Here is a 115,343-nt window from a genome sequence, read left to right as displayed (position 1 = left end):
TTGCCCGAGTCGGCCGACTTCACGTCGGTTTTGGCCCAGTCGTAGGTGCGGTACTGGCTGAAATCGGTGCCGGGTTTCTGCTGCACGGCAACCGGGGCGGAGCACCCGGCCAGCAGGGCAACGAGGGCAAAAAGGCAGGAACTGAAAAGGGTTTTCATACGAAGGTCAGGTTAGGAAATGAAGGCGTTGTTTGCCTTGTATACCCTTACGGCGGGCGCAGAGTTAGCCCCCGCCCGTTAATACGGCCGAATTATACACCCCAGGCCCGCCCGCAGCGGCTGCCGCCCAACGGCAAATAGCCGGTGCCGGGCCGAACCCGCAAGCCGCCTCCGACCACGCAGAAAGGGCCGCTTCCTGGCGGAAGCGGCCCTTTACCACAGGCTTCGGATGGTCGTTAGCAGGCCCCGCCGTCGAGGCCGCAGGAGGCGCCGTCGGCGGCCGTCATTTCCACCGGGCGTGGCCGGGTTTCGGCCCATACTTTTTCAAGCACCTCCTGAAACAGCTCGGTAGGCTGAGCCCCGGAAACGGCGTACTTGTCGTCGAACACGAAGTACGGCACCCCGCGCACCCCAATCTGCTGGGCCTCGTACTCGTCCTGGCGCACCTGCTGCTCGAAGCGGCGGGAGGTGAGCAGCTCCGCCACCTCGGCGGCGGGCAGCTGCAGCTCGGCCCCGAGGCGGGTGAGCACGGCATGGTCGTTGATGTTGAGGCCTTCTTCGAGGTAGGCCTTAAACAGGCGCTCCTTGGCGGCATCCTGGCGGCCGTGCGCGGCGGCCAGGTGCACCAGGCGGTGGGCATTGAGCGAGTTGGCCGGCACCACCTTGTCAAAATCGAAGGCCAGGCCCACGCCGGCGGCGTTGCGGGCCATGTCGGCGCTCATCTGCCGGGCCCAGGCTTCGCTCTGCCCGTACTTGCGGGCCAGGCGGGCGTACTGATTTTCGGTGGGGTCGGGGTCGGCCTGGGCGTCCAGCTCGAAGCTGCGCCACTGCACCTGCACGGCGTCGGCGTGGGCAAAGGTGGCCAGAGCGCTTTCCAGGCGGCGCTTTCCGATGTAGCAGAAAGGGCACAGAATATCGGACCAGATTTCTATTTTCATGGCAGTAAGGCGTTTTTCAGGGGTTCGGCCCGCTATAAGCCCGAACCCCGCCAAAAGGTTTCCGCCGCCGGGGCGGGAGTTGGGGAGTACCTTCTGCTGCTGCCGGACCTACGCCGCCGCCGGGCCTATTGCAGCCGGCAGGCTTCGGCCACCGAACCCGCGCAGGAAATACGCAGGGCGCTGGTAGCAGCCGTGGTGCGGGCGTACTGCTGGAGGGCAATCTGGCCGAAAATAGTTTCGGGCTGCACGTACACCAGGTGGCGGATGCCCGCCGCCCAGGCCCGCGCGTTCCAGTCGGCCGCCACCCACTGCTGGTCGGCCGGGAGCATGGCCCCGAAGCGGCGCGTATCGGCCAGCCAGCCCAGCCCAGGGAAGCGGACGGCGTGCTGCCGGTACAGTTCCAGGCCCCGGTTGAGCAGCTGGCGCAGCTGCCGGCTGTTGGCAAAGCCGTGCCAGCGCACCACCAGACGCGCGGCGGCGGGTAGTAGCAGCAGTTCTCCCCACTCTTCGCGGTGCAGGGATATTTCCGGGGCGGGGGTAGCGGTAGCAGGCATGGCAGCGGGCGGCTCCTGGCGGAAGTCCTGCCTTCTGATACGGCTCCCCGCAAACCCGGCCGCAGCGCCTCGGCCAACGGGCCCTCCGCATCGGCCGGCGGCAAAGCTGGCTCGTTTAACCGGGGCACCCTACGGCTCAGGGCATCTGCCGCAGCCAGTCGCGGGCCGGCTCCACTTCCTCGAAGGTGAGCACCAACGGCCAGTTGGTGGCCGCCACCGACATCTCGGCGTAGGAGCGGCCCTGCGCCACCGGCGCGTATACCCAGGCCAGGCAGTGCAAACCCGCCTCAAACAACAACTCCATAATCTGGTAGCCGGCCTGCTCTTCCTCGGTCAGGAGCAGGGCCGTAACGCGGGAATTGTCGTTGAGCAGTTTGGTGTAGCGCCGCGCCCGGATCAGGGCCAGCACCATTTCCGAGCCTTCCCGCACCTGTTCCAGCACCAGGTTACCCTGCCAGGCCGCGTGCAGCCAGCCGTTGGCCGCGTCGTAGCTTAGCCGCAGGTAAGGCCGCTCAAATAGAACTTCGGGAACCAGCGGAGACATCAGGCTATTCGTGACGGGAGTAGCAATCATGAGCAAACGGCAGGAGGAGGAAGCGGACCGGCTAAGCCAGACTCCGGAAGCGGAGAGAGTTTCCTGATTCAGCCCGCAATATAACCCCCACCCGGACTTTGACCGAAAGCCTGATTTTTTAGCACTTGCCGCTGAACCTTCAGGGCTGCTCGCCCACCGTCAGGGCGGCTTCGGCCGTGGCCGGCTGCCCCCCCGCCGAAATGCCTTCCACCGCCGCGCGGAACGTACCGGCCTGATCGGCAGTGAAGAACGAGACCTGGGCCCGGCCCGAAGCGGGCACCGTCAGGCGCGGCAGCCAGTAAAGGGTAGTGGCGCGGGGGTCGGGCTTCTCGGTCTGGCGGCTGGTTTCGTAGCGGGGCGCGTAGAACTCGCGGGCCCGGTAGTAGGCCGGCATCCGCCGCACGGCTATTCCGGCCGGGGAAGGACCAGCCCCGGGCCGGCCGCTGCCCTGCTTGGTGTACACGGCAATTACCCCGTTCCCGCCTCGGCTGCCATACACCCAGGCCGCCGCTCCCTTCACGATTTCGATTCGCTGCACGTCGGCCGGGTATACTGACAGCAGGGCTTCCCCGTTATTAAGCTCCACGTTATCGAGCAGGTAAAGGGGGGAGCCGTCGTGGGAACTGGCCGTTCCCTGAACCCGCACGATGTACTGCTCCCCGTCCCTGGTTACCTGCACCCCGGGGGCGCGGGCCTGAATAACCTGGAAGATGTCCGAGTAGTACCCCTGATTCGGGTAGTCACTGAGCCGTATTACCACGCTGGCAGTTCCGCGGTGCAGGGAGTACGGCGAATCATCGGGCGTGCGGCCATCAATTCTCACTTCCCGCAGCACAATGCCGCTGGTGGAGTCGGGGCGAAAGGCGCGCTCCAGCATCTGCTGGCGGCGGCTGCGCTGCCCGTAGGCCACCACCGCCTCCGACTCGGCCGTTACCGGCGACAAGGGTGCTACCGGCCGCCAGGTTTCAGCCGGCCCGGGCCAGAGTTCATTCAGCTTGAATACCACGTTGTCGTTGCCCTTGGGTGTGCGCGCCTGTAGCAGCACCGAGGTGGTATCCTGGCCCGGGAACCCCTTGAACAGGAACCGGCCGTCCGGCCCGGCCGTGGTCTGGATCAGATGCAGGTCCTTGCCATAGAGCAGCGTCAGTTGCCCGTCGGGCATGGTGTTGTTCTTGTTGCGCATTACCTGCCCGCTCAGGGTGAGGGTGCGTTCCAGCGGAAAACGGTAGTCGGCCGGGACCGGGCCGAGCACCTGCTGCCAGCTAAAGCGGCTCCAGCCCTGCGTGAGCAACAAATCATTCAGCGCCCGCTGTACGTCCGGCGTGCGGGGCTGGAAATAATACGCCGGGTTCTCCACGTAGCCGCGCAGCTCCGAGGTGAGCAGCAGGTGGGCCCGCACGTCGGTGGCCTCCGCCGCCGCGCCGGGCAGCGTGAGGCGATTGGTAACGGCCAGCGAGAGTTCGGCCGCCGCCGGCTGGCCCGTAGCCGTGGTTACTTCCACTTCCAGATCGACCTTTTCCCGGGGCCCGTAGCTGGCCCTGGAGGGCCGTAGCCGCACCTGCAGCCCCTGGGTTTCGGGCACAAACACCAGCCGCTCGGCCTGGGCCACGCGCTGCCCGTCGAAGAGGGTGATGTGCAGGAGGCCCGCCGGGGCGTTGGCTTTGGGAATCATCGCCAAAAACGTTTCGCCCTCCCGGATCTGGCCCATGCCGGTGTAAACTACCTCCCCCCGCACGTGGGCCACCAGCTGCAGAGGCCGGGCTACCCCGCCGCCCCGGTGCCGCACAAATACGCGATAGTCGTCCCCGATTTCGCGCACGTTCAGCAACCAGCCCGTTTCCTGCACAACCGGCAGCGCGTACGTGGCCTTTTCCCCGTCGGGCAAGTCCACGCTGGCGCGGTAGCGCTGACTGGCCCGGGGCGTGAAATTAAACGAGCTCATCCCCAGGGCCGGGGTGCTGAAGCGGGCCACTTCCTTGCCCTGCTCATCCAGCACGCTGCCCTGCAGGGCCAGCCCATGCCCGTTGGCCGCCACCGCCTTCACCCCCACCGTTGTGGGCATTCCCGCCACGTAGTTGCCTCCTTCGGGAAAAAACTGCACGTCCGGAGCCTGGGCCGCCGCCACCTGCCGGGCGGTGGTGCGGGCCAGGGCCGCCCGGCGCAGGGCCGAGGGCGCCGCCCCCCCGCTGGCCGGCACCGCCGCCTGCCACACCGGCACGCGGCGCGTGAAGAACAGGCCCTCGCCGGAATTGCGCATCCAACTGGTATAGGCGCGTAGCGTGTACATGCCGCTCGACAGCGTGTCGGGCAGGATGATGTCGCCGGCGGCCAGGCCCTGGTCCAAGGCCAGGGTGCGCTGGAAAATCACCTGCTTTTCCGGCGTCACCACGTCCACGTACAGCACCCGGCTCAGCGAGTCGGGCTGGTGGGCGCGGGCATCGACCACGTAGGCCTTGAACCAGAGCGTTTCGCCGGCCGCGTAGGCGGCCTGATCAAGGTGCAGGTAGCTGACTTCGGGCTGGGCGACCCGGTAGAAATAGCGGAGCTGCTCCACGAGCCGGGCCGGATCGGGGCCGGTGTCATCGGAACGGAAGGCTACCAGGCCCAGCGCCAGCAGGCTCACGGGCCAGCAAAAGCGCAGTAAAGTACTTTTAGGCATAGAGGTAAGACTATATTTATAAGAAAGGAAACTTTTTCTCCCCGGCCAGTACAATATTCGCACCATACGATGCTGCCTATGCAACGATACGGTATATTTCCCGCTCTACCTACCAACTGATTTACTGGCTTTCTGTCCGCGCTGCCTATGTTACGCCCACTGTACCTTATTCTGTTAACTGCCAGCGCACTGCTCAGCAGCTGTTCCAAGGGCAGTGAGCCCATGCCGGCCCCCGTGTACCTGTTCGACCAGCAGTGGCAGCTTACGCAGCTGCAGGGCCAGGGCGTAGCGGCGGCGCCCGGCACCGCGGCCACCAGTCTTACGCTGAGTTCCGTGGCCAATACCAACAACGGCCAGGCGGCCTGCAATACCTACGGCGGCACGTTCGTACTCACGGCCGGCACGGGACGGCTCCGCTTCTCGGGCCAGCTGAGCACCCGCGCCACCTGCCCCGATCAGGACCTGGAAACGCGCTACCTCACCCTGCTGCCCCAGGTAGAGCGCTACGTCATCAGCCGCCGCCAGCTGCAGCTTTTCAGCCGGGAATCGGCGCAGCCCCTGCTGGTGTTCGAGGCGAAATAGGGCGCGACCAGGGGTGAGAACAGCCCCTGCCGCCGGTGGCCGGCCCCGCCCTACCTGACGGCTGCCCCTAGAATCCTACGTTCAGCACCAGGGGCTGCAGCTCCCAGTACCGGTTGTAGGAGTTGTACACGGTGCGCAGGCCCACTTCCAGGGGTGTGCGCAGGCGCAGCGGGTTGAACACCACCGATACATCGAAGCCGGTGGAAAAGTAGTTGCGATGCAAGGCGTCCTGCCCGGCCCGGACGCCGTCGAAGAACACGTTGGCCTTGAGGCGCTGGATGTAGATGGTCCGGGCGAATTCCCAGTGCACGTCGGCCAGGGGCAGGCGGTACTCGGCGCTGGCGGAAGCAAGGCGGTCGGTGCTGAAGTAGGGCAGGCTGCGGGGGTAGAAGATGGCCGCGCCGAACCGGTACTCCTGTTGCTGCTGGTGCTGGTAGCCGGCGCGCAGGCGCAGGGCGTGGTGCCGGCCCAGGCCGGGCAGAAACAGGCTGCCCTGGGCCGCCAGCTGCCGGACCTGCAGGCCCGTGCCTCCGAAGGGCATGCCCCGGGCCGTGAGCAGCAGGCTCTGGCCCCAACGTGGGGCCACGTCGCGGTAGCTCTGGCGCAGGGTGCGGGTAAAGCTCAGGGTGCCCAGCAGCGCGTGCAGGGGCCGCACGCCTACCTCGTTGATGAAGCGCCGGGCCTGGTCGTAGCCGTGGGTTTGCTCGAGCTGGTAGAAGCCGCCCACGCTCAGGGAGGTGAGCATCCGCGAGTTGGTGAGCACCAGCGGCACCCGGCTGCCCAGGGTGAGGCGGGTGTACTGCCACTGGTCTTCGGCCACCGCGCCCGAGGCCAGCAGCCCGGTGGCGCGGCGCCCGCCGTGCTCCACGCCCAAGTCCAGCACCGGCCACAGGCCCTGGTAGCTGACGTCGGCGAAGACGCGGCCGGTGCGCTCGGCGCCGTTGTAGCCCACGCCGGCCACGGCCTGGGTGGTGCTGAGTACGTCCTGGGCGCGCAGGCCCAGGTCGAGGCCGTTGCCGGAGCTGCTTTGCACCAGGCCCCAGCTGTAGGCGTTGGGGGCGTGGGGCAGGCGGCGGTAGCGGCGGGGCACCAGGGCGGGGCCGGGCACCGAATCGAGGGGCAGCACCGGGCCAATGGTGGCCGCCCCGGGCTCCCGGGCGGTCAGCTCGTCGGCGTAGGGATTGGCGGGGTTGGCGGCGGGCGGGGCGGGCAGCCAGGCGGCGGGCGTCAGGGGCATTTCGAGGATGCGGCTGCCCTGGGCCCGGATTTCGTGGAAGGCCAGGCGCTGGCCGTCGGGGCTCACGGCGGGGTGGTAGCTGCCCACGGGCCGGCTGGTGACCTGGCGCACTTCGCCGGTGCTCACGCGCACGGCGTACACCTCATCCTGGCCCGCGCGCGGGGAGTTGAACAGCACGTAGTCCTGCCAGGGCTGGGGGTGCGAAAGGTTGTCGTTGGCGGCGGGCAGCACAATTTGGGCCCGGCCGGTTTCCACCTCCAGCAGCTCCAGGCGCTTGCCGGCCGCTTCCAGCCGCACCACGGCCGCCGTGCGCCCGTCGGCCCCGAAGCGCGGGTGCAGGTAGGGCTCGTTGGCGGGGTTTTCGAAAGTGCGCAGCACGCGGCCGGTTTCACTGTCGAGCAGGTGCAGGCGGTGCTGGTAGCTGGAGTCGGTGCTGACGGCCAGCAGGCGGCGGCCGTCGGGGCTGAGCACGGCGGTGGTGTAGCGGGTGCGGCGGCCGGGGCGGCGCAGGCGGCCGGTGGCCAGGTCCAGCACCCGCAGCTCGGAGTGCACCTGCTGCTGCCAGCGCGGGTCGTAGCGAAACTCCAGCCAGGCCGCCTTGCCCCCGCCCACCGAGAGCTGCTCGGGGTTGTGGTGCAGGCCCAGCACCAGCCGGGTGCGCTCGGGGCGGCCGCGGCGCAGCTCCACCAATTGGGGCGCGTGGCCGAGGCCGCTCTTGAGGGCCAGCACCGTTTCATCGTTCACGTACTGCGGGTACTGGTACTCGGTGAACACCTTTTCCGAAGCCGCCACCGCCAGCTCCGTGCCCGGCGTAATGGTGCGCCCGGCCCGCTCGCCGCGCCAGAGGCTGTCGAGCTCCTGCACGGTGCGCTCGTACAGGTCGTCGGTGCGCAGGCCGGTGGTGCGGCGCAGCTTGTCGGAAAACGACCACGGATACACCGGGAAGCGGTAGTAGCGGTTGAGCACGGTGCCCCACACGCCGGGGTCGGGGGCGGTGCGCTTGAGGCGGGAAGTAAGGAAGTAGCCCAGCACGTAGTGGTTGGGCACGTAGTGGCGGAAGGAGCCGCTCACGGCCTTGGCGTAGGAGGAGCCCCGGCCGGCCAGCAGGTTGGCCCGGAAGTAGGCGTCGAAGTTGGGAATCCGGCCCCGGCCGCTGCGGGTGAGGGCCGTTTCGGTGCCCACGGCGTCGCCCTCAAAAAACCAGTCCGGAATCCCGAGCGTGGTCAGCCCCAGCCCCCCGAAACCGCCCAGCAGGTAGCCCAGCTGGCCCACGCCCTGGTGGGCCTTGTCGTACTGCACCACGTGGCGGTACTCGTGCACCGTGAGCTGGTCGAGCCAGTCGAGGGTGCCGGTCAGGTAGGGGTCCTGGGGGAAGGTGGTGTAGAACTCGGAGTGGCGGGGCAGAATGGTCACGAAGCCGTTGCCGATGGTGGTGCGCGTCTGGAGCACCACCGTAACGGGGCGGGCGGCCAGCCCCAGCGAGGCGCCGGCCGGCTCGTGCACCTGCTCGAGGCGGTGGGCCGTGCGCCGGGCCCGGTCCTCGAACCCCTCGGGATACAGCACCCGGAAGTGAGGCGTGCGCACCTCAAACCAGCGCACCGCGGCCGGCACCTGCTGCTCAATGGGCAGCAGGGTCTGGGCCGAGGCCGCATAGGGGTGGGCAAACAGGGCCAGCCCGACGGCCGGCAACAGGGTACGCACAAAGTACTTCACGCGGCACAACGGGTTAGGACGCCCGAAGAAACCACCCCGCTGCCCCAAAAGCAAATCGGCCGGCGCGGCGGCGGCGGGCTACATGCTGCTGAGCCAGGCGCGGGCGGCGGCCGCATCCTCGAAGGCGAAGGTGAGAAAGCGGCGGCTGGCCTGCTCCACCACCCGTTGGGCGGAAAGCCGGCTGAACACCTCGGGCGAGTACACCCAGGCCACGTAGCGCAGGCCGGCGGCCGCCAGCTCGGGCGGCAGGTCGCGGGAAATCCACTCCGAGCCGTCCATCCACATGCCGTGCACGGCCCGGTTGTCGTTGAGCAGCTTGTCGCACCGCTCCCGGCGCAGCTGCTCCACCAGCTGGGCGCTGCCGGCCTGCACCGTTTCCAGGGTCTGCGGGCCCCGCCAGTCGGCGTACAGCCAGTTGTGGGTGTAGTCGAAGGAAAGCACCAGAAAGCTGGCGTCGAACAGGATGCGGGAGGCCATGGGCAGCAGGAGCAAGGGAGGTGAGCGAAGCGGAGGGGTAACTTACCACTTCCGCGGCCCGGGTGCAACCGCCCGCCCCCACGTCCGGCCCGGGCGTTGCTGCGTACGTAGGCGGGGGCGGCCGCCGGGCCTGATTTTTCCGGGGCCGCCACCAAACCTTCCTGCTTAACTTCTTGTCTGTATGTACATGTCAAACTTCCTGAAAAACAGTTTTGCCGCCCTGCTGCTACTGCTGCTGGCGTCCTGCACCGAGCAGCGGCCCGCTGAGGCCCAGCAGGATTCTTCGCCCCTGGCCCGCTCTACCGCCGGGCCCGCGCCCGCCAGCCTGAAGGGGCTGGCCACGGCCACTTTTGCGGGGGGCTGCTTCTGGTGCACCGAGGAAATATTTGAGGAGCTGAAGGGCGTGCAGGCCGTGGTTTCGGGCTACAGCGGGGGCCGCGAGGCCAACCCCACCTACGAGGAAGTGGGCAGCGGCCAGACCGGCCACGCCGAGTCGGTGGAAATCTACTACGACCCCCGGCAAATCAGCTTCGCCACGCTGGTGGACGTGTTCTTCCGGGCCGCCCACGACCCCACCACCCTCAACCGCCAGGGCCCCGACGCGGGCGCGCAGTACCGCTCCGTGGCTTTTTACCGCACCCCGGCGGAGAAAAAAATCATCGAAGAGGCCATTGCGCGCGTCAATGCCAGCCAGCAGTACAGCGCGCCCATCGTGACGCAGGTGGTGCCGTTCCAGAAGTTCTGGCCCGCCGAGGGCTACCACCAGGGCTACTTCCGCCTGCATCCCCAGGAAGGCTACGTGCGCAGCGTGTCCACGCCCAAGGTGGAGAAGTTCCGGCACAAATTTCCGGAGTTGCTCAAAAGCCCGCTGTAGTCTTTCTGACCCGCTTTTTTCCGGTTCCGGCCGCCCTAAGGGCGGCCGTTTTTTTTGTTGTCCGGGTCGCCGCCCTTAGGGGCGGTGGGGCGGGGTAGTCTACCGGATTGAGGCCCGGCTCCAGACCGGTAGCAGGTATGGGCTGAAACTCTATATTTGCCTGCCCCCGCCCCCTGCCCTATGCCTCCCGAGCAACCCGACTTCCAGCTCCTGTTCGAAGCCACCCCCACGCCGCATCTGGTGCTGACGCCCGGCCTGACGCTGGTGGCTCTCAACGACGCCATGCGCCGCCTGCTGGGCCGCCGCCGCCCGGACGTCATCGGGCGCTCCATCCTGGAGCTGCTGCCCGACCCCGTGGGCACCGACCACCTGGCGGCGGTGCTGGCCGAGGTGGTGCGGCTGCGCCAGCCCCGCCAGCTGGAGCCCCTGCGCTACGAGCAGCCCAACGCCACGGTGCGCTACTGGCAGGTACTGCTGCGGCCCCTTTCGGGGCCCTCCGGCGAGCTGCGTTACCTGCTGGGCCAGGTGCTGGACGTGACCGAGCAGGTGCAGGCCCGGGAGCAGCACCAGATCAGCCACGAAAACTTCTCGACCCTGGCCCGCGCCACCCACGACGCCGTGTGGGAGTACGACCTGAGCACCGGTCAGATCTGGCGTAACGAGATGTTCACCCAGCTTTTCGGCCACTCCCTCACGCCCGAAACCAGCACCCTGGACTTCTGGCAGAACCTGCTGCACCCCGACGACCGGCCCCGCCTGGAAGCATCTCTGCAGGCCCTGCACACCGGTCCGGTAGCAGCCCACGGCACCAGTTACCGCCTGCGCCGGGCCGATGGCGAGTGGGCCGAAGTAACGGACCGCTACCACGTCATCCGGGATGCGGCGGGCAAGCCCCTGCGCCTGCTCGGGGCCATGCAGGACGTGACCCAGAGCCGGGCCAATGAGCGCGCCCTGCACCGCAGCCTGCACCAGTTCCGGCTCCTGGCCGATTTTATCCCCCAGCTCGTGTGGCTGGCCGAGGCCGATGGGCGGGTGAGCTACGTAAACCAGCGCTGGCAGGCGTATACCGGACTGGCCGAGCACCCCGCCAACTGGCTGGAAGTCATTCATCCCGCCGACCACGCCCTGGCGGCGGCCCGCTGGACCCAGGCCACCCACCACGGCACCCCCTACCAGTGCGAGCTGCGCCTGCGCGACCAGGCGGGCGCCTACCGCTGGTTTCTGTGCCACGCCCGCCCCGAACCCCCGCAGGACGCGGCGGCCCCCCGCTGGTTTGGCACCTGCACCGACATAGAGGACCAGAAGCGCACCCAGCAGCGGCTCGAACGCCAGGACCGCCAGCTGCAGCTGATTCTGGGCCAGGTTCCGGCCTTTATTGCCACGCTCTCCGGCCCCGAGCACACGGTGGAATTTATCAACCAGCGCTTCAACAACTTGCTGGGCGGGCAGGTGCCCGTGGGCCGGCCGGCCCGCCAGGCGGCCCCCGTGCTGGCCGGGCAGGGCCTGTTTGAACTGCTCGATATGGTGCACGCCCAGGGCCGGCCCCTCCACCGCCAGGAGCAACTCGTGCGCCTGCCCGATGAAACGGGCCAGCTCCGCCACCGCTACTTCGACTTCGTCTGCCAGCCCCTGCCCCCGCTGCCCGGGCAGGCGGCTACGCTGCTGACCTTTGCCGTGGAAGTAACCGACCGGGTGCGCACCCGCCAGCGCCTGGACGTGCTGGATGAGGAAATGCGCCGCCGCAACGAGCAGCTGCGCATTCTGACCGAATCCATCCCGCAGATTACCAGCAGCGCCCGCCCCGACGGCCAGATGGACTACCTCAGTCCCCAGTGGTTCAGCTACACCGGCCAGACGATGGAGGATTTGTCCCAGTGCTGGCGCCTGGCCCTGCACCCCGACGACCTGCCCCACTGCCGCCAGGCCTTTTGCCAGGCCGTGGCCACCGGCCGGCCCTTCGACCTGGAGCTGCGCCTGCGCCGCCACGATGGGCAGTACCGCTGGCACCTGAGCCGCTCGGTGCCCGCCTTCGATGCCAGCGGGCAGGTCAGCCGCCTCTACGGCTACTGCACCGACGTGCACGACCAGCGCCTGCTGGCCGAGGAACTGGGCCGCAGTGAGGAGCAGTTCCGCTTCCTGGCCGAAACCATTCCCGCCATCGTCTGGACGGCCCGGCCCGACGGGCAGCTCGACTACCTCAACGCCCGCTGGACCTTCCACACCGGCCTCGATACGGCTACCACCCTGCGGGAGGGATTCTTCCATTTGCTGCCGGAGCAGGAAACCGAAAACGTGCGGCTCGAATTTGAGGACTGCATCCGCACGGGCCGGCACCTGGACCTGGAAAGCCGCCTGCTGGACGTGCGCAGCCGCCAGTACCGCTGGTACCTGCACCGGGCTCACCCCCTGCGCGACGCCGCCGGCCGCATTACCCGCTGGTTTGGCACCACCACCGACATCGACGATTACAAGCGGGTGCAGCAGCGCCTGGAAGAGAAAAACCACGAGCTCACGCGCACCAACCAGGACCTGGACAGCTTCGTGTACGCCGTCTCGCACGATTTGCGCCAGCCCATCACCAACATGGCCGGCATTTTTGAGGAGCTGATCCGCACGGCCTTTTTCCGCGACCCCGACGCGGTGAAGCTCATTGCCATGTTCGAGAAGGCCCTGCACCAGATCTACGGCACCATCCACGACCTCTCGGAGCTGGTGCGCCTGCAGCAGCTGCGCCACGAGCAGCCGGCCGAGCGCCTACCGCTGCAGGAGCTCGCCCGGGAAGTGCTCACCAGCGTGCAAAGCCAGATGGAAACCAGCCGCTCCGTCATCCAGCTCAATTTTGCCGCGGTGCCGGAGCTGCTTTTCGTGCGGCCCCACCTGCAAAGCATCCTGTATAACCTGCTCAGCAACGCGCTCAAGTACGCGGCTCCCGGCCGCCGCCCCCGCATTCGCCTGAGCGCCTTTCTGGAGCAGGGCCAACCCGTGCTCACGGTGCAGGACAACGGGCTGGGCATCGACCTGGACCGCTTTGGGCCGGAGCTGTTCCAGCTCTTCCGCCGCTTCCACGACCACGTGGATGGCTCCGGCATGGGCCTGTACCTGGTTAACCGGATGGTACAGGACGCCGGCGGCCAGCTGAGCGTGACCAGCACCGTGGGCGCGGGCTCCACCTTCCGGGTGCAGCTGCCGGCTTCGGCACTACCGGTCTGAGGCACAAAAACCGGGGAAAAGGCCGGAATTTTCCTGGCGGGCTGTCGATTTCCGCCCGTACCTTGAGGGCCCCAACCCCTCTCCCTCGCTACGCCATGCCTTCACCCCACCTGACGTCTAAACTGCCCGACGTGGGCACCAGTATTTTTTCGGTGATGAGCCAGCTGGCCCAGGAAACCGGTGCCATCAACCTGGCCCAGGGCTTTCCCGACTACGACCCGCCCCGGCCCCTGCTCGAGGCCCTGGCCCGCCACGTGCTCACGCCCGGCCACCAGCAGTACGCGCCCATGCCCGGCCTGCCCCGCCTGCGCGACGCCATTGCCGCCAAAACCGCCCGCCTCTACGGCTACCAGCCCGACCCGACCACCGAAATCACCGTCACCAACGGGGCCACCGAGGCCCTGTACGCGGTGCTGGCGGCCGTGGTGCGGCCCGGCGAGGAGGTGCTGATTCTGGAGCCGGCCTACGACCTGTATGGGCCGGCCGTGCGCCTGCAGGGCGGCGTGCCGGTGTACGTGCCCCTTAGCCGGCCCGATTTCCGGCCCGACTGGGACCGGGTGGCCGCCGCCCTCACGCCCCGCACCCGGCTGGTGCTCCTCAACTCCCCCCACAACCCCACCGGAGCCGTGCTCACCCCCGCCGACCTCGACACACTGGCCGGCCTGCTGCGCGACACGGACACGCTGCTGCTCAGCGACGAAGTGTACGAGCACATGGTCTTCGACGGAGCCCAGCACCAGAGCGTAACCGGCCACCCGGAGCTGCGGGAGCGGGCCTTCGTGCTGTCCTCATTCGGCAAAACCTACCACGCCACCGGCTGGAAGGTGGGCTACTGCGTGGCCCCGCCCGCCCTCTCGGCCGAGCTGCGCCGGGTACACCAGTTTGTGACGTTCAGCGTGAGCACGCCCACCCAGCACGCCCTGGCCGACGTGCTGCCCGATGCCGACCTTTACGACGCGCTGCCGGCCTTTTATCAGCAGAAGCGCGACCTGTTCCGGGAGTTGCTCGCGCCCACCGATTTCGGGCTGCTGCCGGTGCCCGGCGGCTACTTCCAGGTGGCCGACTTCCGGGCCGTGGCCCCCGGCCTCGATGACGTGACCTTTGCCCGCCAGCTCACCCGCGACACCGGCGTGGCCGTGGTCCCGCTCTCGGCCTTCTACCACGACGGGCAGGACCACCAGCTGGTGCGCTTCTGCTTCGCCAAGCAGGAAGCCACGTTGCGGGCCGCGGCCGACCGGCTGCGGGGCTGATTGAAGAGGTCAGGCGGGCAGTCTGCCGAATAGATGGCCTATATTGGACAAGAGCCTGCTTGTTTGCGCCTGCTTACGGCCTATTCTACTACCAATTCCTGGCGTCATGTCTGATCTTACTGTTTCCTTTATTCAGACCGCCCTGCACTGGCACGATGCGGCGGCGAACCGGCTGGAAATGGACCGCCACATCGGCGCCATTTCCATTGCCACCGACCTGATTGTGCTGCCGGAAATGTTCACGACCGGCTTCAGCATGGCAGCGCCCTCCCTGGCCGAACCCGTGGAAGGCCCCACCCTGGCCTGGATGCGCGCCACCGCCGCCGCCCGCGACGCCGTGGTGACGGGCAGTATCATCGTGGAGGAAGCCGGCCGCTACTACAACCGCCTGCTCTGGGTGCGCCCCGATGGCTCGGTGAGCTCCTACAACAAGCGCCACCTGTTCACGATGGCCGGGGAGCACCAGGTGTACACGGCCGGCACCGAGCGGCTGGTGGAAGAGTGGCGGGGCTGGCGCATCTGCCCGCTGGTGTGCTACGATCTGCGCTTCCCCGTCTGGAGCCGCAACGCCGAATCCGCCCCCTACGACCTGCTGCTTTACGTGGCCAACTGGCCCGCCACCCGCCGCACCGCCTGGATTACGCTGCTGCGCGCCCGCGCCATCGAGAACCTGGCCTACACCGTGGGCGTGAACTGCGTGGGCCTGGACGGCAACGGCCACACCTACGCCGGCGACTCGGCCCTGCTGGACATGCGCGGCGAGTACCTGGTGGAAGTGGGCAACCAGGAAACCAGCATCACCCGCACCCTGCGCCACGACGAGCTCCTGGCCTTCCGGGAACGGTTCCCCGCCCTCCACGACGCCGACCCGTTTTCGTTACGGGATTTGGTGAGGTGATGGAGTGAGGAGGTGATGGAGTGAGGAGGTAAGAAGGTGAGAAAAGGAACGTCATTCTGAGCGAAGGCGGAGCCGTAGTCGAAGAATCTCGCGTGCTGACGTTGCGTTACCGTTTCAACGTCAGCACGCGAGATTCTTCGACTACGGCTCCGCCTTCGCTCAGAATGACGTTCCTTTTCTCACCTTCTTACCTCCTCACTTCCTCACTCCATCACCCAAATCACCTCCCCACCACCAACCGCTGCACGGTGATTTCGCCGGTGAGGGCGCGGCAGCGTAGCAGGTACACGCCGGCGGACAGGCCGGCCAGGCGTAGCTCGTGGGTGCGGGCGGCGGCGGTTTCGGCATGCACGAGGCGGCCGGTGAGGTCGAGCAAAGTCAGGCGAACGGGGCGCGGAGCCTCCACGGTTACCCGGGTAGTGGCAGGATTGGGATAGAGGCGCAGGACCAGGGCCGAAGCCCCGGGCTGGGTGGCCGTGACCACCCGGTTGCGCCCCACGAAGCTGCTGATGCCCCCGCTCTCAAGACCCAGAAACAACTCCGGCACGCCGTCGGCATTCACGTCGGCGGCGGCGGGAGCGTAGCGGACCAGGTTGCCCAGACCCCAGCGGCCCGCCTCGTTTTGCCGGGTGAGCGGGTTGTAGAACACATCGGTGCGGCCCAGGAAAGCGCCGGTCTGGGCGCGCAGGTCCGTGAAGAAGCGGATGTCGCCGTCGGCATCGGCCGTGAGCAGGTCGGGGCGGCCGTCACCGTCGAAATCGGCCACCACGGGGCTCAGGTAGGTGGGCCGGCCGCCGGACCCGGTGCGGAGCTGGCCAAAATCGGCCTGCTGCAGGGTGAAGCGCTGCGCTACCGCCCCGGTGCCGCTGTTGCGGTAGTAGTGCAGCGGCCCGGCCGGGTCGCCGGTGACGCCCAGCAGCAGGTCGGGGTGTCCGTCACCGTCCACGTCGGCAAAGGCGGGCAGGGCGAAGCGGAGCGTGGGCAGGTTGGCCAGGGTGCCGGCCGCGCTCAGGTTGAACACTGCCGGCTGGCCGGCCGCCGCCGTATTCGGCACGTAGGTCAGGGCGTTACGGGTGGTACCCAGGCGGAAGGCCGAGTACACCAGATCCAGGCGGCCGTCCTCATTCAGGTCCGTGAGTACCGGCCGCAAAAAGCCCAGCTTCTGCCTGCTCAGGCCCAGGTAATCATCCGTCATCAGCTGAAAAACGGGTTGGGTGGCCGTGCCCACGTTGCGGTAGTAGCTCAGGCCGGCCCGGTAAAAGCCGCTGCGCCGACTCACGCCGCCCACCAGCATGTCCACCAGTCCGTCGCCATCCAGGTCGCCGAAGGTGGGGGCCGCCAGCTCGCCCACATCCAGCATGTCGCGCTGCAGAAAATCGTTCTGCTCGCGCACCAGCCGGGGCGCGGCGGCCGTGCCCGCGTTGCGGTACAGCAGCACCGACTGCCGGGTGTCAATGGTATCCTCATTCGTGGCCAGAAAGGAGGAAACCAGCACGTCGGGCACCCCATCGAAGGTGACATCGACGGGGAAGGCGGCGGGGTAGTTGGGCAGCAGGGCCGGCTGGCTGCGGAAAGGCTCCACGGAGTTGAGCTGGGCCCGCGTGAAGCGCGCGTCCCGGGCCGTGCCGGAGTTGCGCAGCACGGCCAGCTCGGGGCAGTAGTCGCGGCCCGTGAGCAGGTCCGGGGTGCCGTCGCCGTCCACATCGAACAGGCCCAGGCTGAAGCCGCCCTGGTGCTGGGGCCGTAGCGGGCCGGGCGCGGGCTGGGCACTGAAGGCGAAATCGAACACGTTGCAGAGCTGGGAGCTGGCCAGCCCGCCCCAGTAGGAAGAGGCCTCCGCGAATTCGAGCCCGCCGCAGGAGCCGGTGGTCACGGTGTTGCGGTAGTAGTAAATGCCGGGCGCGGTGGAGCTGAAATCGTAGGCCAGCACGTCGAGGCGGCCGTCGCCGTCGAGGTCCTCAATGGCGGGCAGGTTGGTGCCGCCCACGGCAATGTTGACCGGAAAGCCGCGGGCATCCTGGTAGGAAAGCAGCGAGGTTATGAGGCGGAAGGCGGGCCGGCCCTGGGCATCGGGCTCGTGGCGGAACACGCGGATGTTGCTGCCCGAGGCATCGGCCGTGAACAGGTCGGGCCGGCCGTCGCAGTCGTAGTCGCGCAGCAGCAGCCAGCCCCGCAGGTCTTCCGGAAACAGGGCGGCATACTCGGGCGCGAACTGCCAAGCCCGGCCCGCGGCAGTGGCCACGCTCAGAAAGGGCACCACCCGGTTGGTCATCCTATCGAAAGCTACCAGGTCGGGCTGCCGGTCCTGGTTGAGGTCGAGGTGGGAGAACTGGGGCGAGTTGAGGCCCCCGGCCCAGGCGTTGCGCAGCGTATCGGTACCTTGCACTACTTTTGCCCCGGCCCGGAACTCGAAACTGAACGGCGGCGCGCTCTGGGCCGGCGCGCTGGTGGTGGCTCCCGCCAGCAACAGCAGCAGACTGCTAACCACTAAGTCCGGGCGCATTGGCAGGGGCATTTTCATCAGGCGTACCTTTCGTTTAGTTTTTAATATTACGCACAAAACCGCATGGCAGACCTCGCGGCGCTCTACGCCCGTTTCCGGGAATCCTCGGCCGTCAGCACCGACTCGCGTCAGGCCCAGAACGGCACCCTGTTCTTCGCTCTCAACGGGCCCAACTTCCGGGGGCGGGATTTCGCCCCCCAGGCCCTGGAAAAAGGCGCCCGCTATGCCGTGGTGGACGACGAGGCCCTGGCCGCCGCCGCGCCCGACCGCTACACCTACGTGCCCGATCCGCTGGTGGCCCTGCAGGAGCTGGCCCTGCACCACCGGCGCCAGCTGATTATGCCCGTGCTGGCCATTACCGGCTCGAACGGCAAAACCACTACCAAGGAGCTTATTAACACGGTGCTGAGCCGGCGGTTCCGGGCGCAGTACACTCAGGGCAACCTCAACAACCACATCGGGGTTCCACTCACGCTGCTCAGCATCCGGCCCGGGGAGCACGAGCTGGCCATTGTGGAAATGGGCGCCAACCACCAGGGGGAAATCGCGCAGCTCTGCCAGCTGGCCGAGCCCACCCACGGCCTGATTACCAACATCGGCAAGGCCCACCTCGAAGGCTTTGGCGGGGTAGAAGGCATTGCCCGGGGCAAGGGCGAGCTGTTTCGCTACCTGGAGCAGGTGGGCGGCACCGTCTTCGTGAACACCCTCGACGCCCGCCTGCCCTCCCTGGCGGCCCCGGTAACCGAGCGCGTGACCTACCCCGGCCCCACCGATACCTACCCGGCCGAGCTGCTCAGCGCCGCCCCGAACGTGGTGATGCACCTGTTCAGCGGGGCTACGCTGGAAGCCCGGATAACGGGCGGCTACAACTTCCCCAACCTGGCCGCCGCCGCCGCCGTGGGTGCCTACTTTGGCGTGCCGGCCGCCGACATTACCGCCGCCCTGGCCACCTACGAGCCGGCCAACAACCGCTCCCAGCTTGTGCGCACCGCCCACAACGAGTTGGTGCTGGACGCCTACAACGCCAACCCCAGCAGCATGGCGGCCGCCCTGCACAGCTTCGCCACCCGCCCCGGCAACCCCGCCGATAAAGTCGTCATCCTGGGCGACATGTTCGAGCTGGGCACCGAAAGCGCCGCCGAGCACCGCACCCTGGGCCAGCTGGTGCTGGGGCTGCCCTTCAGCCAGGTCCTGCTCATCGGGACCGATATGCGCCACGCTGCCGACCTGGATTCGTCCCTGCTCTACTTCCCGGCCAAGGCTGAAGCCGCCAACTGGCTGCGCGAACACCCGCTGCGCAACTGCCAGGTACTCATCAAAGGCTCCCGCGGCATGGGCCTGGAAACGCTGCTGGAGCTGCTGTGAAATAGTGAGATAGTGAAATAGTGAGATGGTGAGTTTTATGTTCGACTGGTTCTGCCGGAGCAACGGCGCAGATAGGACCAGCCGAACATAAAACTCACCACTTCACCACCTCACTATTTCACCACTTTCAGAAGGGGCTCTTGAAATCGGCCAGGGTGGGCAGCACCTGATCCTTGGCGGAGATAGTGGGGTTTTCGACGCCCCAGTGGATGGCCAGGGCCGGGTCGTTCCAGAGCAGGCCGCCTTCTGATTGGGGAGCGTAGTAGTTGGTGCACTTGTAGAGGAAGAGCGTATTGTCTTCCAGGGCCGTGAAGCCATGGGCAAAGCCCACGGGCACGTACAGCATGTTGTAGCGCTCGGCATCCAGAATGACCGATACGTGCTGGCCGTAAGTAGGCGAGTCGCGGCGGATATCCACAACCACGTCGAGGGCGCGGCCGGCGGCCACGCGCACCAGCTTGGCCTGGGCGAAAGGGGGCTGCTGAAAGTGCAGGCCCCGCACCACGCCCCGGTCGGAGCGCGACTGGTTGTCCTGCACCCAGTCGCCCACGATGCCGGCTTCCTGCATTTTCTGGGCGCTGAACGACTCGAAAAAGGCGCCGCGGGCGTCCCCGAATACCCGGGGCAGAATCTCGACTACGCCGGGAACATCGAAGTATTTGAATTCCATAGTAACGGTAATTGGGGCTCGGCTACCAGTAAGCGGCCGGCAAGTTAGGCAGATTTATCAGCGTCCGGAACGGCCGGCGGTTACTTGCTGCACCACGGCCAGGTATTTACTGAGCACGATCTGCTCGTCGAATTTGGTTTCGGCCAGGTGGCGGCCGGCCCGGCCCATCTGCTCCAGCCCGGCCGCGGGCAGGCGCAGCACCTGCAGCATTTTGGCGGCTAGGTCCTGCGCGTCGCGCACCTGGCAGAGCAGGCCGTTGCGGCCGTCCACCACGGTTTCGCGGCAGCCGGGCACGTCGGTAGTTACAATGGGTTTGCCCATGGCGGCGGCTTCGAGCAGGGTTTTGGGCGTGCCTTCGCGGTAGGAGGGCAGCACCACGCAGTCGGCCTCCCGGATGAGGGCGGCCACGTCGTCGGAGGTGCCCAGGTATTCTACGTTACCGGCTTTCAGCCACTCCTCAAATACGCTCCGCTTCACGCCTACGCCCCCGCTTTCATCTACCCCGCCCAGCAGCTGCACCCGGGTGCCGGGCACGGCTTCGCGCACGAGGCGGGCGGCTTCGAAGTATTCTTCCACTCCCTTCTCGTAGAGCACCCGCGCAATCATGAGGAAGGTAAACGGCTCGTTGCGCTGAAACGCTGGGGCGGGCCGGAACCGGTCGGTATCGACGCCGGAGCCGGGCAGCAGGTCGGTGATGCCGGGGGCCACGAGGCCGTGCTGCAGAAAGAGCTGCCGGTCGTCGTCGTTCTGGAAAAACACTCGCTTGGGAAACTGAAACGCGAACCGGTACAGGCCCAGGGCCACCTTGCTCACCAGGTTCTTCACGATGAACACCGTGCCCAGGCCCGACACGTTGTTCACGCTCGGAATGCCGGCCAGGCGGGCGGCCAGGGTGCCGTAAATGTTGGGTTTGATGGTGTACTGCAGCACCACGTCGGGCCGCTCCCGGCGATAAATCTGATAGAAGCGACGGGTGAGGGCCGCGTCCTTGATGGGGTTGGTGCCCTTGTTCTCCATCAGAATGGGCACGAAGCGGCAGCCCAGCTCCGTTTCCAGCCGCCCGGAATAGGCATCGGGCGGGGCAATGGCCAGCACCTCGTGGCCGGCGGCCTGCAGGGCCCTGACCAGGCTCCGACGAAAATTCCAGATGTTCCAGCTGGTATTGATAACGATGGCAACGCGCATGCGGGCAGAGGTAGCGGGGAAGAAAAATGAAGGCGAAACGGGGTGGGCGGGCCGGCAAAGATACGGGCCGGCCGGCGGCCCGGGGCGGGTCGGGCCGGTTTTCGGCCGGATGCCCTTCGCAGCTCTATCTTCGCAGCTGCGTTTCGCGCTTTCTGCCTCCTTCTGTTCCTGCTCTCCATGTCGAGTTTGCTGCTGCGCCTGCACCTGCTGGTGGTGCTCACGTTTCTGTTGTTCTACGCCCTGAAAGCGGCCCTGCTGCTCACCGGCCGCCTCGATACGCTCCGCACCCTGCGCGCCCGCACCCGCGTGGCCGACTCGGTGCTGGGCCTGCTGATTCTGACCACCGGCGGCACCCTGCTCTGGCAGCACCCGGCCCCCACGCCCACCTGGCTCTGGCTCAAGCTGGCCCTGGTGCTGGGGCTGCTGCCGCTGGCCATTGCGGCCATGCGGCGCCAGCACAAAACGGGCGTGGTGCTCACGTTGCTGGGTTTCGGATACGTGTATGGGTTGGCCGAAACCGGCTCCGTTACGCTGCAACCGGCTACCCAGGCTCCGGCACGGACCGGCGCGCCCGCGCCCGGCCGCGCCGAGGCCGAAGCCACGCCCGACGCGGCAGCTCCCGTGGATACCCTCGCCCTTTCCGCCACCGGCCAGGCCCTGCCCGACTCGGTGCCGGCAGCGGCCGGACCGGCCGAAACCCCGGTGCTGGCGGCGGGCCAGGCGCTCTACACCCAACACTGCGCCGTCTGCCACGGCCCCGATGGGCGGCTGGGCCTCAACGGCGCCTACGACCTGACCAAGAGCAACCTGACCGCCGCCGGCCGTATTTACCAGGTAACCAATGGCAGCCTCAGCAAGAAGATGCCCGCTTTCAAAGACAAGCTCAGCGAGGAGCAAATCCGGCAGGTGGCCGAGTATTCCCTGACGCTGCGGTAGCCGCCCGCCCGCACCGTGGGCAGTTGCCTGACGCCGTGGTAACAGCTTTGTTGTCAGCACAGTATTCGGCATTGAATAAGTATGCTATTTATTTAAATAGCTTTACTATCAAAATAAATAGGAATAAAATCATCTGTAGGCAAACTTGCGGCCCTTATTCCCCAACCGCATGGATCTACACCTACTGCCCGTCAACCTCACCAACCCCACGCTGCTTTTCTTTCTGCTGGGCATTGTGGCCACCCTCATCAAGAGCGACCTGGAAATTCCGCCCACCACGGTCAAGTTCATCTCGCTCTACCTGCTGTTCTCCATTGGCTTCAAGGGTGGGCAGGAGCTGGCCCACAGTCCGTTCAGCGCCGAAATAGCCTACTCGCTGCTGTTCGGCCTGCTGGTAGCGGCCCTGATTCCGTTGTACACCTTTTTCGTGCTGCGGCGGCGCCTGAGCGTGAGCGACGCCGGGGCCGTGGCGGCCGCCTACGGCTCGGTGAGTGCCGTCACGTTTGTGGCGGCCGTGTCGTTTCTGGAAAGCCAGCGCCTGGTATTCGGGGGGCACATGGTGGCCGTAATGGCTTTGATGAAAGCCCCCGCCATTATCGTGGGCGTGATTCTGATGGGGCGCTACGCCGCTGCCGAAGACGGCCCCCAGCAGCCCCTGGGCGCCGTGGTGCGCCACTCCTTTACCAACGGCAGCGTACTAATGGTGCTCGGCTCCCTGGTTATCGGGCTGATTGCCGACACCAAACAGGCCGATGGCATCAAGCCTTTCACCACCGATATTTTCAAGGGGTTTCTGGCCATTTTCCTGCTCGAAATGGGCATGGTGACGGCCCGGCGCTTCACGGCCTTCATCCGCTACGGCCGCTTCGTAACCCTGTTTGCCGTGGCCGTGCCGCTACTTAATGGCTGCCTGGTAGCCGCCGCCAGCCACCTGATTACTGATAACGTGGGCAACCGCTTCATCTTCGCCATTCTGGCGGCCAGCGCCTCCTACATTGCCGTGCCCGCCGCCATGCGCCTGGCCGCCCCCCGCGCCGACCCCGGCCTCTACCTGCCGATGGCTCTGGGCGTCACGTTTCCGCTGAACATCACCCTGGGCATGCCCCTGTATTTCGCCGTAGTGCAGAACTGCTAGCTACTTGCGGGCCTGCCTTCTGCAACCTATTGCAACGAAACTATATCTTGCCTTCCGCATACTGCCGGGGCGGCTCCTGGCGTTGCGTTTTTTTACTTATCCCTTTTTCCTTATGAAGTTACCTTTCCTTGTAGCGCCGCTGGCGCTGGGGCTGCTGACCACACCCGGTCGCGCCCAAACGGCCCCGGCCCTGCCGGCGGGCATCACCCAAACCACCTCCGTCGAGGGCATCACGGAGTACCGCCTGGAGAACGGTCTGCGGGTGCTGCTGTTCCCGGATCAGTCGAAACCCACGGCCACCGTCAACATGACCTACCTGGTGGGCTCCCGGCACGAGGGCTACGGGGAAAGCGGCATGGCTCACTTGCTGGAGCACATGGTGTTCAAGGGCTCCACCAAGCACCCCAACATCCCGCAGGAGCTGACCGAGCACGGCGCTTCGCCCAACGGCACTACCTGGTACGACCGCACCAACTACTTTGAAACCTTCGCGGCCACCGAGGAAAACCTGAAGTGGGCCCTGGACCTGGAGGCCGACCGCATGGTGAACTCCTTCATTGCCAAAAAGGACCTCGACACCGAGTTTAGCGTGGTGCGCAACGAGTTCGAGAGCGGGGAGAACTCGCCCCAGCGGGTGCTCATGGACCGGGTGCTGAGCACGGCCTACCTCTGGCACAACTACGGCAAAAGCACCATCGGCTCCCGCGAGGACATTGAGCGGGTGCCCATCGATAACCTCAAGGCCTTCTACCAGAAATACTACCAGCCCGATAACGCGGTGCTGCTGGTGGCCGGCAAAATTGACCCGGCCAAAACGCTGGCCCTCATCAAGCAGTACTACGGCGGCATTCCCAAGCCCACCCGCCAGCTGCAGCCCACCTACACCGTGGAGCCCACCCAGGACGGGGAGCGGAGCGTGACGCTGCGCCGCCCCGGCGACACCCAGGGCCTGGCCGTGGCCTACCACGTGCCCGCCGCCGCCCACCCCGATTTCCCGGCCACCGACGTGCTGGTGGAAACCCTCATCAACGAGCCCTCCGGCCGCCTCTACAAGGCGCTGGTTGAATCGAAGAAGGCCGCCGCCACCTGGGGCTTCACGCCGGGCCTGCACGATGCTGGCTTTGCCTACTTCTACGCCGATGTGCGCCAGAACCGCTCCCTCGACTCGGCCCGCACCGTGATGCTCACGGCCCTGGATGATGTAACCAAAACCCCGCCCACGGCCGAGGAAGTGGACCGGGCCCGCACCAAGCTGCTCAAAAACGTGGAGCTCATGTTCCAGAACAGCGAAAACCTAGGGCTGAGCCTGAGCGAGTACATTGCCAGCGGCGACTGGCGGCTGGTGTACCTCTACCGCGACGCCCTGCGCCGCGTAACGCCCGCCGACGTGCAGCGCGTGGCCACCGCCTACTTCAAGCCCAGTAACCGCACCGTGGGCCTGTTCCAGCCCGATAACGCGCCCAACCGCAGCCCCATTCCCGCCACCCCCGACGTGGCCGCGCTGGTGAACAACTACAAAGGCGAAGCCGCCGTGGCTACCGGCGAGGCCTTCGACGTGAGCCCCGTCAACATCGACGCCCGCACCAAGCGTGGCCGGGAGAAGAACGGGCTGAAGTACGCCTACCTCAGCAAGCAGAACCGCGCCAACGCCGTGAATGCCGAGCTGAAGCTGCGTTACGGCTCCCTGGAAGCCCTCCAGAACAAAGTCGTGGTGGCCAGCCTGACGGCCTCCATGCTGGAGCGCGGCACCAAAACCCGCAGCTACGCCCAGATCCGCGACGCCTTCGACAAGGCGAAGGCCCAGGTGTACGCTTACGGCGGCGGCCAGACCACGACCATCAGCATCCAGACGGATAAGGAGCACTTGCCGGCCGTGCTGGATGTGGTGCTGGACTACCTGCGTAACCCCACCTTCCCGGCCGCCGAGTTCGAGAAGCTGAAGCAGGAGCGGCTGGCCCAGCTGGAAGCCCAGCAGCAGGAGCCCCAGGCCCTGGCCTTCAACCTGGCCGAGCGCCTGGCCAACCCCTACCCCGCCGGCCACATCTTCCAGACGCTGAGCTACGACGCCGAAATTGCCGAACTGAAAAAGCTGACCGTGGACGACGTGCGCCAGTTCTACAAAACCTTCTACGGAGCCCAGAATGCCACCCTGGCCGTCGTCGGCACCTTCGATGAGAAGGCCGTGCAGCAGCGCGTGAGCAAGCAGCTGGCTTCCTGGAAAGCCGCTACGCCCTTCACCCGCGTGCCCCTCACCGCCTTCGAAACCAAGGCCCAGCAGCAGAGCATCCAGACCGACGACAAGGCCAACGCCCTGTACGTAACCATGCTCAAAATGCCCCTCGGCGACGACAACCCCGACTACGCCGCCGTGTTCCTGGCCAACTACGTGCTCGGCGATGGGTTCCTGAACTCGCGTCTGGCCACCCGCATCCGTCAGAAGGAAGGCGTGAGCTACGGCGTGGGCTCCCAGGTGTATGCCGACGACAACGACCCGCTGGGCGGCTACTACTCCTACGCCATCTACAACCCCGATAACTCCAGCCGGCTGGAGCAGGCCTACCGCGAGGAGCTGGAGCGCTTCATCAAGGACGGCGTGACGGCCGAGGAGCTGAAAGCGGCTAAATCGGCGGCCTTGCAGAACTATCAGGTGCAGCGTGCCCAGGACCGGTACCTGGCCAGCACCTGGGCCCAGTACCTCACCCGCACCAGCGGCCGCACCTTCCAGTACAACGCCGAGCTGGAACGTCAGCTGGCGGCCCTCACGCCCGAGCAGGTAAATGCCGCCATCCGCAAATACTTCTCCTACGACCGGCTGGTGCAAGTGAAAGCCGGCGACTTCGCCCGCTCGGCTAAGGCGAAATAATGGGTGACGGAATACACCTGTCACCCTGAGCTTGCGAAGGGCCTTATCAAGTCAGAACTACGGTCATTCGACGGTGTGCTGACGAGACAAGGTCCTTCGCAAGCTCAGGATGACAGACGTGTTATACGCCCCATCACCCCAACGCCTACCTTTGCCGTAGAACCCCTCGGAAGCCTGCCGCCTGGCGGGCTTTCGTTTTCAATTTCCGATCTTCCGAACTATGGCCAAAGAAGCTAAACGCCGCGGGAACAGCACCCGCCACCACGGCGCCACCGACAACGTGAAGGGCCGCGCCGGCCGCATTCTGGCCAAGGCCTCCAAGCACGACACCTACGAAACCGCCCCGGAAGCCGAAACCGCCGTGCTGGTGGCCGTGCCCGACAAGCGCCAGGCCGACGCCCGCACCCAGGAGTACCTGGATGAGCTGGCCTTCCTGGCCGAAACGGCCGGGGCCGTGGTAACCAAACGCTTTATCCAGCGCCTCGAAAAGCCCGATATCCGCACGTTTGTGGGCGAGGGCAAGCTGGCCGAAATCAAGGCCTACGTGCAGCACAGCGGGGCCAGCATGGTTATTTTCGACGACGACCTCTCGCCCTCCCAACTGCGCAACCTGGAGGCGGAATTGCAGGTGAAAATCGTGGACCGCTCCCTGCTCATCATTGATATCTTCGCCAGCCGGGCCAAATCGGCCACGGCGCGCACGCAGGTAGAGCTGGCCCAGTACCAGTACCTGCTGCCCCGCCTCACCGGCCTCTGGACTCACCTGGACAAGCAGCGCGGCGGCGGCGTCAGCCAGCGGGGCCCGGGCGAAACCGAAATCGAGACGGACCGCCGCGTGGTGCGGGACCGGATTGACTTCCTGAAGGAGCGCCTCAAGGAGCTCGACAAGCAGAGCCAGACCCAGCGCAAGTCGCGCACGGGCACGGTGCGGGTGGCCCTGGTAGGCTACACCAACGTGGGCAAAAGCACCATCATGAACCTGCTGAGCCGGGCCGATGTGTTTGCCGAAAACAAGCTCTTCGCCACCGTGGATTCCACCGTGCGCAAGGTGGTGCTCGAAACCGTGCCCTTCCTGCTCTCCGACACGGTAGGGTTTATCCGCAAGCTGCCCACCCGCCTCATCGAGAGCTTCAAGAGCACCCTGGACGAGATTCGGGAGGCCGATCTGCTGGTGCACGTGGTAGACATTTCCCACCCCTCGTTTGAGGAGCACATTGCGGTGGTGAACGACACGCTCAAGGACATCGGGGCGGCCGACAAGCCCACGCTGCTCGTCTTCAACAAGATTGACCAGTACGACGCCGAGATAACCGAGCCCGAGTACCACACCGACTTTGAGGGCATGAACGCCGACGATGAGGGCCTCACTCCGCGCCCGACCCTGGACCAGCTCCAGGCTACCTACATGGCCAAGCTCCACGACCCGGTCATCTTCATTTCGGCCCAGGAGCGCACCAACCTCGACGAGCTGCGTGCCCTGCTCACCCGCCACGTGACGGCCATTCACAACGAGCGGTACCCCGCCGTGCATCCCATCCGCGAAGACGACGAGGAATAGCCCCCTTCGCCCAACCCACCGGTAGTTCACAAAAAAAGACCCGCCTCAGGCCGGGTCTTTTTTTGTGAACTACCGGTGGGAAACGCCCGCACAGCGAGTACGGACCTACCACGCAGGCAGGCAAGCGGTGGCCCGACCTTCGACTGTTTTCACTATAGTTTTTTATTAAAATATCCATTTAGTTAAAATTATCTCAAATAAAAGCCCACTTTGTTACTAAATCAATAATTTATCAGATATTGTACATCCTGGTACTCGTCAGCGTTTTTCCACAACCAACTCTTTGCTACATGAAGAAAACGTTCTACTCACTGTTTCTCGGTCTGGCTTCCATTACCGCCCTCTCGGCTTCGGCCCAGAGTTTGTCGAGCCAGTTGTCCAAGGTTGCGCTGGAGCGCGCCCGGCCGCAGGGCCGGCCGTGCGCTACCATGGACGTGCTGGAAGCCCAGTTGGCGGCTACCCCCCGCCAGGCCCTGCGCATGGCCGAAATTGAGGCCCAGACTGGCCGCTACGTAGCCAGCCCTACCGCCCGCCGCACGGCCGCTGTCATCACCATTCCGGTGGTGATGCACGTACTCTACAACACCAGCGCGCAGAACGTGCCGGACGCTCAGATTCAGGCCCAGATTGACGTGCTCAACAAGGACTTCGCCAAGACCAATACTGACGCCGCCCTGATTCCGGCCGCCTTCGCCGGAGCAGCCGCCAACACCAATATTCAGTTCGTGCTGGCCCGGCGCGACCCCAGTGGCCGCGCCACCACCGGCATTATCCGCAAGTCGACGCGGGTGAAATCGTGGAGCGCCAACGACGCCATGAAGACCTCCAAGCGGGCCGGCAGTGACCCCTGGGACACGTCGAAATACCTCAACATCTGGGTGTGTAACCTGGGCCAGGGCCTGCTCGGCTACGCCCAGTTCCCCGGCGGCGCGGCCAGCACCGACGGCGTCGTGGTGCTGTACTCCTCGCTGCCGGGCGGCACCGCCGCGCCCTACAACAAAGGCCGGACGGGCACGCACGAAGTGGGCCACTGGCTGAACCTGCGCCACATCTGGGGCGATGCCAGCTGCGGCAACGACCTGGTCAGCGACACGCCCACCCAGCAGACCAGCAACTACGGCTGCCCCTCCTTCCCCAAGGTCACCTGCTCCAACGGGCCCAACGGCGACATGTTCATGAACTACATGGACTACACCGACGACGCCTGCATGTACATGTTCTCCAACGGGCAGTCGGCCCGTATGAACGCCCTCTTCGCTAGCGGCGGAGCCCGCGCCGCACTCGCCACCTCCAATGGCGGCACCGCGCCGCTGGTATCTACCACGGCCGTGGAAACCCTGACCGTATTCCCGAACCCGACGGCCGGACAGCTGTCTATCCGCACCGGCCTGAACACGCCGGCCATCAAGTGGCAGACCAAAGTGTACGACCTGCGCGGTTTCGAAATGAAGCAGGTGCGGCCGGCCGGCGACGGTACGGTTGACGTGTCGGCGCTGCCGGCGGGCATGTACCACCTCGTGCTCACGGACGGCACCGCCACCCAGCACCAGAGCTTCCGCAAGGAATAGACGGCCGGCTGCGCCGCCAGTGCCCGTACCCGTTCCAGCCAGTCTGGAACGGGTATTGTGTTTTTCAGGGGCTGCTGCCTGGTATCAAAAGTCGTTTCCTAAATACCATTTTTGCGAATATTACCACACTATGCGCTATCCATTAAAATATTTTTAATAATTTGCGCACTTTACGCCCCTTGCCCCACAACCACACACCTACTTTTCAACGCCCCATTTCTGTTCATTCTCCACAACCAAACCTCCTTCTACATGAAAAAAACCGGTTACTCTTTTGCCCTGGCGCTACTGGCCTGGGGTACTTCTCTCTCGGCCGAGGCCCAAACCGTACGCCAGTGCTCCACCATGGAGAACCTGGAAGCTCAGCTCGCCGCCGACCCCGGCATGGCCCAGCGCATGGCCGCCATCGAGAGCCGCACCCAGCAGTTTGTGGATAACCCCATGGCCCGCCGCACGGCCGCTACCATCACCATTCCGGTGGTGGTGCACGTGCTCTACAACACGGCCGCCCAGAACATTTCCGACGCCCAGATTCAGTCCCAGCTTGACGTACTCAACCAGGACTTCTCCAAAACCAACCCCGACGTGAGCAAGACGCCGGCCGCTTTTGCCGGCCTGGCCGCCAACGCCAACCTCCAGTTCGTGCTGGCCAAGCGGACGCCGACCGGGGCAGCCACGACCGGCATCGAGCGCAAATCGGTGTCCGTGACCAGCTGGGGCACCGACGACCGGATGAAGAAAGCCTCCACCGGCGGCCTCAACGCCTGGGATGCTACCAAATACCTCAACCTGTGGGTGTGTAACCTCTCGGGCGGCGTGCTCGGCTACGCCCAGTTCCCCGGCGGACCGGTAGCCACCGACGGCGTGGTGATTCTGACCTCGGCCTTTGGCAAGGGCGGCTCCTCCTCGGCCCCGTTCAACCTGGGCCGGACGGGCACGCACGAAGTAGGCCACTGGCTGAACCTGCGCCACATCTGGGGCGATGCCAGCTGCGGCAACGACCTGGTCAGCGACACGCCCACCCAGCAGACCAGCAACTACGGCTGCCCCTCCTTCCCCAAGGTCACCTGCTCCAACGGGCCCAACGGCGACATGTTCATGAACTACATGGACTACACCGACGACGCCTGCATGTACATGTTCTCCAACGGGCAGTCGGCCCGCATGAACGCCCTCTTCGCTAGCGGCGGGGCCCGCGCCGCACTCGCCACCTCCAACGGCGGCACCGCGCCCGGCACCGGCGGCGGCACCACGCCTCCGCCGCCCACCACGGTAACTTACTGCGCCAGCAAGGGCAGCAGCGTGGCCTACGAGTGGATTGACTACGTGAACCTGGGCAGCATCAACCGCACCTCCAGCAAGGATGCGGGCTACTACAACGGCACGGCCCTGACTACCTCCCTGGCCGCCGGCTCGGCGCAGACCATCCGCTTCTCGGCCGGCTTCGCTTCCACGGCCTACACCCAGTACTGGAAAATCTACATCGACTACAACCAGGACGGGGACTTCCTCGATGCGGGCGAGCGGATTGTGTCGGGCTCCTCGTCGAGCAGCGCCACGCTCAGCAGCACCTTCACCGTGCCGGCCACGGCCAAAACGGGTGCTACCCGCCTGCGCGTGGTCATGAGCGACGCCTCGGCCACTACCAGCTGCAACAGCTACGGCTACGGCGAAACCGAGGACTACACCGTCAACATCACCGGCGGCGCCCGTCTGGCCGCCCCAGCCGAAGTGGCCGGCTACCGCATCTACCCCAACCCCGCCACCGACGTGCTTAACATCGTGCTGCCGCCCTCAGTAGAGGCCGGCACCGTTTCGGTGGCCGTGTACGACATGCGCGGGGCCGAGGTAAAAACGGTCCGCTTCGAAGGCAGCCTGCTCCACGTAGACCAGCTGGCCAAGGGCGTGTACCTGCTCCGCATCACCGACGGGCAGCAGGTGTCGCACCAGCGCTTCATCAAGGAGTAGCGAACCTAGTTCGTTGAATACAAAGAGCCCCTTCTCCACTGCGGAGAAGGGGCTCTTTGTATACTGACAGATACGCTGACTACTTCACGAACCGCTGCACCACCGAGACACTAGCGGTTTGTACCTGCAGCAAATAGCTGCGGCCCGCGGGCAGGCTGGCTACCGGTACTTCCAGCACCTGCTGCAACGCCGGCAACGTGCGCTGCTGTTGCCATACTACGCGGCCGGTGGCATCCAGAATGCGGAGTGTGACCGGGCCGGCCAGAGCGTCGCGGAGTTGCACCTGCAGCGTGGCGGTGGCAGGATTAGGATAGAGGATGAGGCCCTCGGCCAGCGTACCCGCCACTACTTCCACGCTGCTGTACTGGCCGGTATCATCCGTATCGAGCTGGTGGAGACGGTAATAGAGCTGGCCCGCCGGGGGCGTGGCATCGGTGAAGATGTACTGCTGCAGCGTCGTGCTGTTGCCGCGGGCCTCTACCCGACCTACCGGCGTAAACTGGCGACCGTCCTGGCTGCGCTCCACTTCAAAGTAGGCACTGTGAGTTTCGGAAGCCGTTCGCCACTGCAGCGCCACGCCGCCGCGCTGCCGTCGGGCCGTAAAGGCCACCAGTTGCACCGGCAGCGGCTGTAGCACTATCGGCGGCGTGGTGGCGCAGGCCGTGGCGGGATCGTACACGATTTGGATGGCGTTGCCCCGGGCCAGCAGCCCCACGGCGTAGGAGTTCACCAGCTTTTCGTTGCCGGCGTTGGAGCCCCAGCGGTGGCTGGTGGCCGGGGTGTTGCCGCCAATGGGGTTGATGTACGGGTTCGAGAAGCTAGGCCCCAGCAGGGAGTCGTTCCAGAAAATATAGTCGGCCGCGCCATCGTTGCCGGGGCGCACATCCTGCACCGAAATACCCGTGTCGGGAGCCTGCTCGCAGTCCCAGATGGGGAAGTTCACCGGCCCTACGCCGCTCGAGAAGGTCACGCTCAGGTTGGTCTGGTTCATGGCCGTACCGGCGTCGGTTTTGCCATCCCACACGAAAGCATTGTCGCCAATGAGGGTGGGCTTCTCCAGCACTCGGTCCTGGGTCCGGTCGTAGAGGTTGTTCCGGTCGCCATCAATGAATACAACCCCAAAACCGGCCTGATCCACGCGCAACGTGAAGGTGGTAACACCCCCGCTGCAGCTGGTAGTTACGGTGGGGTTGTTGGGCCGGGGGGAGGTAGGGTAGATGGCCGCGTCGGGGTTGTTCACAAACAGCTTGTACTCGGGGTAGCCGACGTTGCTGTTCTGGCTTTTGCGCTTGTCCTTGAAGTTGCCCGCCACGGTAGTGCCCTGGCTGTTGGCCACCAGAATTACGCCGAAGGGCTGGATACCGGCGTAGCTGACCCGTTTCACGAAGAAGCTCTGGTTATTGAAGTTCGGGTTTGGAATCAGCGGGTAAAGCACAAACGAGGTAGACAGTGCGTTGGTCCCGCCAGCGGCCGTAAACGACCAGTGCTGCGAGTACAGCCGGCCCGGTTTTTCGCCGGTGGCGTCGCGCACGGTGAAATCCCACAGGTCGTACCAGGATTTGTTCTGCGTCACGCCTCCACTGCTGCCGGACGCGTTAACCTCCATGAATTCCACCCAATAGTCACGCGCCGGGGCCGAGGCGGCCGGGGTGTACACGAAGGGATTGTAGCCGGCGACCGGGCTGGTGTTGCCGGCCAAGTAGCGCGGACCGGCTGCGGCTTCTTCTGGCGTAGCAATGTAGCCGGGCTGGCCGGAAGCCAGATTTATCGCTCCCTGCGTGCTAACCGTCCGGGGCTCCAGATAGTGCGTGGAGGCTACCTGCTCCGCGTTATTGCCGTCCAGATACTTTATCTGCAGGCGCAGGCGACCATTGTTGATGTTATCGTTGGTGCGGATGCGCCGCACCCCGAAGTACAGGGTTTCGCCGCCGTTCATGCGCACGTACAGGCGCTGGTTGGCAGGAGCACCTTGCTTCAGGAAATACCTGGAGTTGGAGGTGGGGCTGGTCACGGCACCATCATTGTGCTGGAGGTAACCCACAAAGTTATTGGCGCCGGTGGCCGTGCCCCGGGTGCCGGTACCAGGGGTGAGGTTTTTGGAGCCTTCAGCATGTGCATCCGGAGCTACCGAAGCCAGAGCGGCCAGTACCAGGAAGGGGCGGGCACTACGGCGCAGCCAAGCAGGAAAACGTGGGATCATAGCAAGAAAAAAGGAAGCGTATCAGAACAACATGCGTCTCATTCTGGGCAAAACATATCCCGGAATAGGACGCAATTCTGGCAAATATATCGCTAAGCAACTGATTCACACGACATCCGTCCTGCATTCTTTGGTCGCTAACCCGGCGCAAAGTAAGAAACCCGCCTGCCACCCGTCCACCGCGGCTTCAGCCGGAGCGGTAACTGCCATCTGCCGCCCGAAATGCATCTTACCCAAAACCTTTTAGTACTGCCTCAGTAAAGAAGCCTGCCCGTCGTTTTTCCCGCCTTCTTTCTGCCTTTGCCATGAAAACGCTCTATTTAATGCGCCACGCCAAATCCAGCTGGAGCTTCGAGGGACTCAACGACCAGCAGCGCCCCCTCAACGACCGGGGCCGCGACGATGCCCCGCTCATGGGTCGGGCCCTGGCCGAACGCGAGCTAACCCTGGACCTGATTGTGAGCTCCCCGGCCGTGCGGGCCCTGAGTACGGCCGCCCTCGTGGCCAAGGAGCTGGGCCACACGCCCGAGCAGCTGCGCGTCGTCGAGGAGATTTACGAGGCCACCGTGCCCGACCTGCTGGCCGTGGTGCAGCAGCTGCCCGACACGGCCGGGGCGGTGCTGCTGGTGGGCCACAATAACACGCTCACCGAGTTTGCCAACCTGCTTTCGCCCAGCGAAATTCCGCCCATGCCCACCGCCTCCATTGCGTGCCTGAAGTTTGCCACCGACCAGTGGGCGGCCGTCAGCCAGGCCAACGCCGAGTACTACTTCTTCGATAAGCCCAAGAACTACTAGCTGGCCATCCTTAGCTATTGGCTGATGGCTGATAGCAGATGGCTTTCGTTCAAGCCCCAACCTCGTAGCTAGTAGCCATCAGCTGGTAGCTAACAGCCTCAAGATCCTATGTCCGAAACTGAACAGGCCCAGCCCCGGCTGCTGAACCGTGAGTTAAGCTGGCTGACCTTCAACCGCCGCGTGTTGCAGGAAGCCCAGAACCCCGAGGTTCCGCTGCTCGAGCGCCTGAAGTTCCTGGCCATTTTCAGCAGCAACCTCGACGAGTACTTCAAGGTGCGCGTAGCCACGCTGCGCCGCCTGGTCAAGCTCAAAAAGAAAACCCGCGCCAAGCTGGGCGAAGACCCCGCCGAGCAGCTCCAGAACCTGCTCCAGGAGGTGGGCCGCCAGCAGCAGGAATTCGGCGACACGTTCCGCAACAGCATTCTGCCCGAGCTGGGCCGCCAGCACATCCACCTCATTTCGGAGCACGACCTCACGCCCGAGCAGCACGCCTGGGTGCAGCAGTATTTCCGCGAGCAGGTGCGCGACCTGCTTTCCCCCATCATCCTCGACGAGAACCTGCACCACCTGTTCCTGCGCGACCAGAGCGTGTACCTGACCTTCTACCTGACCCAGCCCGCCAACCACAAAAAGCAGGACGAGGAGCGGGTCGTGGCCATGGAGCTGCCCACCAAGCGCCACGGCGGCCGCTTTGTGCGCCTGCCCGACGTGGGCGCGGAGCACTACGTAATGTTCCTCGACGACGTGATTCGGTGCTGTGCGGCGGAGATGTTTGCCACCTACGGCAAGGTGCAGGTACACGCCATCAAACTCTCCCGCGACGCCGAGCTCGATATTCAGGAAGAGGTATCGGGCAACCTGCTTTCCAAAATCAAGAGCAGCCTGCAAAAGCGCGAAACCGGCTTCCCGGCCCGCCTGCTCTACGACCCGGCCATGCCCAAGGAGGTGCTGCGGGCCGTGCGCCAGAAAACCGGCATCGGCCAGGAAGAGCTGGTGGAGGGCAGCCGCTACCACAACTTCCGCGACTTCTTTGGCTTCCCCGATTTCGGGTTGCACCACCTCAAGTACGCGCCCATGCCGCCGCTGCCCCACCCCACGCTGCCGCGCACCGGCTCGCTGCTGGCGGCCCTGGCCCGGCGCGACCACCTGCTGCACCCGCCCTACCAGTCGTTCGACTACGTGACGCGCCTGCTCAACGAGGCCGCCAAGGACCCGCTGGTAAGCGACATCAGCATCACGCTCTACCGCGTGGGCAGCAAGTCCGATGTGGCCAAGGCCCTGCTCAGGGCCGCCAAGAATGGCAAGCAGGTAACGGTGGTGGTGGAGCTCAAGGCCCGTTTCGATGAGGAAAGCAACATGTTCTGGGCCGAGAAGCTCCAGAAGGCCGGCGCCAACGTCATCTACGGCATCCCCGACCTGAAAGTGCACAGCAAGCTGCTGCTTATCACGCGGGGCGAGGAGGGCCACAACAAGCTCTACGCCTACCTGAGCACTGGCAACTTCAACGAGCAGACCAGCCAGGTGTACGCCGACCACGGCCTGTTTACGGCCAACCCGGCCCTGACCCGCGAGGTGGCCGAGGTGTTCCGCTACTTCCACGACCGGCTCGACAAAACCGGCCTTTTCGAGCACCTGCTGGTGGCCCCCTTCGAGCTGCGCCAGAAGCTGGAGGCCCTCATCGACCACGAAATTGCCCTGGCCCGTCAGGGCAAGGACGCCTACATCATCCTCAAGCTGAATGCCCTCCAGGATGAGCGCATGATTCTCAAGCTCTACGAGGCCAGCGAGGCCGGCGTGCGGGTAGAATTGCTTATCCGGGGCATTTCCTGCCTGATTCCGGACCTGGCCGGCCAGAGCCGCAACATCCAGCAGCGCGGCATCGTGGACCGGTTCCTGGAGCACGCCCGGGTGTACGTGTTCGGCAACGGGGGCGAGGAAAAAGTCTACACCGCTTCCTCCGACTGGATGAGCCGCAACCTCGACCGGCGGGTGGAAGTGGCCTTCCCCATTCTGCAGGACGATTTGCGGGCCGAAATCCGCCACCTGCTCGATTTGCAGCGCCAGGACAGCGTGAAGTCGCGCGACTGGCAGAACAACTTCGTGGGCTCTACCCTGGAGCGGGCCGAAGCGGGCGAGGTGCGAGCCCAGTTCGAAACCTACGCCTACCTGCAACAGCTGGCCAGGAAGAAGCGCGCTTAGGCTCATTGGGGGCGCTTGGCCCGTCAGTTCGCCAGAAACACGAACGAGTTCGGGTCGGACCCGAACTCGTTCGTGTTTCTGGCGAACTGGTTCGGGTCAGCGGCCAACCGGTTCGGGCGGGTGGCTAACCCGCCGGCCAAAAAGACGAACGAGTTCGGGTCGGACCCGAACTCGTTCGTCTTTTCAGGGAACCGGAAGGCCGGCGTGGCCTACTGGTTGGCGGGGGCAGCCTTCTGCTTGCCCTGACCGGCAAACCGCCGACTCAGGTCTTCGAAAGCGGCCTGGGCGCCGGGCTGCTTGTTCTTGGCCAGAAACTTAATGTTGTTGTAGATGGTGAGCGAGTGGCCGTAGGCCTCGGAGCCGGCCGTCATCATGGTGCTGTCCACGTCGAGGGCCAGCTGCTCGAGCTGCTGGTGCACGGGCGTGAGGGCGGTGAGGGCAGCCACGTCCTGCTTCACCTCCCCGAAGTCCACGAACGGGGGCACGAAGGCGGGGGAGTTGGTGGCGTAATCGGCGGTCTTCTGCACGAAGGCCACCGTTTTGTCGGCCATGCGCAGCATGGTTTTGCGCTCCTCCGGCGTCAGCGACACGAGGTAGGGCTGGAGGGCGGCCCTAATGGCATCGAGGTGCTGCTGCACCTGGGCGAGGGTGGCGGCCGGGATGTCGGCCGCGAATTGGTTGGGCATGAGGATAAGAAATAAAGGGTTAGAGGGAAACGCGCGGCAATAGGTGCGCTTCGGGTAGGGCAGAACGGTACCCGAAGATGCGCAAATGGCCCACGGGATGCAAGCCCCCGCCGGGGCCGCCCGACGGCGGGCGCGGGTGGCAGGCGACCAAACGAACTATCCGCCTCTGTTACCCGTTACTGCTGGTTGTTCCGTATATTCAAGGCAATACGGCATGACTTACAGCATTTTTCAGGCCGCTACCGGGCCGTTTGCAGGCGGTAGTAGAGACGCAACAGTTGGGGTCTCTACTACCGCCCTACAGCAGCCGGACCACTGCCATCGGTAGCCTTTGCCGCTTCCACTTCGACTTTCTTTCTTTCAAACCGCCACCGCCCCGCTCACCACCCCGTCCGTGCACGAGCTGAAGGTATGGCCCGCCTGCTTTGCCGCCGTCGAGGACGGGCGCAAAGCCTTCGACGTGCGCCTCAACGACCGCGACTACCAAATCGGCGACGCGCTGGTGCTGCGCGAGTACGAACCCGAAACCGAGCAGTACAGCGGCCGCAGCGTGGAGCGCTGGGTCAGCTACCTGCTGCAGGGCGGCTCCTTCGGCCTGGAGCCCGGCTGGTGCGTGCTGGGCCTGGCCGAGCACCCGCCCCTGCCCCAGGGCGTAAGCGACACGCGCCTGTGGTAGGATGCCGGGATGAGGGATGAGGGATGAGGGATGAGGGATGAGGGATGAGGGCGATACGAACCGTGCGTCGTGGTTAAAGCCCGCGCGTCATGCTGAGCGCAGCGCAGCGGAGTCGAAGCATCTCGCGTGCTGACGTTGCGCCAACTAACTCAATGGCAGGATGACCATAACACGCGAGATGCTTCGACTCCGCTGCGCTGCGCTCAGCATGACGCGCGGGTTTTGTCACGATGCGCGGTTGGCGCTGTGAGTTCCACGGTAAACGCCTCATCCGGCGCATTCCCTCCCCTGGCGGGGCGGAATACGCCGGATGAGGCGTTTATCTGGGCCGAGGGGCCGGTTACTGGTTGGTGGTTTTCTTCAGGAACTTGCGCGGGGGAACCAGGAACAGCTCCACCGAGAGGTAGGGCGCGCCGGCCAGCTTGGAATCGATAATCTTCGTGCGGTCGTCGTTGGTGCGGTCGAAGGCGTCGAAGGCGTAGTTGTAGCGGTAGCCGCCTTCGAGCCCGAACCAGAGGAAGTCGTGGATTTCGCGCTCCCAGCGGCCCCGGAACTTCACCTCCGTTTCGCGCAGCTCCAGGCTGCGCAGCAGCACGTTATCGGCCCGGCGCAGGGGCTCGCGCAGCTTGATGATGTAGTTGAAGCCATCGACGGTGTAGCCGGCGAAGAACAGGGACTTGGGCGAGGCGTTGTAGCGCGCCGTGATGCGGGCCGGGAAGATGGCCTCCACGCCCCACCGGTCGTTGAAGGTGCGGTTGTAGAGCACGGCCGGGTAGATGCTTTGCCGCCCGAACGTGTAGCCCAGCTGCAAGCCCACGCCCCAGGAAAAGGTGGGGCTGCGCTTCCAGCCGTAGAGGAACTCCGACGACACGCGCAGGTAGTCGGCCACATTCACACCCTGGGAGGTATAGTCGCCGCTCAGCTCGCCCTTAACGCGGAAGATGTACCAGTTCACCGTATTCACGGGCCGGATCACGGCCAGCTGCGCGCCCAGGGTTTTGAGGCCCTTGTCCTCGATGTTGTCGTAGAGCTCGTAGCCGGTGGGCTTCTGGCGGAATTTGAACTCCTCCCGCTCATAGTTGATGCCCAGCAGCAGCTTCAGGTGGGGCCGGTTCCAGAACGGAATGTAGCCCTTGATAACCAGGCGGGCGTTCTTCTCGGCCTGAGACTGGTAGTCCTGCAAGCCCACCGCCTGCCCGTCGGAGGCCACGTTGAAGCGCGGCATCCGCTCGTAGTGGAAAATCAGGCCCTTGCTGGGCCCCATGCCCACTACGGAGGGCGTGGCAAACTCCTGGCTGATGCGCCGCTGGCCGGTGTCGGTGGTATCGGAAAGCGGGGGCGCGGGGGGCGGATAGACGGGGGGCGTGGTGGGCGTAATCTGGGCCTGCGCCGCGAGGGAGCTGAGCATCAGCCCGGCCCCGGCCGCGGCGCGGGCGGCGCCGCGCAAGAGAGAGGAAACTGCTATCATAAAAGACACCGGAGAGGAATATGACCGCCTTATGGGGTAGGTGGTTGGCAGTTGTTAGTTGTCAGTTGTCAGTCAGAAGAACGTCATGCTGAGCCTGCCGAAGCATCTCGCGGGCTGACGTTGCTTCACTGGCCCAGGGTGTATACCCTGGGCTACGGAGCGGCGGCGGCTGCTACAACGTCAGCCCGCGAGATGCTTCGGTAGGCTCAGCATGACGTTCTTCTGACTAACAACTAACAACTGACAACTAACAACTGACAACTGACAACTAACAACCAGTTAGAACAGGAAGTCGAAGCCGACGAAGACCAGGTTTTCTTCCCCTACTGAGTAGGTTACGTTGACGACGGCCTGCTTGAGCACATCGACCCAGACGCCCCCGCCCACGGCCGTGTGGAAGGCTTTCAGGCCGGTCCGGGTATCGTTGGAAGAGTATACGCGGGCGGCATCGGCCAGGCCCAGGATGCCGAACTTGCCCGGGACCAGGTAGGCGTTGAAGGTGAAGAGCTGCAGGCGCATTTCGGCGTTGGCGTACACCGACGAGCGGCCGGCGTAGCGGGTACGGCGGTAGCCGCGCAGGTTGGTGGTGCCGCCCAGGGTATTGGCCTGGTAGAAGCGGTAGTCGCCCAGGTTGCGGTTGGCCCCGATGCGGCCGGCCCAGGTAAGCTGGAAGGGGAAGTTGGGCGAGAGGTAGAACCGGGCCTCGGTAGCGAGGCGGGCGTAGCTGAGCTTTTCGCCCCCAATCTGGCGGTTGTATTCCGCCGAGTTGTAGAGGCGCAGGCCGATGCGCGGGTTCTTGGGCGAGCTGGACGCGTCGAGGTTGAGGTACATCTTGCCGCCCAGGTAGCGGTTCATGCCAAAGTCGGAAGACCGGATGCCCAGGGCCGCCCCGCTCACGCCGTTGTTGTTGGCATCGAGGCCCCGGCGGATTTCACTGCCAATCTGGTCCTGCTCCACCCGGAACTGGTCGTACTGGGGGCCGAAGCCAAACTTGAGGAAGCTGAACACGTCCTTTTCCAGCATGGGATTCACGTTGAGGCGCGAGAAGCGGATGCGGTACGTGTCGTTGATGTCGCGGGAGCGGGTGCCGTCGTCATCGGCCAGGATGTTGCGGCTGTCGTTACCCAGGCCGAAGAAGTTATACAGCAGCTGGGGACCGTAGAGCTGGGAGTTGATTCGCAGGTCGAGGTTGCCGAACACGTCCACGAAGTGGCCCTGGTAGCGCACGTTGTAGGCGCTCTGGGAAGGCGAGTAGTTGGCGGCCAGGCTCTGCTCGGTGGCATAGGGGGCCTTGCGGAAACCGTAGGTGCGGTACACCGCCCCGCCGCCCAGGAACAGGCGGTCATCCACGTTGTAGCCGAAATAGAGCGTCGGCCCGAAGTAGTTCAGGGTGTAGTCCTTGCGGTCGGCGCGGGTGTGCTGGTCGTAGCGGCTCACGTCGAGGCCGGGCTGCAGGCGCAGGCGGGCGTCGGGGCCGGGCACGATGACGTTGCCCGAGTCGGCGTCGTACACGTGCAGGCGGTGGCGCAGGCCGGCCACGTTGGAGCGGTCCACGATGGAGTCACGGTCGATGCCCCCGATGATGCGCACCAGCGGGCCGCTTTTCACCTTGCCGGTGAGCTCGTACTGGTCCTCGCCCTCGAAGCCGTAAAGGCGCAGCTCCTCGGTCACGTTGTTGTCGAAGGTGCGGTCGAAGAGCATCTTGGTCAGCTCGCCTTCCTTGTTGATTTTCTGGACCGTGACGCGGGTTTTGTCGTCGGGCAGGCGCTCCACCACAAACCGTTCGCGCTTCTTGGAGCCCTTCACCTCCGTTACCTTGCTGAGCAGGCCGTAGTAGTCGGCGGCCACCTGGGGCAGCAGGTCGCGGCGGCTCTTGAGCTTGGCCACGATTTCGGCCCCGTGCAGGGCGTAGATATCGGCCGGCCAGCGGTTCCGGAAGGCCTGGTCAATCACCTCATCGGTGAGGGCGGCTTTCATCTCCTCGGCCTGCTTCACCCACTCCTCCTTGCTCACGGAAGCCAGGTACACCCGGTCGTTGCTGAGGGCGGTCAGGTTGAGGCCCTTCCAGTCGGCGTAGTCCTTGCCGAAGTTCTGGAAGTTGCGGATGGCCCACTTGCGCGAGGCCAGGTAGGGCAGCAGCCCGTCGCCCTTGAAAAAGGCAATGTCGCGGTCCTCGGGCACGGCCGTAAATTTCCGGTCCCCGTCCTTGTCCTTTTTCTCGGCCCAGCGCCACTGGTCCTCGTGCCGGTCCCAGTCGCCAATCCACATGTCGAAGAGGCGGGAGCGGGCAAAGGCTTTTTCGTTGACGCGGTTGTCGTTGTCGTCGGTGATGCGCTCGAACACCTTGTCGGTGCCCACCAGGTTTTTGGCGTTGCCCAGGCTTTCCACGTTGGCCTGGTCGTCCTTGGCATCTTCCTCGATGGCGCCGGTGGTGTTGCCGAAGCGGGGCAGGTACTGGCCCAGCAGGGGGTCCTGGGGCACGTAGCGCAGCTCGGGGTTGGTGTGCAGAATGCCGGCGGCCGAGGCCAGGGGCGGAATTACGATGGAGGCAAACGGGTGCTGGGCCGAAATCTGGTCCTGCAGAATGTCGGCCGCGGCGCCGGAGCGCAGGGCTTCGGGCAGCACGGCGGCGGGGTCCTTGTCGAGGCCGCGCAGGGTGTAGAGGCGGCCCTCCTCGTTGCGCAGCTTCAGGGAAGCCGTTTGCTTGCCGCCCCCGATTTTGTAGGGCGTCAGGCCACCTTTCTCGGTGGCCAGATCCAGCACCGGGAATTTCACGGGCGTGGCCCACTCGCGGCGGTAATGCTCCCCGAACAGGAACTTATGGAAGCCGCTGCGGTCGGCGTAGGCCGGGTTGACGGCCCGGGTCACGGTGCTGTCGGCAAAATCGGGCCGCTGCACGACCTGGGTGGTGGCCAGCTCCTCGACCATCTCGGTCTGCTGGGCGTACATGGCCGTGCGGAATACCCGGCGGCCGGTTTCGCCCCGGCCCTCGGGCACGAAGTATTCCACCCACACTTCGCCGTCGTCGTAGTAATTGACGCGGGCAAAGCCTTTTTCCTTGTCCGAGAACAGGGCGTTGCCGCCGCTGCCGGGCTTTACGTGCTGGGTTTTGCAGCCCGAGCCGCTGACAATGTGGTTGAGGCCGCCTTCTTTGAAGTACTGCAGGTTGTGCTCGTGGCCGGCCGCGTACACCACGTTGGGGTACTTCTCGAATACATCCATCAGACCCTTTTTATAGGCCTGGTAGAGCGGGTGCGGAATGTCCTGGCTCACGCCGCCGTACTTGCGGGCAAAGGGGTAGATGGAGCCGATGACGGGCAGCGGCACGAAGGCGTACTTGTAAACGATGGACAGGGGGAAGAAATGGTCGGCCAGGGTGAAGTAGCCGCCGTGGATGCCATCGGAGAACAGGGGGTGGTGGGCCACCACGATGATGTTTTTGCCCTTGTTGCGCTGAATGATATCTTCCAGCTGCACGAAGAACTCGGTTTCGTTGGCAATGCCGCAGCCGCTGTTGGCCCCGTAGGGCCGCTCGCCGCTGGTTTGCAGAAACCACTGGGAGTTGATGGCAATCATCACCACATCGTCCTGGAGGCGGATTTCCAGGGGCCCGGGGCAGGCGTCGCGGGGCAAAAAGAAGTCGCCGGTGTAGGGGAAGGCGGCCGAGTCGGAGCGCAGGTAGTCTTCCACGAACTGCTGCTGGCGGTTTACCTGGGCCACGGCCCCGCGCTGGCCCTGCTTCCAGTCGTGGTTGCCGGGCACCATATACTTCTCGCCGTCGTAGTCGCGCAGCACCTTGAGCTGGTCGACGATGCGCCGCTCCGACTCCTTACGGTCGGAAGCGCCCTCGGTGGGCAGGCCGTACTCATAGATATTATCGCCCAGGTAAACCGTGGTGCTTTTGGCGCCGGCGGCCAGGATCTGCCGGCGCATGTAATTGAGCGACGGCTCGCCGCCCTCGGCCTCGGGGGCCGGCTTGCCCACGTCGCCGATCAGAAAGACCGAGTAGCGGATGCGGGAGCTGTCGGGCGGAGTTTTGGCTTCCCAGTTCCGGCCTTCGCCCCGGTAGTTGGGGCGGGTGGGGTGGGCGGTCTGGGTGGCGGGTTTCTGCTGGGCCAGGGCCGGCACACTCAGGCCGGTTAAGGTCAGCATCAGGCAACCGTTCAGGAAATATCTACTCATGTGGCAAAAGCGAAACGAAGTCGGAACGAGGGGCGGCTTCCCAACGGGCAAAATGGGGTAATTAGAAAAGAATCCGGTAAACTTACCCATCCCGAAGCGGAATCCGCCCCGAGGTACAGCCTGGTGCGCAGCCCTACGCAATTCGGCCGGCTACGGTTGGAATCGGGCGGCCCAACCCCCCGGCCGCGAATCGCGTTGTAAGCCGATACTGCCTCGGTTGGCCCTTATTTGTTGCCCTTTTTCGTCCTGATGGAACCCCTCCCTACTCCCAAACCGGCCAAAGCCGAAATTGTCAGCCAGGCTAAATCGTACGTGCTGGCCTTGCTGGACGATCAGTTGCCCGGCCAGCTGGTTTACCACTCGCCTAAGCATACAACTACGGTAGTGAAGGAGGCCCGGGCCCTGGGCGAAGCCGCCGGCCTGGCCGCCCCCGACCTGGAGGCGCTGGTGCTGGCGGCCTGGTTTCACGACGTCGGCTACGTGGACACTTACGACGGGCACGAGTTCCGCAGCGCGGAAATGGCGGGCGAGTGGCTGAGCCAGCAGCGCTACCCGGCCGAGCGCGTGGCCCTCGTGCAGCAGCTTATCCGGGCCACTCACCGCGACGCCCAGCGCGAAACCGAGCTGGAAAAGCTGCTCGTGGATGCCGACATGAGCAGCATGGGCCGGGAAGACTTCTTCGCCAACGCCGAGCTGCTGCGAGTGGAATGGGAAACCGCCCTGGGCAAAACCTACTCCAACACGGAGTGGGCCGAAACCCAGCTGGAGTTCCTGACCAGCAGCAAGTTTCTGACCACTACCGCTAAGGACCGCTACCGCAGCCAGTTCAAAGACAATGTGAAGGCCCAGCGGAAACTGCTCAAGAAAACCGAGAAGAAGCAGAAAAAGAAGGTGGAGGAGGAAGAAGGCACCTTCGCCGAGCCCAAGCGGGGCATCGAAACCATGTTCCGGACCATGTACAGCAACCACATGAAGCTCTCGGACATGGCCGACAAAAAGGCGAGCATGATGATTTCGCTCAACGCGGTGCTCATGTCGCTCATCATTACCTACTTCGGAGCCAAGCTGGGCAGCAAAACGGCGGCCCTGACCAACGTGGGCGTTATCCGCAACCCCATCATTGCCGTGCCCATGGGCATTCTGCTGGCCACGGCCCTGGGCTCGGTCATCACGGCCATCCTCTGCGCCCAACCCGACGTGACGAGCTTCAAGTGGCTCAAGCGCAGCCCCCAGATTGCCACCAACCGCCGCGTTAACCTGCTCTTCTTCGGCAATTTCAGCAAGCTCAGCCTCGATGACTTCCAGAGCGGCATGACCGAGCTCATGAGCCAGCGCGAGGCCCTCTACACCAACATGGTCACTGACATCTACTACCTCGGCGACGTGCTTACCAAAAAATACCGGCTGCTGCGCCTGAGCTACACCATCTTCATGGTAGGCCTGATTCTCACGGCGCTTTCGTTCGGCATCGTGCTGCTCTACAAGATATAGGGAACCGGCCAGCGGGCAGGAGCGTGGGTGGCCCGCGCTCCTGCCCGCTGGCTCCTGGCCTTATCCGTTTCCCCGCTCCCCCACCAGCCGGGCCAGACGAAGCAGGGAGCGGCCCAGGAAGCGGTGCAGGCGGCGCAGCTGGCCGAAGCGGACGAGGCGCCAGCGGCTGGCCACGTGCCCGTAGCGCAGCTCCAGGGTCAGCAGGCAACTATCAATGTCCACTACTTCGAGGTGGTAGAAGAGCAAAGCGTTGGGAAAGAGGCGGAAGTGGGAAATCTTCTCCACGTAGGTGATGTGGCCCTGGTCGTCGTCGAGGCACTGCACGGTCTGGAAATCAATCTGGCCGTTGAAGACGTCGACCTTGTAGCTGGTGCCGAGGCGGCCGGCCTTGGTCACGTCGTAGTGCACGGCTGTGGCGCCTTCCATCCAGCGCGGGCGCAGTCGGAAGTTGCTGAGCAGGCGCAGGGCGTAGGCGGCCGGCACCGGCAGGGCCCGCCGCACCTTCAGCCGGCAGCCCCGGCCCGCGGAGGCGGCTTCGCCCGGAGCGGCCGTCGTGAGCAGCAGGCGCAGGGGCGAGAGGTAGGCGTACTGGTAGGGCGTTTCGCCGAGGTACTCGTAGAACGTGGAGCCCGGCGAGAGGCGGGTCCAGTCGAAGGCGGCGGCCAGGGCCGCGGGCGGCTGGGTGCGGGTGTAGCCCTCGGAAAGCAGCACGTACTCGGCCCCGGCCACGTTGTTTTTCAGCAGCCGGTGCACCACAATCACGTCGCGGCCCATGAGCTTGGTATGTTCGCGGATACGGGCCACGCTCACGCGGCCGTAGTGCACCACAATCTTGAGGGTGAGGGCCAGCTCCTGGAGGGCGGCGGCCAGCTCCGAGCCCGTATCGCGCTCCACCAGGCGCAGGTAGTTCTGAAAGTCGAGGTAGATGCGGCGGCACTGGCGCACCAGGTCGTCTACCGAAGGCGGCGGGCCCAGGCGGTAAAACAGCACGGCGTCGCCCTGAATTTCGTTGACTTCCAGCTCCAGCGTGTTGGCCTCGATGAGGATTTCCAGCAGATCGGCGACCAGAAACGGGGCCTGGGGGCTGTTCGACTGCTCAATGAACCGGGTGAAGCCACTGATGTCGGGAATGAGCAGCAGGGCCGGCTGCTGGCCATCGGCGGCCGAGCCGGAGGCCGTTCCGGCCGCCCGGCGCTGGGCCCGCAATTCATCCAATACACCCATACAACCACCGGAAGAGAGAAACACGAAAGGTCCGGCGCGAAGATACACCGCCGCCGCCGCTGCCGGTTTGGGCAGCCCGCGCTTTCAACGTAGCTTTGTGGAGAAGGATTTTGCCGGCTGCGTAGTTCAACGGATAGAATAGGCGTTTCCTAAACGCTTGATATGGGTTCGATTCCCGTCGCGGCTACACCAAACCGCGTTTCCAGCCCGGAAGCGCGGTTTTTATTTTCCCCGGGGTCGGTTTGGGGACATCTGACCGCCCGGCGGAGCTAACTGCCCCGGCCCGGTACCGGCTTCTGCTGTGGCCTTACGCAATCAGGCCTTCGGCCATGGCCAAGCGGATGAGGGCGGCCGTGTTCTTGGCCTGGGTTTTCTCGATGATATTCTGGCGGTGGGTTTCGATGGTCCGCTTGCTGGTGAAGAGCTTCTCGGAAATTTCGGCGTTGGTGTAGCCTTCCGCAATCAGCTGAAGCACTTCCCGTTCCCGGCCCGATAAATCGGCCCGGCCGGCGGGGCTGGCCGGACTGCCGCCGGGCGACCCCGCCGGCCGGGCTCCTGCGGCGGGGGGCGGCGTACGCTCCATCACGCGGCTGAGCAGCCCCAGTCCGATTTCCGTGCACAGAAACGGCTGGCCGGCGGCCACCGTCCGGATGGCGTGGGTGATTTCGGCGCTGTCGGCGTTCTTGAGCACGTAGCCCAGGGCCCCCGCCTCAAACATGCGGTGCACGTAGTTTTCGTGGTCAAGCATGGACAGCACCAGCACCCGTACCTGCGGAAACTGCTCGCGCAGGAAGGGCATCGTGGCAAACCCATCGAGCACCGGCATGTTGATGTCCATCAGCACCACATCGGCGGGTGTGGTTGCCAGCAGCTCCAGCAGCTGCCGGCCGGTGCCGGCTTCCCCTACCACGCACAAATCCGCTTCCCGCGACAACAAAGCCCGGATTCCGTCGCGCAAAATGGCGTGGTCGTCAGCAAGAAGTATTTGAATCATACGCGGCATGGCACTGGGGCGGGCGGGCCGCACTCCGGCAATAGTACGCAAAACCGCGGGATTGACGCATTGCCCCGGCCCCTTCCGGCCGGTGGTTTTCGCGGCCGTCGGCCGGCCCCGCTGGCCGCGTCCGGCACCATCCGCGGGAAGCCATGTCCGACGGAATGAAAATTTCTGCGTAAGCTACGGCATCTCAACTGTTGCCCGCATGACTTCTGCCCCGCTTTCCGGCCTCTACGCGCCCTCCCTGAGTTTGCTCACCGACCTCTACCAGCTTACGATGGCCTACGGCTACTGGCAGCAGGGCCTGCAGGACCGCGAGGCGGTATTTCACCTCTACTTCCGGCGGGCCCCGTTTCAGGGAGGCTACGCGGTGGCCGCCGGCCTGGCCTACGTGGTGGACTTTCTGGAGAACCTGCATTTTTCCGACGACGACCTGACGTACCTGGGCAGCCTGCGCAGCGCCAAGGGCGCCCCCCTGTTCCCGGCCGAGTTCCTGGCTTACCTGAAAACGATGGAATTCCGCTGCGACGTGGACGCCATGCCCGAGGGCACCGTGGCCTTCGGCAACGAGCCCCTGCTGCGGGTGCGCGGCCCCTTGCTCCAGGCCCAGCTCATCGAAACGGCCCTGCTGACAATGGTCAACTTCCAGACCCTGATTGCGACTAAAGCCACCCGTATCCGCGAAGCCGCCGGCACCGACACGGTGCTGGAATTCGGCCTGCGCCGCGCCCAGGGTCCCGACGGCGGGCTTTCGGCCAGCCGGGCCGCCTACCTGGGCGGGGTAGATGCTACCAGCAACGTGCTGGCCGGGCACCTCTACGGTATTCCCGTGAAAGGCACCCACGCCCACAGCTGGGTAATGGCGTTCGAGGACGAGGAAACGGCTTTCACGGCCTACGCCCGGGCCTTCCCCGATGACTCCGTGTTTCTGGTAGACACTTACGACACGCTGGAAGGCGTGCGCCACGCCATTAAAGTAGCCCGCCAGATGCGCGCCCAGGGCCACGAGCTGGGCGGCATCCGCCTCGATTCGGGTGATCTGGCCTACCTGAGCCGGGAGGCGCGGGAGCTGCTCAACGAGGCCGGCTTCCCCAATGTGCGCATCGTGGCCAGCAACGACCTGGAGGAGAACCTGATTACCAGCCTCAAGCTCCAGGGAGCCAAAATTGATACCTGGGGCATTGGTACCCAGCTGGTAACGGCCTACGACCAGCCGGCCCTGGGGGGCGTGTACAAGCTGGCGGCCCTGCGCAAGGCTGACGACTCGGGCTGGGATTTCACCATCAAGCTCTCGGAGCAGCTGGCCAAAACCAGCATCCCCGGCATTCTGCAGGTGCGCCGTTACGAAAGCGAAAAGGGCCAGCCCCGCGCCGACATGCTCTACAACACCGCCGAGCCCCTGCCCGCCCAGCTCACCATCGTGGACCCGCTGGATGCCACCCGCCGCCGCGCCGTGCGCCCCGAGGCCCCGTTCCGGGAGTTGCTGGAGCCCGTGTTCCGACAGGGCAAACTAGTGCAGCAACTGCCCACGCTGGCCGAAAGCCGGGCCCGCGCCCACCGCGAAGTGCTGGCCCTCGACCCCAGCATCCGGCGCTTTCTTAACCCCCACACCTACCCCGTGGGCCTGGAAGAGTCGCTCAACACGTTCCGCACCCAGCTGATTCTGGCCAAGCGCGGCGTGTAAGGACGCACTTGTTGAAGTGGTGCGAAGTGTTACGGCTCTCTAACGGTTACGCTCCTCCAAACTTCTTCCACAGCTTCGGCAGCAGCTTGGGCAGCTGGTTTTCGGTCCAGTCTTCGCCTTTGGTTTGCGAGCCATATTCATAGTCTAAGCCGCGGGCGGCGGCAATATTGCTCGGATAGGCTTCCTCATCCTCGGTCTGACCGGTACGCCGCTCGAAGGCTTCGTCGGCTACTCCCAGCAAGGCCTCGCACTCCGGAAACCGGGCTTCGACTACGTCCGCGAGGCTGTCGGGATGGCGTAGCGCTGCGTGGAACACGTCTTCGCCCTGGGCGATAAGCCAGCAGCGGAAGTACAGATAGGAATCGTCTGTCACGTAGCCGTCGATAATCTTTTCCGCGGCCAGGATGCCGAAGTGGTCGGCCTCCAGCAGGTACTCGCACAGCAGGCATTCGAACTCCGCTATCTGCGCTGGCTCGTATTCCGTCAGCGCCTCCGTCAGTAGTTCGGCCTGCATTGACTCATCCTGCCCGGAGGCTTTTTTGGCAGCCTCTAGCAGCTCCCAGAATACGTTTCTATTCATAATGTCAGAAGGTAGGCTCAGCGGAAGCGCGGTCAATGCGGGCCAATACTACTCAAAAATCGGCGGGTAGCCGCCTTTTCTCCGGCCCGCGCTCCGGCCTTTCCCGACAACTGACGGATGAAGCTTTTCCTAAGCATTCGGCTTTCCCGGCGGCTGGTCGCGCCCGACTTCGGACGAAGGGCACTACCCAGCTGCTGCACCCGGTTACATATATTCAAATTAAAATATATTATATTTTTTATTATCTTAGTCCTATAAAGTATTCATCGGGTCGGTTGGGGGGAAGAGGTTGTGCCGCTGGCCGGTGTGGCTGCCGCCCGGGGTCGGCCTGCTAGCGGTTACCGGCTTATGAAAAACGTGATTTGGGGGCTCCTACTGCTGCTCTGGCCGGTAGTGGTGCAGGCCCAGGACAGAGCCGCCGCCAGCTTTTCGGCCCAGAAAACCCTGCTATATCCCGTCCGCAGCGCCGACCGGCTGCCCGCCGCCATTGCCTGGTACACCGACTTTTTCGGCAAGCCGCCCACGCGGGTAGAAAACCAGGGGCCTTATCCCTACGCCGTGTTCAACGTGGACGCCACGGAAGTGCGACTGGAAACCAACCCACGGTTTCTGCGGCTGCGGGAGCCGGTATTCTACTGGACCCTGCCCACGCCGCAAGACGTAGTAGCCAAGTACGAGGCCCTGAGTGCCAACCGGGCCAACAAATTCAACGGCGGGCTCTTCCGCAAGATGCGGCACCTGGATGACCATCGTGCGACGGAGTTACGCCCGGAAGCCGGCGCAGTGGAGGCGGTGGCGGAAGTGCGCGGGTTTATCGTGCTGGACCCCGAGGGCAACCAGATTGGCGTGATCAACAATCCGGTGTACCCGCCCAAATGAGCCGGTTTCGCCCGCTGCGCCGCGGCTCGTTCGGCCCCCCGGGTTTGCTGGTCCTGCGCCTGGGCGGAGGGCTCTGGCTGTTGCTGCTGGCGTTGGTGCCCGCACTGCCGGCCCAGGCCCAGAGCCGTACCGCCGACAGCCTGCGCCACCTGCTGCGCACCCAGCCCCAGGCCGATACGGTGCGGGTGCAGCGCCTGCACGCGCTGGTGCTGGAGTTGGCCGTACCCGATGCCCCCCAGGCCCTCGGGCTAAGCCACCAGGCCCTGCGCCTCGCGCGCCGGCTGGCCGACTCGGCCGCCATGGGCCGCAGCCTGCTCTGGCTCAGCATTCTGCACCGCCGCCTGCCCGATTACGACTCGGCCCGCTACTATACCCGGCTGGCCCAACGGCTCTACGCCCTGCGCCACGACCGGCCCCGGGAGGCCCGCGCCTGCCTGGAGCTGAGCCTGATTGCGGCCCAGCAAAGCAACCTGACCGCGGCCCTGCGGTGGGCCCTGCGCGGCCTGCGCCTGGCTGAGCAGACCCCCGACCGGGCCGTGCAGACCCAGCTGCGGGCCATTATCGGGGACACCTACGGCAAGCTGGGCGACTACGCCAGCGCCACGCCCGTGCTGCACCGGGCCCTGCGCGACGGCCGCCGCCTGGCCGACCAGCAGGTGGTGGCGGCCACCCTCAACAGCCTGGGTAGCGTGTACCAGGCCCAGCAGAACTGGCCCGAAGCCCTGCGCCACTTCCGGCAGGCAGTAGCCGTGTGCGCCCGCCTAGGCGACATGCAGAACCAGCTGGCCAATGAAATCGGGCTGGCCGAAGTTTACATTGAGCAGGGGCACCCGAACCGGGCCCTGCTGCACGGCCGCCGCGCCCGGGCTTTGGTCGACAGCACCCGGGACGACTTCAACCGGCCGGCCGTGGAGCTGCTGCTGGCCCGGGCCTACCTGCGGCTGCAGCAGCCCGACAGCGCCCTCCCATTGGCCACTCACGCCCGGCAGCTCAGCCAGCGTACCCGCAGCAACGGCCACCTGGCCACCGCCACCGAGTTGCTGGCCCAGTCCTACGCCGCCCTGGGCAACTACCCGGCCGCCTATCGGCAGCAGCGGCTGTTTGCGGCCTACCAGGACACGCTGGCGGGAGAGGCCACGCAGCGCAAAACCAGCGCCCTGCGCTACGGCTACGAGCTCGACCAGAAGGAAACCCAGATTGCGCTGCTGCGCAAAACGCGCCAGTTGCAGGCCCAGCGCAGTGCCCGTCAGCGCCTGCAGCTCTATGGGCTGCTGGCCGGCCTGACCAGCCTGGTACTGGTGGCTGGCCTGCTCTGGCGCAACGTGTACCTCAAGCAGCGCACCAACCGTCACCTCAACGCCAAAAACGCCCAGATTGCCCGCCAGCGCGACGAGCTGACCCGGGCCCTGGCGGACCTCACCCGGGCCCTGGCGGAGCTGAAAGCGGCCCAGAACCAGTTGATTCAGCGCGAGAAGATGGCTTCGCTGGGGGAACTCACGGCCGGCATTGCCCACGAGATTCAGAATCCGCTCAACTTCGTCAATAACTTCTCGGAGGTGAGTACCGAGCTGGTGGAGGAATTTCTGGACGGGCCCTGGCAGCAACTACCGGAGGCCGAAAAAGCCTACGCCACCGAGCTGCTGGCCACCCTCACCGACAACCTGCACAAAATCACCCAGCACGGCCACCGCGCCGACAACATTGTGAAGGGCATGCTGCAGCACTCCCAGGTCAGCGCCGGGGTAATGGAGGCCACCAATCTGAACGCCCTGGCCGCCGACCACCTGGTGATGGCCTACCAGATGTTCCGGACCCGGAATCCGGGTTTCAGCGCCACCCTCGTAACCGATCTGAGCCCCCAGCTGCCGACTGTCCGGATCGTGGCCCAGGACATCGGGCGGGTACTGCTGAACCTGTACACCAACGCGTTTTACGCCCTGGCCCAGCGTCAGGCCCTGGCGCCCCCGGGGTACGTGCCCCGGCTGGAAGTGCATACCTGCCTGCTTGCCCACCAGGTGCAGCTGCGCATCGTGGATAACGGGCCGGGCATGAGCGAGGAAGTCCGCCAGAAAGCCCTGCTGCCTTTCTTCACCACCAAGCCCCCCGGCGAAGGTACCGGCCTGGGCCTCTCCCTGAGCTACGACATTGTGGTGCAGGGCCACGGGGGCACGTTCAGCCTGAGCAGCCAGCCGGACCGGGGCACCGAAATCACGCTGCGCCTGCCCCGGTAGCCGGGCTGGTTCCGGGGCCGGCGCTACGGCTGGGCGATGGGCCGGGCCGCCCGGGGCCGGGTCACGGGCACGGGCGGAGCCGGCTGCTCGTTCTGGCGGCGGATGCGCTGGCACAATTCGCGCATAATGCTGCGGGTGATGTCGGCGCAGTCTTCCGTAGCGGCGTAGAAATCTTCCTGGTCGATGCGAAAGGCGCGCACGGGGCGCAGGGCCAGGGCCGTGGCCGAGCGGGGAGCGGCATCGAGCAGGGCCAGCTCCCCGAAAAACTCGCCCGGCCCGAAAATGGTCAGCAGCTGGCGGTGGTTGAAAATGCCCACCTCCCCTTCTGCAATAATGAACAGGGCCGTACCCAGCGCCCCTTCGGCGAAGATTTCCTCTTCCTGGCGGAAGCTCACTTCGTGCATCACCGGCACCAGGGTAGCCAGCACGCTTTCGGGAGCCTGGCCGAACAGGGCGGTTTGTTTCAGCATCCGGACGCGCGCAACGAGCGAAACGGAGGAGGAGGTAACAGGCTCGGGCATGGCAGCGGGGGATGGAAGTGTGGGAGAAAGCAGCAGGAGTTGGTCGAGGGCCGCCGGCCGCTGCAGGGGCAGCCGGCGCAGCACTTGTTGGGCACTTTCGCGCAGCAGCGGGTGGGGGCTTTGCAGATGGGGCAGCAGATACCCCACATTGCCGGGGGTAGGGTGCCACTGCTGCAGGGCCACCGCTACCGTCCAGACCGAGAAAGCCGCCGCGCCCCGGCGGACGATGAGTGTCTGAATCGGCTCCGGTTCCGCCAGCGGGCCCAGCAAATCGTCCAGGGCCAGTACCTTTTCACTGAGCGGCGTGGTTTCGAGCAGGGCCAGCAGCGCCTGGTAGAGGGGCCGGGGCAGCAGGACTTCCAGCGGGGCGAGGGCCGCGGGGTGCAGCTCCGCGGGGGCGTGCAGCAGGCTGCGCTGCACGGGTAGCAGCCGGGACCGGTCGTAGAGCTGGAGCAGCAGGCCCAGCAGCCGCCGCCGGCCCTGCTGCACTTCGTAGGACAGGGCCGCACCCAGCTCCGCATCGGCCGCCGCCAGGTGGTGCACCAGGTGCTGGGCCAGGCGCATTTCGTCTTCCACCAGATGCAGAAACAGCGGTGCCTCGGCCGGCGCGGCCGGCAGCCCGTTGAGGGCCCGCACGGCTGCGGCCCGCAGTCCCAGGTGCGCGCCCCCGGCCAAGTCCAGCAGCAGCTGCCGGCTCGCCGGGCTGTTCAGGTGGGTCAGCACCTGGGCCAGTTCCCGCAGTGGTCCTTCAGCGCCGGGGAGCGTCAGGGCGGCCCGCAGTCCGGGCAGGGCGGCCTCCCCGAGCCGGGCCAGCGCCGCCGCCGCCGCCCGCCGGTGTTCCCGCTGCCGGATCAGCGCCAGCAAAGCGGGCACCAGTCCGGCCGGGCCAATGGCGGGCGCGGCCAGCGTGGCGGCTCTTACTACGGCGGGGTCGGGGCTGCGCAGGCCCGCCACCACGCAGGCTACCTGCTGGGCGGGCTCCAGCCAGGGCAGCAGGTCCAGGGCCGTGCGCTGGCAGGCATCATCGGCCACCACGGCGGCCAGACTGGCCCGGGCCTGCACATCGGCGGGGGCCACCTGCAGCCGCCCCCGGATGGCTCCCCGGCGCACGGCCGGGTCGGCGTGATCCAGCAGGTCGGGGCTGGCGGCCAGGCGGCCGGCCAGGCAGCTGGCCTGTTCCCGCACGTTTGCGTTGCCGTCGGTAAGGGCCAGGTGGCGCAGCAGCGTGCCGCCGGCCTGCTCGCCCACCATTGCCAGCGTGCGGAGCCGTACCTGGCAGTGCGGGTGCTGCAGCAGGTGCCCGGCGTGGCGGATGAGTGTGGGCCTGGCGGCGCGGTGCAGGTGGAGCAGGGCGTGCAGCGCGGCGGAAACGGCCGCCGGGCCGTCCGCCGGCGCGGGCAGCCGGGTGGGCAGGCCCAGCGCCGCTTCTAGCTCCCGCAGGTAGTGCCGGTAAGTCTGACGCAGCAGGCCCAGGGCCAGCAGCAGAAATCCGCCCAGCCAGACCAGCACCCCACCGGCGGGCCAGCCCCCGGCGTTGCCACCAAGCAGCAGTACGCCGCCCAAAGCCAGTCCCAGGGGTTCGTAGCTGCGTTTGAGGGCCGCGTAGCCCTGCCGGCGCAAGGGCGGCGGCAACGACTCCAGCAGCAGCTCGAAGGCCGGCTCCAGTACCACGCGGCGCAGTGCTTCCAGGCCCAGCAGCAGCCCCGTGGCGTAGGCCAGCGCCCCGGGGCCGGCGGAAGGCACCACGGCTCCAAGGGCCACGCCCCCGAGTGCCAGCAGGGGCAACAGCCCGAACGCGCGGCGCAAACCCAGCCGGTGCAGGCGGGCCCGCACGGCCGGCCGGCGCCCCAGGGCGCAGACGCCGTAGAGCAGGGCCAGCAGCCCGCCCGCCCACCGCAACAGGGCCGCCGGCTCGGGTACGCGGGCACTCAGCAGCCGCCAGAACCCGTACTCCACACCCACGCCCACCACTGTGAGGGCCAGCGCGCTCAGGCCCAGGCAACGGATCAGGGCCCGACCGGCGGCGGGCGCTTCCGCCCTGGCGGGAGCCGGCTCCGGAGCCGGCGCGCCGGCCAGGGCGCGGCGCTGCAGGTACCCGGCCAGGCCGTAGAGCCCGAAGGCCAACAGCAGCGCTACGCCCACCGCATAGTCGGCGTTGTCCATCAGCACGCCGGCCAGCACGGCTCCCAGCCCCCCCAGCATCCGGGCCGGCAGGTCGGTGGCGCTGGTAAGGCCGAACAGGCTCCGGCGTTGCCGCCCGCTGTCGGCGGCCGCCCCGGCATCCCAGGCCGAGAGCTGGGTCAGCAGCCCCATCAGCCGGAAGCCCACCACACCGGCAACCGCCATTCCTACCGAGGGATGTGCCAGCAGCGCCCCGGCCAGCCCCAGCGCGGCCCCGGCCGCAGCCAGCAGCACCCCGCCCGCCCGTTGCGGCCGCGTCCAGCACCGGGCGCAGCGGGCGTACAGGCGCCCGGCGGCCAGCATGGCCAGCCCCCCCAGCACGTAGGCCAGGGGCAGCGTTCGGGCCGGGTTATGGCCCAGCGCCAGCGTGGTGACGGCCACGTACACGAGCAGGGTGCCAGCGTGCAGCAGCAGGCGGTGCAGAGACAGCAGCCTGACGACTTTCATCTCGCCCGGCCGCATTCCCCAGGGGCGGAACCATGCGTTTGGCTTCATTGGCAGGGAACTTTGGGAGGCCGTGGGGCCGCTAATGCAGGGCTCGCTTCTTGATCAGCCCGCCCCGGGTGTCGCTCACGCTCTGCATCACCACGAAGGCCTGCGGATCGATGGCGTGAATGGCCCGGGTGAGGCTGATAACTTCCAGCCGGGTAACGACCGTGAAGATGGCTTCTACTTTCAGGCGCTGATGCCCGTGGGAGCCGAAGCCCTGGGTGCACTCGTAGACGGTGGCGCCCCGGTGCAGCTCGTCGGTGATGAGCCGGCGGATTTCGGTGCTGTGGAAGGATACGATGGTCAGGCCCGTGTACTCCTCGATGCCGACCAGCACGAAATCCACGGTTTTGGCCGCCGACAGGTAGACCAGAATCGAGTACAGGGCCGTCTCGACGGACAGCAGCCAGGCGGCCACCCCGAAGATGAGGATGTTGATGATCATGATCACGTCGCCGATGGAGCCGGGCAGCTTGCGGCTGATGTAGACGGCCAGAATTTCGGTGCCGTCGAGCACGCCTCCGCCCCGCATGGCCAGCCCGATGCCGGCCCCCAGGAAAAACCCGCCGAACACGGCAATCAGCAGCTTGTCCTCGGTGAGGGCCGGAAACGAGAGCACCCACAACGCCCCCGAAAGTCCCAGAATGGTGAGCAGGGTTTTGAGGGCAAACTCCCGGCCCAGCTGGTAGTAGCCCAGCACAATGAAGGGAATGTTGATGAGCAGAATCAGCACCGACAGCGAGAGGCCGGTCAGGTGGGTGATGAGCATGGAAATGCCCGTTACGCCCCCGTCGATGAACTCATTGGGCAGCAGGAAGCCCTTCAGACCCAGGGCCGCCGAGAAAACGCCCGTGGTCAGCAGCAGCAGCTGGAGCAGCTTCTGGCGGAGCTGGCTGGGCGTGAGAGCCAGCAGGCGCTGAGCGGCCGCCGCCCGGACCGAACCGGACGGAAGAACGGGCGCCGGAGGAGCAGCGGGAAAGGGCTGATTTGGTGCCATAGACGCGGAGAAAAAAATTACCGGCTGCTTCAAGAAGGTCAGCCTACTCTTCCGGCCCCCGGTTCCCATGAGGCCGGTATGCCAGCCGCTACCTACATGTCCCGGGCATCCGCTTACAAAACAGTCCGCCAATCTGCTGACTTCGTGCCCGGGGTTGCGGCTCTGTCACCTCTTGCTGGTGCTCCTGTTCCTGGTGCTCCTGTTCCCGCTTCCTGCCGGGGTCTTGTCATGGCTTAATTTACCTATTAAATGTGTAAGAATAAATTAAAATCATTATATAATTTACACTCGCTCAAAAAGACCCTGGGGGTAGGGCAGGAAGCCGTGGCGCAGCAGCACCCGCGCCCGAGAAATCTGCCGTTGTGCTCTGCCAATCAGCCTGCACGAGTTGGGCGGGCGGTGCATTCACCCCGGGCCGGGAGTCCTAACCCGAATACGGCCCGGCCCGACAACTCCTGACGGAGCTGCCGGGCCGGGCCGTATTCGGTTGGGCCGGTGAGGTGGTGGGCATCATGCGCAACACCCGCGGGAGCAGTTGGCACGTATACAGTTTCTTTGCGTTGCCGTGCTGCTTCACCCCTGACTTCCCGCCCATGAAACGCTACTTGCTGGCCTTCGCGCTGCTGCTCGGCAGCCGGGTCCAGGCGCAGGATGCGCCCTGGCAGTTTTCTCCCCTGCCGCTGGAAACAACCACCCACCGTGTGGTGTACGCGGCCGATAGGTCCGCGCCCGAAGCCACGCCCGCCGAGCTGCTGGCCCGCGCCCGGACCTGGCCGGCCGCCAGCACCGACTACCGGGCCGGCAGCCCCCAGGTAGACACAGCAGCGGGCACCCTGAGCCGGCGTGTGATTGCCCGGCGGGGGGAGGCGCAGTACGCGGGCCGGCTCACGGTGCGGGTACGCCACGGCGCCTACCACTACCGCCTCACCGACCTCACGTACACCCGCCCCACTTATGCCCGGGCCGGCAAGCACAGCACCGGCCCGGTAACCACCGCCGTCGAGACGTTGGTGTACACCCGGCCCAGCGCTGCGCGCACCCGGCGCCTGATGGCCCTTAATGGGCTATTTGAGGAGCTCCTCCGCCACTTCGAGCAGGCCATGCAGCTTCCTCCGGCTGATCTGGTCAGTACCGAAACGCTGCCTTAGACCTGCCCTAAACCAGCTCGCGGCGGTAGGTTTTCTCGAACTCCTCGTCTACGTGGTAAATGGACTCCTCGTGCTGGCTTAAATCGAGGCCCAGCTCTTCATCGGGCGATTTTACGCGCAGGCCGAACAGGGCGTTGGTGAGCTTGAGCAGCACCCAGGATACGGCGAAGGTGTAGGCCACTACAATCACGAGGGCCAGCAGGTGGTAAAGGAACACCGTGCTGGTGCCGTGCACCAGGCCCACGTTGGCCGCGAAGACGCCGGTCAGGATCATGCCCACGATGCCGCCCAGGCCGTGGCAGGGGAACACGTCGAGGGTGTCGTCGATGCTGGTGCGGCTGTTTTTCCAGTGCACGGCCAGGAAACTGACGCCCGCGCCAACCAGCCCGATGAGGATGCTCTGGCCGTAATCGACGTAGCCGGCGGCGGGCGTGATGGCCACCAGGCCCACTACGGCCCCGATGCAGGCGCCCATGGCCGTGGGCTTGCCCCCCCGGGCCACTTCCAGCAGCATCCAGGCCAGTAGCGCCGCGGCCGAGGCCAGGTTGGTGTTCACGAAGGACAGCGCCGCCAGTTCGTTGGCGCCCAGGGCCGAGCCAGCGTTGAAGCCGAACCAGCCGAACCACAGCAGCCCCGTGCCCAGCAGCACAAACGGCACGTTAGGCGTGGAAAAAGCCGTTTCGCGGTGGGCTTTGCGCGGCCCCAGCACCAGGGCCCCGGCCAGCGCGGCTACGCCCGCCGAAATGTGCACTACCGTACCGCCCGCAAAATCGAGCACGCCCCACTGGCGCAGGAAGCCCTCGGGGTGCCAGGTCCAGTGGGCCAGGGGGCAGTACACAAACAGGCAGAACAGGATGATGAACACCAGGTAGCCCTTGAACCGCACCCGCTCGGCAAAGGAGCCGGTGATGAGAGCGGGCGTGATGATGGCAAACTTGAGCTGGAAGGCAAAAAACAGCACGAACGGAATGGCCGGCGACAGGGCCGGGTGCGGGGCCGTGCCCACGTTGCGCAGCATCATGAAGGTGAGCGGATTGCCGATGAGTCCGCCCCAGGAGTCGCCGTAGGCCAAAGAGAAGCCCACGAAGTACCAGACCAGCGAAATCACGCCCAGGGCTACGAAGCTCTGGAGCATGGTGCTGATAAGGTTTTTGGGGCGCACCATGCCGCCGTAGAAAAACGAGAGGCCGGGCGTCATCAGCAGCACGAAGGCCGAGGCCGTGAGCATCCAGGCCACATCGGCGGCGTTAAGCACCTCGGGCGAAGTGGCCGAGGGGTGCGGCAGCGGCATAAAGGCCGCAATGCCGCTCAGCACGAACAGGACCAGCAGCGTGAGCGTGCCGTAGTTCAGCTTGGATTTCGGGGTAAGCGTGGTTTCCATAAAGCAGGTAGATCGGTTGGTTGAACTCGAAAAAAGACCAGACAAAAGCCCCGCCGCCGGCCGGACAACGCCGCCGGGCAGCGCGCCTAAAAGGTGTACACGGCCGCCAGCAGGGCTCCCACCGTGGTGTTGCGCCCGATACCGTCCTTGTTCACGAACAGCGTCGGCTGTTCGCTCCGGTCAAGGCGCAGCTCCGGAATGAGGGTGAGGTTGTTCCTGCGCAGATTGGCCGCCAGCGTGGTGGCCAGCACGTTGGAGTCGAAGCCCAGCACGTTGCGGCGGTCGGAGAAGTACTCGCCCCGCAGCGTGAGCCCCAGCCAGGGCACGGGGTCGAGGTTTACATACAGGGCCGAGCCCCACCAGGCCTGGCCGGTTTGCCAGCCGGTTTCGGTACGCTGCTGGCGGTACTGCACGCTGCCGTTGCCGGAAAAGCTCAACTGCTCCGTCAGTGCGTAAGTCACCACCAGGTCGGCCTGCTGCAGGCGCAGGGAATCCTGCTGCCGCCCGCCCTGGTAATTAAAGTAGGCCTTGATTTTGTCGTCGGTTGTGCTGGTGGCCACCTGCCCAATGATGGTTTTGGGCATATGGCTGGCACTTTTCAGGTCCGTGGGGTTGGCTACGCCCAGCATGAGGGTGGTTTTGCTGCTCAACCCGTACTCGGCTTTGAGGCCGGTGTGGAAGAAGGGCCCGTACGAGAACAGGTAGCTCATGCTGTAAGTCCGGTTCAGGAAGGGGTCTACCGACTCGTAGCCGATGTGCGTGGCCCAGCTGCCGGCCGTGAGCTTGAGCTTGTCGGTGAGGGCATAGGTCAGGAACAGCTGCTTGATGATAAAGCGCGTGTTGGCATCGTTATAGGAGAATTCCTCGGCCCGCCGACCGAATCCGAGGTCGGCCACCAGGCCCACCTTGCCCATAGTGTGCTCGCCCTTGAGCGAAATCATGCCCAGCTCAAAGGAATTATGGCTGTTGGTGAAGCTGGTCAGGTTATTATAAGGCGCGTCCGGTGGGTTCTGAAAATTGTACCGGTAATACCCATCGGCGTACCTCGAGAGTTTAAAGGGTTTGACGGCCGCCGAGTCGCCTGGCTCGGCCGACAAGGGCGCGCACAGGGCCACCAGCGTGGTAAAAAGTAGCATACGGTCCGGTTTAAGAGTGACACACTGAAGACAGGGCCCCGCCGGAGCATGGCTCCGGGCCCTGATAAGCATACTCCTGCTGCCCACGGCCTACGGACGAATCGGGCACCGGCGTACCCATAGCTCGTCCCCGTTTTCCGGGAAGCATTACTACTGATGAAAAGGGGTCTGGTCCTGCAGAACCAGGAGAGGTTAAAAAGGCAAGCCTCACTCCGCGCACCAGGATGGGAACTAGCCTGGGGGGAGGGTATTCAGAGCGGCAGGCGGGTGCGTCGTCAGGAGCAGGTATGACCGGCGTCAAAGCCTGCCCTTACATTTTACATGGCTAATATAGAAAAATATATCATTACTAAAACAATACACCCTTAAATTATATGCCTATTTTATCATAATATCCCATGATAACAGATAACCACCCTCAATATTTATCCCTATTATTGAAATTCGTGCATTTCCATAAATGCTTATTCTGGTGAGCTGGCAATTCTGCTGACAGGCCGGGGTTAAAAGCTCGAAAGCCCCTGATGCGCTGGCATCAGGGGCTTTTGAGACTGGCTCACTCCAATTGGCCGTAGGTTACTCGTAGTGCAGCTCGCCCGCGTCCACGCGCAGTGTCACGCCCGGCTCGGCCGTGATGCGGCCCGCCACCTGGGCCTGGTAGCCGCTGGCACGCAGGGTGTCGGCTACGGCGGCGGCTTGGTCTTCATCAGTGACGAGGAGCATGCCGTTGCCCATGTTCCAGTAGAGGTAGGCCTGCTGGGGCGTGATGCCGGCCAGCTCGGCCAGCTGCTGCATGGCGGGCAGGGGCGCAAACAGGTTGTCGAGCTCCGCGCCCACGCCGCTCTTGAGCACGCGCTTGAAGTTGTCGGCAATGCCGCCCCCGGTGATGTGGGCCGCCGCGTGCACGGGCAGGCCCGCATCGAGCACCGCCGCCACACCCGGCGAGTAAATGAGCGAAGGCGCCAGCATCACCTCACCCCAGGTTTTGGAGTTGTTGGTTGTTAGTTGTTGGTTGTTGGCCTCTGAACTATCAATTTTCAACTTTTCACTTTTAATTTTTAATTCCCCGTAGGGGGCCTCGTGCCACTTTTCGCCGAAGGCTTTGGTGAGGGCACGGCGGGCCAGGGAATAGCCGTTGGAGCGGAAGGAGGGCGAGTGCAGGGCCACCACGGCCTGGCCGGCGCGCACGTTGGCCCCGCTCAGGGGGCGCTCCAGGCTGGGGTGCAGCACGCCCACGGCCGTGGAGCACCAGTTGAAGTTCATGCGGGCACCCGGGTAGCCGCCGATGCGGTTGCCGAGCTCGGCAATTTCGCCGCCCGTTACCGCAATCTGGCTGAACTGGGCCGCGTCGTGGAGGCCGCGCATGAGCTCGTCCACCACCGCGTAGTCGAGCGTGTTCACGTCGATGATGTTGGAGAGGTTGGTGGGCACGAAGCCGGCCACGATGAGGTCGTCAGCCACCATGGCAATCAGGTCGAAGCCCAGCGTGTCGTAGCGGTCCAGGCGCTCGGCCACCTCAATCTTGGTCCCGATGCCGTCGGAGCCGATGCCCAGACGCTCCTGGCCAAAACGGATTTCGTTGGAGAAGCCGCCCGCCAGATCCTGGGCCGGCTCGCCGGGCTTGCCGGCACGGGTAGCGAAGGTTTTCTGGGCCCAGTGGTAGGCGTTCTTGGAGGCGGCGTTGCCTTCTTCGATGGAGTAACCGGCGGTGGCTTTGATGTCGTTCATTCTATAGAACTTAGAAATTAGAGCTCAGAACTGAGATGATAGAGTTTAGGATTGAGAATTAAGTGTTTAGAGAAAAGTACTTACAGGAGTAGGTGCTTTCAGAAGGTGTTTTTCTAAGTTCTTACTTCTCCGTTCTAAGCTCTCACATCTAAGTTCTCAATCAATGCTCGGTGGGCTCGGGGGCTTTGGCGCTGACGGAGGGCACGACGTCGGCCGCATTCTTCTTCGGCTTTTCGCCGCGGTGGCTCTGGCGTTCCTCCTGGATGTGGCCCAGGTACTTGGTCACGTCGCCGGTGGGGTACTGGCCGGTGAAGCAGGCGAAACAGCTGCCGCCGTGGCCTTTCTCCTCCGAAAACAGCTCCTTCAGGTCGTCAATCGACTGGTAAATCACCCGGTCGGCTTCGATGTGGCGGCAGATTTCCTCCTCCGTATAGTTGGCCGCAATCAGGTCGGTGCTCATGGCCATATCGATGCCGTAGATGCAGGGCGCGATGATGGGCGGGGCGCTGCTGATGAAGTACACCTCCGTGGCCCCGGCCTCGCGCAGGATGCGCACGATACGCCGCGACGTGGTGCCGCGCACGATGCTGTCATCGACCACGGCCACCTTCTTGCCCTCCACAAACTCGCGGATGGGGTTGAGCTTTTTCTTGACGATGTCCTCGCGGCCGGCCTGGCTGCTCACGATGAAGGAGCGGCCCATGTGGTTGTTCTTGACCAGGGCCCGGCGGTAGGGCACGCCAATGGCCTCGGCCAGCCCGGAGGCCGCAAAATACCCCGACGAGGGTACGTCAATTACCATATCGGGCTGAATGCCCGACTCGATGACCTTGCGGGCCAGCAGCTTGCCCAGGCGCACCCGCTCGCGGGCCACCAGCCGGCCGTGGATGGTGGAGTCTTCGCGGGCGAAGTAGATGTGCTCAAACACGCAGAAGGCCTTGGGCTGCTCCGGCTGGTTTTTGTGGTGAACCTTGAAATCCTGGTCGATGAAGATGGCCTGGCCCGGCCCCACGCTCTCCACAAACTCGAAGCCCAGGTAATCGAAGCAGGTGCTTTCGGAGGCGAAGGCGTACACCGGCCCCTGCTCCGTCTGGCGGCGGCCCAACGACAGCGGCCGGATGCCCAGCGGGTCGTTGAAGGCCAGCAGGCCGTGGCCGGCAATGATGGTGATGGTGGCGTAGGCGCCCTTCACGAGCTCCTGGGTGGTTTCTACGGCATCAAAAATATCCACCACCGACAGCGCATCCAGGTTCTTCAGGCGCAGCTCCGAGGCGAAGGTGTACATGATCAGCTCCAAGTCGTTGCTGGTTTTGGGCAGCACGTGGTACTTCTCATGCAAACGCTTGGCGGCCGAGCGGAAGTTGATAACGTTGCCGTTGTGCACCATGGCCAGTCCGAAGGGGTAGCTGGTGGTAAACGGCTGGGCCAGCTCGGCGTCGCCGGAACCCTGGGTGGTGTAGCGCGCGTGGCCGATGCCGATGTTGCCCGTGAGCTTGCGCAGCTGCTTGGGGCGGAACACATCTGAGATGAGGCCGTTGCCCTTGCAGAGGTGGAAATTGTCGTCGAAGGTGGCAATACCAGCCGCATCCTGGCCGCGGTGCTGGAGCGCCGTCAGGCCAAAAACGATGTCGTGGGCGACGTCATCGGGACCGTAAAAACCTACTATTCCGCACATTTCAGTTGTCAGTTGTCAGTTACCCGTTGTCAGGCCGCTGGGGGTGGTGGGTGGGGTGGTATTTAAGAACGTCAGGCTGAGCATGTGGCGTATCAAGCCAAGGTGCGCAGCCGCAGTCGAAGCATTTCTACCGCTTCGTTCATTAATCATTGATTAGTCAGAGGTAGAGATGCTTCGGCTGCGCTCAGCATGACGTTCCTGTTTGATAAGTGCGGCCAGGGTTTCGGCGTACACGCGGTGCTCCACGGCCAGGCCGCGGCGCTCCACTTCGGCCAGGGTGGCGGCCCCGCGCAGGTCCACCGGGTGCTGGGCCAGGATGGGGCCGGTATCGAGGCCTTCGTCCACCAGGTGCACCGTGATTTTGGTTTCGGGCAGGTGGTTGTCGAAGGCCCATTCGTAGGCGTGCAGGCCCTGGTGCTGGTGGGTATCGGCGGGGTGAATGTTGAGAATGCGGCCGGCGAAGGCGCGGATGAAGGTGGGCGACAGAATCCGCATGTAGCCGGCCAGCACCACGTAATCGGGCCGGTACTGCTGCAGCACGTCCACCACCTCGGCATCGAACTCGGCCCGCTTGCGGCCCTGGCTGCTGAGGCTGGCCGTGGGGCAGCCCAGGGCCGCGGCCGTTGCCAGCCCAGGCGCGTCGGGCACGTTGCTGAACACCACGGCCACCTCGGCCAGGCCCTGCAACACGCCCTGTTGCACGGCCTGCACCAGGGCTACCATGTTGGAGCCCCGGCCCGAGAGCAGGATGGCCAGCCGGGCCCGCGGGGCGCTATGGTTACCAGTTGGTGCCAAGGATGGGTTCCGGCCGCTGGCCGATATCAGTACGGATGTACACATCCTGAAAATGAACTTTGGCGGCTTCGCGGTATACGTGCTGCACGGCTTCTTCCAGCTCCGCACCGTGGCCCACCAGCACCAGCACCCGGCCGCCGTTGGTTACCAGCTCACCGGTTTCATTGTGCCTGGTAGCGCCGTGGAAGGCCAGAATGCTGGGGTGCAGGTCGGCGAGGCCCGTGATGGGGAAGCCGGTGGGGAAGCCGCTGGCCGGGTAGCCGCCCGAGGCCAGCACCACGCCGGCGTAGTAGCCGGGGCGCTGCCACACGTTGCACTGGGCCAGCGTGCCGTCGAGGGTAGCTTCAATGAGTTCCAGCAAACTGCTTTCCAGGGCCGGCAGCAGCACTTCGGCCTCCGGGTCGCCGAGGCGGACGTTGTATTCGAGCAGCTTCGGGCCCTGGGGCGTAAGCATGATGCCGAAGTAGAGGAAGCCCTTGAAATCGAACTGCTCCACCTGCAGGCCCTCCAGTGTGGGGTCTACAATCTGGGTGCGGATGGCGGCCAGGATATTGTCGTCGGCGAAGGGCACGGGGCAGTAGGCGCCCATGCCGCCGGTGTTGGGGCCCTGGTCGCCGGCCAGCAGCTGCTTGTGGTCCTGCGACGGAGCCAGCAGCCGCACCCGGTTGCCGTCGGTCACGCCGATGATGCTGATTTCGGGGCCGCTGAGCTTTTCTTCGAGCAGGAAGCTGAACCAGCCGTTGTGCTGCTGCTCCAGGTCGCGGAGGGCGGCGTGGGCTTCTTCCACCGAGGAGCACACGTACACGCCCTTGCCGGCCGCCAGCCCATCAAACTTCACCACTACCTGCCCGCCCAGCTCGGTGGCCTTGGCCCGGGCTTCGTCCAGCTTATCGGAGCGGAACTGCCACGACAGGGCCGTGGCTACCCCGTGGCGGCGCATGAAGTCCTTGCTCCACACCTTGGAGCTTTCCAGCGTCGCGCCCGCCCGACTCGGCCCGAACACCCGGATATCGGAGCCCTGGAAGAAGTCCGTCACGCCGGCCGCCAGCGGGGCCTCGGGGCCTACTACAACCAGCTTCACGCCGTGCTCCTGGCAGAAGGCCTGGATGGCCGGGAAGTCAGTGGCGCTGATTTCGGGGTGGCTGTTCGGGATGCCGGCGTTGCCGGGCAGCACGTGCACGGTGGCGCCGTCGCGGGTCAGCTTCCACGCCATGGCGTGTTCACGGGCCCCGCCGCCGAGGAGTACTAGGGTTTTATTGCTGGTGCTCATGGTTATTCAATCTATAAAATCACTTCGGCCTTCGGCGAAAAGACGAAAATATCTTTGCACTTCCTTCCAGTTTCTGGCTTGGCTTCTTTTCTCTTCGCCTCCTGCGTTCGTCAGAATTACTTCCAGATTTTGATGCACCTCTAGGTTGCTCTCATCGGTTAAAGCAACCCAGAACGCCCCATGCTCTCCATCCGACATCTTGAGTTTTCTCAATAAAGTCAAGAACGTCCTGGTGCGTCGGATTATCAAGAGAGTCGCCCCAAAGGCTCTGAATATATTCCATTCGCACAGCAGGTGCGGGAGTGCCTGGGGTTGCTGCGGCTTGTGGCTCAGCGGCTCGGAACAGATTGCGGACCCTTGAACGTATCGTTGCCAGCATTCTCAGGCGTCTTGGATGATACCGGCGCGCACCAGGTTGCGCACCATGCGGGCCTGCATATCGTCGTTGGTAGAAGATGCAACGGGCAGCGGCGCGCCGGTGATACGCTCGTAGATATCGAGGTAGCGGCGGGTAGCCTCAGCGGAAACTTCGGGCGTGAGGGCGCGGGGGTACTGGCCGTCCTGCTTGTGGGCAATCAGCCACTGGCGCACGTACTCCTTGTCCATCTGCTCGGCGGCCTCGGGGTTGCGGGCGTAATCGTCGGCGCTCCAGAAGCGCGACGAATCGGGCGTGTGGATTTCGTCAATCAGCAGCAGCTCCCCGTTGCGCAGCCCGAACTCATACTTGGTATCCACCAGAATGATACCGCGCTCGGCCATCCATTGGGAGGCGAAGTTGAACAGCTCCAGGGCCTTCACCCGCATCTGCTCGTACAGCTCGGCCGTCACCCAGCCTTCGGCCACCAGGTTCTCGGGCGTAATCTCCCGGTCCGATTCCTCCTTGGTGGTGGGCGTTACGATGGGCTCAGGGAACTGCTGATGCTTGGTCAGGCCATCGGGCACCGCTACGCCCGAGAAGCTGCGCTGGCCTTGCTGGTAACCGCGCCACATGGAGCCGGTGAGGTAGTGGCGCACCACCATCTCCACCCGAATCGGCTCGGCCTCCTGAGCCAGCGTCACGTTGGGGTCGGGCAGGCTGATGACGTGGTTGGGGATGATGTGCCGGGTTTTGTCGAACCAGAAAGCCGCCAGCCCGTTGAGCACGGCCCCTTTGTGCGCCACGGGCGTTTCCAGCACCGAGTCGAAGGCCGAGAGGCGGTCGGTAACCACAATCAGCCGCTCACCCGACGGGGCGCGGAACGAGTCACGGACCTTGCCACGGTGCAGGAGTTCGAGTTGGGGCGTTTCGAAGTGGTTGAGGGTGTTCATGCAGCGTGAGTTTGTTAGGTCGTGCGGGCGAAGTGCCTCACCCCCCGGCCCCCTCTCCAGGGGGAGAGGGGGTGCCAAGCGTCCTTAATTCTTTACAGAGTGTTGGAGAAGCGCAGCACTTATTTTTTGCAGCACGGTAGGCAGTTGGTGCAGTACCTGTCCATTCGTGAAACGGAGCACATGGTAGCCGACCCCTTCCAGTTCATAGGTGCGGCCGGAGTCGTACTCGGCTTGCCCTGCTTCATCGTGTACTTCACCATCCACTTCCACAATCAGATTGTGCTGGGTACAGATGAAATCCACAATGAACTTCCCGATGGCATGCTGCCGACGGAACTTAGCATCATCCAACTGCCGGTTACGCAGAGCCTGCCATAACACATCTTCGGCCGGAGTAGGCTCGCGGCGCATCTGTCCGCTAAACGGCTTCAGGCGTTCGTACCACAAAGTCTTGTCCGCAGTCAGTCGTGGCCGATTCCCGGCTTCCTGCTGCTCATCTTTCCTTACTTGCTCAACGTCAGGCTCCCCCTCTCCCCCTGGAGAGGGGGCCGGGGGGTGAGGCAACGACGCTACATGCTCCACAATGTTGCGGAACAGCCACACCCCGTCGCCCTCCTCACTCAGGCCGGGGGTAGCGCGCTTGCGGCGGGCCCAGTCGGGGTGGTTGTAGAGCGAGAGGAAGGCCTCGGGGTGGGGCATCAGGCCGAATACGCGGCCGGTGGTATCGGTCAGGCCGGCGCAGTTGAGGTCGGCGCCGTTGGGGTTGAAGGGGTACACGTCGGTGGGGGCCCCGTCGAAGTCGGCGTAGGTGAGGCAGTTCAGGCCGCGCGCTTCGATGGCGGCGCGGGTGGCCTCGTCCTGGATGATAAGGCGGCCTTCGCCGTGGCGCACGGGCACTTCCAGCGTCGTCAGGCCCTTCAGGAAGGGCGTGGTGGCGCGGGGGTTAACGGTCAGCTTCACCCAACGGTCCTCGTAGCGGCCCGAGGCGTTGTGCGTGAGGGTTACTTCGGGCGTCACGGTGCCGCTCAGGTCGGGCAGCAGGCCCAGCTTCACCAGTACCTGGAAACCGTTGCAGATGCCCAGCACGTGCTTGCCGCCGGCCACAAACTCCTTGATATCGTCGAGCAGCGTGCGGCCCTCGGCGTTGCGGCGGTAGCGCAGCTTGTTGGCCAGCACCACACCCGAGCCCAGGTCGTCGCCGAAGCTGAAGCCGCCGGGGAAGTTCAGGATATCGAAGTCGTGGATGCTCACGTGGCCGTGCAGCACCTGGTTCAGGTGCACGATGGTGGCCTCGGCCCCTACCAGCCGGTAGGCGGCGGCAAATTCCTCCTCGCAGTTGATGCCAAAACCGGTCAGGATGAGCGCCCGAACTGTTGAGTTGTCAGTTGCCAGTTGCAGGTTGTCAGTTGGCTGTTCCTGCTTGCTTTTCAGGGGCTCGGTGGATTCGTGGCCGGGGTCTACGCTTTTGAAGCCGGGCAGCACGATTTCGCCTTCCCGGGTTACCACTTCGTGGCCGGGGTCGTCGTGCTGGGGGCGCGGGGGCGTGTGCTGGTCCGGCAGTTGGGGAGTCTGTTCCATGATTAATGCGCGGTTTCGGGGTGGCCGAAGCCGATAATGCGGTTTACCGGACCGTTGGTCCACTCGTGGCGCAACGCCGCCGTGCTGGCCGAAATAACGGTTTTACCTGCCTGCCGCACCGTCAGCTGCCCGTTTGGCGTAACGCGGCCCAGGCGCGTGGCGCGCCCGCCGAAGTGCTGCTCGAAGGCTACCACATCCTCGGGGGCCACCGTGGCCACAAACCGGGAGTGCGACTCCGAAAACAGCTGCACGTGCACCGGCAGCCCTTCTGGCAATTCCACCTCAGCCCCAAAACCGTAGCCGAAGGTCGCCTCGGCCAGTGCCACCGCCAGCCCGCCATCCGACAGGTCGTGGCAGCTCTGAATCAGGTTTTGGTCGTTGGCTTCGCCCATCAGGACATAGAGCGCTTTGGCCTGCTCGAAACGCACCTGGGGCACGTTCGCGCCCAGCTCGCCGAAGAACTGGTAGAACTCCGAGCCGCCCAGCTCGTCGTAGGTTTCGCCCAGCAGGTACACCACGTCGTCGGCTTGCTTGAAGTCGGAGGTGATGGTGCGGCGCACGTCGTCCAGCTTGGCGGTCATGGAGTACAGCACCGTGGGCGGCACCGAAATCTTCACGCCGTCAGCCTTGAAGTCGTTTTTCATCGAGTCCTTGCCCGAGGTGAGCGGGATGCAGTAGGCGGCCGTAGCGTCGCGCAGGGCCTGGCACATGCGCACCAGCTTGGCCAGCTTGTGCTTGCCATCGGGGTTGCCCACGGGGTCGTACACCGAGTCGGGCACGCAGAAGTTATCGTTGACGGACCAGAAGTTGCCGTCGCCGTAGCTCAGGTTGGGCAGCTTGCCGCCCACGGCCACAATCTGGCGCACGGCCTCATCAAACGCGCCGGCCGACATGTGGTAGGCGTCCAAATCACCGAGGCGGGGCAGGATGCCGTTGCTCACGGCCACGCCTTCCCAGCTCTCGAAGTTGAAGCGCACCACGGCCGCATCCTGCGGGGCCTGGCCAGTAGCGCCCATCAGGGGCTTGATGATGGTACGGCCCTTCACCTCGTGGTCGTACTGCCGGATCACCGACTCGCGGGAGCAGATGTTGAGGCTGCCCAGCAGGCGGGTGAGGGCGTCGGTGTAGTCGGTGGCAGCGGCCAGCGCGGGTTCCTGCGCCGTGGGCTTGCTCCACTCGGCTTCCAGCACTTTGCGCGGCACGCCGTCGTGCAGGAAGTGCATATCCAGGTGGGCCACCGGCTCACCGGCAAAGCGCACGTCGAGGTAGCCGTCGGCAGTGAAGTAGCCGATGTCGGTCAGCTCCACTTCCATTTCCCGGCCCAGGGCCAGCAGCTCGTCCAGCTTGGCGGGCTCTACGGCCAGCGAAAACCGCTCCTGCGACTCCGACACGAAGATTTCCCAGGGCCGCAGGCCGGGGTATTTCAGCGGCACGCGCTCCAGCTCCACCACGGCCCCGCCGCTGATGGTTGCCAGCTCGCCGATGCTCGACGAGAGGCCGCCCGCACCGTTGTCGGTGCTGCACTTGATGAGGCCGCGGCGCGTGGCCAGCAGCAGGAAATCCATGGCCAGCTTCTGGGTGATGGGCGAGCCAATCTGCACGGCCGTGGCGGGTGAGGTTTCGTCCAGCTCAATGCTGCTGAAGGTAGCGCCGTGGATGCCGTCTTTGCCCACCCGGCCGCCGGCCATGATGATGCGGTCCTGCGGGTCAATCTTCTTCTCCCAGGAGTCGAGCCCGGCCAGCTGCATGGGCATCACGGCCCCGGTGCCGCAGTACACCAGCGGCTTGCCGGCGTACCGGTCGTCGAACACGATGCTGCCGTTCACGGTGGGCACGCCCGACTTGTTGCCGCCGTCTTCAATCCCCTTGCGCACGCCCTCAAAAATGCGGCGCGGGTGCAGCTGATTGCTCAGCAGGGTGCCGTTGAACTCAGGGTTGCCGAAGCATAGCACGTTGGTGTTGAACAGGAGCCGCGCGCCCCCGATGCCGGTGGCCAGCGGGTCGCGGTTGTTGCCCAGAATGCCGGTAATGGCCCCGCCGTAGGGGTCGATGGCCGAGGGCGAGTTGTGGGTTTCCACCTTCCACACAAACAACGACTCGGGGTTGATGCGCACGGCCCCGGCGTTGTCTGAGAACACCTTAATCAGCCAGTCGTTGCCGTTGGCGCGCAGCTGACGGTCCACCTCGGCAGTGGCGTTCTTGATATAGGTTTTGAACAAGGAATCCACCTCGAACTCCTCGCCCGTATCGGCGTCCCGGTACTTAATCAGGGCCGAAAACTCCTTGTGCTTGCAGTGCTCCGACCACGTCTGGGCAATGATTTCCAGCTCGCAGTCGGTGGGGTCCTGGGGCAGGCCGGCGGCCTGGCGCTCTTCCCGGATGCTGGCGTAATGGTCGCGCACGGCGCGCATTTCCTCCAGGTTCAGGGCGTAGAGGTTGTCTTTCGACAGCTTCAGCAGCTCCTCATCCGAGAGGCCTACCAGCCCCACTGTTTCCGTAACAGATTCGGCCCCACCGCCCGGCCGCGGCGTGTAGTCGCGGATCTGGGCAATGGGGCCGACTTCGAAGCGGTTGATGAGCTTGTTGCCCAGCAGCTCCTGCGCGAGCTGGCGCAGACTACTTTCGGGCAGGGCTTCTTCGAGGAAGTAAAGCCGTTTCGAGAAGATGTGCTGGGTATGGGTGTCGAGCGGCTCGTTGAGGAAGTCGCCGAGGGCGTTCTGGGCTGAAATACCTTCGTCGTCGGTCACGCCGGGCAGCTTGGCAACGAGGATGTAGCTCTGGTAGTGGGCGCCGTGGCGGAACTCGTCGAAGGCTACCTCGTGCAGCACCGGGTCCTGGAGGCAGTGGGTGGCGAAGTCGCGCAGCTGCTGGTCGGTGAGGGGGTAGCGCACCGTGTAGAGGGCAGTGCTTTGCACGCGGCCGGTGTGCAGGCCGAGGTGGCGGTGGGCCGCTTCGGCTACGCGCTGGCCCTCGCCGTCGTGTTGGCCGGGCTTAAGCAGCAGCTGGATGGTTCTTTGGGGAGATTCCAAAAGATGAATGGTTATCTATTTTTCGGGTTTCCCACGCCTGGCGGGGTTGCCATCGTGAGGAAGCATACCCGCCCGGGGTACGCCGAAAATGCCTTGCCGCGGAGCCGTTTGCCGCCGTCGGTAGGTTTAAGAAAACGCTTTTTCCGGCCGACTGCCGGGTTTCACCACCGGAATACCTGCCCGGCAAAGCGGACAATCATCGGGTGCGTAGGTGGCCGCCGTTACCGGCAGCAGGGCAAAGTTCGGAAAAGAAAGGTCAGCTTTCCCACTGGTGCGGTCAATTAAACTGGCCACGGCCAAAACTTTTGCGCCCAGGCTCGTCAGTACCCGCGCTACCTCGTTGGTGCTCTTGCCGGTAGTCACCACGTCCTCGGCAATGATAATTTTCTGGCCTGGCTCAATGGTAAAGCCGCGGCGCAGCGTCATCTGGCCGGTGTCGTCGCGCTCCATGAAAATGCCGGGCACGCCCAACTGCCGGGCCAGCTCGTAGCCAATCACCACGCCGCCCATGGCCGGGCCCACTACCACATCGGGCTGCAAGCCGGCCTCCTGAATCCGGCGGGCCAGCTCGGCCGCGGCCGGGGCGGCCAAATCGGGGCGGCGCAGGAACCGGGCGCACTGCACGTAGGTATCGGAATGCAGGCCCGACGACAGCCGGAAGTGCCCGCGCAGCAGCGCATCTTCCTGCAACAGCTGCTGCTCCAGGGTTTCGGGGGTGAAGGTGGTGTGGGGGGAAGTCAAGGGAGGAAGGTATGTATCGTGCGGACGTCCCAGGACTGAAGCCCTGGGCTAGTCAGCGGAAAGACAAAAAGGTAAGAACCGCTTATCACAGGCTAAAACCGCTACGTAGCCCAGGGCTTCAGCCCTGGGACGCCGAAGTCGTTACGCCGTCACCGGCCGCAGCTGATTCATTTGCTCCACCAGCTCTCGGGCAGCCGCGGCGGCATCCGTGGCCTGCCAGAGGGCGCGGGAGGTGTTGATGAGCAGGCCGGTGCCATCGGGGCGGAGGCCAGCGCGCAGGGTCGCGGCCAGGTCGCCGCCCTGGGCGCCTACGCCGGGCACCAGGAACCACTGCTCGGGGCAGATTTCGCGCACCTGAGCCAGGGCTTCGGGGTGAGTGGCGCCCACTACCAGCCCCACGCCCCCGATTTCGGCGTTGAGCTTGCAGGCCACCTGAGCCACGCCGTGGGCCAGGGAGCCACCCCGCGTCAGGGCCATGTTCTGCATCGAATACTGCGACTTGTTGCTGGTTTTGGCCAGCACGAACACCATTTTATCCTCCCGCACGAAGGGCCGCACGGCGTCGTCGCCCATGTAGGGGTTCACCGTCACGGCATCGGCCCCCACCACGTCGTAGGCGAAGCGGGCGTAGTGGTCGGCGGTGTTGGCAATGTCGCCGAACTTGCCGTCGAGAATCACCGGAACATCCTGCGGAATGCGGGCCACCGTATCGCGCAGCAGCTGCACGCCGTTTTCACGGCTCAGGAAAAAGGCCAGGTTGGGCTTGAAGGCGGCCGCATAGCGGTGGGTCTGGTCGATGACCTCGGCCAGCCGGCGCGCTACCTGCGCATCGTCGCCCACCGGATCGAGGCCGACGCAGAGCAGGGAATTAGCCGTTTGAACGCGTTGAATGAGCTTTTGCATGGGTGGGAAAAGTAATGTGGGAAATGTGCGGAATGTGGAGAAGATGTGGATTGGTATAGTGCGAAGAACTCAAAGGCAGGGCAGACTTAACTTTCCAGACCCTGACACATTCTACACATTTTCCATATTCCGCACATTAAACTGGCATTCGGCGGCCAGGCGGGCCGAGAGGCCGGGCTCCAGCCACTCGCCGCTGGCAATCTGCACGGCCGAAGCCCCGCAGCGCAGGTAGTCGGTCACGTGGCTGGCCGTAAACACGCCACCTGTTCCAAAAATGGGCAGCGTCAGCCGGGCATCGTGGGCCAGCTCCCACACGCAGCGCAGGGCCACGGGGCGCAGGGCCTCGCCGGAGAGGCCACCGGCCACGGGGGGGGCGGTGGCGTCGTCGGGCAGGTGCAGGGCCTTGAGCAGGTTGGTGGCCGCCACGGCAGTGGCCCCGCCCTGCTGGGCAGCCAGGGCCAGACTGCGAATGTGCTCGGGCCAGGGCGGCAGCTTCACTACCACGGCGGCCTGGGGCGGCAGCTCGTTGCGCACGGCCTGGGTGGCCTCGCGCACGAAACGGGCGGTCAGCTCCTCACCTTTCTCCGTATCGGGCTGGGCAATGTATACTTCTACGCCCGCCAGCAGGTGGCCGGCTTCGCGGGCCAGGAAGCGCGCAATTTTACGGAAGCCCGGAATGCCGGGCGCCGTGATGCTCACGAACACTGGCACGCCGAAGCGGCCCAGACCGGGCAGGTATTCCTGCACCATAATCTCGGCGCTTTCGGTGCGCATGTGGGTGGCGTTGAGCAGGGTCTGCTCATCCACCTGCCAGATACCCTCCTCGTAGCGCCCGGGCTTGGGCTCCATGGTTACGGTACGGGTAAAAATGGCCCCCAGCCGCTCGTAGCCGGCGCCCTCCAGCTGCCAGGGCGCGGCGGCCAGACAGACCGGGTTCTGCAAAGTGAGTGTTCCGAGTTGCATAGGATGTCAACGTAAAGATTTCCGCCAGCCAAAGCCTCTTTGCAGTGGCTTTGGCTTCCGGCAGTTTCGGTGCTGTACTTGTGTTTCCGGCTGGCTCTCAGCCGGGGCGGACCCGATAAACGGGGTGGCCAATGTGCGGACCGACTTGCGTCAGAATCCCCCCTGATTTCTATCACCCCGCAGCTTTGCGCCACCCCGCCCCGTGCCGCCGTTGGGTCGGCATCGGGTTATCGTTTTTCAATTGGCAGGTAAGTGCCGGCTGACTCTGGCAACTCCTGGTTTAAAAGTAAAACGCCCGGTCAGGAACCGGGCGTTTACTGGAAAGGAAGGCTAGATCATGTGGCTGCGGTCAAGGGAAAGGTATACACTCGTCCGGATAGCAGGCTGGCCGGACATGAGCTGCGCCATCTGCCCCCGGCGCACCCCGCCCCCGGACGCCGCCGCCAGTTGGCCGGGCCGCAAGCGCGGCAGGGTGGGGAAAACGGCCGGAGCAACTACCCTCTGACTGAGGGTAGCGCGGTTGCGGGTCGAGGGGCGGTTCGGGCATAAAAAAACCGCTTCAAAAACCGAAGCGGTGCAAAACGAAGAAGCCGGAAAGAGGAAAGAGCCAACGGGAGAAACGACCTTCCGGTCATCTCGCAGGACGGCGCTACGCTCAGTCCCGCGCTTCATCAGGGAGTATTTATTCAGCTGAAGCACGATGCAAAAGTACCAATTGCCTATTATCGGACAAGAATTGTCATGTTACCGTTATGTTACCAAAATGTTACCCCGCCTTTCTTTACTCCTGCTCCGCCGCCGCCGCCGCCGGCACGCTTATCACGCTGTCAGTCAGATGAATTATGAGCGTTAAATACCTCAGCGGGTTCCTATCCTGCATCCATCACTTTTGCTTTTCACTCTGCACAGAGCACTTTGTTTACGCTGCCATAACAAGGCTTTTTATAGACATAATACAATTCAACAAACTAACTCATACTATAATAGAAGAAAAGACCAGAGGAAAGACCGGAAAAAGCCATGATTCCGGGGCCTGAATTTTTGCTTCAGCCAGGGGGCATTTGGTTCCGGTCCGACTTTCGACTATCTTAACATATTCATAATGGCCGGCATTTTATCCAATCGGCTACCTTTACCGCTCCCCACCTTTTCCATCGGATTTCCTTTCCCTGTTCGTAACATGAAAAAAGTTGTACTGAGTCTGTTGTTGGGAGGGATGCTGCTGGCAACTCCCAAAGCGTGGGGCCAGAGCGAGGAGCCGGCCCCAGTAGAATACAGTGAGCGGGTTCCGGTGGAAGGGGCCGGGCGCACGGTGCTTTACACCCGGGCCCTCGACTGGGCCCAGAACAAATTTACTTACAAGCCCAAATCGGCCCTGAATGCCGTAGAAGCAGCCGGCACCATTCGCCTGACGGGCACGGGCACGGTAAAGCAGGTTGACAACCGGGGCAAGGATGAACCCCTGACGGTGCTGTTCACCTTCTCCTTCCAGGCTACCGACAACGGCTACTCCTACCAGGTCGGCTCGTTCCAGATCGTGCCCGACCCCCAGGAGCCTTCCCAGACCATGGATTTCGATGCTTACCGCACCCAGCTGCGCGAGGATAAAAACAACGCAAAAACCCGCAACGACCGGCGCCTGACGGCCCAGGCCAATTCCCTGGCCAGCGAGGCGGCCATGTCGTTCCGCTCCTACATGAACAGTCAGCCCGCCGAAGGCAACATCGGAATGGTGGAGAACTAATCGGTTCCGGCACCAGCCAGAACAACGGGCACCCCGGCGCGACCAGCCGTTGGGGTACCCGTTTGTGGTTTTTGTAGCGGGCAGCCACTGCCCCGGGCGTTAGCGGGCAGCGGAGGTATAGCGGCTGAGCAGGGTGTGGGTGCGGGCCGGTAACTCGCGGGCGTCGAGCACCATGAACCCATCCAGAGTGTTGCTGAAACTGGGGTCGAGGTTGAAGCCGATGATCCGGGCATTCTGCTTCAGGTACTGACGCAGCAGCACGGGCACGCCGCTGCCGCCCGGCTCCAGGCCCATGATGAGCTTCTGCAGGTCGTGCAAATCGTGCAGAGTGGCCTGCAGGGTTTCGGGGGCGGCCGATTCGCCGCTGAGGGGGCGGTAGCGGAATTGCCTGCGGGGCTGCACCAGCGGGGCCAGGGCCGCATCGGAAAAATGCCGGCGCAGGTAAGCCACCATCACGGCCTTGGAAACGGCCGAAAACCGGTTGCTGATGCTCACCGGCCCGATCAGGTAGCGGTACTCGGGGTGGGCGGCAATGTACTCGGCAATGCCTTTCCAGAGCAAAGCCAGGGGCAGGGGCTGTTTTTGGTACTCGGCCCGGATAAAGGACCGCCCCAGCTCCAGTGACTCCCGCAGCAGGGGCCGCAACTCCTTCTTCATCCGGAACAGCGAATGCAGGTAGAAGCCCTGCTTGCCGAATTCGCGCAGAATACTGCGCCCCCGCCCCACCCGGTAGGCGCCCACCAGCCGCCGGGCCGTGCGGTCGTAGAGAAACAGGTGGCGGTAGTAGGTATCGTAGTGGTCGAGGTCGGTGGCCTGGCCCGTGCCTGCGCCCTCGCGCCGGAAAGTAAGCTCCCGCAGCCGCCCTATTTCGCGCAGCACGTTCGGAATTTCCGCCTTTTTGGCCACGTACACCTCCCATTGCCGGGTACGCACCAGGCAGCGCCGGGGCCGCAACGCCGCTATATCGGCCTCCAGCAGCTCCGGGGCCGTTTCGGGCAGGATGCCCGCCGGCGGCAGGGCCGGGCGCAGGTAGCTGGCCGCCACTTCGGCGGGCGTACCCAGGGCATACACCCGGGCGCGCAGGTAGGGTAGCCGGTCGGGGGCCGGGAGGCGGGCCAGGTCGGAGGCCGCCACGGGATGCCCGATGCGCAGGCGTACCGTCTGGCCGCGCTTGTTGAGGAGCTCGGCGGGCAGGCGGGCGGTGCGCAGCAGCGGGTGCACCAGGCCCAGCCAGCTAAAGGAGGCGCTGTTCTGCCCACTGAGCCACACCGGCACCACTGGCACCCGGGCCACTGCCAGCAGCCGCCCGGCCGTCGGGTTCCACTCCGGGTCGCTGATGGGCTGAAAGGGCGACTTACGGTGCGCTACTTCCCCCGCCGGAAACAGGCCCAGCGGCACATCGTTGTGCAGGTAGCGCAACAGCTGGCGCACACCGGGCACGTTGCGGGCCGCCCCGTCCTTATCGGGACTGACCAGGGCCAGCTGAGCTGGCAGGTTGGCCAGCAGGGGCGCCAGCACGTCGTTGGCGACGGTAATAAAATCGGGTCGGACCTCGCCCAGCACGTAAAGCAAGGCCAGGCCATCCAGTATGCCGCACGGGTGGTTGGCCACGGCCACGAACGCGCCCTGTACCGGCACCCGCCGCAGCTCGGCCGCATCGTAGTCGAGGGTAATGCGCAGGTCGCGCAGCAACTGCCCGATGAACTCGCGGCCCGTCAGGTGACAGTGACGCTCGTAGAGGCGCTGCAGGTCGCGTAGTTGCGCCAGCTGCTGCCACAGCGGGCGCAGCAACTCGGGCCGCCGCCCCGAATCGTTCGAAAACCACGAAGGAAATCCCGATACTACATCCATACGCCCTGACCGGAGGCCGGCCAACCGGACCGCCGCTCCTGATAGCAAAGCTCCGTTTCGCAGATTAGCCCTGCATTACTACCCAATTATCAAACCGTTACGGATACCAGCCAGGGGGCAAAAAAGCAGAAAGCCGCGTTGCAGCGCGGCTTTCTGGTGTTTCTCCCACTATTCCTTCTCACTTCACTCAACCTAAACATACGGCCTTTCATCGGCCCCGGCCACTGCTTTAGATTAATCAACTCAAACCAAAGATAAACAGCCGGTTTTCAACGGCTAAGCATCTGAAACGATGCCTCGCGGAACAGTTTGTACCGCAGCAGGGACCGGCTGAAAACCGGGCCCTCCCGCTGCGCGGCTGCTGGTGCCCTACGGGGGCTGAACTCAGCTGGTGGGGCCGTTGTCGATGCGCGCTTCCACTACCGACTGCACGGCGTTCGACACGTTCGAGAGCAGGTTGTATCCTGTGGCGGCCTCAATGGCATCAACCGTTGTGCGGTAGGTGCCCCAGGACGTGTTCAGGGAGTTGTCGTTGGGCGTATCGATGGCAATGACGCGGGTGCTGCTGGTTACCCGGGAAGGGTCGCTGCTTCCCACGGGCAGCACCACTACCACTTTCCAGCAGCGAGCCGGAACGGTGACGCGGCCATTGTCGAGGGTGGTTTTGTAGCCCGCCGAGCCGGTGCCGCCTTTACCGTAGCTGCCGCAGATAATGTAGAGTTCATTGCCGGCATTCACCAGGGTACGGCAGTAATTCTCGAGGCCGGCCCAGGTGCGCTGGTTGTTGTTAGGAGCCTGCGGAATCATGTTGGTCATCAGGAAGGTAGCCGAGTTGTCGGCTACGGAACCCGTCCGGTCGGCCGAGGGGCACTGGTGGCCGCGGTCGAAGCCGGAACCGGTGTAGCTGCTGCTGCTCACGCGGTACCAGCCGGAGGGCAGGGCGGCATCGGCCGCAAAATTGTCCTGCCGGGGCGTACTCCCGATCCAGGCGCTGCTCAGGTGCCAGCTCACCCAGTTGGGCGTCCCCCGGTCGCGGTGATACGACATGGCGTACTGGGGCTTGCTGATGAGGTAATTCCAGTAGGAAGTTGTGCTGGTCTGGGCGCCGCTGGGGTTGCCCAGGGCCAGGTGGTTGTCGCGGGAGGCCGTGGCATCGGCCGTCTGCACGGCGGCGCTGGGAGCGGCGGCGGGCACTACGGTTTCTTTGGAGCAGGAAGCCGCCAGGCCGGTCAGAAGGGCCAGGCTCAGCAAACGGGTAAGCGTACGCGACATGTGGTTGTGGTGTGAAGAGGTGAGAAGGTGCTTTGCAGCCACAAAATTGGGTTGCCCGACGCGGCGCGACGTTACCGGAAGGTTATCATTTCCTTTCGCTGGAAAATCTCTCTCCTGACGAAGCACCCTACTCAAAAATCTGCCTTCCCACGCCCGTAAACGAGTAGTGCCCACTGACCTGCAACAGTGGGCACTACTCCGGCACGAACAATAAACAATAAATCAGCTATAGGAATATGGATTACATAAATACAATTCTGCGGGAGTCAGAGGACTCGAAGCATCTACCGGGCAGTTTGCCCGCCTGTTCCGCCTACTGCACCAGCAGCCGTTGCGTGGCGAGGCGCTGACCGGATTTACCCAGCAGCGTTACCTGGTAGAGGCCGGGAGTAAGTGCTTCAGTAGATAGTGTGGTCCGGGTTCCTCCCACCGTCTGACGGCTCACCTCGCGCCCCAACTGGTTGTAGAGGGCCACCTGGTACTTGGCCCCGAAGCCGGTGGGCAGCTTCATACGCACCTGCTGCGCCGGCGGAACAGGATTCGGGTACAGCTCGAATACGACTGGTGGCTGCAACGCTACGGTAGCAACAACAGAAAACGATTCCTGTCCGTCCAGGTCAATCTGCCGAAGACGATAATACAGCGCAGAGGCCGCCAGAGCAATTCCGTCGATGTCGCGGTACTGATAGCTGCGCACCGAGGCCGAATTGCCGGCGGCATTCACCCGGCCCAGATCCTGGAAGGAGCCATTCGGCGACAAGGAACGTTGCACGATAAAATGACTGCTGTTGGCTTCGGCACTCGTCGTCCAGTTAACGTCGATGGCCGCATCACTGGTCCGGGCAGCAAAGGAGGTCAGGGTGACGGGAGACGTGACCGGCGGCACAATAACGCTGGGAAAGCCTATGGGGTCATCTTCGGCAAACGCATAGTAGATGCTCGTGCCAGTCAGAGCTCCTATGCCTTTGGTGAGTTGCACTTCTACCCAATCGAAGGCGCGGGTAGTCCGGAAAGATACTTCTCTCTGCCCGCTTGCCAGCAACTCGGCCGTCAGCAGGTCACTTTTCGCAAAACTTTCTACCAGTACCGAACCGTTGGTACCGGCCCCATTGGGCACACCAGAATACGTGTTGATTTGGATACTGGATAAGAGGTCTGCATCAAGGAGGCCCGTGGCCAGGCCCAGAACCACCCCGGCCCGGTTACCAGCCCGGGCGGGCGCGTTGAGCTGCATTTTCAGTCGCGTGTTTGCTCCTACGGCCAGAAGCGCATTGTAAGTAGCAGCATTCGTTGTCAGATCACGGTCGACGGCCAGCGCCGGGTTATCGATGCCACAGCTTACACACAGGCCACCGTTCACCTGATAGCGGGCGGCCGGATCCAGGAAAGTGGAAATCCGCCGGTTCTGATCATCGAATACCCGGGGCTCCAGCCCGAATCCGTAGTACACCCGCAGGTTGTCCAGCAGATTCAGCAGGCTCGTCCGCTGAATTTCCACCCGGTCGAATGGTTTGGTAGTGGCCATGCGGATATGATATTTTCCGCCGGGAAGCACGCTCAGGTTTAGTAGACCGGCATCGGTCCCGGTTTCCTGCAGCGCAGTGCCCAGATAGGTATTCAGGCGCAGGCCGGCCAGAATCCGGGCATCCAGTACGCCGGCACTGCCCAATACAAAGCCGGCATAATAGCCCGCCGGCGCAGTTCCTTCCAACTGCGTCTGCAGCGTAGCCGGGCAGCTTAATCCGACCAGGGTTCCCATGGTGGCGTAGTCCGTCAGGTCATTATTAACGGCCAGTTGGGGGCTGCTAACCGCAGAGTTCAGGCATAGCGTCGTTCCGTTAGCTACGGCCCGGGTGCTGTAGTTGGCATCCGTGGGCGTGGCAAACCGCGACACATACCCGTTGGCAGTGGTCAGCTGCGTGTTGCCAATACCGTAGGCGTAAAACACTTTGAGTTTGTACCCCAGCCCCGCGAGAGAGGATACAGCAATTTCCATCTGATCAAAGGGCTCGCCAGCCGTGAATTCCAGTGGCATTGGGCCCGTACTTTCGCCGAGCAGCAGCTCCGCCAGATCGGCACTGATCGTCTTGGTTTCCTGTAGCTTCAGTGCGCCGCCGCTGCCGGTCAGGTAGGTGCTGAGCGTGATGGTGGAGCCCAGGCTCAGGCTTCCCAAACCGAGCGCCCCTCCATCCCGCGCTACCACTACCCCGGCGCGGTGGCCGGCCGGTACCAGCCCGTCCATGCTCAGGCGCAGCTTCAGGGTTCGGGTAGATAGTAGAGTAAGCGGCAGGTTCATGGTAGCCGCCGTCGTGAAGTCATCGTCAGTTGCCAACTCCGGATTACTCACCGTGCCGTAACAGAAAATTCCTCCCAGCGTTCCGGGGCGGCAATCTTCTATTACGGTGGCACCAGCTTTCCCGGAATAGGAATAGATGGGGGGGGTGGTACCCTGGGCCGCACTCTGGCCGAGAGTAAGAAGGCCCACCCCAAAAGGGAGAAACCAGCGCCGGATAACGGTTTTGTAGAGCTTACTCATTTTCTGCCTGCTAACTGTGAGAGGAAAGCTCATCAGGTATCTGAGAGCCAGCCGGATAGGAAGCAAGAAGAACACCATTTCGAAAAAAAATTATTATAAATCTGGAAATCAGTAACTTATATAAAATAAAAAAGGACTATATTTTCTCAATTCGGAATAATCTTTCCTAAATAGAGAAAAGCTAGCATCCCATCAAAAACCCCTCTATACTCGCAGTCCTGGCCTGTTACCGGCTATCGGTGCCCCGGTAGTCAGTGCGCCCCCTCTTTGTCCGTCTGCCCCTCCCCCACGTAAGCTATGAGCATGCCCCCCCCCGTTACCATCTTTATCGTGGAAGATAATGCCTGGTATGGTGAACTACTGGAATACAAATTAGCCCAGAACCCCGACTACACCATCCGCCGCTTCACCACCGCGCAGTCCTGCCTCGACAACCTGGGCGATAAGCCCGACATCATCACCCTGGACTATTCCCTGCCCGACGGCAAGGGCGACCAAGTGCTGCAGCAGATCAAGGAGCGCCTGCCCGAGGTGGCCGTTATTGCCATATCGGGCCAGGAGGATATCCGTACGGCCATCGGCATGCTGCGCCAGGGCGCCTACGACTACCTGGTAAAGGATGAGGAAACCGCCGACCGGCTGTGGAATACAGTGGGCAACATCCGCAAGCAGCTGGAACTACGCCAGGAGAATACGCGCCTGCGGGAGCAGATCGGCCAGAAGTACGACCCCCAGCGGGCCATTCTGGGCGAGAGTCCCCAGGTCCGGCAGCTGTACGCACTCATCGAGAAGGCGGCCCGCACCAACATCACGGTTTCCATCAGCGGCGAAACCGGCACCGGCAAGGAACTGGTGGCCAAGGCCATTCACTACGGCTCGGAGCGGCGCAACGCCGCCTTCGTGGCCGTGAACGTGGCTGCCATTCCGCGGGAACTGGTGGAAAGCGAGCTGTTTGGCCACGAAAAGGGCGCCTTTACCGGAGCGGTGGCCCGACGCATCGGCCGCTTCGAGGAGGCCCACAAAGGCACCTTGTTCCTGGACGAAGTAGCCGAACTCGACATGAGCCTGCAGGCCAAGCTGCTGCGGGTGCTGCAGGAGCGCGAAGTCAGCCGGGTGGGCGGCAGCAGCACCATCCCCTTCGATGCCCGCCTGATGGTGGCCACCCACCGCGACCTGACCCAGGAAGTAAAGGAAGGCCGGTTCCGGGAAGATCTGTACTACCGCCTGCTGGGCCTGCCCATTGCCCTGCCGCCGCTGCGGGAGCGGGGCGAGGATGTGCTGCTGCTGGCCGACTCATTTTTGCGCGAGTTCTGCACCCAGAACAATATGGCTACCTGCACCCTCTCGGAAGCGGCCCGCCAGAAACTGCGGCACTACTCCTTTCCGGGCAACGTGCGGGAACTGAAAGCGGTGGTGGAGCTGGCCGCCGTGCTGGCCGAAAACGACCAGATTCAGCCCCAAGACCTGCCCCTGCGTCACCTGCAACCAGAAACGGCCGTTGCCGACACCATCAGCAACGAGTCGTTGCGTAGTCAGATGGCCGCCATTGTGCAACGCTACCTGGATGCGCACAGCGGCAATATTCTGCAGGTAGCGGCCAAGCTGCAAATCGGAAAGTCCACCGTTTATCGTATGGTACAGAACAACGAGGTGTACATCCGCTGACCCGCCTCCGGGCCGGCCCATTCCCCTGCCATGCACTCAATCAGCCACCGGCACCAGAACCGGCAGCTTCGTCACGTTCGTCGGGCCTGGCAGCAGGCGCACGCGGCCTGCCTGGAAGCCCGTTCCCAGCTCGGGGAGCTACAGGCCCGCTCCCAGGCCGCTTCGGCCCAGGCCGCCGCCCTGCTCCAGACCATGACCACGGCCATTCTGGCCGAAAACCAGGATCATCGCATCACACTGGTGAACCAGCGCATGTGCGAGCTGTTTGGCCTGCGGCGGCCGGCGGCCGAGTTTATGGGCCAGCCCATGGCCGTGCTCCTGCGGGAAGCCCGCGCGCAGGTGGTGGGCAGCAAACTGGTACGCCAGCAAAACCGCCAGCTCACCCAGCAGCAGGCGCGCAGCACCGGGCAGCTCATTCGTCTTCGCGACGGGCGTCTGCTCCAGCAGGACTACCTCCCCGTGGTGCAGGAAGGCCAGACCATGCTTCACATCTGGAGCTACGAAGACGTTACGGAGGCCCAGCTGGCCCAGCGGCGGATTCGTGAACTTTCCCAGCTGGCGGAGCAAAGTCCCCAGCCCATTATTCGCTTCCGGGCCGATGGCAAGGCCCTGTACTCCAACCCCGCGGCCGCGCCCATTCTCGAGCACCTGGCCAGCCCGATGGCAGCGGCTACCCGGATCCTGTTGCAGACGGAAATCGGCCGGGCACTGAGTACGGGCCAGACGCAGACGCTGGAACTGGGCCTGGGCGATGATTTTTACCTCTGGACCATTGCCCCGCTTGCCGAAGACCAAGGCGCCAACGTGTACCTGACGGCCATTGGGGAGCGGCGGCGGGCCGAAGCCGAACTGCTGCGCAACCAGCTCTTCACGGCCCGCATCAACGATACGGTTCCGACTATCGTCTTCATTTTTGACCTGGCCCGCCGACAGCTGGAATACTGCAACCGGCAGGTTGAATTCATCCTGGGTTACGCGCCCGAACAGATGATGACCATGGGGCCGCGCCTGCTGGAGCGTTTGTTTCACCCCGACGACCTGGCGGAAACGAAGCGGCGCCGCACGCAGCGCCCGGCCCTGACCGACGGGCAGGTAGCGACGGCAGAATACCGCTTCCGCCACCGGGACGGCTCGTGGCGGTGGCTCAGCGTGAAGAGCACGGTATTCACCCGCCACCCCAACGGGGAGGTTCACCAGCTGGTTGGCTCCGCCGCCGACGTGACCGAGCGACGCGAAACGGAGGAAAATCTGCGCCAGAGCCGCTTTTTCGTGGACCGGATTACCAATACCATTCCCAACCTGGTTTACATCTACGATGTGGCCACGGCGTCCAACGTGTATTGCAACCGGTTTGTGGAAACCATGCTGGGCTACACCGAGAAGGAGTTGCAGCACATGGGCAGCAACATGCTTTCCAGTCTGATGGCCCCGGCCGAAGCCCGACGGCTGCGCCAGCACTTCGAGGAGGTCGGCCGCCAGCCCGACAACGAGGTGCTGCACCTGGAATACATGCTTTACCACCGCAACGGCTCCATCCGCTGGCTGCGCATCAGCAACACTCCGTTTGCCCGCGACGCGCAGGGCCACGTCACCCAGATTATCGGCAGTGCCGAAGACATTACCCGCTGGAAAATTGCCGACGAGCAGCGCCGCTCGGCCAACCGTCGGCTGGCCGAGCAGAACCGCCTGTTCCGGCAGGTAATCGACACGGTGCCCAACCTGATTTATCTGAAAGACGGCAAAGGAAATTACATTCTCGCCAACCAGGCAACGGCCCAGCTTTACGCTCTCAGCAATGAAGCGCTGCTGCAAACGCCGGCGGCCGAGCTTCTGCGCCGCTTCCCCGACCTGCTGCGCCACAATGCCCAGGACGAAGAAGTACTGCGCACCCAGCAGGAAATGGATGTGGAAGACACTTTCGGCGACGGGCATGGCCAGCTGCGCTGGTTCCGCACCATCAAGCGCCCCTTTGTACTGGCCGACGGCACGGTGCAGGTGCTGGGCGTCGACAACGACATCACGGAGCTCAAGCACACCCAGCAGGCCCTGGAGCAGGCCAAGGAAGCCGCGGAACAGAATGCGCAGACCCGGCAGACGTTCCTCACCAACATGAGCCACGAAATCCGGACGCCCATGAACGGCATCATGGGTCTGACGGAGCTGCTGGCCAAAACCGACCTGACGACCGAGCAACGGCAGTTTCTGCACCACATTCAATTCTCCGCCGAGAATCTGCTGGTCATCATCAACGACATCCTGGACATGGCCCAGCTGGGGGCCGGACGGGTGCGGCTGGAAAAAGTCCCCTTCAACCTGCCGGAGGTACTCAAGGCCAGCTGCCAGGCCCTCATGCCCAAGGCTACGGAAAAAGGCATTAGTCTGCGCCTGCAGCTGCCTACCAACGATGCCAACTGGGTGTTCGGCGACCCCTACCGGCTGCGGCAGGTGTTGCTTAACCTGCTCAACAACGCCATCAAGTTCACCCACAAGGGCCAGGTGCTGCTCACCTACCAGCGCGTGAGCCTGCCGGGGACGGCACCCCGGTACCGGTTTTCGGTGCTCGATACCGGCATCGGCATTTCGCCGGGGCAGCTGCAGCAGCTCTTCGAGCCGTTCACCCAGGCCTCGGCCAGCACGGCCCGCGAATACGGGGGCTCAGGCCTGGGACTGAGTATTTCACGCGGCCTGATTGAGCTGCTGGGCGGGGAGCTCACGGCCGAAAGCACGCTGGGCCAGGGCAGCACTTTCCGGTTTACGCTGGAGCTGGAGCCGGCCCCGCCCGCCACTCCGGCCCTGCCCGCGCCACCGCCCAACTACCAGCTGCTGCGGGGCCAGCGGGTCCTGCTCACCGAAGACAATGCCGTTAATCAGCTCCTGGTGCAGACCATGCTCAAGGGCTGGGGCATGGTGGTGGATACGGCTTCTTCCGGAGCCGAGGCCCTGGCCCTGTTCCGCCAGCACCAGTACGCGGTGGTACTCATGGATATTCAGATGCCCGGCATGGATGGCGTAGCCGCCACCCAGCTGCTGCGCCAGCACCCCGATGCCCAACGGGCCGCTACGCCCGTAGTGGCCCTCACGGCCCACGCCATGCCCGGCGAGGAAGAGCGTTACCGCGCCGCCGGCCTCGATGCCTATTTATCTAAACCATTTCAGGAAGTAGCCCTATTTCGCGTGATGACCCAATTGATGAATCTGAACGATTATGCCCCCCTGCCCGCCGCCGCTGAGCCGGCCCCCGCGCGCCTCTACGACCTGGAGCAGCTGCGGCGGCTGTCCGACAACGATGACACCTTTATCCGCCGGCTGGTGACCCTCTTCATTACCACTACGCCCCCCGTCGTGGCCCAGCTGGAGCAACACCTGCAGGAGCGCCAACTCGAGGCGATGGGGGCCGCCGCTCATCACCTGAAAAGCTCCATCGATGGCCTGCAGGTAGCCCCCCTGCGCCCGGTGCTACGGGAGTTGGAGGCGGCCGCCTACACCCCCGAAACCGTGGATTGGAACCGGCTGGCGCAGGAGGTAAAACAGGTGCGTACCATTATAGACGAGGTAATGCTGCAACTGCGAGCCGAATTTCCGGAGTAAAACCGGTTGCCCACCGCCCATGGCGCCCGGACAGCCCTAGCCTGCCGGCCGCCGGTGGTACGCTCCGGGACGACCGTAAGCGGATCGGCAGGCAAGCACATAATTATACTGCAACTTAGGCGGGGTATTTGTAGTTACTTAAGCACACGGTTTCAGCACCCTGCCTCGTTCCGCATGAGGACCACCGTCCGAAACCGTTTTCTTTTCTTTATTTCCCCTTTTGTATGACGCTCCTGATTTTCTTCGGCATTGCGCTGGCCACGGTACTGCTGGCTTTTGATACCATCAACAACGTGAAAGCCATGCTCCGCCCCGAGCCCGTCCGGGTTCGTAACAACCACTAGAGTGATCCTGGCATCTACGCACAGAAGAGGCCCCTGCCGTGGCAGGGGCCTCTTCTGTGCGTAGATGCCAGGGTTATGATTCGTGACCGGGGCCTGGTCTGTTACTCGCCAAGCCGGAAGTGCTAGCGGATAACGAGTTTGCGCATTTCGCTGGCGTTGTCGGCTTCCAGCTTTACGTAATACAGGCCGTTGGCGAACTTGCTCAGGTCCAGCGTGCGGGTGTATCGCTCGTTAAGCTCCGTCAGGGTTTCGCGGTACATCACCGTCCCGATGATGTTAAGCACCCGCAGTTCCAGCTTGCGGCCCTCAAACCCATTGATGGCAATGTGCACGATGCCGGTGCTCGGATTCGGGAATACCAGCAAGGCCTTTTCCTCGGCTGGTTTGGGTGCCGGCCGGGCCGTAGCGGCCTGGGCGTGGGCCCCGGGCAAGCTGCTGGGCAGACCGGCCACCAGAAAAGTGAACAGAAAAAAAGCGCGTAGGAGTGGCATCATAGGGTACTGGGCTTAATGGCCGGGGCAGGCAGCCCAAACCGACTATTGCTAACGATGGGAGATGATTTAGGTTGACAAAAATACCATTGCATTTGGCTTAACCAGCAGAATATAACACTTCTTCGATGAAACATCTTGTTTACCATTCATCCTCACCTTTTTACCGTTTGAAATAAGTTGGACGTTGTCATTATCGGAGGAGGGCTGGGCGGGTTGTGTGCGGCGCTGGATTTGCGCGGGCGCGGGCACGCCGTTACGCTGGTGGAGCGGCGGCACTATCCGTTCCACCGGGTCTGTGGGGAGTACGTGTCCAACGAGGTGCTGCCCTACCTGCGCCGCCTCGGCATCGACCTGACCCCGCTGGCCCCGGCGCGCCTCACCCGGTTCCAAGTCAGCTCGCCCGCCGGCCGCCTGCTGGACGCCCCTCTCGACCTGGGTGGCTTCGGCCTCAGCCGCTACGTGCTCGACGAGTTTCTCTACCAGCGCGCCCTGGCCCTGGGCGTGAACGTGGTGCACGCTACCGTAACGGAAGTAGAGTTCGACGAGGCCACCGATGCCCACCAGGTAGTGCTGGCCGACGGCCGCCACCTGCCGGCCCGGGTGGTGCTGGGCACCTACGGCAAGCGCAGCGCCCTCGACCGGCAGCTCAACCGGCCCTTTTTCACGCAACGCTCGCCCTACCTGGGCGTGAAATACCACCTGCGCTACGCCGCCATGCCCCGGGACCTGATTGCCCTGCACAATTTCGCGGACGGTTACGCGGGCATCTCGGCCATTGAGGACGACAAGTTCTGCTTCTGCTACCTCACCACCCGCCGCAACCTCAAGGCCCAGGGCACCATTGCCCGGCTCGAAGAGCAAGTGCTGGCCCGCAACCCCCATCTGCGCCACATCCTGACTCAGGCCGAGGTGCTGTATCCCCAGCCGGAAGTCATCAACGAAATCTCCTTTGCTCCCAAAACGTGCCTGGAGCAGCACGTGCTGCTGGCCGGCGACGCGGCCGGCCTCATTACCCCGCTCTGCGGCAACGGCATGGCCATGGCCATTCACGGGGCCAGCCTGGCCGCTACCCACGCCGATGCCTTTCTGCGCCGGCAGCTTACCCGCCCGCAGCTGGAGGCCGCGTACGCGCGCAGCTGGCAGCAGGCCTTCGGTAGCCGCCTGCGGGTGGGCCGCGCCGTGCAGCGGGCCTTCGGGCAGCCCCTGTTAAGTGAGGTGATGGTGAGCGGCCTGCGGCAGTTGCCGGGAGTGGTGCAGGGCCTGATGCGCCGGACCCACGGCACGGTTTTCTAGCGTTTGCCCCGAAAATCCCGCTTCCCCCGCACCAACCACGAAAAGCTATACCCCTCGGGGCCACTTTTTTACGTAAACTGCCCCTGATGAGTAGCTACCTGTGTGCCATTGGCACGGCCAACCCGCCCCACCGTATTCCTCAATTGCAGATTGCCGACTTCATGGCCAGCGCCCTGGAGCTGGATGAAGGCAACACGCGCAAGCTGCGCGCCCTCTACCGGGTGTCGGGCATCGGCCACCGCTACTCCGTACTGCCGGATTATGCCCGCGTGAACGGGGAGTTCGAGTTTTTCCCGAATACGCCCGGGCTGGCGCCGTTTCCTTCGGTGGGCCGGCGCATGGCCGAGTACCGCCGCCACGCCTTGCCGCTGTCGGTGGAGGCGGTGCGGGCCTGTCTTGGCCAGCTGCCGGAAGTGGACTACGCCAGCATTACGCACCTGATTACGGTGAGCTGCACGGGCATGTACGCGCCCGGCCTCGATATTGAGCTGGTGGGCGCGCTGGGGCTTTCGGGTCATGTGCAGCGTACCTGCGTGAACTTCATGGGCTGCTATGCGGCTGTAAACGGCCTCAAGCTGGCCGATGCCTTCTGCCGCGCCACGCCCGGGGCGCGGGTGCTGGTGGTCTGCACCGAGCTCTGCACCCTGCATTTCCAGAAAAGCCAGGAAGACGACCATCTTGTCTCCAACGCCTTGTTCGGCGACGGCGCGGCGGCGGTGCTGGTGCAGGGCGAGCCCTCACCCTCCCGGCCCAGCCTGGCCCTCACGGCCTTTCACTGCGGCCTCGCCCCCGATGGCCACGCCGACATGGCCTGGCACATCAACGACTTCGGGTTTGAGATGACGCTCTCCTCCTACGTGCCCCGCATGATTCAGCAGGGCATCGGGCAGCTTACCCAGCGCCTGCTGGCCGATTTGCCGGTGCAGTTGGAAGACGTGCGGGCCTTTGCCATTCACCCCGGGGGGCGGAAAATTCTGGAGTCGATTGAGGAAGCCCTGGGACTCACGACCCACGACAACCGCTTCGCTTATCAGGTACTGCGCGAGTATGGCAACATGTCGTCGGCCACGGTGCTGTTCGTGCTGCGCGACCTGCTGGCCAGCTTTACGGCCGCCGACGCGGGCGCGCCGGTGCTCAGCTTCGCCTTCGGCCCCGGCCTCACCCTGGAAGCCATGCTGCTCACGGTAGCGGTAGGGAATGTGCAGAATGTGGCCAATGTGGAGAATGAGCGAAATACCAAGACCACAGAGCACCTGCTGAGCGAAGCATAGCCGTCAGTCCCGGCGGTTGCCCTTGTTGCGCGGGCATCGGCCGCCAAAGCACGGCCCGCACTACCGGGCGCATTCACCACATTCCGAACCACATTCATCACATTACAGAAAGCATGGCCGATTTGCGCGTCCGCTCGGAGCAGCCGGAGCTGATGGATGACCTGACGCTGGCCTCCGAAGAGCTGCGGCAGAACCTCGACGAGCTGGAGACGGTGAACACCTGGCTGGGCGGCTACGCGCCGGTGCTCGATGCCCTGGACCGCCTTCGCCCCCACTTCCCGGCCGGCCGCCCCCTGCGCCTGGCCGACCTGGGCAGCGGCGGCGGCGACACGCTCCGCCAGATTGCCCGCTGGGCCCGCCGCCGGAACGTGGCCGTGGAGTTGACGGGCATTGATGCCAACGCCTTCATGCTGGAATACGCCGCCGCCAAGAGCGCCCCCTACCCCGAAATCAGCTTTCAGCAGACCGACATCTTCTCCCCCGCTTTCCGGCAGCAGCCCTTCGATATCCTTACGGCCAGTCTGTTCTGCCACCACTTCCCGGATGCCGAGCTGACGACGATGCTAGCCCAGTGGCAGCAGCAGGCCGGACTGGCCGTCATCATCAACGACCTGCACCGCCACCCCCTGGCCTACCACAGCATCCGCTGGCTCACGCGCCTGCTGGGCGGCTCCCGCCTCGTCCGCCACGATGCGCCCCTATCGGTAGCCCGGGCCTTTACGCGCCGGGAGCTGCACCAGCTGCTGGCCGCAGCGGGCATCAGGCGCTACCGCCTGCGTTGGCGCTGGGCCTTCCGGTGGCAGCTGTTGATAAGTGGGGAATGAGTGAACTGTCATTCCCCACTCCACTCATTCACCGTTAGCCCCACAAATCAGCGGCGACGCGGAAAGTGTTGGCGTGGGCTTCCACGATGTCGATGATGCGGGGGGAGTAGCCGCCGCCCATGCATACCATCACCGGCAGCCGGTGCCGGTGGCAGAGGCCGAGCACGTACTCGTCGCGCTGGCGGCAGCCGTCCCGGCTCAGGCTCAGGTGGCCCAGCTTATCGGTGGCCAGCACATCCACGCCGGCCAGGTAGAACACGAAATCGGGGCGGTGCTGGGCCAGCAGGCGGGGCAGGGTGTCGCGCAGCAGGGCGAGGTAGGCGGCATCGTCGGTGCCATCGGGCAGGGGCAGGTCGAGGTCGGAGCGCTCCTTGCGGTGGGGGTAGTTGCGGGCCCCGTGCATGCTGAAGGTGAACACCCGGGGCTCATGCTCAAAAATAGCCGCCGTGCCGTTGCCCTGGTGCACATCGAGGTCGATGATGAGGATGCGGCGCACCTGCCGCTCCGGCCGGGCCAGCAGATACGCCGCTGCCGCGGCTTGGTCGTTGAGCAGACAGAACCCTTCGCCCCGGTCGCGGAAGGCGTGGTGGGTGCCGCCGGCAATGTTGAGGGCCACGCCCCCGCTGGCCTGGGCCCGGCGGGCACCTTCCAGCGTACCGCCCAGAATGGTGGTTTCGCGCAGCACCAGCGCCGGGCTCCAGGGGAAGCCGGTGGCCCTTTCCGCCTGGCGCGTGAGCTCCCCGACCCGCAAACGGCCGTAATAACCGGCATCATGCACGCGCAGAATGTCGGCCTCGGGGGGCGGAACGGGCTCGAAGAAGGCACTTTGCGGCACCGTGCCCTCGCGCAGCAGCTGCTCGGGCAGCAGCTCATACTTGAGCATCGGAAAGCGGTGGTTGTCGGGCAGCGGGTGGGCGTAGCAGGGGGCCCAGGCAATGGAAAGCATACGGGCACGGGCTAGAAAAGCGGCCGCCCAGCAGTTGGGCCGGGCACAAAAATAACCGCCGGACTGGGGCGGTTATTTTCGGATTCGGGCGGTTTTGTGTGGGGCGTATCGGGCTCGAACCGATGACCCCTACCTTGTCGAGGTAGTGCTCTGAACCAACTGAGCTAACACCCCGGTCAAAACCAACGTGGCGGCGGCCGTAAAGGGCCAAAGATAAACGCTGCGCGTGTATTAACTACTTTCGGCGGGTATAACATTCGGGCTTTCCGGGGCAGCACGCTGTAACCTTCTGAGCGCGGGCAAGTATAGCGGCTTACGAACGGAGCCCGCCCGCCGGCGCGCTTTCGCTACTCATTCTCCGGACTCTCTATTCACTTCCTGCTTTTATGAAACACCTGGCACTCCTGCTGGCCGGCTGCGCGTTCAGCGCCACCGCCCTGGCCCAAACCGATGGCCCCATTGGGGTTCGCTCTTCGACGGATTATTCCGCCATGGGCACCAACGGTACCAACTCGCGTAATACCGGTTTCGGCATCAAAGGCGGCTTTACGGCCTCCCACTTCCGCGGCGACGACAAGAAAAACTACAGCGAGGAGGGCGTCTATAACACCTTCCACGCCGGCGTGTACGCGCAATACGGTTTCAGCGACAAGTTCTCCATTCAGCCCGAGGTGCTCTACAGCCGCCAGGGGTTTGCCGGCAACAACGGCACCACCACCGCTACCGGCGCCTACGACACCCGCCTGGACTACGTGCAGGTGCCCGTGCTGCTGGTATATAACTTCCTCGATAACGTGAGCCTGCACGTGGGGCCCCAGGTTTCGCTGCTGACGAAAGTGGTGGAAAACGGCCAGGAGCGTAAGATTGCCAACGACAACAACGCCTACAACTACGCCTACAGCAGCCTCGACTACGGGCTGGCCGCCGGCCTCGAAGCCCGCGTAGGGCCGGCCCGCATTGGAGGGCGCTACGTAGCCGGCTTCAACGACATTATCAAAGACCCCAAAACCGTGGCCGCCGACGCCATTACCAACATCAAGAACGGCGCCTTCCAGGTGTACGTGGGTATCGGCATTGCCAACTAATCTGCTCCCAGGCCGGTTCTGAGAAGGAAGCCCCGCGGGGCTTCCTTTTTTTGTACTCCGCGTTTCTACCTATGCTCCCATCCGCCGAGTTAATTGCCCTCAACCACAGCCGGGAACTGCTCACGGAGCAGGCCATGGCAGTGCTGGGGGCCTGGGCCCTGCTCAATCTGGTGGGCAGCGGCTACTATGTGGCCCGCACCGATGCGCGCACCGAGGTACATCACTTTCACCTGATGAACGTGGGCTGGAACGTGGTGAACGCGCTGCTGGCCGTGTGGGGCATTCTGCGGGCCCACCCCAACCAGGTGGCCGGGCTCACGCTCCCGGCCAGCCTCGAAGCCCAGACCTGGCTCGAGAACCTGCTGCTGCTCAACGCCGGCCTCGACGTGGGCTACCTGTTGCTGGGCAGCTGGCTCCGGCGTCGGGCGGCCACCGCCGAGCGGCCCGAGCGCCTGCTGGGCATCGGCAAATCGCTCTGGCTCCAAGGTGGTTTCCTGCTCGTGTTCGATCTGGCCTTCTACTTCACCTACCACCGGTTCGCGGCCCAGCTGCTGGCACTCTAGGCATTCCGTTTCCCGTCAAAAACCAGGTCCCCCGCTTCTTCCGCTTCAGCAAGCGGGGAAACGGGGGACCTGATTCATAAGCCGGACCACTAGGGCCGCGGCGGCAATGGTTACTTCTTGCCTACCAGGGCTTCCTTAATCTTCTCGTTGAAGTTGGGAATGTCCTGGGGGTTGCGGCTGGTGATGAGGTTACCATCTACCACCACGGTTTCATCGATCCACTTGCCGCCGGCGTTCTTGACGTCGGTTTGCAGGCTGGGCCAGCTGGTGATTTGCTTGTTCTGCACCACGTCGGCTTCAATCAGCACCCAGGGACCGTGGCAGATGGCGGCCACGGGCTTGCCCGAGCGCACGAACTCGCCCACGAAGCTCACTACTTCGGGCTTAGTGCGCAGCACGTCGGGGTTCATCTGGCCGCCGGGCAGTACCAGGGCATCGTAGTCGGCCACTTTCACGTCGCCGATAACCTTGTCTACGTCTACTTTATCGCCCCAGTCCTTCTCGTCCCAGCCCTTGATAGAGCCGCTTTTCAGGGAGATAACGTGGGTTTCGGCACCTTCGCCCTGCAGGTATTTTTTAGGCTTTTCGAGTTCCGACTGCTCGAAACCGTCGGTGGCTACAATGGCTATTTTTTTGCCCTTCAGGGCGTCGCTTCCAAGAATGCTCATGGTGGGTTGGGTCAGGTAGAAAGGATAGAAAAAAACCGAAAGAGCCGGAGCCCTTTCGGTTCTTCTTTAACGGCAGACCGCCCCGGAGGTTGAGCAGGATTTTGGCATTTGGCCCCAGGCAGCTTAACCGTTCCGCTCGCGCTTGAGCTCCTTGCGCAGGCGGCGCACCCGTTCATCGAAGCCATCGGGGTCGTAGCTTACGTCTTCCACGTCGAGCTGTTCGAGCAGGTCCATCAGGGCGTCGGAGTGTTCGGTGCGGGTGCCGCCGGGCAGGCGCACGAAGGCCATTTCCGACCAGAGCACGGCTTTGAGCTGGAGGCCATCTTCGCGCAGCATCTGCATTTCCACCACGAGGTTGGAGTTATCGAAATGAATGAGCTGGGTGCGAATCAGGACGGTTTCGGCGTGGCGGGCCGGGCGCAGATAGGCAATGCAGTGCTTGGTAATCACCCAGCCGGCCCCGGCCTCCCGGGCCAGCTCCCCCAGGTTGAGGGTGTAGTGCCGGAGCGCGTGCTCCTCGCGGGCATTCAGAAAGTAATCGAGGTAGCGGGCGTTGTTGAGGTGGCCCAGCATGTCGCAGTCCTGAAACCGGACGCGGTGGGTGGTTTCGGGAACCTGAATGAGGGCAGCAGCCATGAGCAGGCGAAAAGGGGTAAAGTGGAGAAAGCAGAGGCAAAATTACCTTTTTCCGGCCGCTTGCCCCGCCTCCTGCCCGCGCCGGGAACCTGAAAGCCGGCCCTGGCATGCGGGCCGGCGCCTTACTGCGGGCCGCCACAGCCCCGGCGCAGCTGCTCCAGCTGGCCCACTACGTCGCGGACTAGGGCTTCGTCGGCCGTGTAAAGGGGCAGCTCCAGGGTGGTGTTGGCAGAGCCGGTTGCCGACTGGGTGCGGCGGTTCACGGTTACCACGTAGTAGGGCGCACCGGTTTTGTCGGCGTGGTGGAGCGTGTAGGTCAGGGCTGCAACCTGGCGCCACTCCGAGCCCAGGGTCAGCTCGAAGGCCACCGCGCCATCGGTGCGCACCGACCAGTTGCCGCCGTTTTTCTGGTGGCTGACCTGCACAGTGGTGGCATCGGCCTTGGGCCGGGCGCGGTACTGGCGCACCCGCTGGGTGATGTGGCAGTCCGTGAGCACCACCTTGAGCTCGGTTTCCGGCTCGGCGGGGTCGCGCATGAGCTGGTTGATGCGGTGGGCCAGGGCAGCGGGTGCAGGCTGGGCCAGGGCGACGGGGCCGCCGAGCAGGGCGACGGCAAAGAGCAGCAGTTTCATCGGCATCCGGGGTTTGACAGGTGGTCGGCCGCACCGGTTTTCGGGCCGCCTTGCCGGGGTAGATGATGCTGGCTGGCAAAGGGTTGCCCACGGTCAGCTTTTCCCACCACCAAACAGCCCCGCCGACAGCCTGCTTTCCGGAAACAGGTTATCGGCGGGGCGGCGCGAAGGGCGGCTGGTAAAACGACTACTGGGCTTTGCGGGCCCGCATCTGCTCCTGCACCTGCTTCTGCTTGGCCTTGAGCTGCTGATACTGCTCGGCCGAAAGCACCTGCTGCAGCTCCTGGTCGGAGGCAGCGTTGAGGCGCTTGAGCTCGGCCAGCATGGCGGGGCGGTCGGCTTTGAGGCGCTGCTGGGTTTGCTGGGCCTGGGTGAGGGTGCTGGTGAAAATCTGCCGGACCCGGCTGCGCTGCTCAGTGGTCAGGTTGAGCTCCTCGGTCAGCACGTCGGTCAGGTCGCGGGCGGCGGGCGGGGCGGCCGCGGCGGCCCTGGCATCGGCCCTGGCCGACACCGTACTCATGGCAGGTTCCGAAACCGAGGTGGCCGGGGCATCGGCCGCCGGTTTCCGGCGGGCACAGCCGGCCAGCGCACCGGTGGCAAGCAACAGGGTCAGGGAAAGACGCAGAAAGGACATAGCGCGGAGGAAAGAAAGGGGAAAAGGAGCAGTACTGGAATTCCGTACGCGAAAGTACCCCATCCGGGTGCGCCGAAGCCTTTATTCGCTCGTCAGCGCCGCCGGCACGGCGGTACCGGCGGCGGGCAGACCGGCTTTGAGCTCCTGGGCCAGGTAGTGGGCCAGGGCCATAATCGTGAGCATGGGGTTCACGCCGCTGCAGGCCGGAAAGGCCGAGGCATCGGCCACGTACAGGTTTTTCACTTCGTAAAGCTCCCCGCTGGGGCTGGCCGGGTGCGTGGCCGCGTGGCCGCCCATGCGGCAGGTACTCATCTGGTGGGCGCTATAAAGGCCAAATTGGTTGGCTTTCCAGCTCAGGTGCGGCAGGTTGTCGAGCACCTCGGGGTTGCGCAGCCGGCCGTTTTCGGCGTGCAGCTGGGGCAGGGTGCCGTGGGGCAGCAGCACGGTAGTAGCCCCGGCCGCCACGTGAATATCGGCGGCGGCGCGCACCCCGCGCAGCAAATGGCGGCGGTCGAAGTCGCTGAGCGCGTAGTCAATCAGGGCCTGGCCGTTTTTGTCCACGCTCACGCGGCCCCCGTCCCGGTCGCGGGTGAGCACGATGAACGAGCCGAGGTGGGCGGCCTGCTGCATAAGCTCCTTGTGCTGGCGGCCCGAGCACCAGGGCAGCACCATGCTCATCAGGCCGGGATGGGCGGGCGGCGTTTCGATCTTGGCCCCGAAGTTGGTACCGTCGAGCATGGTAAACCCATCGTTCACCACCGACATCATGGGCCCGTGCCAGGGGTTGATGGGGTGCGGATAGATGCCTGAAACGACCACCGTAGGGTGCAGATGCAGGTGCTGGCCCAGATGCGGATGGCGCAACCCGCTGCGCAGCAATAAGGCCGGCGTCTGGATGGCCCCGCCCGCCACCACCACCCGGCGGGCCCGCACCGTCACGCGCCGGGTCTGGCCGTCGGGGGCGGTGTATACGGCTTCGGCCCCGGTGGCCCGGCCCCGGGATACGGTCACGCGCTCCACCCGGGTATCGCAAAGCAGGCGGGCGCCGTGCTCGAAGGCCGTTTGCAGGTAGGTATTCAGGGTGCCCTGCTTCACGCCATGCCGGTCGCCGAAGCAGCTGTAGCCCAGCCCCTGGAAGTGGTCCTCTGAATCGGCGGGGTGACGCTCGTTGCGCGGAATCAGCTTCACCTCCTGCCCCAGCCGCCGGGAGCCCTCCAGCAGGGCCTGGTTCTGGCCGTTGTGGCGCCCGTAGTCGATGTTCACGCCCAACACCCGGCTCACCGCATCCAGACTGCGCTTGAACTCCTCCGACACAAAGTGCGGGGCCTGATGCTCGCGGGCCCATTCCTGCAGCACGTAATCGGGAGTGCGGAAGGCCCCGGCCCAGTTGACGGTGGTGCCCCCGCCCAGGCAGGAACCGGCCAGCACCGCCACACCGCCGTCCTGGGTGCTGAGCGTGCCGCGGGCATCGTAGAGGGCGCCCAGCATATCGACTTCCCGCTGGGAGAAATCGGGACGGTGAAAATAGGGGCCTTTTTCGAGGACCAGCACATCGTGGCCGGCGGCGGCCAGCTCGCCCGCCACCACCCCGCCCCCGGCCCCGCTTCCAATCACCAGCACCTCGCAGTCGTACACCACGTCCTGGGTGGGTTGCAGGGGGCGCAGGGGCGGCTCGGCCGCCACGGTTTCGGCCGGCACCTGGGGCCCGGGGTAGCCAATGGCATCCCAGACCAGCTTTTCCTGCCCGGGCACCGAGCCGCCGTAATACAGGAACATGCACAGCTTGCGCAGAGCCTGAAACCCTTTGCGCAGGTGGGGCAGGTTCGAGGAGGCCCAGCTTTGCAGCAGCTTCTCGCGCTGCTCCGGCTCCAGGCGCGTAAAGGGCCGCAGCGGCCCGAACCAGGTCAAGCCCAGGGCCGGCGAATCGAGGAGCTTCAGCAGCTGGCCGAACTCCTGCCGGGCCCCGGCCGGCTGGGCCGCCAGGGCTTCGGCCAGCTGGTCCAGGTCTACGCCCGCCGAGCCGGGATGGGCCCGGTAGGCCGCGTCGGGTGCCCCAGCCGGGGCCGATAAGGGCGGAATGAACGTATCGGCGAGGGCGCGGAGCGTGGCGCGCTGGGCATCGGTAAGCTGCATGCGAGTGGGCGGGAGGGCAGAAAGTGGGCAACGGCACCCACCAGGCCGGCGGGCCCTAAAAGTTCGGCAATTTTCCCGAATTACTCGGCTTGCATACGAAATATGAATGGGTGGACGGTTGAAAGAGGAGCGTCATTCTGAGCGCAGCCGGAGGCGGAGTCGAAGAATCTCGCGGGCCAAAGTAATTCCCGACGTCTGGCTGGTTTAGCAACTTCCGCCCACGAGATTCTTCGGCTACGCTCAGAATGACGTTCCCATTTTAACTGTTCAATCATCCACTCACCCACCCATTCACTTATTCCCCGCTAGAGCCATTTTACCAGCATGTTGATGAGCTTCTTGACTTTCGGGGTGTAGGGCGGGTAAACGGGCTTGAGGGCCGTGAGGCCGGTGCGCTGCTTGAGCACCGATTTCTCGTTGCTGAAGGCCATGAAGCCCGCGTGACCGTGGCAGCGGCCCAGGCCGCTGTTGCCGAAGCCCCCGAAGGGCAGGTCGGGGTGGGCCAGGTGCAGAATGGTTTCGTTGACGCAGGCTCCACCGGCCGGAATGTTCTGGAGCAGGTAGCGCTGATTTTCCGCGTCCTGGGTGAACACGTAGAGCGCCAGGGGCTTGGGCCGGGCATTTACCTCGTCCACGGCCTCCATCAGGTTGCGAAAGGTGCGCACGGGCAGCAGCGGCCCGAAGATTTCCTCCTGCATCACCCGGCTGTCGGTGGGCGCATCGAGCAGTACGGTGGGCTCGATGAAGCGGCTGGCGGCATCGGTGGCGCCGCCCAGGGCCACGGTGGCGCCCTGGGCCCGGGCATCTTCGAGCAGACCGGCTACCCGCTCGTAGTGGTGGTCGTTGACGAGGCGGGCGTAGGACGCGGACTCGCGCACCGGCTGGCCCTCGGGCGAGTAGAAGCGGCTGACAACGCCCCGCAGCTCTTCCACCAGCTGGTCGCGGACGGATTCGTGCACCAGCACGTAGTCGGGGGCCACGCAGGTCTGGCCGGCATTCACGCCCTTGCCCCAGATGATTTTCTCGGCCGCGTCGCGCAGGTCGGCGGTTTCATCTACCACGGCGGGGCTCTTGCCGCCCAGTTCCAGCGTGACGCTGGTGAGGTGCTCGGCGGCGGCGCGCATCACTACTTTGCCCACCTGCGGACTGCCGGTAAAAAAGATGTGGTCGAAGGGCAGCCGAAGCAGCTCCGTGGCCACGTCCTTGTCGCCTTCCACCACCGTCACCTCGGCCTCATCGAACAGCTCCCGGCACAGGCGGCTGAGCAGGGCGGCCACGGAAGGCGTCATTTCGGAGGGCTTGATGATGGCGGCATTGCCGGCCGCCAAGGCCGAAATCAGCGGGTCGATGGCCAGGTAGAAGGGGTAGTTCCAGGGGGCAATGATGAGGCAGACGCCCTTGGGCTCGGGCTGCACCCAGCCGCGGGTGCCCACCAGGGCCATGGGCGTGCCCACCTTGCGCGGGGCGGCCCACTGGCTGAGGTGGCGCAGGGTGTGGCGCAGCTCGGTCTGGGAAGACCAGATTTCGGTGATGTCGGTTTCGGCGGCGGGCTTGCGGAAATCGGCGTAAAGGGCCTCCTGAATGGCCTGGCGGTTATCGGTTATCCAGGCATCGAGGCGGCGCAGGCGGTTGGCGCGGCTGCTGACGGCTTCCCGGCGCAGGGCTTCGGCGCGGGCCTGCTGGCGGGCGAACAGGGTGGGAATGGAGGCAGCGCGCGAAGCGGCCGGCAGCGGGGCAGTGGCAGTAGAGCTCATGGCGGGAACAGGCGAAAAAGGAAAGCGCAGAAAAGAAAAGCAGCAAATTTCAGGCGTCTGGCACCCGATTCTTCCTGCATACCGGCATCTTTGTGCAATTGTTCGGCTGCTTCGCGGGCCCGGGGGGCCTACCCTTGTTTGCTATGCACCAGGTTTGTCATCGGTTACACGAATTACTGACGTTGCTCAACAGCCGGCTGCCCCTGTTTTCGGTGGTTGAGCTCACCAGTTCGCCCGGCCCCGGCAAATGGTCGCGCAAGCAGATTCTGGGGCACCTGATTGATTCGGCCGTGAACAACCACCGCCGTTTCGTGCTGGCCCTCACCGAGCCGGAGCCGTTGGTACTGGACTCCTACAACCAGGATGCGTGGGTGCAGTGCGCCGACTACCAGCACACGCCCCTGGAGGATTTGCTCAGCCTCTGGACCACCCATAACCGCCAGCTCATCCGGCTGATAGAGCGGATTCCGCCCGCGGCCCACGCCCACCGCTGCACCTTCGATAACGGCTTTGAAGCCACGCTGCACTGGTTGGTAGAAGACTACGCCGTGCACCTGGAGCATCACGTGCAGCAACTCCTCGACCGGACTCCGCGCTAGGCCGGGCACTTTTTGGGCAGCGGCCAACGTTAGCGGGACTTGTCTTTTCCCCTTTCGATGCGCCAAGTGCCTGCTTTTGCCTCTGTTTTCCGGTTTCTGGCCGGTTTTTTCCTGCTTTTCACCATGCTGCTTCCCCTGGTGGGCCAGGCTGGCACCCCGCCGGTTCTGCCGCCGCTGCGGGTCCGCCCCCTAGCCCCCGACGTATTGGTGCCCACGGCGTACAGCCAGCCGCCGGGCCCGGGCAAGCCGGTAGCCAGCAACGGCCTGCTGGTGCGCACCAAACAAGGAATTATTCTGATTGACACCGCCTGGGACCCCGAGCAGACCCGCCAGCTCCTGCAATGGGTGGCCGACAGCCTGCACGAACGAATCCGGCTGGCCATCGTCACGCAGGCGGCCACGGCCCGGCCCGGGGGGCTGGCCGTGCTGCGCGAGCAGCGCATCCGGGTGTACAGCAGCCCGGCCACGGCGGCGCGCTGGCACCAGCAGTACCCCCAGCAGGTGGCTCCCACGGCGGCGCTCAAGCCCTACACGCTCATCCGGGCCGGGCGCACGCGGCTGGAGCTGTTCTTTCCCGGCCCCGGCTCGGCGCCCGATAACGTGGTGGCTTGGCTGCCGCGCCGCCGGGTGCTGTTCGGGGGCGAGCTGGTGCGCGCCCAAGCGGCCACCGGCCTCGGACAGTCTCCGGAAGCGAACCTGAAGCAGTGGCCGGCCGCTCTGCGCACCCTGCGCCGCCGCTATGCCAAAGCCCGGGTAGTGGTGCCCGCCCACGGCTCCAGCGGCGACGTTAGTCTGCTCACCCACACTCAAGAATTACTGCGCGAACAGGCCCGCCGCCAGCCCCAGACGGCCCTGACTGGCCGGCCTTGAGGCGCCGGCCGACCCGGTGGGTTGCGTAGGTCGGAGCAAAATTGCAGCTTGCCGCACCTTTCCTTCCTGCTGTATGCTCAACCGACGCACCTTCTTTATCCGCGAACACGCGGGCGTGTTCAAACTCAAGGACACCTACGACATTCTCGATCCCGAAACCCAGCAGCAGCTGGGCTACGCCACCGAGGCCACGCCCGGCTGGGCCGTGTGGCTGCGGCTGCTCGTGCAGAAGCGCATGCTGCCCGTCACCATTGCCGTGCGCGAGCAGCCCGAAGCGGCGCCCCTGTTCCGGATTGAGCGCGGCTGGACGCTGCTGCGGGCCAAAGTTCACGTCATCGACGCCCAGAATCAGCCCATCGGCTACTTCAAGAGCAAGCTGTTTTCGCTGGGCGGCGGCTTTTACGTGTTCAACATGCAGCACGAGCAGATTGCCGAGGTAAAAGGTAACTGGAAGGGCTGGGACTTCAAATTCATCAGCGCTTCGGGCCAGGAAATCGGGCTGGTAACGAAAAAGTGGGCCGGCATCGGGCGGGAGCTCTTCACCACGGCCGACAACTACCTGGTTTCCCTCCACGATATGGGCGAGCAGCAAGCGGCCTCCAGTGCCCTGCTGCTGGCCGCCGGCCTGGCCATCGATACGGTTTTCAACGAGCGGCAGTAGTTCTCCGCCAATCCGTTACGCTACCCCACCAGGGCAGCCCTGCTCCGGCGCCGCCGCCGGCTGCGGAGCAGGGCTGGTCCGCGCCAGCTGCGGGCCCAGTGCCGCTCGGTGGTCGGCAGCTCGGCATCCGTTACCCAATCGAGGGCGGCGGGCAAATCCGGAAAATACTGCACCTCATAGGGCAGGGTTTTGGTGAGAGCCTCCCAAAGCAAGCTTTCCAGCACCCGCAGGTTGGTTCTGTCGGCGGGCAGCAACAAGGCTAAACGGCTGATACCCGACTGACGCAGGCGGGGAGCCCAGACCGATTTCAGCCACTGCTCTCCCTCTTGCTGCAAGGGCGGCAGATCCTGCAGATTGAGCAGCAATTGCCGGGGAGCATAGCGCTCAATGGCTCTGCCGATGTGCTCCAGCAGCCCTGGCAGTTGCGCCGGGCTCTGCGGCCTCTGCCACCATACCCGGAGCAGTTTCAGAGGCTGGTGGTAGGCGTAAATCAGGTAAGCGGGCGAGAATCGGCTCATGGGACGGATGATGCAGCGCCCAAGTTAGTGGCCCGCTCCCAATAAGATACGATTTGCGCACCCGCCTCCGTTTGCCCGACCGATTCCTAACTCCCTGTTTTCCGACGAATTACGTTCCTGTTGAGACGAAGCCGCCGTTCTGGCAAGCCAATGCCGGCCCCGAGCCTACCGACGTGCTTTCTTCAGGTACGCTTTGGCCTCGTTGAACGCGTCGGACTTGCGCTCGGCTTTGTCCTGCACTTCCTTGTAGTAGCGGGAGGCCGTGGCCACGTCCTTGCTCTTATCCGCAATACGGGCCAGGTTGAGCACGGAGTAGAGGTAGAAGCCCTGCTTGGTGTCGCCGGTACTCTCTGAAAACACCACGCACCGCTGGTAGTAGTCGCGGGCTTTGTCGAGGTCCTTGTACTGATTCTGCATCAGATTGCCCAGGAAAAAGGTGGCGTAGCGGCCGCTGATGGCCTCGTAGCCCGGCAGGCCGCGGTTGATTTTGTCCAGAATTTCCCGGCTCACCCGCTCGCACTCCCGCGACTCGCCGGCCTGGAAGCACATCAGGGCATAGAAGCGCTGTAAATAGCCGTTGTCGGGGTATTTGGTGGCCATGCTACGGGCCAGGGGCAGGGCTTCCGCCGGGTTATTTTCCTCGTTGTAGAGGATTTTCATCAGAAACACCCGGGCTTCCGGGGCCGTGTAGAAGCCATTAGCCGCCACGTTGCGCAGCTGCTGCAGGCCCAGCTTCTTGTTGCCCTTGGGAAAGAAAATGAGCACCGGCCTGAGCAGTGGGTAATTGTCGGCTATCCAGGGCGCGTAGTAATTGATGAGCGCCTGCCCGAACAGAAACTCCGGACTCAGCCCGTTGGCTTCCTGGCTTTTGTTGAGGTAGCGCAGAGAATTTTTGCTGGCGAAGGTGGCCTTGCTCCAGTTGTGGCGCTCCGAGTGCAGGCGGGCCGAAAATCCATAGGCGGCCGACAGGAAAAAGCTGGCTTCGTAGTTTTCGTTATCGTCCTTGTAGAGCCGCTCGCCCTTGGTAATGGCCGTGTCCATGTAGGCCAGAAATACCTTGTCGTACTGCTCACTGGTGATGTTGCTGGGCATGATTTTCCACCACGTGGTCAGGCCCAGCAGAAAGTAGGGCATGGGGTGGTTGGGGTAGCGGCGGCGCAGGCTGCGGAACTGCCGCTCGGCCTTGTCGTGCTGAAAGTTATAGATGTTGTACACCGCTCCTTCCAGCTCGGTCTGAATGTCCTTATCGAGCAGCAGCCAGCCGGAAATATCCACGGCAGCGGGGGCCACGTCTACATTCGAGAGTTGAATTCGGGTAGTATCGGGCCGTTGGGCCCGCGCTCCGAGGGAGAGCAGCACCAGGCAGCCAAGCAGGAAAAGACGCATAGAGTACAGCTTGTGACCCCTAAGAAAGGAGAAAAGGGCGGGAAGGAGCCCTTACATACGGACCGCAACAAAAAAAAGAGGCTGAAGCTCCCACAGCCTCAACCTCTTTTGCGTTTACCAACCACCAAAAGCAGTCAGGAAACGGCCAGCGGCTAAAATTCCCACCCAAAGCCGCTGGATGTCTGTTCCGGTTGCTCTACCCTAGCGGGCAGCGCCGGACTGGTGGGTCAGCCAGCTGTATGCATTGTATTGGCCGGGCGTCAGGATGCGGGCCAGCTGTTGTTCGTAAGTTTTTTCGGCCTGCAGCGCGGCGGGGCTGGGCAGCAGACGTCCCTGGCCCGAGGCAGCCACCAGACCGGGGCGCTCCGCGGTTTCCCCCAGATCCGCCAGCTGCGTCAGGTACGAGCGGGTGCTGCGCTCCACGGCCTTGCGCTGGCGGCGCGAGAGGTCCAGCGACTGGGTCAGGTAGCGGGTCAGGCGGGTGCTGCGCACCTCCACCGACTCGGGGCTGAGGGCGGCCGGATGAGCGTGCGAAACCTGAGCGCCCACGAGCAGCAGCGCGAACAGCGTCAGGGCCAGCAGGTAAGGATAAAGCGTTTTCATCAGGCAGCGGGGATTGAGTTTAACAAAGGTCAGCTTCAGGTACGCGGTTTACTACAACTTGGTTCGCCATTTTTGGTGCCCGATTGACCAAATGTATTAACTTCACGTTCCCACTCAAGCCACTGAGGCATTACCGCGCCGTGAAATTACAATTTGAGCCCATTCATCCCACCGTTGACAGCTCCTTTACGCTCCTGCACTACACCGAAGTCAGCAAAGCCGAGCTGCTCTGGCACTATCACCCGGAGTACGAACTGGTTTACATTCCGCAGGGCCACGGCCGGCGGCACATCGGCCAGCACATTTCCCGCTTCGAAGACGGGGAACTGGTGCTCATCGGCCCCGACCTGCCCCACCTGACCTTCAGCTACGGCCAGCCGGTGGGCACGCCCTTCGAGGAAATTGTGGTGCAGCTGCGCGGCGACTTCCTGGGCACCGACTTCTGGGACAAGCCCGAGCTGGCCGCCATCCGGCAGCTGCTGGCCCGCTCCCACGAGGGGTTGTCGTTTGGCGGCACCACGCGCACGGCCGTCGGGCCGGCGCTGCGGCAGCTGCTGTCGGCCCCGCCGTTTATGCGCCTGCTGCTGCTGCTGCAGGTGTTGCAGGAGCTGGCCCAGGCCCCCACCACCGATATTCAGCCCCTGCACGCGGGCACCGGCGGCCAGGGCCTGAGCGGTAAGGAGCAGCAGCGCCTGAGCCGGGTGTACCAGTTTGTGGAGCAGAACTACCAGCGCGCCTCGCTCTCGGTGCAGGAAGTAGCCGATGTGGCCTACCTCTCGGTGCCCGCGTTCTGCCGCTATTTCAAAAAGATGACCCGCCACACGCTCACCGATTTCCTGCAGGAATACCGCGTGGGCCAGGCCTGCCGCCTGCTGCTCGACGACGACCTGGCCGTGACGGAAGTGTGCTACTCCTGCGGCTTCAACAACCTCTCGCACTTCAACAAAACCTTCCGCAAGTTCACCGGCCAGAGCCCCACCGAATACCGCCGCCAGCGCATGGGCAAGTAGGTTTTTTTGAGTGAGGAGGTGAGGAGGTGATGGGGGGAGGAGGTGAGGAGGTGATGGGGTGAGGAAGTGAAAAAGAACGGTCATCCTGAGCGGAGCGAAGGATCTTATCACGTTGCAACGGGTCGTGGTTGTGGTTCGTGCTGAAGTGACAAGGTCCTTCGCTCCGCTCAGGATGACCGTTCTTTTTCACTTCCTCACCTCCTCCCCCCATCACCTCCTCCTCCCCCTCCGCCGCTAAAGGAACAAGCCGGGCCCGGGCGGTGTCTGCAAAGGCAGATGCTTGGCTTTTTACTTCCTCTTCTTATCTGGTGGGGCTGGCTACCCGGCGGGCCGGTGGCGGAAGCTCCGCTGGTGTTGCAGCCCGCCACCTGGACGGGGGCCCCGCCCTTGTTCACGGTGCAGGCCGTGCGCGACGCGCGACCGGGCCAGCCGGCCGTGGCGACGCTCCTGCCCGCTACGGCCGGAGCCAACACCCAGCCGGTAGGGTTGCAGGGCGGCACCGAGGCGGCCCTGCGGCAGTTTGTGGCCCGCAGCCTGCCCCGGCCCGCCGGCCGCTACGCCGTGACGGTGCGGGTGCTGGAGTGCCGGGTGCAGGAAACGCCTGCCGCCAACCAACAGGCGGCCGGGCAGGTAACCGTACGGCTGGCCTTCGATTGGCGGAACGCCGAAGGCGAAACCCTGACGCTGACCGAGTATCGGGGTGGGGCGCGGTACCGGCGGCCGCTGAGTAGCCGGGCGGTGGTGGAGCCCACGCTGCGGCAGACGCTGCTGGGTGGCTTCACGTATTTCAACCAGTGGCTTGCGCAGGCCCTGCCCCGGGATGCACGCCTGGCCACGGCCGTACAGCCCACGTTCCGCTACGAAACCCGCCAATCGGAGCCCGATACGCTGTTCTACGACCCAGCCCGGCCCTTGGCCTGGTCCGACTTCACCGGCTCGCCCCGCCCCGAAGGCCGGTACGCGGCGGCCGTGTTTCCGGGGTTTGCCTACCAGGGCCGGCCGCGGGTGGTGAACGGGGTGGTGGAGCTGGAAATACGCCTGCGCATTTACGTGGTGCGCAGCTCTTCCTGGGTGGCTGAAGGCCAGCGCACGGCCTACAACCTCAACCACGAGCAGCGCCACTTCGATATTGTGCGGCTGGTGGCCGAGCGGTTCCGGCGCAAAGCCACCCCCGACCGCCTCACCGTGCGCGACTACCAGAGTATCCTGGGCTGGCAATACCTGGATTCTTTCCGCGAAATGAACCACCTGCAGGACCAGTACGACCAGGAAACCCAGGGCGGCACCAATGCCGCCGCGCAGGAGCGCTGGAACCAGCACCTCGATGCCGAATTGCGGGCGTACGGCGTGCGAAAGTAACCACACCGGCAAGCCGTTGCGCCCCGGCGGCCTTCCAGCGAAGGCGCTCCGGGGCGCAAGGCGTTTTGCAGCAGCAGGCCGGCAGGGGCGCTAGTTTTCCAGGCGGTTCTTTTCGCTTTCGATGCCCGTGCGGCGCGTTCTGATTACCTTGATTTTCTGGTTGCCGAAGCGGTAGCTGAAATTCAGCCGCGCGAACCGGGTTTCGGTTTTGTCGAGGCTATAGGCCTGTACTTCCGCGGCCCGGGTATCGTAGCGGTTTTTCTGCAGGTTCAGCGGGTCGAGGATGGTGAGCGTGAGGGTGCCCTTTTCTTTCAGCACCGGCTTCGATACCGCAATGCTGGCGTTGTACTGGGCTTTGAAGGAGTAGGCTCCGTAGGTGAGCGGCGAGCGGTAGAACAGGTTGAGCTCGGCCCGCATGCCACCGGGCAGATTTACCGTGTTGTTGCTGCTGGCCATGACGCCCACGCTCGCCTGATTCAGCCAGGGCATATCCGGCGAGTAAAACCGCACGTAAGTGGCGCCCACAAAGTTCATCGTGGTTACGGCGCCGCCCGCCAGCTGCTTGGTCAGGCTCACGTTGGCATCCAGGGAGGTGGCCCGGCTCAGGTTCGCATCAGACTGAACGACGATGTTGGTGGCCGGGTCGCGGCGGAATACTTCCGCCAGGGCCTTGGTGTGGCGGCCGTAGCTCACGGAAGTAGCCACGGCGTTGTTGTAACTGTGCGAGATGGAGAAGTTGTCGGAAAGCGAGGGCCGGATGCCGGGGTTGCCCTGGTAGTACAGGTAGGGGCTGACGTAGGTCAGGAAGGGGTTCACAATGTCGAAGCGGAAGCGGTCAATGCGGCGCTGGTAGCTGACGTTCCACTGCTGCTTTTCCGACATGGCGTAGTCCACCGACACGTTCGGAAACAGGTTGAGGTAGTCGCGCTGGTTTACCTGCCCGAGCGTCAGCGACTCGCCTTCGCTGTGCGTGTGCTCGGCCCGCAGCCCCAGCTGCACCCCTATTTTCTCACTTACCGGCTGGCGCACCGAGGCGTAGGCCGCGTTGATGTACTCGCGGTACACGAAGTGGTTGGTGCGCCGCGCATCGTTGAGCCAGTTGCCGCCCTCGGCCAGGTTTTCCCAGTGGATGTCGTTGTCGGTGATGGTGCGCAGGGACTTCAGGCCGGCTTCCAGGGCCGTGGCTTTGCCGAAAGTCCGCGTGTAGTCGGCCGTAACGGAAGCCACCGCGTTGCTGGCCGGCGAGGAGGTGCGCAGCGCACCTGCCGTGGCGGTCTGGCTCAGCAGGTTGTAGCCGGTGTTGCGGTACTGCTCATCGAAGCGCTTGTTGAAGGTGAGGTAATCGGCATTGACCTTCAGCTCGCCGCCGGCCGAATCCAGCAGCGTGCGGTAATAGAGGCTGATGGTGGGATTGAAGCCCCGCGCCGTGCCGTCGGTTTGCAGCAGGTTGGTGGCGCTGGGCGGACCAGCCACGGCGGCCACGGTGGAGGTGGTGGTGCCATCCACTGCGCGGGCACTGGTTATCCCCCGGATTTGCAGGCCCACTGAGCTGCGCTCGGTCAGGTCGTAGTCCACATTGAGGCGGGCCGTCTGGCTGTTGCGCTCGGTTACGCTGTAGCTGGCCTCGTCGATGCGCGTTTCCTGGTTCAGGGTGCGGTTGCTGCTCACGCGGCGGTACTGCCTGGTGCGCTGGTAGTCCAGGCCCCCGAATACGTTCAGCTTATTGCGGCGGTAGCTCAGGGTGAAGCCGCTGTTGTAGCGGGCGAAGCGGCCGATTCCCACGCCGGCACTCACGCTGCCGTTGGTCCCGAAGACGCTGTTTTTCTTGGTGAGAATGTTGATAACGGCCCCGCCGTTGGCGTCGTAGCGGGCCGAAGGGTTGGTTGGCAACGACTTCCACCTTGTCGAGGGTATTGCTGGGCAGGGAGGCGAGCAGCTCGGCCAGGTCGTTTGGTTTGCTTGCCGTCGATGAGCACCAGGGCCGTTTTGCCCCGCACCTGGTAGCGGCCGCCCTGCTCCACCACGCCCGGGGCGCGGGCCAGCACTTCGGCCGCGTTGCCGCCCTGGGCGATGGGGCTTTCGGCCACGTTGAGCACCACTTTATCGGCGCGCAGCTCAATAAACGGCCGGTTGCCGACTACCTTGACCTCCTGGAGCACTTGCTGGTCCGGCGCCAGGCTAATCGTCAGGCCCTGGGTGCCGGCCCCATCCGCCCGCACCACCACCGACTCGACCGTGCGGCTTTGGTACCCGATATAGGTCCCCAGCAGGTTGTAGGTTCCGGCCGCCAGGCCCTCGAAGCGGAACGCGCCCTTCTCGTCGGTCATCGTGCTCAGCACGAAAGCCGGGTCGGTGCTTTTTCTGGCCACGATGGTGGCGAAGGGCAGGGGCTGCCGGGTGAGGCTGTCGGTGGCCGTGCCGCTCAGGGCGGCGGCCGGGGCTTGCCGGCCGGCCGAGGCAGCAGCAGCAGTAGTTTGGGCAGTAGCGGCAGCGGGCACGGCGGCCAGGGCAGCAACGAAGAGCAGGGCGGCGGGAGCAGTTTTCATGGGGCTGGAAATAAGAAGGAAGTGGAGGGAGAAGCCAACCGCTAGCCGGCTGGGAATGGGACAAAGCAACCGCCTCCCGAAGCGTTTCCAACGCGTTTTTCGACCATGCCCGGCCCCGGCCCGACCAAGTAGCCGGCCCGGATTTTTAGTCGAAAAAATCCCCCCCATTGGTCGAAATCCGGCCGTTGGCATGCGGAAGTCGGCCAGAAAATCCGCCAACTTGGGCCCATGCAAACGCCCTCCCTCCCTCCTTCCGCCCCCGACCGGCCCAGCCGCTTTCCGCTCGTATTCGAGGGGCTGGTGTGGGCGCTGTACGTCGGGCTGTACAAGTACAGCGTGTTTATAGAGGGAGCCACCCGCCTGACGTCCAGCGCCGAGCAGGCCAACCTGCGCCATTCCTACCTGTTTCCCTACCCGCAGCTGGTGCTGTTTGCCTTGCTGGCTTCACTCTACCTGGTGCCCTACTACCGGGGGCTGCTGCCGCTGCTGCTGCGCCGCCGCCGCTACCTGCCGCTGGGAGTGGCTAGCCTGGTGTATGTCTGGTGGGGCATGAAGCTGAATATGGTACTGAGCTACGGCCTGTTTCAGCACGTTGCCCAACCGCCGCTGCTGGCCCGGTACTACCACCAGGGCTACCTCTGGACCAGCGGCGCATTGCCCACAATCGGCCTGCCCCACCTTGGGCTGCTGCTCACCGATCTGCTGGCTTTCAGCTGCGTGGCCTTCGTGCGGTTTGCTTTCCAGCAGGAATACCGCCGCCGCCACCTCGAGAAGGAGCACCTGGCCCTGCAGATGGAGCAGCTCAAGGCCCAGCTGCAGCCCCACTTTCTGTTCAACACCCTCAACAGCATCTACGGCCTGAGTCTGGCCGGCTCGTCCGAAACGCCGCGCTTCATTCTGCTGCTCTCGGAGCTGATGCGCTACGTGCTCTACGACAGCGGTAAGGCCCGGGTGCCGCTGGCCGAGGAAGTAGAATTCATGGCCAACTACTTCGAGCTGGAGCAGCGCAAGTACGCCGGGGCGCGGGTGGAGTTCCGGGCCGTGGGCGACGCGGCCGGCGTGCAGGTGCCGCCGCTGCTGCTGCTGCCGCTGGTGGAGAACAGCTTCAAGCACGGCCGCCACCACTTCTCCGACGCGGCCACCGTGCTGGCCACCCTCACCACCTCGCCCGGCCGCCTGCACTTCCTCATCGAAAACGACATGCTGCCCGAAGCCCCGGCCGCCGCCCCGCGCCGTAGCGGCGGCATCGGCCTCCAGAACATCCGCCAGCGCCTGAACCTGTACTACCCCAACGCCCACGAGCTGCACCTCACCGAGCACAACGGCCGCTACCGCGCCGAGCTGACGCTGCGGGTGTAGTTGTCTGTAGCAAAACGTCATGTAAAAACAACGTCATGCTGAGCGAAGTCGAAGCATCTCTACCGCTTCGTTGGATTACGACTGCAACGAAGCGGTAGAGATGCTTCGACTTCGCTCAGCATGACGTTCTCTTTATCACCTCATCACTCCATTACCTCATCACCTATTCAATGACCACTACTCCCGCCCCCGTTCGTTGCCTGATTGTGGATGATGAGCCGCTGGCCCACCAGGTGCTTACCCAGTTCATCGGCCAGACGCCGGGGCTCACGCTCACGGGCAAGTGCCGCAACGCCATGGAAGCCTACGAGCACCTGGCCCAGCACCCCGTGGATTTGCTGTTTCTGGATATTGAAATGCCACTGGTAACGGGCCTGAACTTCCTGAAAAGCCTCACCCACCCGCCCAAAACCGTGCTGACCACCGCTTACCGTGAGTACGCCTACGAGGGCTACGAGCTGGACGTGCTCGACTACCTGCTCAAGCCCTTCAGCTACGAGCGGTTCATGAAGGCCGTGGCCCGCCTGCCCGCCACCCAGCCCGTGCCCCCCCGCCGACACCACCGAGGAAAAATACCTGCTGGTGAAGAAACGCCAGGGCCTGCTCAAAGTCCCCCACCGCGACATTGTGTACGTGGAGGGCTGCAAGGACTACGTGAAAATCACGACGGCCACCAAAAGCTACCTGCTGCACCACACCATGAAGGAAATGGTGGCGGTGCTGGGCCCGGCCTTCGTGCGGGTGCACCGCTCCTTCATTGTGGCCGCCGCCCACATCCGCATGCTCCAGCCCGACAACGTGCTGCTGCTCGACAACACCCTGCTGCCCATCGGCAACTCCCACCGGGCCGATTTGCTGGCGTATTTCAAGAAGTAAGCCGTTCCGCGCCGCCGACGGAAGTGTATCGGGCAGCAAAAAAGGCCGCCGCACCAGTCGGGTGCGGCGGCCTTTTTGCTTTGCAGCTTCGGAAACCGGGGGGGTTACCGTTTCACTTTCACTTCGCCGTCGTCGGCGTCGCGCTTTACTTTGGTGCCGTTAGGATACTCCACTTTCGTGTCGCCATCCTTATCGATTTTTACGGTTTTGCCATTCGAGTACACGATTTTGGTTTCGCCGTTTTTCTTCTTGTCGTACTTCACGATGCTGGGGCCCGTGCGGCGGGCCGGAGCGGCCGCGGCCGGCTCGCGCACCGCCACCACGGTGTAGGGCGTGCCTTCATAATACACCTCGCGGTTGGCGCTGTACGTGTTGTACTGCTCGTCCGACACGGCCATTTTCACGGCGTTGTCCGTTTCGTCGTTCACGGCCCGCAGGGCGGCGTAGCGGCCGGTGGTGTCGGTGGTGTAGCGGTTGTTCACCTCCGCCAGACGGCGCCCCCGGGTATAGTAGGTTCGGCCGATAGTGGATACCACGGTGGTATCGCGCAGGTCGAGGTCGTTGGCTACGCGGGTGATGACGCGGTCGGCATCGGCGCGGTACGCCATGTCATCGTCGACCACTACGGCCGTATCGGCCGAGGGCGTGGTGGCGGCATCCACGGCGGCCTGCTTATCCTGGTTGCAGGAAACCACGGCCAGGCTGGCCGCGGCGGAAAACAAAAGGAGGGACTTATGCATGCAAAAGAGTCAGATGGAAGAAGAAACAGCCCGGCGCCATATAGGCCGCCGGCTATAATGAGGGCTGATACGGCGGGGCTTGCCCGCGGGTTGTAGCCGGCCGCCGGGCCGCGGCGACAAACTTTCCGGGCGGGCCGGGCAACGGTTGAAGCCCGGCCCGCATCTGCTTGCTTGTCCGCCGTATTTCTCCACCTTCTTAATTTTCTGTGCTATGCGTACTGTTTCTCTTTTGCGCGCCGGGGCCGCCGTAGCCCTGCTCAGTTGTGGTATCCTCAGCACCGGCCACGCCCAGCAGCGGCGCAGCGTGGGCAGTTTTGAGAAGCTGCGGGCCAGCGGGGCCTGCGACGTGGTGCTCACCCAGGGCGCCACCACCGAGGTAAAAGTGGTCACCGACGGGGAGCTGGAGCCCTATATCAAAACCGAAGTTCAGGATGGTACGCTCACCATCTACCGGGCCAAGGACGCCCCATCCAGCTGGTTCAGCACGCATAAAGTGACCGTGTACGTGACCTGCCCACGCCTGCGCGGCATTGAAACCAGCGGGGCTTCCGACGTCAGGAGCACTTCCACCTTCGAGGCCGATGAGTTCACCATCAAAGCCAGCGGGGCCTCCGACGTGACGCTGGGCCTGAACACCCGCCAGCTCACGGTAACGGCCAGCGGGGCCTCCGACGTGGAGCTGCGCGGCCGCGCCGACCGCCAACAGGTGCGCCTCAGCGGCAGCAGCGACTACAAGGCCAGCGACCTGCAAAGCCAGCAGGCCGATGTGCAGGCCAGCGGCGCCTCCGATGCCTCCGTCTCGGCCCGGCAGCTCACCTCCCACGCCTCGGGCGCCAGCGACATTCACAACCGCACGAAAACCAATCGGTAGCCCCGGGCCCGTTTCCTCACCCAATAAATCACTGCACGAGCTGTTGCTTCGGAGGGCGGTTTCCGTTGGCCGGAGGCCGCACCAGCCGACCGGCCCGCAGACGCCCCGGCGGATGCGGGCCGGTTGGTGCCGGCTCTTGCACAAGCCCCGGCCCGCGGGCGTACCTTTGCGGGCCATGAGTGAACACCGCCATTTCCTGCTCCACAAGCCCTTCGGCTATCTTAGTCAGTTCCGCAGCGAAGACGCCCGCGAGGCCCGCCGCAAAAAATTCCTGGGCGAGCTGCACGATTTCCCGGCCGGCACCATGGCCATCGGCCGCCTCGATGAGCACAGTGAGGGCCTGCTGCTGCTGACTACCGACGGCCGGGTAAGTGAGCGAATCCGGCGCAAGGACGTGGAAAAGGAATACTACGCCCAGGTCGACGGCCTCATCACCGACGAGGCCGTGGCCCGGCTGCAAACCGGCGTCGATATTGGCGTGGATGGGGGCATCTACCAGACCCTGCCCTGCGCCGCCTGCCGCCTGCCGGCCCCGCCCACGCTGCCGCCCCGCACCCGCAAAATCCGCGACGACCGGCACGGGCCCACCAGTTGGGTGAGCATCACCGTGACGGAAGGCAAAAACCGGCAGGTGCGCAAGATGACGGCCGCCGTGGGCTTCCCCACCCTGCGCCTGGTGCGGGTCCGCATCGGGGAAATCGGACTGGCCGCGCTGGCGGCCGGGGAAGTGCGCGAGGTGCCGGCCCTGCTCGCGCCCGACGCGGCAGCGGTGGCACTGGTGGAACCGGCGTAGCAGAAGCGCAGAGTGCCCGCCCAACGGTAACACGCGAAATTCTTCGGTCCCTGGCTCGATGTGCCGCATGCCCGGCATGACGTTCCTTCAGTTGCCGGCGTCCCTTCGGGCTACCCCACCGGAATCAGCAGACCTGCTTAGTTTAGCGGCCGGGCCACTAGGCCCGCTGTTGCTCTATGCGCTACTTTTCCCTGCTATTGGCCCTGTGGCTGGGGCTGCTGCTGCCGGCCTGCCAGTCCACGGACCCCGACCCGGCCGCGGCGGCCTACCTGACGGCCATCCCCGACCCCAAAACCCTGAGCCAGGCCTACGTCAGTGACCCCGGCCATCTGCTGCGCCCGGCCACCGTGCAGACCCTCAACGACACGCTGCGCGCCCTCGACCAGGCCGGCCGGGCCCACATCGACGTGGTGCTGGCGGCCAGCATTGGGGAGGAAACGCCCAAAACGGCTGCCACGGCGCTGTTTCACCGCTGGAAAATCGGGGATGCGGAAAAGGATAATGGCCTGCTCATCCTGCTCGTGCTCGACCAGCGCCGCATCGAGTTTGAAACCGGCTACGGCCTGGAAGCCGACCTGCCCGACATCCTCTGCCACCGCATTCAACAGCGCTACATGGTACCCGCCCTGCGCGCCCGCAACTACGACGGGGCGGTGCAAGCCGGCGTGGCCGCCACCCTCCGCCAGCTCCGCACCGGCTCCCTCACCGAAACCGCCCCCGCCGACTCCCTGACCCTTGTCCAGTCGTTCAACTCAGCCGGGACTGATGCAGCGGAAAACGCTTCGGAGGAGTACGCGCAGGCTGGTACATCCGCCGCCCCGGAGCCGGCCGGTAGCTGGAGTACCGCCGGGGCACTGGCCTTGCTTCTCAGTGTCGTGTTGTTCGTGGGGCTGTCGGTGAGGCTGGCGTTTGTGCAGGCGGCCGGGGCCTACCGCTGGTGGCTGCTGGTGGGGGGCGCGGGGGTGGCCGGCCTGGTGCTGCTGGCCCTGTTTACGCCCTGGCCCCGTTCGCCGTGGGTGGTGGTGGGCTTCTGCTACGGTTGGCTGGCCCTGTACGTGCACGGCTATTTCTGGCGCCTTAACCGGCAGGCGGCCACTGAGGCGGTGCGGGCGAGCCGCCACGCCCAGTACCGTTTGCTGCACCGGGGCCACCACGGGCTGGGGTTTCTGCGGTTCCTGTTTCCGCTGGGGCTGGCCCTGTACTGGTC

General features: G+C 64.5%; 86 protein-coding genes, 2 tRNA genes and 1 pseudogene (2 of these 89 cut by a window edge). 40 read left to right on the top strand and 49 right to left on the bottom strand.

Going from position 1 to position 115,343, the window contains the following annotated elements:
* The 5 genes from KLP40_RS08800 to KLP40_RS08780 all read right to left on the bottom strand — a co-directional run.
* Nucleotides 1–158, bottom strand: partial view of a DUF4136 domain-containing protein gene (locus tag KLP40_RS08800; RefSeq protein ID WP_215593406.1) — the beginning only. The gene continues 445 nt to the left of window position 1, outside the view; the window shows 158 of its 603 coding nt (coding positions 1–158); its start codon is at nt 156–158; its stop codon lies beyond the left edge, outside the window.
* A gap of 236 nt (nt 159–394) precedes the next feature.
* Nucleotides 395–1,096 (bottom strand): DsbA family oxidoreductase, encoded by a 702-nt coding sequence (locus KLP40_RS08795; RefSeq protein ID WP_215593405.1) that lies wholly within the window; start codon nt 1,094–1,096, stop codon nt 395–397.
* 125 nt (nt 1,097–1,221) lie between these two features.
* A complete protein-coding gene (locus KLP40_RS08790) occupies nt 1,222–1,650 on the bottom strand; it encodes a hypothetical protein (protein ID WP_215593404.1) in 429 nt (142 codons plus the stop codon).
* Between the two features lie 136 nt (nt 1,651–1,786).
* The gene (locus KLP40_RS08785; RefSeq protein ID WP_215593403.1) at nt 1,787–2,224 is read right to left on the bottom strand and encodes a hypothetical protein; all 438 of its coding nucleotides are present in this window, start codon (nt 2,222–2,224) and stop codon (nt 1,787–1,789) included.
* A 139-nt stretch (nt 2,225–2,363) separates the two neighbouring features.
* Nucleotides 2,364–4,883, bottom strand: coding sequence for a TonB-dependent receptor plug domain-containing protein (locus KLP40_RS08780; protein ID WP_215593402.1), 2,520 nt, complete (start codon nt 4,881–4,883; stop codon nt 2,364–2,366).
* A 147-nt stretch (nt 4,884–5,030) separates the two neighbouring features.
* Between KLP40_RS08780 and KLP40_RS08775 the strand changes: the two genes are divergently transcribed.
* Nucleotides 5,031–5,465, top strand: a complete 435-nt coding sequence (locus KLP40_RS08775; RefSeq protein WP_215593401.1) for an META domain-containing protein — start codon at nt 5,031–5,033, stop codon at nt 5,463–5,465.
* A 67-nt stretch (nt 5,466–5,532) separates the two neighbouring features.
* Here KLP40_RS08775 and KLP40_RS08770 read toward each other — a convergent pair whose 3' ends face one another.
* On the bottom strand, nt 5,533–8,415 hold the full coding sequence (locus KLP40_RS08770) for a hypothetical protein (protein WP_246558743.1): 2,883 nt from the start codon (nt 8,413–8,415) through the stop codon (nt 5,533–5,535).
* Nucleotides 8,416–8,493: 78 nt separating this feature from the next.
* The gene (locus tag KLP40_RS08765; RefSeq protein WP_215593400.1) at nt 8,494–8,907 is read right to left on the bottom strand and encodes a hypothetical protein; all 414 of its coding nucleotides are present in this window, start codon (nt 8,905–8,907) and stop codon (nt 8,494–8,496) included.
* 172 nt (nt 8,908–9,079) lie between these two features.
* Here KLP40_RS08765 and msrA point away from each other — a divergent pair, with 172 nt between their 5' ends.
* From msrA to KLP40_RS08745, 4 genes are all read left to right on the top strand, one after another.
* Nucleotides 9,080–9,766: a peptide-methionine (S)-S-oxide reductase MsrA gene (msrA, locus tag KLP40_RS08760; RefSeq protein WP_215593471.1), complete on the top strand. Its 687-nt coding sequence runs from the start codon at nt 9,080–9,082 to the stop codon at nt 9,764–9,766.
* A 180-nt stretch (nt 9,767–9,946) separates the two neighbouring features.
* Nucleotides 9,947–12,976: a PAS domain-containing protein gene (locus tag KLP40_RS08755; RefSeq protein WP_215593399.1), complete on the top strand. Its 3,030-nt coding sequence runs from the start codon at nt 9,947–9,949 to the stop codon at nt 12,974–12,976.
* A 95-nt stretch (nt 12,977–13,071) separates the two neighbouring features.
* Complete coding sequence (locus KLP40_RS08750) at nt 13,072–14,226, top strand: methionine aminotransferase (protein WP_215593398.1); 1,155 nt, start codon at nt 13,072–13,074, stop codon at nt 14,224–14,226.
* 106 nt (nt 14,227–14,332) lie between these two features.
* Complete coding sequence (locus KLP40_RS08745) at nt 14,333–15,124, top strand: amidohydrolase (RefSeq protein ID WP_215593397.1); 792 nt, start codon at nt 14,333–14,335, stop codon at nt 15,122–15,124.
* A gap of 220 nt (nt 15,125–15,344) precedes the next feature.
* On the opposite strand, the gene KLP40_RS08740 is transcribed toward KLP40_RS08745, so the two are convergent.
* Nucleotides 15,345–17,627, bottom strand: a complete 2,283-nt coding sequence (locus KLP40_RS08740; protein ID WP_215593396.1) for an FG-GAP-like repeat-containing protein — start codon at nt 17,625–17,627, stop codon at nt 15,345–15,347.
* Nucleotides 17,628–17,690: 63 nt separating this feature from the next.
* Between KLP40_RS08740 and KLP40_RS08735 the strand changes: the two genes are divergently transcribed.
* The gene (locus KLP40_RS08735; RefSeq protein WP_215593395.1) at nt 17,691–18,992 is read left to right on the top strand and encodes a UDP-N-acetylmuramoyl-tripeptide--D-alanyl-D-alanine ligase; all 1,302 of its coding nucleotides are present in this window, start codon (nt 17,691–17,693) and stop codon (nt 18,990–18,992) included.
* A gap of 127 nt (nt 18,993–19,119) precedes the next feature.
* Here the strand turns inward: KLP40_RS08735 and rfbC are convergent, their stop codons facing one another.
* Entirely contained in the window at nt 19,120–19,662 is a 543-nt protein-coding gene (rfbC, locus tag KLP40_RS08730) for a dTDP-4-dehydrorhamnose 3,5-epimerase (protein ID WP_215593394.1), read from the bottom strand.
* A gap of 57 nt (nt 19,663–19,719) precedes the next feature.
* A complete protein-coding gene (locus tag KLP40_RS08725) occupies nt 19,720–20,847 on the bottom strand; it encodes a glycosyltransferase family 4 protein (protein ID WP_215593393.1) in 1,128 nt (375 codons plus the stop codon).
* A 177-nt stretch (nt 20,848–21,024) separates the two neighbouring features.
* Between KLP40_RS08725 and KLP40_RS08720 the strand changes: the two genes are divergently transcribed.
* The 6 genes from KLP40_RS08720 to KLP40_RS08695 all read left to right on the top strand — a co-directional run bounded on the left by KLP40_RS08720 (nt 21,025) and on the right by KLP40_RS08695 (nt 30,875).
* Complete coding sequence (locus KLP40_RS08720; protein WP_215593392.1) at nt 21,025–21,783, top strand: c-type cytochrome; 759 nt, start codon at nt 21,025–21,027, stop codon at nt 21,781–21,783.
* Nucleotides 21,784–21,952: 169 nt separating this feature from the next.
* Nucleotides 21,953–22,918 carry a sodium-dependent bicarbonate transport family permease gene (locus KLP40_RS08715; protein WP_215593391.1) on the top strand — a complete coding sequence of 322 codons (966 nt, stop codon included), beginning with the start codon at nt 21,953–21,955 and terminating at the stop codon, nt 22,916–22,918.
* A gap of 112 nt (nt 22,919–23,030) precedes the next feature.
* The gene (locus KLP40_RS08710; RefSeq protein WP_215593390.1) at nt 23,031–25,781 is read left to right on the top strand and encodes a M16 family metallopeptidase; all 2,751 of its coding nucleotides are present in this window, start codon (nt 23,031–23,033) and stop codon (nt 25,779–25,781) included.
* Nucleotides 25,782–26,085: 304 nt separating this feature from the next.
* Nucleotides 26,086–27,339, top strand: a complete 1,254-nt coding sequence (gene hflX / locus KLP40_RS08705; RefSeq protein ID WP_394370015.1) for a GTPase HflX — start codon at nt 26,086–26,088, stop codon at nt 27,337–27,339.
* Between the two features lie 290 nt (nt 27,340–27,629).
* Entirely contained in the window at nt 27,630–28,907 is a 1,278-nt protein-coding gene (locus KLP40_RS08700; protein ID WP_215593388.1) for a M43 family zinc metalloprotease, read from the top strand.
* Between the two features lie 252 nt (nt 28,908–29,159).
* Entirely contained in the window at nt 29,160–30,875 is a 1,716-nt protein-coding gene (locus KLP40_RS08695; RefSeq protein ID WP_215593387.1) for a GEVED domain-containing protein, read from the top strand.
* A 79-nt stretch (nt 30,876–30,954) separates the two neighbouring features.
* Here the strand turns inward: KLP40_RS08695 and KLP40_RS08690 are convergent, their stop codons facing one another.
* Entirely contained in the window at nt 30,955–33,075 is a 2,121-nt protein-coding gene (locus KLP40_RS08690; protein ID WP_215593386.1) for a T9SS type A sorting domain-containing protein, read from the bottom strand.
* Nucleotides 33,076–33,380: 305 nt separating this feature from the next.
* Between KLP40_RS08690 and KLP40_RS08685 the strand changes: the two genes are divergently transcribed.
* Entirely contained in the window at nt 33,381–33,872 is a 492-nt protein-coding gene (locus tag KLP40_RS08685) for a SixA phosphatase family protein (RefSeq protein ID WP_215593385.1), read from the top strand.
* Nucleotides 33,873–33,980: 108 nt separating this feature from the next.
* Complete coding sequence (gene ppk1 / locus KLP40_RS08680; RefSeq protein ID WP_215593384.1) at nt 33,981–36,071, top strand: polyphosphate kinase 1; 2,091 nt, start codon at nt 33,981–33,983, stop codon at nt 36,069–36,071.
* Between the two features lie 209 nt (nt 36,072–36,280).
* On the opposite strand, the gene KLP40_RS08675 is transcribed toward ppk1, so the two are convergent.
* Entirely contained in the window at nt 36,281–36,757 is a 477-nt protein-coding gene (locus tag KLP40_RS08675) for a hypothetical protein (protein WP_215593383.1), read from the bottom strand.
* Nucleotides 36,758–37,151: 394 nt separating this feature from the next.
* Here KLP40_RS08675 and KLP40_RS08670 point away from each other — a divergent pair, with 394 nt between their 5' ends.
* Nucleotides 37,152–37,433 carry an ASCH/PUA domain-containing protein gene (locus KLP40_RS08670; RefSeq protein ID WP_215593382.1) on the top strand — a complete coding sequence of 94 codons (282 nt, stop codon included), beginning with the start codon at nt 37,152–37,154 and terminating at the stop codon, nt 37,431–37,433.
* Between the two features lie 340 nt (nt 37,434–37,773).
* On the opposite strand, the gene KLP40_RS08665 is transcribed toward KLP40_RS08670, so the two are convergent.
* Both KLP40_RS08665 and KLP40_RS08660 read right to left on the bottom strand, forming a co-directional pair.
* Nucleotides 37,774–38,901, bottom strand: coding sequence for a DUF6268 family outer membrane beta-barrel protein (locus KLP40_RS08665; RefSeq protein WP_215593381.1), 1,128 nt, complete (start codon nt 38,899–38,901; stop codon nt 37,774–37,776).
* Nucleotides 38,902–39,180: 279 nt separating this feature from the next.
* Nucleotides 39,181–43,053, bottom strand: coding sequence for a BamA/TamA family outer membrane protein (locus KLP40_RS08660; protein ID WP_246558729.1), 3,873 nt, complete (start codon nt 43,051–43,053; stop codon nt 39,181–39,183).
* A gap of 279 nt (nt 43,054–43,332) precedes the next feature.
* Here KLP40_RS08660 and KLP40_RS08655 point away from each other — a divergent pair, with 279 nt between their 5' ends.
* Complete coding sequence (locus tag KLP40_RS08655; protein ID WP_215593380.1) at nt 43,333–44,574, top strand: Pycsar system effector family protein; 1,242 nt, start codon at nt 43,333–43,335, stop codon at nt 44,572–44,574.
* Between the two features lie 60 nt (nt 44,575–44,634).
* Here the strand turns inward: KLP40_RS08655 and KLP40_RS08650 are convergent, their stop codons facing one another.
* The gene (locus KLP40_RS08650; protein ID WP_215593379.1) at nt 44,635–45,798 is read right to left on the bottom strand and encodes a DUF2652 domain-containing protein; all 1,164 of its coding nucleotides are present in this window, start codon (nt 45,796–45,798) and stop codon (nt 44,635–44,637) included.
* 115 nt (nt 45,799–45,913) lie between these two features.
* Between KLP40_RS08650 and KLP40_RS08645 the strand changes: the two genes are divergently transcribed.
* A tRNA-Arg gene (locus KLP40_RS08645) sits at nt 45,914–45,985 on the top strand.
* A 120-nt stretch (nt 45,986–46,105) separates the two neighbouring features.
* Here the strand turns inward: KLP40_RS08645 and KLP40_RS08640 are convergent.
* Complete coding sequence (locus KLP40_RS08640) at nt 46,106–46,792, bottom strand: response regulator transcription factor (RefSeq protein WP_215593378.1); 687 nt, start codon at nt 46,790–46,792, stop codon at nt 46,106–46,108.
* Nucleotides 46,793–47,000: 208 nt separating this feature from the next.
* On the opposite strand from KLP40_RS08640, the gene KLP40_RS08635 reads away from it, so the two are divergent.
* Complete coding sequence (locus KLP40_RS08635; RefSeq protein WP_215593377.1) at nt 47,001–48,479, top strand: nicotinate phosphoribosyltransferase; 1,479 nt, start codon at nt 47,001–47,003, stop codon at nt 48,477–48,479.
* A 46-nt stretch (nt 48,480–48,525) separates the two neighbouring features.
* Here the strand turns inward: KLP40_RS08635 and KLP40_RS08630 are convergent, their stop codons facing one another.
* Nucleotides 48,526–49,059: a DUF4240 domain-containing protein gene (locus tag KLP40_RS08630; protein WP_215593376.1), complete on the bottom strand. Its 534-nt coding sequence runs from the start codon at nt 49,057–49,059 to the stop codon at nt 48,526–48,528.
* 348 nt (nt 49,060–49,407) lie between these two features.
* On the opposite strand from KLP40_RS08630, the gene KLP40_RS08625 reads away from it, so the two are divergent.
* Nucleotides 49,408–49,938, top strand: coding sequence for a hypothetical protein (locus KLP40_RS08625; RefSeq protein WP_215593375.1), 531 nt, complete (start codon nt 49,408–49,410; stop codon nt 49,936–49,938).
* On the top strand, nt 49,935–52,169 hold the full coding sequence (locus KLP40_RS08620) for a tetratricopeptide repeat protein (RefSeq protein WP_215593374.1): 2,235 nt from the start codon (nt 49,935–49,937) through the stop codon (nt 52,167–52,169). The genes KLP40_RS08625 and KLP40_RS08620 overlap by 4 nt, the downstream gene beginning before the upstream one ends.
* Before the next feature lie 23 nt (nt 52,170–52,192).
* Here the strand turns inward: KLP40_RS08620 and KLP40_RS08615 are convergent, their stop codons facing one another.
* Nucleotides 52,193–55,366 (bottom strand): cyclic nucleotide-binding domain-containing protein, encoded by a 3,174-nt coding sequence (locus KLP40_RS08615; RefSeq protein ID WP_215593373.1) that lies wholly within the window; start codon nt 55,364–55,366, stop codon nt 52,193–52,195.
* Nucleotides 55,367–55,397: 31 nt separating this feature from the next.
* The gene (locus KLP40_RS08610; RefSeq protein WP_215593372.1) at nt 55,398–56,357 is read right to left on the bottom strand and encodes a YitT family protein; all 960 of its coding nucleotides are present in this window, start codon (nt 56,355–56,357) and stop codon (nt 55,398–55,400) included.
* A 593-nt stretch (nt 56,358–56,950) separates the two neighbouring features.
* Between KLP40_RS08610 and KLP40_RS08605 the strand changes: the two genes are divergently transcribed.
* Nucleotides 56,951–57,505 (top strand): hypothetical protein, encoded by a 555-nt coding sequence (locus KLP40_RS08605; RefSeq protein WP_215593371.1) that lies wholly within the window; start codon nt 56,951–56,953, stop codon nt 57,503–57,505.
* Between the two features lie 7 nt (nt 57,506–57,512).
* On the opposite strand, the gene KLP40_RS08600 is transcribed toward KLP40_RS08605, so the two are convergent.
* From KLP40_RS08600 to KLP40_RS08545, 12 genes are all read right to left on the bottom strand, one after another.
* Nucleotides 57,513–58,886, bottom strand: coding sequence for an ammonium transporter (locus KLP40_RS08600; RefSeq protein ID WP_215593370.1), 1,374 nt, complete (start codon nt 58,884–58,886; stop codon nt 57,513–57,515).
* Nucleotides 58,887–58,972: 86 nt separating this feature from the next.
* Nucleotides 58,973–60,022: an outer membrane beta-barrel protein gene (locus tag KLP40_RS08595; protein WP_215593369.1), complete on the bottom strand. Its 1,050-nt coding sequence runs from the start codon at nt 60,020–60,022 to the stop codon at nt 58,973–58,975.
* Between the two features lie 576 nt (nt 60,023–60,598).
* Nucleotides 60,599–61,750 carry an AIR synthase-related protein gene (locus tag KLP40_RS08590; protein WP_215593368.1) on the bottom strand — a complete coding sequence of 384 codons (1,152 nt, stop codon included), beginning with the start codon at nt 61,748–61,750 and terminating at the stop codon, nt 60,599–60,601.
* A 160-nt stretch (nt 61,751–61,910) separates the two neighbouring features.
* Nucleotides 61,911–63,425 carry an amidophosphoribosyltransferase gene (purF, locus tag KLP40_RS08585; RefSeq protein ID WP_215593367.1) on the bottom strand — a complete coding sequence of 505 codons (1,515 nt, stop codon included), beginning with the start codon at nt 63,423–63,425 and terminating at the stop codon, nt 61,911–61,913.
* Between the two features lie 153 nt (nt 63,426–63,578).
* Nucleotides 63,579–64,220 carry a phosphoribosylglycinamide formyltransferase gene (gene purN / locus KLP40_RS08580; RefSeq protein ID WP_246558727.1) on the bottom strand — a complete coding sequence of 214 codons (642 nt, stop codon included), beginning with the start codon at nt 64,218–64,220 and terminating at the stop codon, nt 63,579–63,581.
* Nucleotides 64,204–65,490, bottom strand: a complete 1,287-nt coding sequence (gene purD, locus KLP40_RS08575) for a phosphoribosylamine--glycine ligase (RefSeq protein ID WP_215593365.1) — start codon at nt 65,488–65,490, stop codon at nt 64,204–64,206. Before purD ends, purN begins: the two co-directional genes overlap by 17 nt.
* A gap of 381 nt (nt 65,491–65,871) precedes the next feature.
* On the bottom strand, nt 65,872–66,798 hold the full coding sequence (locus KLP40_RS08570; protein ID WP_215593364.1) for a phosphoribosylaminoimidazolesuccinocarboxamide synthase: 927 nt from the start codon (nt 66,796–66,798) through the stop codon (nt 65,872–65,874).
* A gap of 84 nt (nt 66,799–66,882) precedes the next feature.
* Nucleotides 66,883–68,376 (bottom strand): phosphoribosylformylglycinamidine synthase subunit PurQ, encoded by a 1,494-nt coding sequence (locus KLP40_RS08565; protein WP_215593363.1) that lies wholly within the window; start codon nt 68,374–68,376, stop codon nt 66,883–66,885.
* 2 nt (nt 68,377–68,378) lie between these two features.
* Nucleotides 68,379–71,405 (bottom strand): phosphoribosylformylglycinamidine synthase subunit PurL, encoded by a 3,027-nt coding sequence (locus tag KLP40_RS08560; RefSeq protein ID WP_215593362.1) that lies wholly within the window; start codon nt 71,403–71,405, stop codon nt 68,379–68,381.
* 126 nt (nt 71,406–71,531) lie between these two features.
* Nucleotides 71,532–72,146 (bottom strand): orotate phosphoribosyltransferase, encoded by a 615-nt coding sequence (pyrE, locus tag KLP40_RS08555; RefSeq protein WP_215593361.1) that lies wholly within the window; start codon nt 72,144–72,146, stop codon nt 71,532–71,534.
* A gap of 141 nt (nt 72,147–72,287) precedes the next feature.
* Nucleotides 72,288–73,049: an orotidine-5'-phosphate decarboxylase gene (gene pyrF, locus KLP40_RS08550; protein ID WP_215593360.1), complete on the bottom strand. Its 762-nt coding sequence runs from the start codon at nt 73,047–73,049 to the stop codon at nt 72,288–72,290.
* Between the two features lie 111 nt (nt 73,050–73,160).
* Nucleotides 73,161–74,012, bottom strand: coding sequence for a dihydroorotate dehydrogenase (locus tag KLP40_RS08545; RefSeq protein WP_215593359.1), 852 nt, complete (start codon nt 74,010–74,012; stop codon nt 73,161–73,163).
* Nucleotides 74,013–75,192: 1,180 nt separating this feature from the next.
* On the opposite strand from KLP40_RS08545, the gene KLP40_RS08540 reads away from it, so the two are divergent.
* A complete protein-coding gene (locus KLP40_RS08540; protein ID WP_215593358.1) occupies nt 75,193–75,756 on the top strand; it encodes a DUF4468 domain-containing protein in 564 nt (187 codons plus the stop codon).
* Nucleotides 75,757–75,855: 99 nt separating this feature from the next.
* Here KLP40_RS08540 and KLP40_RS08535 read toward each other — a convergent pair whose 3' ends face one another.
* The 3 genes from KLP40_RS08535 to KLP40_RS08525 form a co-directional block, all read right to left on the bottom strand.
* On the bottom strand, nt 75,856–77,607 hold the full coding sequence (locus KLP40_RS08535) for a lysophospholipid acyltransferase family protein (RefSeq protein ID WP_215593357.1): 1,752 nt from the start codon (nt 77,605–77,607) through the stop codon (nt 75,856–75,858).
* A gap of 384 nt (nt 77,608–77,991) precedes the next feature.
* Nucleotides 77,992–78,879: a DNA/RNA non-specific endonuclease gene (locus KLP40_RS08530; RefSeq protein ID WP_215593356.1), complete on the bottom strand. Its 888-nt coding sequence runs from the start codon at nt 78,877–78,879 to the stop codon at nt 77,992–77,994.
* A 313-nt stretch (nt 78,880–79,192) separates the two neighbouring features.
* A complete protein-coding gene (locus tag KLP40_RS08525; protein ID WP_215593355.1) occupies nt 79,193–81,211 on the bottom strand; it encodes a T9SS type A sorting domain-containing protein in 2,019 nt (672 codons plus the stop codon).
* Between the two features lie 507 nt (nt 81,212–81,718).
* On the opposite strand from KLP40_RS08525, the gene KLP40_RS08520 reads away from it, so the two are divergent.
* A complete protein-coding gene (locus KLP40_RS08520) occupies nt 81,719–83,080 on the top strand; it encodes a sigma-54-dependent transcriptional regulator (RefSeq protein WP_246558725.1) in 1,362 nt (453 codons plus the stop codon).
* Nucleotides 83,081–83,110: 30 nt separating this feature from the next.
* Nucleotides 83,111–86,668 carry a PAS domain S-box protein gene (locus tag KLP40_RS08515; protein WP_215593353.1) on the top strand — a complete coding sequence of 1,186 codons (3,558 nt, stop codon included), beginning with the start codon at nt 83,111–83,113 and terminating at the stop codon, nt 86,666–86,668.
* Nucleotides 86,669–87,134: 466 nt separating this feature from the next.
* On the opposite strand, the gene KLP40_RS08510 is transcribed toward KLP40_RS08515, so the two are convergent.
* A complete protein-coding gene (locus tag KLP40_RS08510) occupies nt 87,135–87,506 on the bottom strand; it encodes a T9SS type A sorting domain-containing protein (RefSeq protein WP_215593352.1) in 372 nt (123 codons plus the stop codon).
* Nucleotides 87,507–87,683: 177 nt separating this feature from the next.
* On the opposite strand from KLP40_RS08510, the gene KLP40_RS08505 reads away from it, so the two are divergent.
* From KLP40_RS08505 to KLP40_RS08495, 3 genes are all read left to right on the top strand, one after another.
* Nucleotides 87,684–88,799 (top strand): NAD(P)/FAD-dependent oxidoreductase, encoded by a 1,116-nt coding sequence (locus KLP40_RS08505; RefSeq protein WP_215593351.1) that lies wholly within the window; start codon nt 87,684–87,686, stop codon nt 88,797–88,799.
* Nucleotides 88,800–88,885: 86 nt separating this feature from the next.
* Complete coding sequence (locus tag KLP40_RS08500; protein WP_215593350.1) at nt 88,886–90,070, top strand: type III polyketide synthase; 1,185 nt, start codon at nt 88,886–88,888, stop codon at nt 90,068–90,070.
* Between the two features lie 113 nt (nt 90,071–90,183).
* Nucleotides 90,184–90,894, top strand: coding sequence for a methyltransferase domain-containing protein (locus KLP40_RS08495; RefSeq protein WP_215593349.1), 711 nt, complete (start codon nt 90,184–90,186; stop codon nt 90,892–90,894).
* Nucleotides 90,895–90,928: 34 nt separating this feature from the next.
* Here KLP40_RS08495 and KLP40_RS08490 read toward each other — a convergent pair whose 3' ends face one another.
* The gene (locus KLP40_RS08490; protein WP_215593348.1) at nt 90,929–91,840 is read right to left on the bottom strand and encodes a histone deacetylase family protein; all 912 of its coding nucleotides are present in this window, start codon (nt 91,838–91,840) and stop codon (nt 90,929–90,931) included.
* A gap of 99 nt (nt 91,841–91,939) precedes the next feature.
* Nucleotides 91,940–92,014 (bottom strand) — tRNA-Val (locus KLP40_RS08485).
* 212 nt (nt 92,015–92,226) lie between these two features.
* Between KLP40_RS08485 and KLP40_RS08480 the strand changes: the two genes are divergently transcribed.
* Together KLP40_RS08480 and KLP40_RS08475 are read left to right on the top strand one after the other, a co-directional pair.
* Nucleotides 92,227–92,925, top strand: coding sequence for a porin family protein (locus tag KLP40_RS08480; RefSeq protein ID WP_215593347.1), 699 nt, complete (start codon nt 92,227–92,229; stop codon nt 92,923–92,925).
* A gap of 71 nt (nt 92,926–92,996) precedes the next feature.
* The gene (locus KLP40_RS08475) at nt 92,997–93,488 is read left to right on the top strand and encodes a DUF6992 family protein (RefSeq protein ID WP_215593346.1); all 492 of its coding nucleotides are present in this window, start codon (nt 92,997–92,999) and stop codon (nt 93,486–93,488) included.
* Between the two features lie 110 nt (nt 93,489–93,598).
* Here the strand turns inward: KLP40_RS08475 and KLP40_RS08470 are convergent, their stop codons facing one another.
* The 6 genes from KLP40_RS08470 to KLP40_RS08445 all read right to left on the bottom strand — a co-directional run bounded on the left by KLP40_RS08470 (nt 93,599) and on the right by KLP40_RS08445 (nt 99,945).
* Complete coding sequence (locus KLP40_RS08470) at nt 93,599–94,156, bottom strand: type 1 glutamine amidotransferase domain-containing protein (RefSeq protein ID WP_215593345.1); 558 nt, start codon at nt 94,154–94,156, stop codon at nt 93,599–93,601.
* Nucleotides 94,157–94,279: 123 nt separating this feature from the next.
* Nucleotides 94,280–94,792, bottom strand: a complete 513-nt coding sequence (locus KLP40_RS08465) for an acyl-CoA thioesterase (protein WP_215593344.1) — start codon at nt 94,790–94,792, stop codon at nt 94,280–94,282.
* A 122-nt stretch (nt 94,793–94,914) separates the two neighbouring features.
* Nucleotides 94,915–95,424 carry a hypothetical protein gene (locus KLP40_RS08460; protein WP_215593343.1) on the bottom strand — a complete coding sequence of 170 codons (510 nt, stop codon included), beginning with the start codon at nt 95,422–95,424 and terminating at the stop codon, nt 94,915–94,917.
* A 187-nt stretch (nt 95,425–95,611) separates the two neighbouring features.
* A complete protein-coding gene (locus KLP40_RS08455; protein WP_215593342.1) occupies nt 95,612–96,058 on the bottom strand; it encodes a hypothetical protein in 447 nt (148 codons plus the stop codon).
* An 81-nt stretch (nt 96,059–96,139) separates the two neighbouring features.
* Nucleotides 96,140–98,191, bottom strand: a complete 2,052-nt coding sequence (locus KLP40_RS08450) for an FAD-dependent oxidoreductase (RefSeq protein WP_215593341.1) — start codon at nt 98,189–98,191, stop codon at nt 96,140–96,142.
* Nucleotides 98,192–98,496: 305 nt separating this feature from the next.
* Nucleotides 98,497–99,945 carry an aldehyde dehydrogenase family protein gene (locus tag KLP40_RS08445; protein WP_215593340.1) on the bottom strand — a complete coding sequence of 483 codons (1,449 nt, stop codon included), beginning with the start codon at nt 99,943–99,945 and terminating at the stop codon, nt 98,497–98,499.
* A 143-nt stretch (nt 99,946–100,088) separates the two neighbouring features.
* Here KLP40_RS08445 and KLP40_RS08440 point away from each other — a divergent pair, with 143 nt between their 5' ends.
* The 3 genes from KLP40_RS08440 to KLP40_RS08430 all read left to right on the top strand — a co-directional run bounded on the left by KLP40_RS08440 (nt 100,089) and on the right by KLP40_RS08430 (nt 102,075).
* Nucleotides 100,089–100,544 (top strand): DinB family protein, encoded by a 456-nt coding sequence (locus KLP40_RS08440; RefSeq protein WP_215593339.1) that lies wholly within the window; start codon nt 100,089–100,091, stop codon nt 100,542–100,544.
* A 123-nt stretch (nt 100,545–100,667) separates the two neighbouring features.
* Nucleotides 100,668–101,414 (top strand): MBL fold metallo-hydrolase, encoded by a 747-nt coding sequence (locus KLP40_RS08435; protein ID WP_215593338.1) that lies wholly within the window; start codon nt 100,668–100,670, stop codon nt 101,412–101,414.
* A gap of 73 nt (nt 101,415–101,487) precedes the next feature.
* The gene (locus tag KLP40_RS08430) at nt 101,488–102,075 is read left to right on the top strand and encodes a phospholipid scramblase-related protein (protein WP_215593337.1); all 588 of its coding nucleotides are present in this window, start codon (nt 101,488–101,490) and stop codon (nt 102,073–102,075) included.
* Between the two features lie 20 nt (nt 102,076–102,095).
* On the opposite strand, the gene KLP40_RS08425 is transcribed toward KLP40_RS08430, so the two are convergent.
* The 3 genes from KLP40_RS08425 to KLP40_RS08415 all read right to left on the bottom strand — a co-directional run bounded on the left by KLP40_RS08425 (nt 102,096) and on the right by KLP40_RS08415 (nt 104,582).
* Nucleotides 102,096–102,593 (bottom strand): hypothetical protein, encoded by a 498-nt coding sequence (locus KLP40_RS08425; protein WP_215593336.1) that lies wholly within the window; start codon nt 102,591–102,593, stop codon nt 102,096–102,098.
* Nucleotides 102,594–102,758: 165 nt separating this feature from the next.
* A complete protein-coding gene (locus tag KLP40_RS08420) occupies nt 102,759–103,979 on the bottom strand; it encodes a tol-pal system protein YbgF (protein ID WP_215593335.1) in 1,221 nt (406 codons plus the stop codon).
* A gap of 201 nt (nt 103,980–104,180) precedes the next feature.
* Nucleotides 104,181–104,582 (bottom strand): hypothetical protein, encoded by a 402-nt coding sequence (locus KLP40_RS08415; protein WP_215593334.1) that lies wholly within the window; start codon nt 104,580–104,582, stop codon nt 104,181–104,183.
* 140 nt (nt 104,583–104,722) lie between these two features.
* Between KLP40_RS08415 and KLP40_RS08410 the strand changes: the two genes are divergently transcribed.
* Together KLP40_RS08410 and KLP40_RS08405 are read left to right on the top strand one after the other, a co-directional pair.
* A complete protein-coding gene (locus KLP40_RS08410; RefSeq protein WP_215593333.1) occupies nt 104,723–105,592 on the top strand; it encodes an AraC family transcriptional regulator in 870 nt (289 codons plus the stop codon).
* A 333-nt stretch (nt 105,593–105,925) separates the two neighbouring features.
* On the top strand, nt 105,926–106,951 hold the full coding sequence (locus KLP40_RS08405) for a hypothetical protein (RefSeq protein WP_215593332.1): 1,026 nt from the start codon (nt 105,926–105,928) through the stop codon (nt 106,949–106,951).
* A 90-nt stretch (nt 106,952–107,041) separates the two neighbouring features.
* On the opposite strand, the gene KLP40_RS08400 is transcribed toward KLP40_RS08405, so the two are convergent.
* The gene (locus KLP40_RS08400; protein WP_215593331.1) at nt 107,042–108,841 is read right to left on the bottom strand and encodes an outer membrane beta-barrel family protein; all 1,800 of its coding nucleotides are present in this window, start codon (nt 108,839–108,841) and stop codon (nt 107,042–107,044) included.
* Nucleotides 108,742–109,497: a carboxypeptidase-like regulatory domain-containing protein gene (locus tag KLP40_RS08395; protein WP_215593330.1), complete on the bottom strand. Its 756-nt coding sequence runs from the start codon at nt 109,495–109,497 to the stop codon at nt 108,742–108,744. Before KLP40_RS08395 ends, KLP40_RS08400 begins: the two co-directional genes overlap by 100 nt.
* 228 nt (nt 109,498–109,725) lie before the next feature.
* Here KLP40_RS08395 and KLP40_RS08390 point away from each other — a divergent pair, with 228 nt between their 5' ends.
* The 3 genes and pseudogenes from KLP40_RS08390 to KLP40_RS08380 all read left to right on the top strand — a co-directional run bounded on the left by KLP40_RS08390 (nt 109,726) and on the right by KLP40_RS08380 (nt 111,732).
* The gene (locus KLP40_RS08390) at nt 109,726–110,856 is read left to right on the top strand and encodes a sensor histidine kinase (protein WP_215593329.1); all 1,131 of its coding nucleotides are present in this window, start codon (nt 109,726–109,728) and stop codon (nt 110,854–110,856) included.
* A 170-nt stretch (nt 110,857–111,026) separates the two neighbouring features.
* Nucleotides 111,027–111,362 (top strand): annotated as a pseudogene (locus KLP40_RS21635) (LytR/AlgR family response regulator transcription factor); the annotation flags it as partial.
* Nucleotides 111,363–111,438: 76 nt separating this feature from the next.
* Nucleotides 111,439–111,732, top strand: a complete 294-nt coding sequence (locus KLP40_RS08380) for a LytR/AlgR family response regulator transcription factor (protein WP_215593328.1) — start codon at nt 111,439–111,441, stop codon at nt 111,730–111,732.
* 104 nt (nt 111,733–111,836) lie between these two features.
* On the opposite strand, the gene KLP40_RS08375 is transcribed toward KLP40_RS08380, so the two are convergent.
* Nucleotides 111,837–112,472, bottom strand: coding sequence for a T-complex 10 C-terminal domain-containing protein (locus KLP40_RS08375; protein WP_215593327.1), 636 nt, complete (start codon nt 112,470–112,472; stop codon nt 111,837–111,839).
* 211 nt (nt 112,473–112,683) lie between these two features.
* Here KLP40_RS08375 and KLP40_RS08370 point away from each other — a divergent pair, with 211 nt between their 5' ends.
* The 3 genes from KLP40_RS08370 to KLP40_RS08360 all read left to right on the top strand — a co-directional run.
* Nucleotides 112,684–113,343, top strand: coding sequence for a head GIN domain-containing protein (locus KLP40_RS08370; RefSeq protein ID WP_215593326.1), 660 nt, complete (start codon nt 112,684–112,686; stop codon nt 113,341–113,343).
* Between the two features lie 175 nt (nt 113,344–113,518).
* Nucleotides 113,519–114,136, top strand: coding sequence for a pseudouridine synthase (locus KLP40_RS08365; protein ID WP_215593325.1), 618 nt, complete (start codon nt 113,519–113,521; stop codon nt 114,134–114,136).
* Between the two features lie 176 nt (nt 114,137–114,312).
* Nucleotides 114,313–115,343, top strand: the 5' portion of a protein-coding gene (locus tag KLP40_RS08360) for a TPM domain-containing protein (protein ID WP_215593324.1). 496 nt of this gene lie beyond the right edge of the window; 1,031 of the gene's 1,527 nt are visible here — the first part of the coding sequence; the start codon lies at nt 114,313–114,315; its stop codon lies beyond the right edge, outside the window.

Source organism: Hymenobacter piscis (genome assembly GCF_018760735.1).
GTDB classification, from domain to species: Bacteria; Bacteroidota; Bacteroidia; order Cytophagales; family Hymenobacteraceae; genus Hymenobacter; species Hymenobacter piscis.
Note: the sequence above shows the minus strand (reverse complement) of the source record. Positions and strands in the feature narration are given on the sequence as shown.

What these genes read in the sequence shown, in the direction of transcription:
- KLP40_RS08785 (WP_215593403.1), bottom strand. Translation starts at nt 2,224, where the DNA reads ATGATTGCTACTCCCGTCACGAATAGCCTGATGTCTCCGCTGGTTCCC.
- KLP40_RS08490 (WP_215593348.1), bottom strand. Translation starts at nt 91,840, where the DNA reads ATGCTTTCCATTGCCTGGGCCCCCTGCTACGCCCACCCGCTGCCCGAC.
- KLP40_RS08440 (WP_215593339.1), top strand. Translation starts at nt 100,089, where the DNA reads ATGCACCAGGTTTGTCATCGGTTACACGAATTACTGACGTTGCTCAAC.
- KLP40_RS08605 (WP_215593371.1), top strand. Translation starts at nt 56,951, where the DNA reads ATGAAACGCTACTTGCTGGCCTTCGCGCTGCTGCTCGGCAGCCGGGTC.
- purF (WP_215593367.1), bottom strand. Translation starts at nt 63,425, where the DNA reads ATGTGCGGAATAGTAGGTTTTTACGGTCCCGATGACGTCGCCCACGAC.
- KLP40_RS08725 (WP_215593393.1), bottom strand. Translation starts at nt 20,847, where the DNA reads ATGCGCGTTGCCATCGTTATCAATACCAGCTGGAACATCTGGAATTTT.
- KLP40_RS08720 (WP_215593392.1), top strand. Translation starts at nt 21,025, where the DNA reads ATGTCGAGTTTGCTGCTGCGCCTGCACCTGCTGGTGGTGCTCACGTTT.
- KLP40_RS08375 (WP_215593327.1), bottom strand. Translation starts at nt 112,472, where the DNA reads ATGCATAAGTCCCTCCTTTTGTTTTCCGCCGCGGCCAGCCTGGCCGTG.
- KLP40_RS08480 (WP_215593347.1), top strand. Translation starts at nt 92,227, where the DNA reads ATGAAACACCTGGCACTCCTGCTGGCCGGCTGCGCGTTCAGCGCCACC.
- KLP40_RS08595 (WP_215593369.1), bottom strand. Translation starts at nt 60,022, where the DNA reads ATGCTACTTTTTACCACGCTGGTGGCCCTGTGCGCGCCCTTGTCGGCC.
- KLP40_RS08535 (WP_215593357.1), bottom strand. Translation starts at nt 77,607, where the DNA reads ATGGATGTAGTATCGGGATTTCCTTCGTGGTTTTCGAACGATTCGGGG.
- KLP40_RS08650 (WP_215593379.1), bottom strand. Translation starts at nt 45,798, where the DNA reads ATGGGTGTATTGGATGAATTGCGGGCCCAGCGCCGGGCGGCCGGAACG.
- KLP40_RS08470 (WP_215593345.1), bottom strand. Translation starts at nt 94,156, where the DNA reads ATGAGCATTCTTGGAAGCGACGCCCTGAAGGGCAAAAAAATAGCCATT.
- KLP40_RS08620 (WP_215593374.1), top strand. Translation starts at nt 49,935, where the DNA reads ATGAGCCGGTTTCGCCCGCTGCGCCGCGGCTCGTTCGGCCCCCCGGGT.
- KLP40_RS08465 (WP_215593344.1), bottom strand. Translation starts at nt 94,792, where the DNA reads ATGGCTGCTGCCCTCATTCAGGTTCCCGAAACCACCCACCGCGTCCGG.
- msrA (WP_215593471.1), top strand. Translation starts at nt 9,080, where the DNA reads ATGTCAAACTTCCTGAAAAACAGTTTTGCCGCCCTGCTGCTACTGCTG.
- KLP40_RS08500 (WP_215593350.1), top strand. Translation starts at nt 88,886, where the DNA reads ATGAGTAGCTACCTGTGTGCCATTGGCACGGCCAACCCGCCCCACCGT.
- KLP40_RS08475 (WP_215593346.1), top strand. Translation starts at nt 92,997, where the DNA reads ATGCTCCCATCCGCCGAGTTAATTGCCCTCAACCACAGCCGGGAACTG.
- KLP40_RS08495 (WP_215593349.1), top strand. Translation starts at nt 90,184, where the DNA reads ATGGCCGATTTGCGCGTCCGCTCGGAGCAGCCGGAGCTGATGGATGAC.
- KLP40_RS08590 (WP_215593368.1), bottom strand. Translation starts at nt 61,750, where the DNA reads ATGAACGACATCAAAGCCACCGCCGGTTACTCCATCGAAGAAGGCAAC.
- KLP40_RS08530 (WP_215593356.1), bottom strand. Translation starts at nt 78,879, where the DNA reads ATGTCGCGTACGCTTACCCGTTTGCTGAGCCTGGCCCTTCTGACCGGC.
- KLP40_RS08600 (WP_215593370.1), bottom strand. Translation starts at nt 58,886, where the DNA reads ATGGAAACCACGCTTACCCCGAAATCCAAGCTGAACTACGGCACGCTC.
- KLP40_RS08700 (WP_215593388.1), top strand. Translation starts at nt 27,630, where the DNA reads ATGAAGAAAACGTTCTACTCACTGTTTCTCGGTCTGGCTTCCATTACC.
- KLP40_RS08510 (WP_215593352.1), bottom strand. Translation starts at nt 87,506, where the DNA reads ATGATGCCACTCCTACGCGCTTTTTTTCTGTTCACTTTTCTGGTGGCC.
- KLP40_RS08415 (WP_215593334.1), bottom strand. Translation starts at nt 104,582, where the DNA reads ATGAAAACGCTTTATCCTTACCTGCTGGCCCTGACGCTGTTCGCGCTG.
- KLP40_RS08610 (WP_215593372.1), bottom strand. Translation starts at nt 56,357, where the DNA reads ATGGCACCAAATCAGCCCTTTCCCGCTGCTCCTCCGGCGCCCGTTCTT.
- KLP40_RS08565 (WP_215593363.1), bottom strand. Translation starts at nt 68,376, where the DNA reads ATGGAACAGACTCCCCAACTGCCGGACCAGCACACGCCCCCGCGCCCC.
- KLP40_RS08630 (WP_215593376.1), bottom strand. Translation starts at nt 49,059, where the DNA reads ATGAATAGAAACGTATTCTGGGAGCTGCTAGAGGCTGCCAAAAAAGCC.
- KLP40_RS08515 (WP_215593353.1), top strand. Translation starts at nt 83,111, where the DNA reads ATGCACTCAATCAGCCACCGGCACCAGAACCGGCAGCTTCGTCACGTT.
- KLP40_RS08710 (WP_215593390.1), top strand. Translation starts at nt 23,031, where the DNA reads ATGAAGTTACCTTTCCTTGTAGCGCCGCTGGCGCTGGGGCTGCTGACC.
- KLP40_RS08520 (WP_246558725.1), top strand. Translation starts at nt 81,719, where the DNA reads ATGCCCCCCCCCGTTACCATCTTTATCGTGGAAGATAATGCCTGGTAT.
- KLP40_RS08455 (WP_215593342.1), bottom strand. Translation starts at nt 96,058, where the DNA reads ATGTCCTTTCTGCGTCTTTCCCTGACCCTGTTGCTTGCCACCGGTGCG.
- pyrF (WP_215593360.1), bottom strand. Translation starts at nt 73,049, where the DNA reads ATGCAAAAGCTCATTCAACGCGTTCAAACGGCTAATTCCCTGCTCTGC.
- KLP40_RS08540 (WP_215593358.1), top strand. Translation starts at nt 75,193, where the DNA reads ATGAAAAAAGTTGTACTGAGTCTGTTGTTGGGAGGGATGCTGCTGGCA.
- KLP40_RS08450 (WP_215593341.1), bottom strand. Translation starts at nt 98,191, where the DNA reads ATGCAGCTTACCGATGCCCAGCGCGCCACGCTCCGCGCCCTCGCCGAT.
- purD (WP_215593365.1), bottom strand. Translation starts at nt 65,490, where the DNA reads ATGAGCACCAGCAATAAAACCCTAGTACTCCTCGGCGGCGGGGCCCGT.
- KLP40_RS08775 (WP_215593401.1), top strand. Translation starts at nt 5,031, where the DNA reads ATGTTACGCCCACTGTACCTTATTCTGTTAACTGCCAGCGCACTGCTC.
- KLP40_RS08735 (WP_215593395.1), top strand. Translation starts at nt 17,691, where the DNA reads ATGGCAGACCTCGCGGCGCTCTACGCCCGTTTCCGGGAATCCTCGGCC.
- KLP40_RS08690 (WP_215593386.1), bottom strand. Translation starts at nt 33,075, where the DNA reads ATGATCCCACGTTTTCCTGCTTGGCTGCGCCGTAGTGCCCGCCCCTTC.
- KLP40_RS08445 (WP_215593340.1), bottom strand. Translation starts at nt 99,945, where the DNA reads ATGAGCTCTACTGCCACTGCCCCGCTGCCGGCCGCTTCGCGCGCTGCC.
- KLP40_RS08665 (WP_215593381.1), bottom strand. Translation starts at nt 38,901, where the DNA reads ATGATAGCAGTTTCCTCTCTCTTGCGCGGCGCCGCCCGCGCCGCGGCC.
- KLP40_RS08635 (WP_215593377.1), top strand. Translation starts at nt 47,001, where the DNA reads ATGACTTCTGCCCCGCTTTCCGGCCTCTACGCGCCCTCCCTGAGTTTG.
- KLP40_RS08660 (WP_246558729.1), bottom strand. Translation starts at nt 43,053, where the DNA reads ATGCTGACCTTAACCGGCCTGAGTGTGCCGGCCCTGGCCCAGCAGAAA.
- KLP40_RS08545 (WP_215593359.1), bottom strand. Translation starts at nt 74,012, where the DNA reads ATGCAACTCGGAACACTCACTTTGCAGAACCCGGTCTGTCTGGCCGCC.
- KLP40_RS08625 (WP_215593375.1), top strand. Translation starts at nt 49,408, where the DNA reads ATGAAAAACGTGATTTGGGGGCTCCTACTGCTGCTCTGGCCGGTAGTG.
- KLP40_RS08615 (WP_215593373.1), bottom strand. Translation starts at nt 55,366, where the DNA reads ATGAAGCCAAACGCATGGTTCCGCCCCTGGGGAATGCGGCCGGGCGAG.
- KLP40_RS08715 (WP_215593391.1), top strand. Translation starts at nt 21,953, where the DNA reads ATGGATCTACACCTACTGCCCGTCAACCTCACCAACCCCACGCTGCTT.
- KLP40_RS08365 (WP_215593325.1), top strand. Translation starts at nt 113,519, where the DNA reads ATGAGTGAACACCGCCATTTCCTGCTCCACAAGCCCTTCGGCTATCTT.
- KLP40_RS08750 (WP_215593398.1), top strand. Translation starts at nt 13,072, where the DNA reads ATGCCTTCACCCCACCTGACGTCTAAACTGCCCGACGTGGGCACCAGT.
- rfbC (WP_215593394.1), bottom strand. Translation starts at nt 19,662, where the DNA reads ATGGAATTCAAATACTTCGATGTTCCCGGCGTAGTCGAGATTCTGCCC.
- KLP40_RS08390 (WP_215593329.1), top strand. Translation starts at nt 109,726, where the DNA reads ATGCAAACGCCCTCCCTCCCTCCTTCCGCCCCCGACCGGCCCAGCCGC.
- KLP40_RS08430 (WP_215593337.1), top strand. Translation starts at nt 101,488, where the DNA reads ATGCTCAACCGACGCACCTTCTTTATCCGCGAACACGCGGGCGTGTTC.
- KLP40_RS08420 (WP_215593335.1), bottom strand. Translation starts at nt 103,979, where the DNA reads ATGCGTCTTTTCCTGCTTGGCTGCCTGGTGCTGCTCTCCCTCGGAGCG.
- KLP40_RS08755 (WP_215593399.1), top strand. Translation starts at nt 9,947, where the DNA reads ATGCCTCCCGAGCAACCCGACTTCCAGCTCCTGTTCGAAGCCACCCCC.
- KLP40_RS08570 (WP_215593364.1), bottom strand. Translation starts at nt 66,798, where the DNA reads ATGAACACCCTCAACCACTTCGAAACGCCCCAACTCGAACTCCTGCAC.
- KLP40_RS08370 (WP_215593326.1), top strand. Translation starts at nt 112,684, where the DNA reads ATGCGTACTGTTTCTCTTTTGCGCGCCGGGGCCGCCGTAGCCCTGCTC.
- KLP40_RS08790 (WP_215593404.1), bottom strand. Translation starts at nt 1,650, where the DNA reads ATGCCTGCTACCGCTACCCCCGCCCCGGAAATATCCCTGCACCGCGAA.
- KLP40_RS08695 (WP_215593387.1), top strand. Translation starts at nt 29,160, where the DNA reads ATGAAAAAAACCGGTTACTCTTTTGCCCTGGCGCTACTGGCCTGGGGT.
- KLP40_RS08795 (WP_215593405.1), bottom strand. Translation starts at nt 1,096, where the DNA reads ATGAAAATAGAAATCTGGTCCGATATTCTGTGCCCTTTCTGCTACATC.
- KLP40_RS08395 (WP_215593330.1), bottom strand. Translation starts at nt 109,497, where the DNA reads ATGAAAACTGCTCCCGCCGCCCTGCTCTTCGTTGCTGCCCTGGCCGCC.
- ppk1 (WP_215593384.1), top strand. Translation starts at nt 33,981, where the DNA reads ATGTCCGAAACTGAACAGGCCCAGCCCCGGCTGCTGAACCGTGAGTTA.
- KLP40_RS08640 (WP_215593378.1), bottom strand. Translation starts at nt 46,792, where the DNA reads ATGATTCAAATACTTCTTGCTGACGACCACGCCATTTTGCGCGACGGA.
- KLP40_RS08685 (WP_215593385.1), top strand. Translation starts at nt 33,381, where the DNA reads ATGAAAACGCTCTATTTAATGCGCCACGCCAAATCCAGCTGGAGCTTC.
- KLP40_RS08435 (WP_215593338.1), top strand. Translation starts at nt 100,668, where the DNA reads ATGCTGCTTCCCCTGGTGGGCCAGGCTGGCACCCCGCCGGTTCTGCCG.
- KLP40_RS08675 (WP_215593383.1), bottom strand. Translation starts at nt 36,757, where the DNA reads ATGCCCAACCAATTCGCGGCCGACATCCCGGCCGCCACCCTCGCCCAG.
- KLP40_RS08460 (WP_215593343.1), bottom strand. Translation starts at nt 95,424, where the DNA reads ATGAAACTGCTGCTCTTTGCCGTCGCCCTGCTCGGCGGCCCCGTCGCC.
- KLP40_RS08425 (WP_215593336.1), bottom strand. Translation starts at nt 102,593, where the DNA reads ATGAGCCGATTCTCGCCCGCTTACCTGATTTACGCCTACCACCAGCCT.
- KLP40_RS08745 (WP_215593397.1), top strand. Translation starts at nt 14,333, where the DNA reads ATGTCTGATCTTACTGTTTCCTTTATTCAGACCGCCCTGCACTGGCAC.
- KLP40_RS08655 (WP_215593380.1), top strand. Translation starts at nt 43,333, where the DNA reads ATGGAACCCCTCCCTACTCCCAAACCGGCCAAAGCCGAAATTGTCAGC.
- KLP40_RS08740 (WP_215593396.1), bottom strand. Translation starts at nt 17,627, where the DNA reads ATGCGCCCGGACTTAGTGGTTAGCAGTCTGCTGCTGTTGCTGGCGGGA.
- KLP40_RS08780 (WP_215593402.1), bottom strand. Translation starts at nt 4,883, where the DNA reads ATGCCTAAAAGTACTTTACTGCGCTTTTGCTGGCCCGTGAGCCTGCTG.